The organism is Curtobacterium sp. MCBA15_008 (assembly GCF_001865065.1).
Classification (GTDB): Bacteria; Actinomycetota; Actinomycetes; order Actinomycetales; family Microbacteriaceae; genus Curtobacterium.
On the sequence record NZ_MJGN01000011.1, the window covers coordinates 56,040 to 146,036 of the forward strand.

The following is an 89,997-nucleotide window of genomic DNA, read 5'->3' on the forward strand; positions in this document are numbered from 1 at the left end:
GATCCGATCCGCATCCTGCTGACCGACGACCAGGCGCTCTTCCGCGCCGGCTTGCGCGTCGTGCTCGACGCGCAGGACGACATGGTCGTCGTGGGCGAGGCGTCCGACGGGGCCGAGGCGCTCGGGCTCATCCCCGAGCTCCGGCCGGACGTGATGCTGCTCGACATGCGCATGGCCGGCATGGACGGTGTCGAGACCGTCCGCCAGCTCTTCTCCGGCGCCGTGGACGGTCCGCTCCCCCGCGTGGTCGTCCTCACCACCTTCGGGCTCGACCCGGCCGCGGCCACGGCGATCCGCCTCGGCGCGAGCGGGTTCCTGCTGAAGGACACGACGCCGCCGTTCCTGTTCGCGGCCGTCCGGGCCGTGCACGAGGGCAGCTCGGTGATCGCGCCGAACGACCTGTCACAGCTGTTCGGCGCGGACGTCGAGCGGGCTCCCTCGCCGCAGCCGTCGGAGTTCCAGGCGCTGACCGACCGGGAGCGCATCGTGTTCGGCTGGGCGTCGCGCGGGCTGTCGAACGCCGAGATCGCGGCGAAGGAGTTCGTCACCGAGTCCACGGTGAAGACGCAGATCTCGAGCATCCTCGGCAAGCTCGCCCTGCGGGACCGGGTGCAGCTCGTCGTGTACGCGCACGACCACGGGCTGGCCGGGGCGCGCGGCGAGGCCTGACCCGCCGGACCTCAGCCCGCGGCTGCCGACGAACCTGCGGCCACCCGGTCGAGCCACTCGGCGAGCATCGCCCGCTCGGCGACGGTCAACGCATCGAGGTCCGACACCGCAGCACGGAGGGTGATGGCCGCACTCGTGATCGCGTCCCCCGCTCCGGCCGGGGCGGACCCGGGTACCAGGATCCGTCCGAGCACCGCCTGGAACGCCTCGTCCGCCAGTCCGGGATCGCGGTCCTCCGGCGCAGTCGCCAGGATCGCCAGCACCGCGCCGGTCCCGGCGGCGTGCACGAGGTCGACCGCGCGGCGCTCCGGCACCGCGAGCCGACCGGCCTCGGCGACCCGCCGCACCCGTTCGGCCAGCAGTGCCGTGCCGGCTCGCGCGGCGGCCGAGCGACGTCCGCGTTCGGGATCGGCGAGCAGGACGAACAGGTCCGGGTTCGCCAGACCGAATGCGATCGTCGTCTCCCACCCGGTGCGGAAGTCCTCGACGGGGTCGGTGTGCTCGATGCGTGCCGCCCGGACGGCCTCGGCTTTCTGGGCGGAGAAGGTCGTCATCGCGTGCTCGGCGACGGCCTCGAGCAGCCCGTCCTTGTCGCCGAAGAGCCGGTAGATGGTGGGCGCCTGGACCCCGGCACCGTCAGCGACCGCACGTGTGGTGACGGCAGCGGCGCCCTGCTCGCGGAGCATCGTGCCCGCGACCTCGACGATCCGCGCTCGGGTCTCGTCGCGCTGCGTGCCCTGCTCGATCACGGAACAACGATAACAACTCCGCGCTATCGCTGTGTTACCGTCGTAAACACAACAACGTTACCAACGATACGGAGTCAGCATGATCGTCATCACCGGAGCCACGGGAGCACTCGGCGGCCTCACCACCGACCACCTCCTCGAGCACCTCGCCCCGCACGAGCTCGCCGTCGTCGCCCGCGACCCCGCGAAGGCCGAGCGGTTCGCCGCCCGCGGGGTGGAGGTCCGCCACGGCGACTACGCCGAACCGGCCACGCTCCCTGCGGCGTTCGCCGGCGCCGACCAGCTCCTCCTCGTGTCGTCGAGCGACCCGAGCGCCGACGCGGTCGCCCTGCACCGCGCGGCCGTCGACGCCGCCGTGAGCGCCGGCGTCGGACGCGTCCTGTACACGAGCCACCAGGGCGCGGCCCACGGCTCCCCGTTCGGTCCGGGCGCCGACCACGCCGCGACCGAGGACCTGCTCCACGACTCCGGGCTGCCGTGGACGAGCCTGCGGAACGGCTTCTACGCGCACAGCAGCGCGTGGCTGATGGGTCCGTGGCAGCAGACCGGTCTCGTGTCCGTGCCCTCCGACGGACCCGTGTCGTGGACCGCTCGAGAGGACGTCGCCGAGGCAGCGGCGCGGATCCTGCTCGCCGACCGCACGTTCGACGGACCGATCACGCTCACCGCGTCCGCAGCACCCACCTTCGCCGACCTGGCCGGGTACGCCTCCGCGGCCAGCGGTCGACCGGTCGGGTTCGAGGTCCTCGGCGAGGACGAATGGCTGGACCGCGCCGTCGCCCACGGTCAGGACCCGCACATGGCCGGGTTCCTGCTCGGGATGTACCGGGCAGCGGCGCAGGGCCTGTTCGCGGGGACCGACCCGCTGCTCGGGGAGATCCTCGGTCGCGAACCGCGCCCGGTGCAGGACCAGATCAGCTGAGGTCCACGACCTCGTCGAGGATCGTCTCGACGGCAGCCGGGTCGTGCGCGAACCGGCCGAGGAACAGCCCGCCGATCCGCCCCTGGCCACGCGTCAGCAGTCCCGGACCGGCACTGCCCCCGTAGACGACACGCGAACCGGCCAGCTCGGGTCGCGTCGCGAGGTGCGCCGACAGCCCGGCCAGCACCTCGACGACGTGGTCGTCGGGGGCCGGGGCCGGGGCGCCGATCGCCCACACCGGCTCGTACGCGACGGTGAGCGGTCCGGCCTGCCCGGCGGCGACCGCCACCGAGACGGCACGGTCGAGCTGCGCCGTCACGTCCGCGATCGCCTCCGACCTGGAGGCGCGGGTCGCCTCGCCGACGCAGACCAGCGGACGCAGGTGGTTGCGGTACGCCGCGTGCACCTTGCGCGCGACGTCCTCGTCCGTCTCGTGGAACAGGGAACGCCGCTCGGCGTGGCCGATCTCGACCAGGTCGACCCCGATCTCGCGGAGCTCGGCGCCGGACACCTCGCCCGTGTACGCCCCCTCGTCGGCCCACGCCAGGTCCTGCGCGCCGAGCAGCACCGGGGCGTCGCCGAGGACCTGCCGGACGGGCACGAGCGCGGGGAACGTCGGGATGACGAAGAGCTCGGCCGCACCGGAGCGCACCGCGGGGTGTCGCCGGGCGATGTCCCCGACGGCCGCCGCCCACGACAGGGTGCGGGCGTGCGAGAAGTACATCTTGAGCGACACCCCGACGGTGATCACCGCGCGACCGCCTCCACGATGAGCGCGAACGACACCGCACCCGGGTCGGCCGTGCCGACGGCCTGCTCGGCGTGCGTGCGGGCGCGGCCCTTCTTCGGCATGAGTGCGGCCGTGCCGTCGGCGGCCTCGCGGGCGGCGGTGACCGCCGCTGCCCAGGCCTCGGGGAGCGCGGAGCCGGCGTCGACCCGCTCGCGCAGCACGTCGTCGAACGGGACGAGCGCGTCGACCATCGTCTTGTCGCCGGGGACGGCACCGAAGGCGAGGACCGCGTCGGTGGCGGCGTGCACCGCGTCCGCGACCTGCGCCGACGACGGACGCGACTCGTCGCCGAGGACGCGACCCAGTGCCTCCAGGGCGGCTCCCCAGATCGCGCCGGACGTGCCACCGGCCTTGTCCGACCAAGCGTCACCGGCGATCCGGAGGACGGATCCTGCTCCGGCTCCGTGCTCGAGGGCGTCGGCAGCGGCGGTGTCGGCCGCGTGCGCGCCGCGCTGCATGCCGATCCCGTGGTCGCCGTCACCGGCGATCGCGTCGATCCGGCCGAGTTCGTCGGCGTGCTCGTCGATGACGGCGCGGACGGCTGCCAGGCCGGACGCCACGCGTCCGGCGACCGCTCGCGACTCGTCGCTGGCCGGGCCGATCGCCTCGGCAGCTTCGTCGGCCGAGGCGACGGACGGGTCGACCCGCTCCTGCTCGATCGCACCGCCCTTCCGGAACGCCGGGGTGTCCGCGGGCGCTGCCCACAGCTCCTCGAGTTCGTCGTCGAGCCAGAAGAGCGTCAGCGAGACGCCGGCCATGTCGAAGCTCGTGACGAGTTCCCCGACCTCGGGCTCGACGATGACCACGCCCGCGTCGGCGAGCAGTCGCTGCACCGACCGGTAGACGACGAAGAGCTCCTCGTACTTGACGCTGCCGAGGCCGTTGAGGATGGGGACCACCTTCTGGTCGGCGAGCGAGACGCCGTCGGGGAGCTCGTCGAGGAGCTTCCCGACGAGCAGCTCGGCCAGTCCCTCGGCCGTCGGCACGTCGGTCTCGTCGATCCCGCGTTCGCCGTGGATGCCCATGCCGATGGCCATGCGGCCCTCCGGCACCTCGAACAGCGGTTCGTCGGCCCCCGGCAGCGAGCAGCCCGAGAACGCGACGCCGAACGACCGGGTGCGGTCGTTCGCGCGCTCGGCGATCGCGGTGACCGCCTCGAGGTCGTCGCCACGCTCGGCGGCGGCCCCGGCGACCTTGAAGACGCAGAGGTCACCCGCGATCCCGCGCCGTTCGTCCGCACGGTCGGCCGGCGCGGAGACGACGTCGTCCGTCACGCGCACGGTCCGGACGGGGATGCCGTCCGCCTCGAGCGTCCGGGCTGCCGCGTCGAAGTTGAGCACGTCGCCCGCGTAGTTGCCGTAGCTGAGCAGCACGCCCCCGCCGTGCTCGGCCGCCCGCGCCACCCCGGCCACCTGCTGGGCACTCGGGCTGGCGAACAGGTTGCCCATCGCGGCGCCGGCGGCGAGGCCCGGCCCGACGAGCCCGCCGAACGCGGGGTAGTGGCCGGAGCCACCGCCGATGACCACGGCGACGGTCCCCTCGGGGCTGGTCGTGGCCCGCGCGACGCCACCGTGCACCTTCCGCACCCACCGCTCGTTGGCGGCGACGAAGCCGTCGGTGGCCTCGTCCGCGAAGTCCGCGGGTTCGTTGAACAGTCGGGTCATCGGCTCGTCTCCTTCCGGTCGGCAGTGGCGACGTGCGAGGTGTCGAGCAGCTCGTCCGCCTTCGCCCCGCGGAAGAACTTCGTGCAGAAGATCATCACCGCGGCCACGAACGCCAGCACCCCGAGCGACACGATGCCGAACGCTCCGCTCTCCGTGGGGACGACCTCGTTGATGGCGGTGCGCATGATCGGTGCGACGAACCCGCCGAGGTTGCCCAGCGAGTTGATCAGGCCGATGCCCGCGGCCGCCGCGGCACCCGTGAGGAATGCCGTCGGGTACGCCCAGGTGATCGGGCCGACGGCCAGGAAGCTCGCGACGGCCAGGGTGATGAACACGATGCCGAGGATCGGCTGCCCGTTCGCGCCGGCCCACGCCGACCCGAGGATCGACAGGCCGGTGGTGATGTAGAACATGGAGCCCCAGCGACGACGGCGACCGACGGTGTCCGCCCGCGAGCCGACCAGGTAGCACGCCACCAGACCGACGAGCCACGGGATGGCCGCGACGAGGCCGACCTGCCAGCCGACGTCCTGCCCGAGCAGCGCGGAGACCTGCTGCGGCAGGTAGAACGTCGTGCCGTACACGGCGACCTGCAGGCAGAAGTAGATGATCGTGAAGTACCAGACGCGGCCGCTGGCCATCGCCTTCCAGATGCCCGTCGGGCCGTCCTCGCTGCGCGCCGTGTCCTCACGCTCCATGGCCGCGGTGAGGGACTGCTTCTCCCCCGGCTCCAGCCACTTCGCCTGCTGTGGACTGTTCGTCAGGAACACGAGCGCGGCGATGCCCGCCAGCACGGCGAGGATGCCCTCCCCCGCGAACATGACCTGCCAGCCGTGGAACGGGGTGGCCTGGTCGCCGAAGCTGATGAGGCCGCCGGACAGCGGTGCGCCGATCATCTGCGAGAACGGCTGCGCCAGGTAGAAGATCGCGAACATCCGCACGCGGACCTTGTTCGGGAACCACTCGGACAGGTACATGATCACGCCCGGGAACAGCCCCGCCTCGGTCACACCGAGGATGAACCGCAGGATAATGAACATCGTGTCGTTCGTCGTGAAGGCGAACAGGGCGGCGACGATGCCCCACGTGACGGCGATGCGGGCGAGCCAGAAGCGCGCCCCGAACCGCTTGAGCAGCAGGTTCGACGGGATCTCGAAGATCGCGTAGCCGATGAAGAAGATGCCGGCGCCGAGCGCGAAGGCCGCGTCGGAGATGCCGCGGTCGACGCTGAGCGCCTCCTCCGCGAAGCCGACGTTGGTGCGGTCGAGGAAGGCGACGAAGTACAGGATGACGAGCATCGGCATCAGGTGCTTGGTCGCCTTGCCGATGGCGGACTTCAGGCCGGGGTCGTTCGTCGACCCGAGCGCTGGTGCAGGGGGAAGTGACACGGGGTTCGCTCCTTTGCGAGCACGGTGCGGTTGCAGGGGCGTCCGTCGGCTGGTCGGCCGGCCGGACGGGAGGCACGGATCGCGTCGCGCGTTCGGCGCACGGTCCGCAGGCGGCCGGGCCTAGTGCATGTACAGGCCGCCGTCGACGTTGAGGGTCTGACCGGTGACGAACCCGGCGTCCTCGCTGATCAGGTAGGCGATCGCGGCGGCGATGTCGCGCGGGGTGCCGATGCGGGGCAGGACCCCGTCGGCGGCCATCTCGGCCTTCCGCTCCTCGGAGAGGGTTCCGCCCATGATGTCGGTGTCGATCGGTCCCGGAGCGATCGCGTTCACGGTCACGCCCTTCGGTCCGAGCTCACGGGCGAGGCCGCGGGTGAGGCCGATCACGCCGGCCTTCGCCACCGTGTACGGCGTCTTGCTGAACGTGCCGCCGCCGCGCTGCGCGGAGACGGACGACAGGTTGACGATGCGCCCGTACCCGTTCCGCACCATCGACTCCGCCGCGCGCAGGCTCGCGAAGTGCACGCCGTCGAGGTTGATCGACAGCACGCGGTGCCACTCCCCCTCGGGCAGGTCGAGGTAGGCGTGCGCCGAGGACACCCCGGCCAGGTTCACGAGCGCGGTCACCGGTGGCAGCTGCGACTCGATCGTGTCGAACGCCGCACGGACGGCGGACTCGTCGGCGACGTTCGCGCCCGCGCCGACGGCCTGCACGCCGTACTGGTCGCGGAGCTCGGCGGCGACGGCCTCGCTCGCCGCTTGGTCGAGGTCGATGACGCCCACGTTCCACCCGGCCTCGGCGAGGTGGTGGGCGGTCGCGCGGCCGATCCCCCGCGGTGAGGCGGCGCCGGTGAGGACGACGGTGCGGTCCTGGTTGCTCATGCTCGTCCCCCTCAGTGGATCGGCGCCGGGCCGAGGTCGTCGAGGAGCTTCTGCATCGCGACGTAGGCCTTGTTGCGGTAGGCGACGAGTTCCGGCGTGCGGTCGGCCGGCACCTCGAGGTAGCCCGCGCCGGACTTCGTGCCGAGCTCGCCGGCGTCGACGTGCTGCTGCAGCGAGGCCGGGGTCGCGAAGCGCTCGGGCCACCGGGTCTGCAGCGACTCGAAGCAGAACGCGTAGACGTCGAGGCCGGCCATGTCGGCGATCGCGAACGGGCCGAAGAACGGCAGGCGGAAGCCGAAGGTCGTGCGGACGATCGTGTCGATGTCGTCGGGGCTGGCGATGCCCTCGTCGACGATCTTGGTCGCCTCCTCGAACAGCGCGTACTGCAGGCGGTTCAGGACGAAGCCGGTCGAGTCCTTCACGCGGGCGGACTGCTTGCCGGTCGCCGCGACGACGGCTTCGCCGACCTGGATCGCGTGCTCGCCGGTGGTGGGGTGCGGGATGAGCTCGACGCCGGGGATGAACGGCGCGGGGTTCGAGAAGTGCACCCCGAGGAAGCGTTCCGGGCCGGTGACGGCCTCGGCGAGGGACTCGATGAGGATCGTCGACGTGTTCGAGCCGATCACCGCGTCCGGACGGGCTGCCTCGCTGATCCGCCGGAGGGTGGCGTGCTTGATCTCGAGCTTCTCCGGCACTGCCTCCTCGATGAAGTCGGCCTGCGCGACCGCTTCCTCGATGGACTCGGCGGCGCTGAGGTGCGCACGCACGCGCTCGACGGCGTCCTCGGGGAAGAGCCCGTCGGCGACGAACTGCTCGGTCTCCCCGATCAGCCGCGCGAGGTTCTGCTGCGCGATCTCCGCCGAGACGTCGGCGATGCGGACGGTGTGGCCGGCGAGGGCGAGGACCTGGGCGATCCCGCCGCCCATGTAGCCGGACCCGACGACGGCGATGTCGAGGGTGCTCATCGAGTTGCTCCTTCGTGCTTCGTGCCCACGCTCGTGGTGGCGAGGACCGATCGGATGTAGTGCTGGTTGGTGGCGCAGACGCCGAGGCTGTCCCCGCCGTACTGCTCCGTCATGAGGATCCCGCGGAACCCGTCGGCGACGGCGTCGCGGAGGACCTGGCGGTAGTTGATGAGGCCCGTCTCCATGGTGCTCGGCACGCTCGTCGCCCAGCTCCCGTCGGCGGCCTCGTCGCGCGTGTAGTTCTTCACGTGCAGGTAGTTCGTGACCGGGAGCGTCTTGGCGAACAGCTCCTTCCAGTCCTCCACCGGGCGGTGCAGGCGGATGAGGTTCGCGACGTCGGCGTTGAGGCCGACGTTGTCGAGCCCGATCTCCTCGATCAGCCGGACCGCGCTGTCCGCGGTGCCGAGGTAGGTGTCCTCGTAGAGCTCGAGCGCCATCGGCAGACCGACCGACGCCGCGTGCTCGCCGAGCTCGCGGAGCCGGGAGACCGCCGCCTTCCGGACCTCGGGGTCGTCCGGGTCCTTCGGGCCCTGCGCGGTCCAGAACCACAGCGCCCGCTGCTGGTCCTCGTTGAACGGCTGGTGCAGTCCCGTCGAGAAGACCTGCATGCCCCACTCGGCGGCCGCGTCGATGGTGCGGTGGGCGTACGCGAGGTTGTCCTCCTCGTGCCCGGGCTGCACCACGCTCTTGCGCTGCAGGTGCACCGACGGGATCCCGACGCCGTGGGCCTTCGCGATGGCGAAGAGCTCGTCGCGGCGGGAGCGCTCGAGGTCGGCGGGCCGGATGTGGCTGTCGGCGAGCTCGGCGAGTGAGAAGCCGACGGCCTCGATCTGGGCGAAGACGTCGTCCCAGACCTCGGGGTCGGCGTCGTGGAAGGCGACGCCGTCGCGGGTGACCGGGGGGAACCCGTGCAGGCAGGTGGCGATCGGCCAGGTGGCCGACGTCCAGCTGGTGGGGTTCCAGTCCTGGTCGACCCAGTCCTGTGGTGTGCTCACGGAATGCTCCCTTGCATGTGTCGGTTCGGCGATGAACCTCTTTCCTATAGGAAAGATACTCGTATGACGATCCGGCGCAAGCCAGGTCGCGTGATCTGGTGTCTACCCGGTGTGCGTCGCGTCCGCACGCGAGCGCAACCGAACCGCGTCGATGTGGTGCCGCATCGCCGCGACCGCTTCCGCCGGCCCCGTGCCGAGCGCGTCGAGCACGGCGCGGTGCTCGTGCACGGCCCGGTCGGTGTCGTCCCCGCCACCCTCGATGATCTGGCGCATCCGGTGGACCCGAGTGGTGATGATCTCGGACATCTCCTCGAGGAAGGGGTTCCGCGTCGCGTCGAAGATGAGCTGGTGGAACTGCCAGTCGCTGCGGAAGAACCGGGCCATCAGCTCCTCGGACGCCGACCCGACCCCGACGGCCGCGATCTCCTCGGCCACCGCGGACTGCTCGGCCAGCGCGGCGGTGAGTCGTTCGCGCAACAGGTCGACGTCACCGCGGGCAGCGAGTTCGACGGCGCCGCTCTCGACGATGAGCCGGGCGTCGAACAACGCCTCGAGCTGGTCGCCGGCGAGCGGCGGGGACACCCGGTACCCCTTGTTCGCCTCGCGGGTGACGAGCCCGGTGCGTTCGAGCTGCACGAGGGCTTCGCGCACCGGGGTCGGTGAGACGCCGAGGGTCCGGGCGAGGCCGTCGATCGACAGGCGCATGCCCGGCTCGACGTCGTGGCCCATCAGGACCTCGAGCACCCGATCGTAGACACGGTCCCGCAGCCCGAGCTGCGTGATGCGCTCCGTTCCGAAGCCCGGCATGGTCGTCGACATGTGTCGATCCTAGAGAATCGACGATCCGACATCGTTGCGGGTGGGCCGGCTCGTGCGAGGCCGACTCGGTGCGACACCGTCGACGTCGTACGACGTCAAGGGTGTCGTTCCGGGTCGGGCAGACCGCGCCGGCCCGGGCGGGCTCAGTAGACGGCGTCGATCCCGAGCACGTCGCCGAGCCCCAGGGTCCGCTGCCCGGTCTCGCACGTGGTCGACGCCGGCTTCATGACGAGGCCGCTGTTCTGCGCCGTGTGCCCGAGGCCGAACGCGTGCCCCCACTCGTGCGTCGCGACCCCGCGCAGGTCGAACCGGGCGCCCGAGCACGTCGTCGCGACGGACCACTGCTGCCCCGTCGTGTAGCGCTGGTCGACCTCGACGGCGACGCCCGACCGCGACCACACGCACGTGACGGCGAGGGTGCCGGACGGCAGGGAGCCCCACCCGACGACGCTCGCACCGCTCGACGCGCCGCAGCCGCCGGTCGCCGTGACCCCGCTGGTCCTGGTGGTGTTGCCCGCCAGGCGCTCCGCGGCCGATGTGGTGACCTTCTTGCCGCAGGAGGCGATCCCGCCCGTCCACGCGTCGGCCCCCGCACGGATCGCCGCCGCCCCGGAGACCTTCTGCCCCGCGGGGTTGTAGCTCCAGTTCACCGGCGCGGACCACTTGAACCCGAGCTTCGAGTAGGTCTTGTTCGTGCAGCTCGAGGGCTTCGCGGCCGTGGTGGTCGTGGCGGCCTGCGGGGTCGCGGTCAGGCGTGCGCGCAGGGCGGCCCGCTCCTGCCGGACGGCTGCGGCCGAGCCCTTCCACACCTCGTCGACGTGCACGGCGACCCCGGCGCGCCCGGTGTTCGTGATCGAGACGTCCCCGTCGTCCGACGCCCCGGTCGCCGCCACCGGCAGCGCGGCCACGGTCGTGCCGGGCGCGGGGAGGGCGAAGTGCCGACCGTCGGGCAGGACGACCGTGCCCGAGGACACGGCGCACCCGGTCGCGAGGTCCGCGAGGGTGATGCGCTCCCCGCGGCAGGTCGGTGCCGCGGACGCCGGCGCCGCTCCGGTCGACGTGACGACCGCGCCCAGCGCGATACCGAGTGCGACCGCCCCTGCGGTCACGGACGACGTCCGCACGATGATGCCTCCTGATCCGGGCGCCGAGCCCCCTCGGCACAACGGAAGACAGTGTGCGGAGCGTCCGGCGCGGGGGTCAACCCCCCGAAGTGGCCTGAGCACGCACCGGCCTGAGCACGAACCGGCCTGAGCACGAACCCGGGGAGTGTGCCGTCCGGCAGGATCGACGCATGGGATCACGCTCCGTCGTCGTCATCGGGTCGGGCATCGCCGGCGCCGCCACGTTCTTCGCGCTGACACGACGCGGGGCCCAGGTCACACTCGTCGACGACGGTGCCACGGGCCAGGCGACCGCGGCGAGCGCCGGCATCCTGCAGCCGTGGTCGTCGGCGGTCGAGGGCCCGTTCGCCGACCTGTACGTGCGCGGTGCGGCGTTCTGGCCGGAGGTCCTCGCGCGCCTGGCGGAGGTCGGCGTCACGCACACCGACCACCGCCGGAGCGGAGCACTGGTGGTGAACGCGGACCCGGCCGAGGTCGACGCTGCCGAGGCACGGGTCGAGCGGCGCCGGGCAGCCGAGCCGGAGGCGGTGGGACGGGTCGAGCGCATCGGCGGCGATCGCGCCCGCGCGCTGTTCCCGCCGCTCGCTGCGGGGCTCGACGCGCTCTGGATCGAGGGCGGCGGCCGCGTGGACGGCCGCACGGTGCGGGACGCGCTGCTCGACGCCGGGGAACGGCTCGGCGGTGCGCGTCGACGTGGGCGGGCGGTCCTCGACGGAGCCGGTCGGGTCCGGGTCGGCGGCGAACTGCTCGAGGCGGACGCCGTCGTCGTGGCGGCCGGCGCCTGGACGAACGACCTGCTCGACGCCCTCGGTCTGCGGGTGCCGGTCGCGCCGCAGCGGGGGCAGATCACGCACCTCGCGCTGCCCGGGGTCGACACCACGCACTGGCCGTCCGTGCACCCGTTGTCCCACCACTACCTCGTGGCGTTCGACGGCTCCCGGATCGCGGTCGGGGCGACGCGCGAGACCGGCAGCGGCTTCGACGCCCGGGTCACGGCGGCCGGGCAGCTGCAGGTGCTGCGCGACGCGCTCTCGATCGCCCCGGGCCTCGCCGACGCGACCGTCCTGGAGACCCGGGTGGGACTCCGTCCGCTCGCCGACGACGCGATGCCGATCGTCGGAGCGGTCCCCGGCCATGAGGGGCTCTTCGTCGCCAACGGGTACGGCGCGGCCGGCCTCACGATGGGGCCGCTCCTCGGGGACGCCCTCGCCCGGCTGGTCCTCGGCGAGCCCGCACCCGAACTCGACGCCCTGCAGCCGGAGCGCGGACGCGGCTAGGGCACCTGCACGAAGCGCGGCGCTCCCCGGTCCCGCAGCCGGAACCCGAGGTGCTGGTACAGGCCGATCGCCCCGGTGTTCCCCGCGGCGGCGTGCATGAGCGGGACCTCCCCACGCTGCCGGATGCCGTACGCGACGTCGAGCACGAGTCGACGCCCGAGCCCCTGCCCGCGGAACGCCTCGTCGGTGCACACCGCGCTGATCTCGGTCCACCCCGGCGGGTGCAGCCGCTCCCCCGCCATCGCGATGAGCCGCCCCTCGCGCCGGACGCCGACGTACCGCCCGAGTTCGATCGTGCGCGGCAGGAACGGCCCGGGCTTCGTGCGGGTGACGAGCTCGGTCATCTCGGGGACGTCGTCCGGCGTGAGCTCGACGGCCTCGGCGTCCGGGGTGCCCTCGATCGACTCGCCCGTGAGCTGCACGCCGCCGGAGCCCTCGACCGTGTGCCACCCCTCCGGGACGACGACGGAGGCCCCGACGCCGAACACGGCCCCGGACCCGATGAGGCCGCGGACGTCCTCCCAGTCCTCGGCCGTCGGGTGTTCCGGGATGCCGGTCCAGACCGACACGTCGGGCAGGTAGCGGGCGACCTCCCCGCGGCGTTCGGCGAACCGGGCGTGCTCCCCGTTGAGCGAGGCGAGCGCCGGGTTGTCGAGCAGCCGGGTCGGGGTGCCGTCGTCGGCGATCGTCAGGTCCAGTGTCCGGAGCGCCGCCCCGCGGGGGTCGCCGCCGCGGAACCCGAGGTCCTCGAGCCGTCGTCGGTCCCCGTCGGTCCACCCGGTCGTGTCGGCGAGCACACCGGCGGCGTACCGGTTGCGTGCACGGGCGACGACCTCGCCCACGTCGGCCACCGTCGCCAGGACGACCTCACCGGGTCGCGTCGGGGTGGTCGGACGGGCGCTGGTGGTCATGCGTCCATCTTCCGTCCGCCGGCACGGCTGCGACGAATCGTCGTACCCGGACAGGCCGACGTCAGGCGGTCACAGCGCCCGTGCCGGAGCGTCCTCGCAGGTTGGTGCCGGCCGCGACCGACCCCACGACGACCACGGCGAACAACAGGACGGACGCGACACCGACGAGTGCGGAGAGCGGCCCCCACGCGTACGGCGCCGCATCGATCGCGAGTGCCCCGAACGCCATCGCGAGCACGATCCGTTCGAGCGGACGCAGTGCAGCTCCGACCGGACGTGTGAGCTCGACCGCGAAGAGCATGCCGACGACGACGAACGCGATGCTGAACGGCAGGGCGTGGACGGCCACGAGCGCCGAAGCAGCCGCCGTCGCGACTCCGAGCCGTGCAGCAGTGCCGCCGACCGTGGTCGCCGTGGCGAGCGCCGGGACGTGCGGGACGACGAGGACACCGACCCACCCGACGAGCGCGACCGCCGCGACCGCGGCCGTCGTCCACGAGTCCGACTCCGTCGCGGTCAGGACCACGGCCACCGCGAACGCGACGGTCGCGGCGACCTGGACCGCCGTGCTGACGAACCGCGGTGCGGAAGGCGGGACGAGCGGGAGCCCGGCCCGACGACGGCTCCGGACGCCGCGGACCAGCAGGACCACGAGGACCGCGGTGCCGACGACCGCGATGATCACCCACGTGCTCTGCCCGAGGATCTGCTGGGCGAGCCCGAGGGACGACCGGAGCAGGAACCCGGTGCCGCCCCACACGATGGCCCACGTCAGGCTGCCGATGAGCGACGCGATGGTGAACCGGGGCTGCGGCATCCCGCTGACCCCGGCGGCGATCGGGGTCAGCGACCGGACGATCGGCACCAGTCGTGTGGAGACGACCGCATACGCGCCCCGCCGCTCGACGACGCCGATCGCGACGTCCCACTTCTCGACGCCGATCGCCCGGACCAGCCGGCCCTTCCGGAGTCGGGGTCCGACCTTCCGACCGAGCAGGTAGAGGACGTGGTCACCGGCGGAGGCGCCGATGGTGACACCCAGCAGGAGCAGGAGCAGCCCGGGGACGTTGTCGAACGACGCGCCGAGGAAGAGGACGGCGAGCTCGCCGGGGAAGAAGGGTCCGAGGCCCATGACCTCGAGACATGCGAAGACCGCGGCGATCCCGGCACGGAGTGCCTCCGGGATGTCCCCCGCGGTCTGCGTGATCCAGCCGAGAATGTCCATGACCCCAACCTATCGCATGTGACATACCGAAACGTCAGTCGGAGGGATGACCCTGCCCGAGCCGGTCCGCCACGAACTCCACCATCTGCCGCACGAGCCGAGCCCGCGACGACGCCCGCCGGTACTCGTGCCCCTCGCCCTCGAGCTCCAGGTACGACACGTCGTGCGACCGGGCCCGCAGCGCCGCCACGACCTGGTGCGCCTCACCGACGGGCACGTTCGTGTCGAGTTCGCCGTGCACGACGAGGAGCGGCGCGGTGACGTCCCCGATCGCTCGCATCGGCGACAGGGCCTCGAGCAGTTCGGCGTCGTCCACGGGGTGCCCGTACTTGGTCGCGGCGGCGGCGGCGATCCACGGCTCGGTGTCGCGGTAGAACGTCGCGAAGTCGCTCATCCCGCACACGGCCACGCCGGCCGCGAAGACGTCGGGCGTGAACGCCAGGGACGCGAGGGTCGCGTAGCCGCCGTAGGACCGGCCCTCGACGGCGACGCGGGAGCGGTCTGCGTACCCGTTCGACACCAGGAACCGCGCGCAGTCGACGACGTCCGCGAGCGCGTTCCACCGCAGCCCGAGGTCGTCGGCGTGCACGAAGTCGCGCCCGTAGCCGGAGGACCCGCGGATGTTCGGGGCGAACACGGTCACGCCCGCGGCGGCGAGCGCCTGGTGCTGCGGCGAGAAGGTCGGCCGCTCCTGGGACTCGGGTCCGCCGTGCAGGTGGACGAGCGCTGCGCGCGGGCCGGGAGGCACGGTGCCGGTCGCGTCGTCCGCCCCCGCCGGCGGGACCGTCGGCTCCGCGGCCCGGTACAGCCAGCCGGTGATCTCCAGTCCGTCGCGCGCCGCGAAGCGCTCGAGGGTCGGTTCGACGAGTGGCACGTCGGGCAGCTCCGGCACGCCGGTGACCCGGCTCCAGGTGAGCGCGTTCGTGTCGAGCCGCCAGAGCTCTCGGGGTCGTGCGGGGCCCTCGATGGCGAGGATGACGCTCCGCCCGTCACGGCTGAGGACCGGGTCGGTGACGACGTACCCGGGCAGGTCCGGCACGGGGGTGCGCGAGGCGTCGTGCGTGTTGACGAGTTCGAGCTCGCTGCGACCGTCGACGTTCCAGCCGAGCAGCAGCGTCCGGCCGGCGTCGTCGGCGTCGAGGGACTCGAGCTCGGCGTCGGCGCGCTCGGTGAGCGGACGCGTCCTCCCCCGCCAGCCGTGCGGGCCGACCGGCTGCGCGATGAGGCCGCGGCGGGGCATGCCCGACTCGGTCGCGACGTACGCGACGAGCGGACTGGTCTCGCTCGCGGGCGCCGGGCGGAGGAACGCGATCTCGGCCGACCCGTCGGGCTGGTCGGACAACAGCGCGCGGCTCTCGTCGGTCAGGCGGTCGACGACCACGACGAACTCCTGGCCGCGCTGCCCGTCCCGGAGCACCACGAGCCGCTCCTCGACGGAGAGGTCGAGGATGTGGATGAGCTCCCCCACGGCGAGGTCGTCGCGGTCGCCGGACACCGGGTCGACGAGGTACGAGCGCGCGGGCTGGTCGGCCTCGGTGGACGGCAGGGTGATGACGACGCGGTGCCCGCTGCGGCTCCAGGGACCGAGCTCGGCGTGCTGGGAGCGCGAACCGGCGACCTGCGCGGCGTCGGAGCCGTCGGGGCGGACCACCCAGACCTGCTGCTTCACACCCCCGTCGGTCGCGATCGCCACCGCCAGCCACTCGCCGTCGGACGACCACGTGACGCGGATCACCGGGTCGTCGGACAACCGGATCCTGGTCGGCTCCGGTAGTTCACCGTCGACCACGACGTCCTGCACGAACACCTCGGGGGTGCCGTGCCGGTCGCTGACGAACGCCACCCGCCGGGCGTTCCGGGTCATGGTGGGGCCCCACGATCCCCAGGCCGCCGCGAGGCGCTCGCCCAGGCCGGCCGCCTGCTCGACGCGGGCCGACGGCCGGGCGCGGGTCGTGCCTCCAGGCCCGCTCACCGCACCCCCTGGTGCTGCAGCCACATCTCGATGAGGCCGAGCTGCCAGAGCGCGTTGGCGCCGATCTCGGTCCGCGTGCTGTTCGGGTCCTGGAGCATCCGCTCGACCGTACCCGGGTCGAAGAGGCCGCGCTCCCGGGCCTCCGGTGCGTGCAGCGCCTGGCGGACGCGCTCGAGGTACGGGCCCTCGAGCTGCCGGATCGCCGGCACCGGGAAGTAGCCCTTCGTCCGGTCGATGACGGCGTCCGGGACGATGCCCCGGGCCGCGCGCTTCATGACCCCCTTGCCACCGTCCGCGAGCTTGAGCGACGGCGGGATCGCGCCGGCGAACTCGACGAACTCGTGGTCGAGGAACGGCACCCGCGCCTCGAGGCCCCACGCCATCGTCATGTTGTCGACGCGCTTCACCGGGTCGTCCACGAGCATGATCGTGGTGTCGCTGCGGAGTGCGGCGTCCACGCTCGTCTCCGCGCCGGGCCGGGCGAACTCCGCGTCGACGAAGGCCGACGGGGTGTCGTCGTCGCTGCGCCAGCGCTCCCCGAGCAGCGCCTGCAGGGCGGGCCAGCGGCGGTCCATGAACACGGAGCGGTAGACCTCGGCGGCCTGGTCGCGCGGTGTGGCGGCGAGCGGCGGGTACCAGCTGTACCCACCGAGCACCTCGTCCGCACCCTGTCCGGACTGCACCACCTTGACGTGCTGCGAGACCTCCTGCGAGAGCAGGTAGAACGCGACGCAGTCGTGACTGACCATCGGTTCGCTCATCGCCTGGATCGACCCGTCGATCCCGTCCAGCAGGCGCGACGACGGGATCCGGATGCGGTGGTGGTCGGTGCCGAAGTGCCGGGCGACCTCGTCGGAGTACTCGAACTCGTCGCCGGACTCGCCGCCGGCGGACTCGAAGCCGATGCTGAACGTGGCGAGGTCCTGCTGGCCGGCCTCGGCGAGCAGCGCGACGACGAGGGAGGAGTCGATCCCGCCGGAGAGCAACACCCCGACCGGGACGTCGGCGACCATGCGGCGCTGGACCGCGGTGCGGAGCTTCTCGGTGAACGCCTCCTGCCAGTCCTGGTCGGACCAGTCCGCCTTGTCGGGGTCGCGCTCGAAGCGGGGCTCCCAGTACGTCTCGTCGTGCGAGCTGCCGTCGGGTTCGATCACCCGGACCGTCGCGGGCGGGAGCTTGCCGACGCCGGACAGGATCGTCCGGGGCGCGGGGACGATGGAGTGGAAGGACATGTACGAGGCGAAGGCGACCGGGTCGATGGACGTGTCGACGCTGCCGCCGGTCCCGTTCCCGGCCAGGATCGCCGGCAGGGACGACGCGAAGCGGAGCCCGCCGCGGACCGGCGCGACGTACAACGGCTTGATGCCGAGCCGGTCGCGCGCCAGCACGAGCCGGCCGGTGGTGTGCTCCCAGATCGCGATCGCGAACATCCCGATGAGGTGCTGCACGAAGTCGGTGCCCCACTCGGCGTACGCGGCGACGATGACCTCGGTGTCCGACGTCGAGTCGAACGTGTGCCCCTTGCCGTGCAGCTCGTCGCGGAGCTGACGGTAGTTGTAGACCATGCCGTTGTAGGCGATCGTGAGGCCCGCACGCGGCACCACCATCGGCTGTGCGCCGGCGGTCGACAGGTCGACGATCGACAGCCGGCGGTGTCCGAACGCGACCGGTCCGCGCGCCCAGAGTCCGTCGCCGTCCGGGCCGCGGTGCACCATGCACCCGGTCATCCGGGCGACGGCTCCGACGTCCGGTGCCGTCCCGTCGAAGCGGATCTCGCCCGCGAGTCCACACATCAGCTGTCTCCCTCGGTGGTGCCGGTGCCGGTGCCTGTGCCCGTACCGGCGCCTGCGGCCGTGCCGGGCTCGGGTCCGACGATCCAGGTGTCCTTCGCGCCGCCACCCCGTGAGGAGTTGACGACCATGCTGCCCTCCGGCGCGACGCGGGTGAGCGCGACGTCGGCGAGGTGCGTGTCGCCCGGACCGGTGCCGGTGACGTACACGAACGCCCGGAGGTCGACGTGCCGCGGGTCGAGCCCCGCGGGTCCGATCGTCGGGTGCGACGAGAGCTGCACGACCTCCTGCCCCACCCAGCCGGCGGGGTCCGCGGCGATCTGCCGACGTCGCTCGGCGACCTCGGGGGCGCTGGCACTCGGGCCGATCAGGACGTCCCGCCCGCCCTCGCCGTCCACCGGCTTCGTGACGAGTTCGCCGACGCGGTCGAGCACGGAGAGCCGTTCACCCTCGATGCTCGTGCGGTACGTCGGCACCGACTCGAGCAGGGGCTTCTCGTCGAGGTAGTACCAGATGAGGTCGGGCACGTTGACGTACATGGCCTTGTCGTCGACGAGCGCGTTGCCTGGAGCGTTCGCCAGGTACACGGTGCCGGCCTCGGCCGCGTCGAGGATGCGGGCGCCGAGGTCCGGCGCGTGCTCGTTCGCCAGGGCACTGGCGTCGCGGTCGACGCGCAGGTAGAGGGCGTCGAGCACGTCGCCGGTCGCGGCCTCGACCACGCGTCCGTCGCGGACGTCCAGGTCGGACTCGGACAGGAGGCGCATCCCGGCCCCGTCGGACAGCCGCCGGTGCTCGTACCACGCGCCGGCGGCGGGCCCGTCCGACACCAGCGCCAGGACCGGGTCCGGGTTGCCGGTGACCGCGGTCGCGACGGTGCGGAGGGTCTCACGCAGGCGGTCGAGGACGGTGTGCGGATCGCGGAGCCGAGCGGGACGCGGGGCGTCCGGCACCACCTCGTCCATCAGCTCGCGGAGGGCGAGGCCGTACGCGACGCCGGAGGGCGACCGGACGTTGTCCTCGAGCACGCGCCACCCGCCGAACTCGTTGCGGACCAGGTCGAACCCCATCACCGGCGCGCGGACCGCGGTCTCCGGCAGTCGTGCGGCGTCCGGGTCCCAGCCGTTCGCACCGACGAAGTCGTCCGCGTCCATGGCGCCGTCGGCGACGATCCGCCGCGGCCCGTACGCGTCGCGGAGGAACAGCTCGATCGCCCGGGCGCGCTGGGCGAGCCCGGCCTCGAGCTGCGCCCACTCGTACGCGCTCACGGTGCGCGGGACGAGGTCGCAGCCGAAGACCTGCACGCCGCCGTCGACCACGAAGCCGACCTCGTGCTCGCGGGTCCAGACGTCGCGCACCGCACAACGGTCGATCGTCGTCTCGGCGTCCCAGCCACGGAAGAAGGTCGCGAGCTCGCGGAAGGCCGGACGGGGACGGGCACCGGGTCCGACGGCCTCGTCGCCCGCGCGCACCCGGTAGGCGGGGATCGCGACGACCGGGTGCTGGTCACGGCCGGACGGGGTGCCGGCGGTGTCCTCGACGACCTGGGTCACGACGTCGTCGAGGTCGCCGCGCTCGGCGTAGGCGGTGCGCTGCCGGTCGGTGGAGTTGCCGCGCGCGAGGGTGTCCTCGAGCAGCTCGCTCACCGTGCCCCAGTCGCCGAGCTCCTCGAGTTCCGGGCGCAGCCGTGACACCAGCTGCCGGACGGCGATCTCGGCCGGGAACCGTTCCGGGTGCTGCCCGAGCCCGAGCAGTTCGCCGCTCAGGCCGCTGCGGGCCGCCTGCCACATCGCCGCGCGGTGCAGGGGCTCGCTGCGCGGGTGCCACGCGGTGCCGGCCTCGACCGCGAGCTCGGCCTTGCGGACGGCCGCGCGGAACAGTCCGGCGATGAGGACCGCGTCGTCCACCACGGGGGTGGCGTCGCAGACCCGGAGTTCGAGGGTGGGCGCGTGCGAGGACGGCCGCACGTCGAAGTACGCCATCTTCTTGTCGGCGATCACGCCCGAGGCGATGAGGTCGTCGAGCACCTTGTCGTACTCGGCGGCGCTCTCGACCCGACCGAAGCTGCCGGCGGACGGCCAGCGCTGCCAGATGATGCTCCGGAACGAGGCGTACCCGGTGTCCTGCCCGTTCCAGAATGGACTCGAGGCACTGAGGGCGAGCAGGACCGGAAGCACCGGGGCGACCCGCTGCGCGATCTGCACCGCCAGGTCGCGGTCGCTCACGCCGACGTGCACCTGCAGGCCGCAGATGAGCTGTTCGTCGACGAGCATCCGGTACTGCTCCTGCATCCGCCCGTAGCGGCCGCCGGAGGTCAGCTCGAAGTCGGCGTACTCGGACCGGGGTGCCGTGCCGACCGCCGCGATCGTGACGCCGGCCGGGGCGATCGCCGCGCTCAGCTCGCTGCGGAGGTCCACGATCACCCGGCGCAGGTCGTCGAGCGTCCGCACGACGGGGGTGTTCGTCTCGATGGTCGTGCGCTGGAGCTCGGCACCGAACCGGTGGGCGGGCAACCTGGGGAGGAGGCGCGGGGCCTTCGCGGACAGTCGGCCGGACTCGAGGTCGATGAGGTGCAGCTCTTCCTCGGCGCCCAGCGTCAACTCTGCACTCATGTACGGAACCTACTGCCGCGAGCCGCGGGTCCGCCTGCCCCGCGCGAGATCGTCGCACGCCCGAAACAATCGGCAGCGGGGTACACGGGGCTGTGAACGGGCGCGGCCGGCACCGTAGGAACGAGGGATGCCGACCACCGTGTTCTGCCTCCACGCCCTCGGGTCGAGCTCCGAGGAGTTCGTGGGCCTGCGCACCCGGCTCGCCGGCACCCTCGACCTGGTCGGCATCGACCTGCCCGGGTTCGGTCGGTCGTCGTCCGCGACCGGCACGACCGTCGAGGAGATGACCGAGCTCGTCGAGCGCGCGATCGGCCGGAGCGGCGCGACGGAGTGGGCGCTGATCGGACACTCGATGGGCGGCAAGGTCGCCTCGATCGTCGCCGCCCGGACCGTCGACGGCTCGAACGGGCTGTTCGGGCTCCGCGCCGTCGTCCTGCTCGCCGCCTCACCGCTCTCGCCCGAGCCGATGGACGAGGAACGACGCGCGACGATGCTCGGCTGGGCGGCGGACGGCGAGATCGGACCGGACGAGGCCGAGGCGTTCGTCGACGCCAACACCGCGGCACGCCTGCCCCTCGAGCCGCACACCCAGGCCGTGCACGACGTGCAGCGGGCCGTCCCGCAGGCCTGGACGGACTGGCTCGTCCGGGGCAGCCGCGAGGACTGGTCCTCCGCGTACCCGCCGAACCCGGTGCCGGCGCTCGTGCTCGCCGGTGCCGAGGACGGCGACCTCGGACCGGACGCCCAGCGCGAGCTGAACCTGCCGCACTGGCCCGCCGGCGAGTTCGCCGTGGTCCCCGGAGCAGCGCACCTGCTGCCGTGGGAACAGCCGGACTCGGTCGCCGAGCGCATCCGCGACTTCTGGGACCGTCGCGTCGACCACGGCCCGGTCGTGCCGGAGGACACCGCGCGACTGATCGCGTCGCCCCGGGTGAGTGCCCGCACCCGCGGGATCCTCGCCGTGCGGGCACTGCCGGACGATCCGGACCGTGCACCCCGAGCCCTGAGCCGCGAGCAGCTCGACACCCTGCGCGCCGTCGCCCGGGTCGTCGTGCCGCAGCCCGGCGACCGGACCATCGACCTGGCGCTCCGCGTCGACGACCAGCTCGCCGACGGCCTCGGCGACGGATGGCGGCCGGACGGACTGCCCGCCGACGTCGACGCCTACCGGGCGGCACTCGACGCACTCCGGGCTTCGGCAGCGAAGGGCGACGACCACCTCGCCGATGTCCTCGCGTCGATCGACGCGGGCGAGTACACGCCGGCGTCGGGCGGCCTGGATGCCGCACAGCTGCAGGCGTGGGCCGAGGACGCTGGCGTGGACCTCGCGAAGCAGTGGGTCGCCCACCCGGCGACGATGGCCGAGATCGACTACGACGGCTTCGCCAACGGTGGCGACGGCCTGCGGAAACAGGGCTTCCTGCTCCTCGGAGCCGGACAGCGCGAAGCATGGGAACCGGCAGGAGCCGAACGATGAACCTCTCCGGACAGCGCCAGCACGACGAGGACGACGTCGTCGACGTGGTCGTCGTCGGCACCGGTGCGGGCGGCGCACCGCTGCTCGCGACCCTCGCCCGCCGCGGCCTGCGGGTCGTCGCGCTCGAGGCCGGGCCGAACACCGAGCCGGGCGAGCACACCCCCGACGAGGTCGCGGCACCGGGCGACATCAACTGGATGGACGAGCGCATCAGCGGTGGCAGCGCCCCGACCGCGTTCGGCCCGAACAACAGCGGGACCGGGGTCGGCGGCTCGACGCTGCACTGGGGCGCGTTCACGCCGCGGCCGAACCGGCACGACATCCACCTGCGCACGGACTCGGGCGAGGGCGAGGACTGGCCGATCGACCACGACGAGCTCACCGGCTGGATCGAGCAGGTCGAGCACGACGTCGGCGTCGCCGGACCCGCGCACTACCCGTGGGACCCGGCCCGCCGCTACCGGATGGGTCCACCGCCGCGGAACGCCTCCTCGGACATGATGATCCGCGGAGCCGCCGCGGTCGGGATCACCGCGACCGACGCACCCGTCGGACTCACCACCGAGGACCGGCACCAGGAGCACCACGGCCTCCGGCAGGCGTGCGTGTCCTGCGGGTCCTGCCACCAGGGGTGCCGCAACGGCGCGAAGGTGTCGATGGACACCACCTACCTGCCCGCCGCCGTCGCGTTCGGCGCCGAGATCCGCGCCGAGGCGTTCGTGCACGGCATCGAACTCGACGCCCGGGGCGAGGTCGAGGCCGTCGTCTACCGCCAGGGCGGACGCGACCACCGTCAGCGCACCCGTGCGCTGGTGCTCGCCGCCGGGGGGATCGAGACCCCGCGGCTCCTGCTGCACACCGGTCTGGCGAACAGCAGCGGGCAGGTCGGCCGGAACTTCACGGCGCACGGCGCGACACAGGTGTGGGCGACGTTCGACGAGTCGATGCGCTCCTACCGCGGCTACCCGTCGTCGATCATCACCGAGGACTTCGTCCGACCGTCCGACGCCGACTTCGCCGGCGGGTACCTCATCCAGAGCCTCGGCGTGCAGCCGCTGACCCTCGCCACGTCGCTCGTCCGAGGCGGAGGGCTGCGGGGCGCGGCGCTCGTCCGGGCCATGCGGGACTACCCGAAGATGGCCGGGGTCGGCATCAACGCCGAGTGCCTGCCGTACGACGACAACCGCCTGGTGCTCGCCGACGAGGTCGACGGGAACGGGGTCCCGAAGGCCCGGATCACGTTCTCCCCCGGCTCGAACGAAGCGGCCATCACCCGGCACGCCGTCCGCACGATGACCGCGATCGTCGAGGCCGCGGGCGGGCGCGACGTCCGGGTGCTCGACCGGACGGCGCACACCGTCGGCACCGCCCGGATGGGCACCGATGCGGCGAACTCGGTCGTCGACGCCGCCGGTCGGTCGTGGGACGTGCCGAACCTCTGGGTCGTGGACAACTCGGTGTTCCCGAGCTCCCTCATCGCGAACCCGGCGCTGACGATCATGGCGCTGTCGCTCCGCACCGCCGACCGCCTAATGCGCGACGACGCCCGCGCCGACCGCGAGGCCGCCCTCGCCACCGCCTGACCGCTGATGTATCACCTAGGCTGAGTGCAGGAGGAACACACCGCCGGGTGACGCCTCCCGGGGCAAGCGTGAAGCCCACCACCGCGACAACGGTGATGGGCTTCGGTTGCTCTCCGAGTGGAAAGCCGAGGACGGGCAAATCGTCCCCGAGTCGTAACGCTCGGGCCCAGTGTAATCGAGCTCCATCCCGATCGCACGCCCGTCCCGGCCGTCCGCCCTTCGTGTCCGCCGGCGCTGACACCGGAGGTGGTCTCGATGTCGAACGACATCGATCCCAAGCCCAGGCGTCAGGTGCTGTGGTTGGGGGTCGCGGGCTTGCTCGTGAACCTCACCAGGCTCCTGGTCGATCTGGTCCGGAAGGACTGAGACAAGGACGTGCCGCACCGATCTCGGTCGGTGCGGCACGTTCCGGGGCGGCGGATCAGCCGCGGGTCCGTGCCAGCCGCCGGTTGAGCGCCCCGTTCAGCAGCGCGACGAGCAGCCCCACCGCGAACACCAGCGTGCCGAAGCAGAGCACCTGCGGCGGCATCCCGGCCTTCGCGGCGCCGTAGACGAACAGCGGGAACGTCACCGAGGGTCCGGCGACGAACGACGTGATCACGTAGTCGTCGATAGACATCGCGAGCGCCAACAGCCCGGCGGCGAGCATGCCCGGCGCGAGCAGCGGCAGGGTGACGAGCCGGAACGCCTGGAACGGCGTCGCGCCGAGGTCCCCAGCGGCCTCCTCGAGCGCCCGCGAGGTCCCCGCGATCCGCGCCCGGAGCACCACGACCACGTACGCGACGTCGAACGCCACGTGCGTGATGAGCACGGTGAGGAACCCGGTGCCGAGCCCGATCGACAGGAAGAACGACAGCGACGCGGACCCGACGACGATCGACGGCGCGGCGATGTCGGCGAACACGACGGCGTTGACGGCACCCCGCCCGGGGAACTTGTACCGCTCGAGCGCCAGGGCGAGCGGCAACCCGATCGCGACGGACACGATCGCGGCCAGGAACGCGATGACGACCGAGGTGACGAACGCCGCCCCGAGCCCGGAGACGTTCACGAGGTTGGCGTACCAGTAGGTCGTGAAGCCGTTCCAGGCGAAGGACAGCCGGTTCGTCGGGGCGTCGTTGAACGAGTACACGATCATGTAGACGATCGGCACGAGGGTGATCGCGATGACCACCCAGTACACGATGGCGAGCCACGGCCCGCGGCGGTTCACCCCGTGGCGACGCGGACGGCCGGCGACGGAACCGGTCACGGGCGAGGCCGGACCGGCGGCGGTGCGGGATGGTGCGACGGCGGTCATACGAGGTCCTCGAGGTCGTCGGTGCCGGACACACGGGCGTAGATGAACAGGATGATGCCGAGCACGACCATGAGCACGGTCGACAGGGCGGCGGCGACGTTGTACTGCTGGTTGCCGGAGTAGGCGTCCTGGATCGCCTGGCCGATCGTGTACGTGTTCGTCCCGCCGAGCAGCGCCGAGTTCACCGGGTCCCCCACGGAGTCGATGAACACCAGCAGGACCCCGGCGAAGATGCCCGAGCGGGACAGCGGCAGCGTGGTGTGCCAGAACGCCCGGAACTTTCCCGCGTACAGGTCGTTCGCCGCTTCGCCGAGCCGTGGGTCGATGCGCTCGAGCGCGGCGTAGATCGGCAGCACCATGAAGGCGAGGTCGTTGTACGCGTCGCCGAAGATCACGGCGCCACCCGTGCCGAGGATGTGGAAGTCCTTGCCGGCCAGGCCGATCGCCTGCAGCGTCGAGACGACGGGGCCCTGCGACGCCAGGACGAACGCCCACATGTCGGTCCGGATGATGAACGACACCAGGAAGCTGACGAACACGAGCATGAGCAGCGGGTTCTTCCACCGGGGCGACACCCGGAAGGCGATGAAGTACGCCACCGGGTACCCGACGATGATCGTGACGACGGTGGCGGCCGCGCCGTACCAGAGCGAGCGGAGCAGGAACGTCAGGTAGGGCACCTGCGGGTCGACGAACAGGGCCGAGTAGACCCCCCAGTTCCACGTGAACGTGTAGCCGTCGTCCGGGTTGCCCGACATGAGCGACACGATGAGCCCGGACACCAGCGGGATGACGAAGAAGACGCAGAGGTACGCGGTGCCGACGAGCGCGAGGAAGAACGGCGTGCTCCGACGCCGCCCCCGGCGGACGGGTGCCGGCGCAGCGCCCAGCCCCGGTGCGAGCGCCGTCACGACTGCACCACCGCGTTGAAGACCTGGTTCCACTCGGAGTACTCGTCGTAGTTCTCGAACACCCGGAACTCGTGCGACTTCTCGAGGACCGCGTCCGACGGGAACACCAGGGGGCTGTCGGCGACGGTCGGGTCGTCGAGGACGTCACGGACGTAGTCCTCGGCGTCGGGCACCGGGCAGACGTAGTTGACGTAGTCCTCGACGATGCCGGCGGCCTTCGGCGTGTAGTAGAAGTTCATCCACTCGAGCGCCGACACCGGGTTCGCCGCCTGCCGCGGGATGAGCATGTTGTCGTGCCAGGTCATCTGGCCCTCCTCCGGCGTCACGAACTCCAGGTGCGGGAAGCCGGACTGCTGCGCCTGGAACACGTCACCCGACCAGGCCTGGGTGATCCAGGTGTCGCCGTTCTCGAGCCGGTTGATGTAGCTCTGGTCGTAGAACCCGGTGACGCTCGGCCGGAGCTTCCGCAGCCAGTCCTGCGCCTTCCGCCAGTCCGCGGGGGTCGACGTCTCGGGGGCGATGCCGAGCGCGAGGAGGCCGAGCGAGCCGAGCTCGGTGTTGTCGCTCATCAGTCCGATGCGGCCGGCGAACTCGGGGTCGAGCAGGTCGTGGAAGGACGTGATCTTCCGCCCGGTGTACTTCGGGTTGTACGCGAGTCCGGTGAACCCGGTCTGCCACACCACGGAGTGCTCGTTGCCGGGGTCGTAGATCGGGTCCTTGACCGACTCGGAGGCGTTCGCCGCGAAGTTCGACAGCCGCGAGTGGTCGAGCTTGCAGACGAACCCGTTCTTGATCATCTCGGTGAGCTCGTACCCGTTCGTCATGACGACGAGGTCGTAGCCGGTGGCACCGTGGGCCCGCAGGATCGGGGAGACGGTGGCGTAGAACGTCGCGTTGTCCTGGACGACGGCCTGGTAGTCGACGTCGATGCCCGTCTCCTTCCGGAACAGGGCGAGCGACTCGGACTTGCCGTGGTCGGAGTCGATGTAGAGCGGCCAGTTCGCGAACTTGAGCTCCTTCGTCGCCTTCGCGTCCTTCCAGAAGCGCTTCCAGTCCACCGTGTCGTCGGCCGACGCCGCCGACCCCTTGATGCTGCAGCCGGCCAGCAGCGCCGCCATCGCGGCGGCCCCGCCGCCGGCGAGCAGGCCGCGTCGGCTGACGCGTGCCGACGTCAGCCCGCGGAGGACGTCGGGACCGGTCGCGCGACTCACGCGACCGCTCCCGCGGTGGCCGGTGCGGACTGGAGGCGCGGGTCGGCCCCGGCGGTGACGGTCGCGTCGGACGCGGGGTGCGCCTCCAGGCCGAAACCGTGGTCGACGCCCCACGTGAGCCAGACCTCGGTGCCGGTCGCGATCCGCGGGCCGCCCTTCGAGTTCTGCGCGAACACCGAGACGCGACCGGCGCCGGGCACGTCGACCAGGTACTGGGTGCTCACCCCGGAGAACGAGACGTCGACCACGCGGCCGGGGCCGAGGATGTTGCGGCCGGCCTCGGGGGTGGGCTCCGCCGCCCGGATCTTGAGCTTCTCGGGGCGGACGCCGACGACCACGCGACCGGAGGTGGCGACGGCCCGTGCAGCCGGGACGGCGATGGTGCCGGCCGCGGTCGCGACGACCAGGAGCTCGCCCTCGGTCCCGCGCACCTCGCCCTCGAGCAGGTTCGACTGCCCGAGGAAGTTCGCGACGAACGCGGTGCGGGGCAGTTCGTACAGGTCCTGCGGGCTGCCCATCTGCTCGATCCGGCCGCCGTTCATGACGGCGACCGTGTCGGCCATCGTCATCGCTTCCTCCTGGTCGTGCGTGACGTGCAGGAAGGTGAGCCCGACCTCGGCCTGGATCGTCTTCAGCTCGAGCTGCATCTGGTGGCGGAGCTTGAGGTCGAGCGCACCGAGTGGTTCGTCGAGCAGCAGCAGGGCCGGCCGGTTCACGATGGCCCGGGCCAGGGCGACCCGCTGCTGCATGCCGCCGGAGAGCTGCGCGGGCCGCTTGGACGCCGACGCCTCGAGCTCGACGAGCCGCAGCGCCTCCTTCGCCTTCGTCATCGCGTCCGGGATGCGGCGGCGCTTCAGCCCGAACGCGACGTTGTCGAGCACGCTCATGTGCGGGAACAGCGCGTAGTTCTGGAACACCGTGTTGACCGGCCGCTGGTACGGCTTCGTCTCGGTGACGTCCTGGCCGCCGATCGTGATCGTGCCGCTCGTGGGCTCCTCGAGTCCGGCGACGAGCCGCAGCGTCGTGGTCTTGCCGCAGCCGGACGGACCGAGCAGGGCGAAGAACGATCCAGCCGGCACGGTGAGGTCGAGGGCGTCGACCGCGGTGTGGCCCGGGAAGGACTTGGTGATCCGGTCGAGCCGGAGGTCCGCGCCGGATTCGGCGAACGTGCCGGTCATTGCCATGGTGCCTCCAGGAGGTGTCGGGTTCAGCCGATGTAGGACATGACGTGCTTGATGCGGGTGTAGTCGTCGAACCCGTACTGGGACAGGTCCTTGCCGTAGCCGGAGTGCTTGAAACCGCCGTGCGGCATCTCGGCGACGATCGGGATGTGCGTGTTGATCCACACGCACCCGAAGTCGAGGTCGCGGGCGAAGCGCATCGCCCGCGCGTGGTCGGTCGTCCACACCGAGCTCGCCAGCCCGTACGCGACGCCGTTCGCCGCGCGCAGGGCGTCCGCTTCGGTGGCGAACCGCTGGACGGTCTGCACGGGGCCGAAGACCTCCTGCTGGACGATGCGGTCGTCCTGACGGAGGCCGGACACGACCGTGGCCTCGTGGTGGAAGCCCCGGTCGCCGAGTCGGTGGCCCCCGGCCTCGACGATGGCGTGGTCGGGCAGCGTGTCGAGGAAGGAGCGCACCTGGGCGAGCTGGGCCGCGTTGTTCACGGGGCCGAAGTACGGGTCGGCCGCGTCGGGGCCGGTCTGCGCGTTCGTCCGGGTCGCGGCGGCGAGCTCGGCCACGAACTCGTCGTGGATGCCGTCCTGCACGAGCAGCCGGGTCGCCGCGGTGCAGTCCTGCCCGGCGTTGAAGAACCCGGCGGCCACGATGCCGGCCACCGCGGACGGGACGTCGGCGTCGTCGAACACGATCACGGGGGCCTTGCCGCCGAGTTCGAGGTGCGTGCGCTTGAGGTCGCCGGCGGCGGCGCGGGCGACCTCCATGCCGGCGCGGACGGACCCGGTGATGGACACGAGCTGCGGGGTGGGGTGGTCGACCATCGCGGCGCCGGTGGTGCGGTCCCCCACGACGACGTTGAGGACGCCCGGCGGCAGGAACTCCGCGGCCACCTCGGCGAGCAGCAGGGTCGACAGCGGGGTGGTGTCGCTCGGCTTGAGCACGGTCGTGTTGCCCGCGGCGAGCGCCGGCGCGAACTTCCACACCGCCATGTTGAGCGGGTAGTTCCACGGGGTGACCTGGGCGACGACGCCGATGGGCTCGCGTCGAACGAACGACGTGTGGTCGGCCAGGTACTCGCCGGCGCTCCGGCCCTCGAGGTTGCGGGCGGCGCCCGCGAAGAAGCGGATCTGGTCGACGGAGAGCAGGATCTCGTCCTCGACCAGGGTGGCCCGGGGCTTCCCCGTGTCGAGGGACTCGAGGTCGGCGAACTCCGATGCCCGCTGCTCCATTGCGTCGGCGATCCGGAACAGTGCCAGCTGCCGTTCCCCGGGGGTCGTGCGCCGCCAGGTCTCGAACGCGGTGCTCGCGGCGGTGAACGCGGCGTCGACGTCGGCGGCCGTGGACACCGGCGACGTGCCGTACACACGCTCGTCCGTCGGGTCCACCAGATCGAAGGCGGTGTCGGCGCGGGACGCGACGGAGGCACCTCCGACGAAGTTCTGCACGGTGTGCGGCATGGCGGCGATACTGGCACGGATACCGGCGGTTCGGAAGACTTGTAACAACGGAAATCGTCGCGAAACACGGTGTTCACAACGGAATCCCTTGCTTTTCCGCGGAGGGCGCTGCCATGCTGTCCGGCATGGCGGCAGCACCACGACGTCCCGGTCCCATCGACGACATCTCCAAGCGCATCATCGAACAGCTCCAGGCGGACGGCCGCCGTCCGTACGGGGAGATCGGCAAGGCCGTCGGGCTCAGCGAGGCCGCCGTCCGGCAACGGGTGCAGAAGCTCACCGAGACCGGGGTCATGCAGATCGTCGCCGTGACCGACCCGATGCAGCTCGGGTTCCACCGGCAGGCGATGATCGGCATCCGCGTGAACGGGGACACCCGGAGCGTGGCCGACGCCCTCGAGCAGCTGCCCTCGGTCGACTACCTCGTGATGACCGCCGGCAGCTTCGACCTGATGGTCGAGGTCGTCTGCGAGGACGACGACGACCTCATCGAACTGCTCAACGGCACGATCCGGGCGATCCCGGGCGTGACCGCGACCGAGACCTTCGTCTACCTGCAACTCCGCAAACAGCTCTACGACTGGGGAACGCGATGACCATGTCCGACCAGAAGACCGAACAGCCCACCCGCCTCGGCTCGTACGACCCGTTCGCCCCGGTGGACGACGCCGACCTGCAGCAGAAGTCCCGCGACCACCTGTGGATGCACTTCGCCCGGCACGGCGCGAACCAGGCCGGCGCCGACGTGCCGATCATGGTCCGCGGCGAGGGCCACCACGTCTTCGACAGCCACGGCAAGGGCTACATCGACGGCCTCTCCGGCCTGTTCGTCGTCGCCGCGGGCCACGGCCGGAAGCGCCTGGCCGAGATGGCCGCGAAGCAGGCGGAGACACTGTCGTTCTTCCCGATCTGGTCGTACGCGCACCCCGCGGCGATCGAGCTCGCGGACCGCCTGGCCGACCACGCCCCGGGTGACCTCAACAAGGTGTTCTTCTCGACCGGCGGCGGCGAGGCCGTCGAGACCGCGTTCAAGCTCGCGAAGTACTACTGGAAGCTCCGCGGCAAGCCGATGAAGCACAAGGTGATCTCCCGCGCGGTGGCCTACCACGGCACCCCGCAGGGCGCCCTCGCGATCACCGGCATCCCGGCGATGAAGCAGATGTTCGAACCGCTCACCCCCGGCGGACTCCGTGTCCCGAACACGAACTACTACCGCGCCGACGAGATGGGCTTCGCCGGGCAGAGCGAAGAGGAGTTCGGCTTCTGGGCGGCCGAGCGCATCCGCGAGATGATCGAGTTCGAGGGCCCCGACACCGTCGCCGCCGTCTTCCTCGAGCCGGTGCAGAACTCCGGCGGCTGCTTCACCCCGCCGCCCGGGTACTTCCAGCGGGTCCGCGAGATCTGCGACGAGTACGACGTGCTGCTCGTCTCGGACGAGGTCATCTGCGCCTTCGGCCGCATCGGCACCATGTTCGCCTGCGACACGTACGACTTCGTGCCGGACATGATCACGTGTGCGAAGGCGATGACCTCGGGCTACTCGCCGATCGGCGCGACGATCATCAGCGACAAGCTCTTCGAGCCGTTCTCGAAGGGCGACACGACCTTCTACCACGGGTACACGTTCGGCGGGCACCCGGTCTCCGCCGCCGTCGCGATGGAGAACCTCGACATCTTCGAGGAAGAGGGCCTGCTGCAGAACGTGCAGCAGAACGCCCCGCTCCTCAAGGCGGAGCTCGACACTCTGAAGGACCTGCCGATCGTCGGCGACGTCCGCGGCGCCGGGTACTTCTACGGCATCGAGCTCGTGAAGGACAAGGCCACGAAGACGACCTTCGACGACGACGAGTCCGAGCGGCTGCTCCGCGGGTTCCTGTCGAAGGCGCTGTTCGACGCCGGCCTGTACTGCCGTGCCGACGACCGCGGCGACCCGGTCGTGCAGCTCGCCCCGCCGCTCACCATCGGGCAGCCGGAGTTCCGCGAGATCACCTCGATCCTGCGGAGCGTCCTGTCCGAGGCCGCGTCGAAGATCTGACCGTGACCGGCTACCGGGGCGTCTCGTTCTGGCTCGACCAGCTCGCGGCCACCGGCCGCGACGACCTGACGCCCCGGCCGCCCCTGGACGGCGACACGACCGCCGACGTGTGCATCGTCGGGGGTGGACTGACGGGTCTCTGGACCGCCTGGTACCTGCACCAGGCCGACCCGCGCCTCCAGATCGTCGTCGTCGAACGCGAGATCGCGGGGTTCGGTGCGTCCGGACGGAACGGCGGATGGTGCTCGGCCCTGTTCCCGCGGTCCGCCGCGTCCGTCGCCGAGGAACACGGCCGCCAGGCCGCCCTCGCCCTCCGCGCAGCCATGCGTGACACCGTCGACGAGGTCGGTCGCGCCGCGGAATCGGCCGGCATCGACTGCGACTACGTCAAGGGCGGCACCGTCCTCTACGCGCGATCCGCCGTGCAGGAGCGCGCCGCGCGCGACGAGGTCGCGGCCTCGGCCGAGTGGGGCGACGAGATGACCTGGCGCCCGGCGCGTCCGGGTGACGCCGCCGGATCGGCCGGCGTCGCGTGGACCCCGGACTGCGCGCGCGTCCAGCCCGCAGCACTGGTGCGTGGCCTGGCGGCCGCCCTGGAGGCACGGGGCGTCCGGATCGCGGAGCACACCCCCGCCGTGTCGTGGGCTCCAGAACGCGTGGTCACCTCGCGCGGGACCGTCTCGGCCGGCGCCGTGGTCATCGCGGTCGAGGGCTACGGCGCGCAGCTGCCGCAGACCCGACGCCGGGTCCTGCCGCTGTACTCGCTCATGATCGCCACCGCTCCGCTGCCCGCCGCCGTGTGGGACCGGATCGGACTCGAGCACGGGCAGACGTTCTCCGACTACCGGCACCTGCTCGTCTATGGACAGCGGACCGCCGACGACCGTCTGGCCTTCGGCGGACGCGGCGCGCGGTACCACTGGGGGTCCGCGATCACGCCGGGCTACGACCGGGTGCCGCGGGTGTTCGACCACCTGCGGCGGTCCCTGGTGGAGCTGTTCCCGGCCGTCGCCGACGCACCGATCACGCACACGTGGGGCGGCCCGCTCGGGGTCCCGCGCGACTGGTGCGCGTCGGTGACGTGGGACGGGCACGTCGGCACCGCCGGCGGCTACGTCGGCGACGGGCTGTCGACGACGAACCTCGCCGGGCGGACGCTCGCCGACCTCGTGCGCGGGGTCGCGTCGCCGCTGACCGCGTTGCCGTGGGTGAACCACAGGTCGCCGGACTGGGAACCGGAACCGCTCCGCTTCCTGGGGGCGAACGCCGGGCTCGTGGCGACGGACCTCGCCGACCGCGAGGAAGCACTGACCGGGCGTCCGAGCCTGGCAGCGCGGCTGATGGCGCCGCTGACGGGAGGACACTGATGGACGTCGACGTCGTGGTGGTCGGTGCCGGGGTCGCCGGGCTCGCCGCCGCTCGGGCCCTGGCGCTCGGCGGGCAGCGGGTCGTGGTGCTCGAGGCCCGCGACCGGATCGGTGGGCGCACCTGGACCGACTCCACGCTCGGGGTGCCCGTGGACCTCGGGGCGTCGTGGATCCACGGCATCGAGGGCAACCCGCTGTGGGGCCTGGCGCCCCGGTTCGGCATCGGCACCGTCGAGTTCACCGTCGGCAGCTTCCAGTTCGACGGCCGACCGATCGCGTGGCACGGCCCGTCCGGCGCGCGCCTGTCAGCGGCCGACGCGGCGTCGTTCTTGGCCGACCTGCACACCGTCGACGCGGCCCTCGACGCCCTGGTCGCGTCCGCACCGCCACCCTCGACCTACGCGGCCGCCGTCGACACCGTGCTGCGGTCCCTGCAGTGGAAGGGCGACCGGGCCGCGCGGGTCCGGGAGTACATGGCGCACCGCTCCGAGGACCTCTGCGGCGCACCCGTGACCGTCCTCGACGCGCACGGGTTGGAAGAGGAACACGTCCCCGGCGACGAGGTGGTGTTCCCCGGCGGGTACGGGCAGTACGCGGAGGCCCTGTCGGCGGGGCTGGACGTCCGGCTGTCGTCGGTGGTGCGGTCCGTGTCGCAGTCCGACACCGACGTGGTCGTCGGACTCGCCGACGGGTCGACGATCACCGCGCAACACGCCGTCGTGACCGTCCCGCTCGGGGTGCTGCAGGCCGGCGACGTGACGTTCGACCCGCCGCTGTCCGATCCGGTGGTCGGTGCGATGGGACGCCTCGGCATGGGCGCGTACGACAAGGTCTTCCTGCGCTTCCCCACCCGGTTCTGGGACTCGTGGGTCGTGCGGCAGCAGGGGCCGGCCGGGGTCGACTGGCACTCCTGGTACGACATGTCCCGGGTGACCGGCGAGCCCGTGCTGGCGGCACTCGTCGGCGGTTCCGGGGCGCGGCGGCTCGAGACGCTGCCCGACGCCATGATCGTCGACGAGGGACTCGCGGCGCTCCGGAGGATGTACGGCGACTCGGTCCCGGAGCCGGAGGCGTACCGGATCACACGCTGGGCGGCGGACCCCTTCGCGCGCGGCTCGTACTCGTACCTGCACGTCGGGGCGTCGGCCGACGACCACGACCTGCTCGGCACGCCGTCCGGCCGGGTCCAGCTCGCGGGCGAGGCCACGTGGGGCGACGACCCCGCGACGGTGCACGGGGCGCTGCTGTCCGGTCTGCGGGCGGCGTCGCGGCTGCTCGGCACCGAGGTGGCCGCGTCGACCCTCGCGGAACCGCTCCCCGCCGCCATCGACCACGACGCGCCGCCCGGGTCCACGGGGGACGTGGGCGGTGGACGACACTCGGGGTCGTGACCACTCCGCGGCCTCGGCCCCAGCACGAGCACCGGGCTCCCGTCGCCGTGGCGGTCCTGGTGAACCTGGCGCTCAGCCTGTTCCTGCCGAGCGAGGTGCTGTTCTTCCCGTCATGGGTCGTCCCGGTGCTCGGTGTCCTGCTCCTCAGCCCGCTCATCGTCTTCAACCCGCGGCGGTTGACGCGGGAGACGACCTGGTCGCGGTGGCTGTCCTTCGCCCTCGCGATCCTGCTCACCGTCGCGAACCAGCTCACCGTGGTGCGGACGATCGAGGTGCTCCTCGGCGGCCACGCCGACGGGGGCGCCGTCCTGCTCACCGCGCTGCAGGTGTGGGTGAGCACGATCATCGCTTTCGGGCTCGTCTACTGGGAGCTCGACCGCGGTGGTCCGGTGGCCCGTCGTCGCCCCGAACTCTGGTCGAGCGACGAGGCCGACTTCCAGTTCCCGCAGGAGACCGACGCGAAGACCGCGGCCTGGCGTCCGGTGTACCTCGACTACCTCTACGTCGCGATGACGAACATGGTGGCCTTCAGCCCGACCGACACCATGCCGATGACGGTCCGCGCGAAGATGATCATGGCGTACCAGGCGCTCGGCGGGTTCATCCTGCTCGCCCTCGTGATCTCGCGAGCGGTCAACATCATCAGCTGATCGACACCCCCGTCAGCTCCTCGGAGACGGTCCAGAGCCGGGCAGCCGCCTCGTGATCGCGCATGGGCGCCCACGGCTCCTGCGGCGCTGCCGGCCCGCCGACGTTCCCGCGCCAGGCCGGACCGGTGAACCCGCCGTCCAGCTCGGGCGAGGTCGCGGCGAGCAGCGCCGGTTGCCCCGCGGTCTCGGCCGTGCCGACGAGCAGCCCGCGTGCCGAGAGCCACCGGATGACCCGGACCTGCGTGGTGTCACGACCACGGCCGACCTCGGGACGAGCCGCGAGGAGGCTCGTCGGTGCGACCCCGGGGTGGCTGACCGCGGCCGTGACACCCCAGCCGGCCGAGCGACTCCGGCGGCTCAGCTCGAGCCCGAAGAGGGCGCACGCCAGCTTCGACGCCCCGTACGCGCGCATCCCGTCGTACGCGTGCTCGGACTGCAGGTCGTCCCAGGGGATCGACGCGCGGCGTGCGGCGATGCTCGTCTGCATCACGACCCGGCCGCCGCCGTCCCGGAGGAGCGGCATCACGGCTCCCACGAGCGCGAAGTGCCCGAGGTGGTTGGTGCCGAACTGCAGCTCGAAGCCGTCGGTGGTCGTCTGGCGTTCCGGCGGGGTCATCACCCCGGCGTTGCCGACGAGCAGGTCGACCGGGGCGCCGTCCGCGGCGAGCCGGTCGCCGAGGGCGTGCACCGACGCGAGCGACGACAGGTCCAGGTCCTCGAGCCGGAGTCGTGCCGCCGGGTGGCGATCGCGGATGCGGTCGACCGCGGCCTCGCCCTTCCGCCGGTTCCGCACCGGCAGGACCACTTCGGCACCGGCACCGGCCAGACGCGCGGCGATCCCCAGTCCGATGCCGTCGCTCGCACCCGTCACGAGGGCCAGGCGGCCGGTCAGGTCGGGCAGGGGCAGTTCGTCGACGTGTCGGGGCATCAGGTCCTCCTGGGTCATCGGGCCGCCGGTGCGATCCGTCGACACCAGACTGCGGCCGTGCACGATCGACATCCACGGCCTGACGATCCGTGGCTCCGGCGACGCGGGGGCGCGATGATGGCACGGTGATCGATCGATCGTCCCTGGCCGACTTCCTCCGCGGCCGACGCGAAGCCCTGCAGCCGGAGGACGTCGGCCTCAACCGCGGGCAGCGTCGGCGGACCACCGGCCTCCGTCGCGAGGAGGTGGCACTGCTCGCCAACATGTCGGCCGACTACTACGCGCGCCTCGAGCGGGAGCGCGGCCCGCAGCCGTCCGAGCAGATGCTCGCGGCGATCGCGCAGGGGCTGCGACTGTCGATCGACGAGCGGGACCACCTGTTCCGCCTCGCCGGACACCAGCCCCCGCAGCCCGGCCCCGGTGGCGACCACGTGAGCCCCGGCATGATGCGCATCTTCGACCGCCTGGTGGACACCCCGGCGGAGATCGTCACGGAGCTCGGCGAGACGCTGCAGCAGACGCCGCTCGCTGCCGCCATCACGGGCGACGCCGCAGAACGGTCCGGGGACATGCGGAGCATCGGCTTCCGCTGGTTCACCGACCCGGCCGCGCGGGCGCTGCACCCGGAGGAGGACCACGAGTTCCTGTCCCGCATGTACGCCTCGGGCCTCCGTGGCATCATCGCGCAGCGTGGTCCGACGTCACGGGCCGCCCACCTGGCCGAGGTCCTGCTCGCGGAGAACGCGGAGTTCCGGGAGGTCTGGGCCAGGCACGAGGTCGGGATCCGCCCCCGAGAGGTCAAGCACTTCCGTCACCCCGAGGTCGGGCTGCTCACGCTCACCTGCCAGGTCCTGCTCGATCCCGAGCGCTCGCACGCCCTGCTCGTCTACACGGCGGAACCGGGGAGCGAGAGCGCCGACCGGCTGCGCCTGCTGTCCGTGATCGGGACGAGCGTCCTCCCCGGCTAGTCCGCCCGACGGGCCCTCGGGCCGGATGGCGGGCACCCCGCGCCGTTCAGCGCGGGGTGCCCTGGGTCTCAGCCCTTGCGGAACAGCTCGTGCAGGAGCCGGGCCACGGTCACGAGCAAGCTCGCGATCCCCAACCACGGCACCGGACGGCCGCGACGCGGTTCGTCGTCGTGCGACATCCGACCACCTTCGTGTCAGCGCCGGCGGACACGAGAAGTGCAGGCCGAGGGATGCAACTCGCTCGAGGAGCGGGTTACACTGGATCCGAGTTTCAGGCTCGGGACCCGTTGCGTCCCTCGTTCTCCACTCGGAGGACAAATCGAAGCCCACCACTGTTGTCGCAGTGGTGGGCTTCATCCTTGTCCGGGCCGTCGTCCCGGCGTGACTCCGGCCCACAGCCAGCATACCGATATTCCGGTTGCACACCGGGGGCTTGTGCTCGTTGATCGGCTGATCAACAATGGCGCCATGGACGTCATCACCGGCTCGACGCCGCGGTCTCCCCTCCACCAGGACACCGGTGCCCCTCGCCGCACCCTCCGCGTCGCCCTCGTGCAGACACGATGGCTGGCGGACCCGGAGGAACACCGGCGACAGCTCGCGGACGGCATCGCCACGGCAGCCGCGAACGGCGCGACCGCGGTGTTCCTGCAGGAGCTCACCCTGCTGCGCTACCCGGGCGACACCCCGGCGTCCGGCGTCCCGAAGGACCTCGCCGAGTCGCTCGAGGACGGCCCCACGATCACGTTCGCCCGCGCGCAGGCGATCGAGCACGGGGTGTTCGTGCACGCGTCGCTGTACGAGCGCCCCGCCGACGACGACCGGCCCGACGACCCGCGCGGCTACAACACGGCGATCCTCGTCGGCCCCGACGGCACGGTGGTCGGCCGGACCCGCAAGACGCACATCCCGATCAGCGCCGGCTACCACGAGGACACCTACTTCCGCCCGGGCAGCGACGCCGACGCCTTCCCCGTGTACGAGCCGCCGGGGCTCGGCGCACGGGTCGGGCTGCCGACCTGCTGGGACGAGTGGTTCCCCGAGGTCGCGCGGTCGTACGGGCTCGCCGGGTCCGAGGTCCTGGTGTACCCGACGGCGATCGGCTCCGAACCGACCTTCCCGGACTTCGACACCGCGCCGATCTGGCGGCAGGTCATCGTGGCGAACGGCATCACCGCCGGGCAGTTCATGGTCGTGCCGAACCGGTGGGGCGACGAGGGTGGCATCACCTTCTACGGGTCGTCGTTCATCTCGGACCCGTTCGGCCGGGTCCTCGTCGAGGCGCCGCGCGATGCCGATGCGGTGCTGGTCGCGGACCTCGACCTCGACGCCCGCGTCGAGTGGCTCCGCCTCTTCCCCTTCTACGTGACACGGCGACCCGACCTGTACGGCGGCCTGGTGCAGGAGGTCGACCCCGTCCGCGGCGGGTACGGCGCGCACGAGGCGATCCGCGCCTCCAGGCCGGTCCCGCCGACCGACGGCCGCTCGCCGGAACCGGCCGGCGCCACCCGACCGGCGGTCCTGTCGTGAGCTGGCGGATGCCGGCGGAGACGGCTCCGCAGGACCGCACGTGGATGGCGTTCCCACGGCCCGGCGTCACCCTCGGCGACGACCCGGCGAGCGCCGAGGCCGCGCGGATCGCGTGGGCCACGACCGCGAACACGATCAGCGAGTACCAGCCCGTCACGGTCGTGGTCGACCCGGTGGCACGGGCCGATGCGGACCGGTTGCTCTCCGGCGACGTCGAGGTGCTCGAAGCGCCCCTCGACGACTTCTGGATGCGTGACATCGGGCCGACCTTCGTCCTCGACGACGAGGGCGACCTCGGCGCCGTGGACTGGGTGTTCAACGGCTGGGGCGCGAACGCGTGGGCGACCTGGACGCGTGACGCCGAGGTCGCCGCGACCGTGGCGCACGCCGCGGGTGCAACGCGGATCCCCTCGCTCCTGGTCAACGAGGGCGGTGCGATCCACGTCGACGGCACGGGGCGGGTGCTCGTGACGGAGACGGTGCAGCTCGACCCGCGGCGGAACCCGTACGCCGACCGCGGCCGTGTCGAGGAGGAGCTGGCCCGGACGATCGGGGCGACGGACGTGATCTGGCTCCCCCGCGGACTGACACGGGACTACGACGGCCTGGGCACCCGCGGGCACGTGGACATGGTGGCGACGTTCCCCGAGCCCGGTGTCGTCCTGCTGCACGCCCAGCCCGACCCGGCGCACCCCGACCACCTCGTGATGCCGCAGATCCGTCGCGCGCTCGAGCAGGCGGCCGACGTGACGATCGTCGAGCTCCCGGCCCCGGCGACCCTGGCCGACGACGGTGGTCCGGTGGACTGGAACTACGTCAACCACGTCGTCGTGAACGGTGCGGTGATCGCGTGCGGGTTCGGCGAACCGGCGGCGGACGACCGGGCCAGGGGCATCCTGGCGGACGTGTACCCCGGGCGCGAGGTCCGCACGGTCGACGCTCGCGAGGTCTTCGCGCGCGGCGGCGGCCTGCACTGCATCACCCAGCAGCAACCGGCACGGCCGACAGAGCCCCCGACCGCCTGATCCGCACCCGACGCGGTGTACATCGTCTCCGACTGCCCTGTACACCGCGTCGGGTCCGCCGGGCACGAGCGCGTCGGTATGGTGCTCCGAACCGAACGGCCCGGGCACCGACGCCCGGCCCCGATCCAGCAGGGAAGTCAACGCATGGCATCACCCACCGTGGTCACCGCCCCGACCGCTCCGGCGCGGCGTGGATCGCTGCAGCGGAGCCTCGGCCTGTGGGCGATCGTCGGCCTCGGGCTCGGGTACATGACCCCGACCGTCGTGTTCGACACGTTCGGCATCGTGTCCGACGAGACGAAGGGGGCCGTGCCGAGCGCATACCTCATCGCCCTCGTGATCATGCTCCTGACCGCGGTGAGCTACGGGAAGATGGTCCGCGTCTACCCCGCCGCCGGGTCCGCGTACACGTACGTGCGGGAGTCGATCCACCCGAACGCCGGCTTCATGGTCGGTTGGGCATCGCTCCTCGACTACCTGCTCCTGCCGATGGTCAACGCGCTCATCATCCGGCTCTACCTCGAGCAGGTCTTCCCGGCTCTGCCGCCGTGGGTGACGGTCGTGGTCTACACGGCGTTCGTCACCACGGTGATCTGCCTGTCGATGCGCGGCACCTCGAACCTCAACATGGTCCTGCTCATCGGTGCGATCCTCGCGATGATCGCGTTCGTGGTCTTCGCCGTCATCGAACTCGTCCAGGGCGCCGGAGCGGGGACGCTCGTGAGCACGCGGCCGTTCGTGCACGACGGGGTCACGATGTCCGCGCTCCTCACCGGCGCGACCGTGGTCTGCTTCTCGTTCATCGGGTTCGACGCGGTGACGATGTACACGGAAGAGGCGAAGTCGGTCCGGATCATGCCGAAGGCCATCCTCATGACGGTCCTCATCGGCGGCCTGATCTTCCTGGTGTCGTCGTACTTCGCCCAGCTCCGGTTCCCGACCAACGCCCCCTTCGGCGAGTTCACCGACGACCCGCTCCCCCAGATCGGTCTGCTCGTCGGCGGCCGCGTGTTCCAGGCGATCCTCGTCGCCGCCGGGTTCATCGCCGCACTGGCGTCGGGGCTCGCCTCGCACGCCAGCGTCGCCCGCATGCTGCTCGTGATGGGCCGGAACAACGTGCTGCCGAAGCGGGTGTTCGGGTACGTCAGCCCCCGCACGCGCACCCCGATCCCGAACGTCGTCTTCGTCGGTCTGGTCACCCTGCTCGCGATGTCGTTCTCGCTCGACACGATCTCGTCGTACATCAACTTCGGCGCGCTGATCGCGTTCACGTTCGTCAACCTGACGGTGATCGTGCACTTCGCCTGGCGCGAGGGTCGCCGCCACACGGCCCGCGACCGCTTCACCTTCGTGGTGATGCCGGGCGTCGCGATGCTCCTCACCGGTGTTCTCTGGTCGCAGCTGCACGCCGACGCGCTGATCGCCGGCGGCGTGTGGGCGGCCATCGGGTTCGTGTACCTGCTGGTCATCACGAAGGGGTTCCGGGTGCAGCCGAAGGGCTTCGACGAGAACCAGCCGGTGACCGGCGTCAACAAGCAACTGACCGACGAGCAAGGCTGAGGAGCACCATGACCGACACCACCAGCACCGCGACGGACACCACCAGCACCGCGAGCACCGCCGCCGGCACCCGCTACGCCGTCACGGACCCGGCCTCCGGCGAGGTGCTCCGCACGTTCCCGACGATCACCGACGACGAACTCCGCGCGGCGATCGACACCGCCGACCGAGCGCACACCGCCGACCGCAGCACCGCCGCCGACCGCGCGGCCCTGCTCCGTCGCGTCGCCGAGCTCTACCGGGAGCGCCGCGACGACCTGGCCGCCACGATCGTGCGCGAGATGGCGAAGCCGATCGACCAGGCCGTCGGCGAGGTCGACTTCTGCGCCGACATCTACGACTACTACGCCGACCACGCGTCGGAGTTCCTGGCGGACCAGCCGATCACCCTGGCCGCCGGCAGCGAGGGCTCGGCGTTCATCCGGAAGTCCTCGATCGGCGTCGTGCTCGGCATCATGCCGTGGAACTTCCCCGCGTACCAGATCGCCCGGTTCGCCGGTCCGAACCTGCTCATCGGCAACTCCGTCCTGCTGAAGCACGCTCCGCAGTGCCCGGAGTCGGCGCTCGCGATCGAGCAGGTCTTCCACGACGCCGGCTTCCCCGAGGGTGCGTACACGAACGTGTTCGCGTCCAACGACCAGATCGCCGACGTCATCGCCGACCCCCGGGTGCAGGGCGTCTCGCTGACGGGCTCGGCCCGTGCGGGTGCCGCGGTCGCGGAGATCGCCGGCCGGAACCTGACGAAGGTCGTGCTGGAGCTCGGTGGGTCGGACCCCTTCATCCTGCTGTCGACCGACGACCTCGACGCCGTGGTCGAGTCCGCCGTCGCCACCCGCCTCGAGGGCAACGGGCAGGTCTGCAACGCCGCGAAGCGCTTCCTGGTCGCCGACCACCTGTACGACGACTTCCTCACGAGGTTCACCGCAGCGATGTCCGCCGTCGAACCGACGGACCCGACGACCCCCGGTGCGGAGCTCGGCCCGCTGTCCTCGCCGGCCGCCGCCGACCGCCTCGAGGAGCAGCTCGCGAGCGCCCGCAGTCAGGGTGCGACCGTCGTGACGGGTGGCGAACGGCAGGGCAACGCGTTCACGCCGACCGTCCTCACGGGCGTCACGCCGGACAACGACGCCTACCGCGAGGAGTTCTTCGGCCCGGTCGCCGCCGTCTACCGGGTCGAGGACGAGGACGCCGCGGTCACGATCGCGAACGACACCCCGTACGGCCTCGGCTCGTACCTGTTCACGACCGACGCCGACCAGGCACTCCGCGTCGCGGACCGCATCGAGGCCGGCATGGTCTACGTGAACATCGTCGGCGCGGACAGCCCGGAACTGCCGTTCGGCGGCGTCAAGGCGAGCGGCTTCGGCCGCGAGCTCGGCCCCCTGGGGGCCGACGAGTTCGTCAACAAGAAGCTGATCCGCATCGGCTGACCGCCGCTCTGTGCCCGGCTCCACGGCGGACGGGAGGCGCGGTGCCAGCCGGCACCGCGCCTCCCGTCCGTGAGCCGGTCCGGTTCAGACCGCGATCCGCCCACCGTCCACCGGCAGGACCGCACCGTGCACGAACGACGCCGCGTCGGTCGCGAGGAACACGATCGCCTCGGCGATCTCGGACGCCGTCCCCGGGCGCCCGGCGGGACCAGCCGCGGCCAGTGCGTCGAGGCTCTCACCCATCGCCGCGGTGCCCTCGGTGCGGGTCGGACCGGGGCTGACGGCGTTGACCCGGACGCCTGCCGGACCGAACTCGGCCGCCCACGACTTCGTGAGCAGCACGAGCGCCGCCTTGCTCGAGCCGTAGAGGGCCATGCCCGCCGCACCGAACTCGGCGACCATCGTGGTGACGTTCACGACGGCGCCGTCACCCCGCTCGGCCATCGCGGGTGCGAGTGCTGCGACGAGGAAGTACGGCGCCTTGACGTTGATGTCGAAGACCTCGTCGAAGCCCTGCTCGCTGGTGCCGGCCGTCGGGCCGAACGGGAAGACCCCCGCGCTGTTCACGAGGACGTCGACGTGGCCGCCGCCGAGTTCGGTCGCTCGGGCGGCGAGCTCCTTCGCGCTCGCCTCGTCGCGCAGGTCCGCGGAGACGAAGTCGGCGCTGCCACCGGCGGCACGGATCGCACGGACGACCGCGTCGCCCCGCTCGGCACTGCGGCCGGACACGACGACGTGCAGCCCTCGGGCCGCGAGGAGTTCGGCGGTGGCGCGGCCGATGCCGCTCGTGGCACCGGTGATGAGGGCGGTCTTGGTCATGGTGGACATCCTGTCTGAACAGATCGGTTCGGTTTGGTGCTGGTAACTGTACCGACCTGTTTGGTATTGTCAAACCATGCCCGACCAGACCACTCCCTCGGCAGCACCACGGACCCGCCGCCGCCCCGCGTACGAACGCGCGGTCGCCACCGCGGACCGGCTGTTCTACGAACAGGGCATCCACGCGGTCGGGGTCGACCAGGTCGCGGCCGAGGCGGAGATCTCGAAGGCGAGTCTCTACACGCACTTCCGCACGAAGGACGACCTGGTGGTCGGGTACCTGCAGGGGCGGAGCCGGTCGTGGCAGGAGCACGTCGCGGCGGAGCTCCCCGGCCGCGCGGGAACGCCTCGCGAGCGGATCCTCGCGGTCTTCGACCTGCTCGGCGAGTGGTTCGACGAACCCGGGTACCGCGGCTGCCCGTTCATCAACGTCGAGGCCGAGTACGGCGACGGACACCCGACCCACCAGGTGACGTTGGACCACCGCGCGTGGGTCCGCGAGCTCTTCGAGTCGCTCCTCACCGAGGCGGGCGACCCGGACCCGAGCACGTCGGCGCTCCCGTTGTGCGTGCTCTACGACGGTGCGATGGCGAGCGCGCAGGCCGATCCGTCGCGGCGGTGGGCTGCGGCCGCGCGATCGGCGGCGGCCCGGCTCACGGCCGCCACGGACTGACCGTCGGTCGCCGTCCGGCTACTCCTGCGGGTCGGCGGGCTCGCCGCCCGAGTCGACGTCGCTGTCCTGTTCCGGGTCCTCGGTCGCGTTGCCGGTGGACGAGCCGTCGGGCAGGTCCTCCGTGTGCTCGCGCTGCTCGTCGATGGGCTCGCTCGAGCCGTTCGCTGCGGTGTCGCTCATGGCCCGGACGCTACGCGGACGGATCGAGGCGGCCGCTCAGGCGGGCGTGTGGCGGACGGGTGCGGACGCGGCCACACGACGGACGGGAGGCGCGGTGCCAGCTGGCACCGCGCCTCCAGTCCGGCTCGGTGAGCGTCTACCGCACCGCCGGCTGCGGCAGTGCGGCGAGGATCTCCGCGGCCGCTTCGCGGCCCATCCGGACCGCTCCGTCGACGTGCTGGTACCCGTGCCCGGCGAGGTCGCTCGACGCGAACCGGAGCGGACCGATGGCCGCACGCTGGTCGGCGCCGTACCGGACCAGTCCGCCCAGGTCGAAGCTCGCCGCGTAGGCGCCACGGGTCCACTCCTCGGTGCCCCAGTCGCTCTCGTAGTAGACGACGGGCCGGAGCGCCTCGTCGCCGTAGTAGTGCGCGAGCGAGGCGAGGACGCGAGCCTTGCGCTCCTCGACGGACAGCGCGAAGACGTCGTCGGCGTGCACGTCCGAGACGAAGCCGACGAGCGTGCCCTGCTCCTGCCCGTGCGAGGTGTTGTCGTACGCCTCGTGCACGAGCTCGTACGGGCTGAAGGCCGTGCCGGACAGCCCGGCACCCCGCCAGAACGGCCGGTCGTAGACGGCGTGCACCTTGATCACGAAGCCCATCGACAGGTGCTGGTGGAGCTGGTGCTGCCGACGGGGCAGCGGGGGCTCGTAGGAGATCCGCGAGTACAGGGGCGGCGGCACGGCGACGAGCGCCTGGCGTGCGTGGACCTCGATGCCGCCGTCGGCGATCGCGGTGACGCCCTCGTCGTCCCACCGCAGCGTCCGGACCGGCGCGTGCAGGTGCACGTCGTCACCGAGTCGTGCCGCGAGGCGCTCGGAGACCTGCTGCATCCCGCCGACCACGCGCTTGTCGAGGATGAAGTCGGCGTCGACGAGGTTCGAGAAACTGCCGGCCGACGCCGCCATCAGGAGCGCCTGCAGGGCCGAGAAGGCGTGGGCGGGCTTCGTCAGCATCGCACCGGCGATGAACAGCTCGACGTTGTCCGTCGCGACCCGGTCGTCGCTCAGCTCATGGAGCCACGCACGGAACGACGTCTCGTCGAGACGCGCGGCCTCCGGAGCCTCCCACGGGCGTGCCGGGTCGACGGTCGCGACGTACTCGTCGACCACGCTGACGAGCCGCTCGATCTCGGTCGCGGTGGCCTCGGGAAGCGGGAAGATGTCGCCGGTGTACTCGGTGCGGGTGCCGTGCTCGTCGACGTAGACGCTGGAGCCCTCCCGGTAGCGGTCGTACGTCTCGAGTCCCAGCTCGTCGAGGGTCTCGAGCAGCGCGGTCTGGTCCGGCGAGACCCACTGGCCGCCGATCTCGAGCGTGACGCCCTCGATGTCCTCGGTCCAGGTGCGGCCGCCGACCCGGTCGCGTGCCTCGAGCACGGCGACGGTCTTCCCCTCGGCGACCAGGCGCGCCGCGGCGGTGAGGCCGGTCACGCCGGCGCCGATGATGACGACGTCTCTCTCGGTCATCGTGCTGCTCTCTGTCCTGTGCTGGTGCTGGCCGGGGGCCCGAACGGGTCCGGCGTCAGCGTGTACATGGTCTCGAGGTACTCGGCGATGCCCTCGCCGCCGCCCTCGCGGCCGAGGCCAGACTGCTTGACCCCGCCGAACGGTGCCGAGGCGTTCGAGACGACCCCGGCGTTGAGACCCAGCATGCCCGTCTCGAGCCGCTCGATGAGTCGCTGCCCACGCGCCGGGTCCGACGTGTACGCGTAATCGACGAGACCGTACTCGGTGTCGTTGGCGGCCGTCACCGCGTCGTCCTCGGTGCGGAAGGTGCTGATCGCCAGGACCGGCCCGAACAGCTCGTCGCGGAGCAGGGCGCTCCCCGGCTGCACGTCGGTCAGGACGGTCGGCGCGTAGAACGTGCCCGGTCCCTCGACGGGGTGGCCGCCGGTCCGGACCACCGCACCGCGCTCCACCGCGTCGGCGACCAGGCGGTGCACCTTGTCGACGGCACGGGCGTCGATGAGCGGACCGATGGCGACGCCGTCCTCGGTGCCGCGACCGACGGGCATGGCCGCGACGCGCTCGGTGACCCGGCGGGCGAACTCCTCCGCGACGTCCTCGTGCACCAGGAAGCGGTTCGCCGCCGTGCAGGCCTGCCCGGTGTTCCGGAACTTGGCGAGCAGAGCACCATCGACCGCCGCGTCCAGGTCGGCGTCCGCGAACACCAGGAACGGCGCGTTGCCGCCGAGCTCCATGCTCGTCCGGAGGACCGTGTCCGCCGCCTGCCGGAGCAGCGTCCGGCCGACCGGGGTCGATCCCGTGAAGGAGAGCTTGCGGAGCCGCGGGTCGGCGATCACCGGGCCGGACACGTCGGCGGCCCGCGTCGTCGGGACCACGTTGACGACGCCGGCCGGCACCCCGGCCTCGAGCAGCAGGTCCGCGAACAGCAGCGTCGTGAGCGGGGTCAGTTCGGCGGGCTTCACGACGACGGTGCACCCTGCGGCGAGCGCCGGGGCGACCTTGCGGGTGGCCATCGCGAGGGGGAAGTTCCAGGGGGTGATGAGGAACGCCGGCCCGACGGGCTTGTGGGTCACGATCGCCCGGCCGGTGCCCTCGGGGTTCGTGCCGTAGGACCCGCCGATCCGGACCGCCTCCTCGGAGAACCAGCGGAGGAACTCGCCGCCGTACGTCACCTCGCCCCGGGCCTCGGCGAGGGGCTTGCCCATCTCGAGCGTCATGAGGAGCGCGAACTCCTCACGGCGGTCCTGCAGCAGGTCGAAGGCCCGACGCAGGACCTCGGCGCGCTGCCGCGGAGGCGTGGCAGCCCACCCCTTTGCAGCTGCTTCCGCGGCGTCGAGTGCCTTGACACCGTCTTCGGGGGTTGCATCGGCGATGCGCAGGAGCGTCGCGCCGGTGGCCGGGTCGACGACGGGGAACGTGCCGCCGTCGGCCGCCGGTCGCCAGGCGCCACCGACCAGGAGGCCCGTGGGGACCCGGTCGAGGACGGCCTGTTCAGCGGCTGGTCCGGTGGCGTCGGGGACGCTCGGCCACCCGGTCGCCGTGTGCGTCGCGCTGGTCGCGGGGTGCGTCGCGGTCATGCGGTCGCCAGTCCTTCCAGGACGACGTCGAGGCCCTCGCGCAGCAGGTCGTCGTCGATCGCGAGCGGCGGCAGGAAGCGCACGACGTTGCCGTAGGTGCCGGCGGTCAACGCGATGACCCCGTGCTCGTAGGCGTGCCGGACGACCCGTCCGGTCAGCCCGGGGTCCGGGTCGCCGGTCGCCGGGTCCACCAGTTCCATCGCGACCATCGCGCCGCGACCACGCACGTCGCCGATGCGCGGGTCGCCCGACTGCGCGGTGCGGAGGGCCTGCAGGACGACGTCGCCGATCTCCCGCGCCCGCTCGACCAGGCCGTCGTGCTCGAAGGCGCCGATGGCGGCGAGCGCTGCGGCGCACGCGACGGGGTTGCCGCCGTACGTTCCGCCCAGACCCCCGACGTGCGCGGAGTCCATGATCTCGGCACGCCCGGTCACGGCGGACAGGGGCAGCCCACCGGCCATGCCCTTCGCCGTCGTCACGACGTCGGGGACGATCCCCTCGTGCTCGCTGGCGAACATCGCACCGGTCCGGGCGAACCCGGTCTGCACCTCGTCGGCGATGAAGACGACGCCGTTCGCCGTGGTCCACTCGGACAGGGCGGGGAGGAACCCGGGGGCCGGCACGACGAACCCGCCCTCGCCCTGGATCGGCTCGATGAGGACGGCCGCGGTGTTCGCCGCGCCGACCTGTTTCTCGATCTGGCTGATCGCACGCTTCGCCGCCTCGGGCCCGGAGAGGCCGTCGTGGAACGGGTAGGACATCGGCACGCGGTAGACCTCGGGGGCGAAGGGACCGAAGCCGTCCTTGTACGGCTGGTTCTTCGCGGTCAGCGCCATCGTCAGGTTCGTCCGCCCGTGGTACGCGTGGTCGAACACCACGACGGCCTGCCGACCGGTGTGCTTGCGCGCGATCTTCACGGCGTTCTCGACGGCTTCCGCGCCGGAGTTGAACAGGGCCGTCCGCTTCTCGTGGTCGCCGGGGGTCAGCCGGTTCAGGGCCTCGGCGACGGCGACGTACCCGTCGTAGGCCGCGATGGTGAAGCACGTGTGGGTGAAGGCGGCGACCTGCTCGGTCACGGCGGCCACCACCCCGGGGTGGGCGTTCCCGACGCTCGTCACGGCGATGCCGGAACCGAGGTCGACGAAGGAGTTGCCGTCCGCGTCGACGACCACGCCGCCACCGGCCGCGACGACGGCGATCGGGACGGCCACACCGACGCCTGCGGCCACCGCGGCGGACTTCCGGGCGAAGAGCTCGCGGGATCGGGGGCCCGGCACCTCCGTGACGAGCCGCCGTTCCTGGGGCAGCGAGGGGCCGCCCGCAGCGGCGCTGGTCGTGGGTGCAGCGGTGGAGGACATGCCGCGATGGTAGGAGGACGACCCCGCCACACCCACTGTCCGCCGTGTACAGCGGCGGTGGTCACGATCGCCGCAGCGGATAGGGTTCCCCCATGCCCGCGACGCTGCGCTCCCTGCTGCACCGAGTCGACCTGCACCTCCGGCTGCTCACCAGCGCCGACACGGACGCCCTCGACGCTCCGCTGTCCTGGCTGCACAGCTCCGACCTGGCCGACCCGACGCCGTTCCTGGCGGACGGTCAGGGCCTCCTGACGACGGGCACGCAGTTCGGGGTCGACGCCGACGTCACCGAGGGGTTCGCCGACTCGTACGTCCGGCGGCTGCGGGAACGGGGTGTCGTCGCGCTCGGCTTCGGCACCGAGGTGGTCCGTGCGGGCACCCCGGCCGAGCTCGTCGACGCGTGCGAGGCGCAGGGACTCCCGCTGTTCGAGGTGCCCTACGAGACGTCGTTCATCGCCGTCGCCCAGGCCAACGCGGACGCCGTCGCCCGCGAGGCCAACGCACGGAACGCCTGGGCCCTCGCCGCCCAGCGCGCGATCTCCCTCGCCGCGATGCGACCGGACGGTCTCGGCGCCACCATCGCCGAGCTCTCCCGACAGCTCGACGGGTGGGTCGGGCTCTTCGACGTCTCCGGACGACTGGACCGGGGGCACCCGGCCGACGGGGTCACGGGGTCGGACCTCGACCTCCTCCGGACCGAGTCCCTCCGGTTGCTCCGCGCCGGCCAGCGCGCGAGCCTGCCCGTGACGACCCGGCACCGCACCGGCTTCACGCTCCAGACCCTCGGCAGCGGCGGCCACCTGAGCGGGGTGCTGGCGATCGCGAACGGCGGTGCGCTCGACCGGGCCGGGCGTGAGGTCGTCACCGCCGTCATCGCCCTCGCCGGACTCGCTCTGCAGCAGAACCGCGAGCTCGCCCGCGCCCGGGGGCTCCTGCGGACCGGACTGCTCACGATGCTCTCCGTCGGCGACCCCGACGTCGTCGACACCACCTCCCGCGAGGTCTGGGGACCGCTCCCCGCCGAACCCGTCCGGATCGCCGCCGTCGAGGTCCCCGACCAGGACCTCGACACCGTGGTCGACCTGCTCGAGCTCTGGGTACAGGACCGACCCGGGCACCTGTTCTTCGCCGTCGACGACGCCCTCTTCCTCTGCGTCAGCGCCGACGACACGGCGATCGTCGACGAGCTCGTCTCCCGGTTCGACCTCCGCGCCGGGCTCTCCGACGGCGCCTCGTACCGGTCCTTCGGACGCGCGCGCACCGAGGCCGTGCAGGCCCTCGACCGCCGCCGCGAGGGCCGCCCCGGCACCACTGAGTTCGGCGACCTCGCACGGGAGGGCGTGCTCGCCCACCTGGCACACGTCGACGTCGACGCGGGTGCGGTCGCCCGGGCGTTCCTCGCCCCGCTGCGAGGACACGACCGAGAGGCGGGCACCGACCTCACCCGGACCGTCCGCACCTGGCTCGAGCAGAACTGCGAGTACGACCGCACGGCGCAGGCACTCGGCGTCCACCGGCACACCGCACGTGCCCGGGTCGAGCACGCCGGGCGACTGCTCGACCGGGACCTGTCGGCCTTCGCGACCCGGGCCGACCTGTGGGCCGCGTTCGTGGTCGAGGGCGGCCCGGCGGGCGCCGAATAGGCTGACACCGTGCCGACGACCCCGGCCCGCCGGCGCCTCAGCCCGGCCGAACGCGAGGCCCAGATCACCGCGGCCGCGATCGAGGTCGCCCGCGCCGAGGGGCTCGCCGGCGTGACCCTCCGCGGGGTCGCTGCTGCCATCGGGGTCGCCCCGTCCCTCGTCGCCCACTACCGGCCGGCGATGGAGGAGCTGGTCGGCGAGACCTTCCGGACCGTCGCGAGCGCCGAGGTCGCCGAGGTCCGGTCGATCGTCACCGCCGTCGACGACCCCGTCGGGCAGCTCCGTGCCCTGCTGGCGTGCATCGCCGACCCCGAGCGCGACGACGTCGCGGCCCTCTGGGCGGACGCCTGGAGCATCGGTCGGACGAACCCGTCGCTGGCGACCGCGGCGCGTGACGTCATGGACGACTGGCAGCTCCTGGCGACCGCCGTGGTCGGCGCCGGGGTCCGCGACGGGGTCATGCGCGCCGAAGACCCCGACGAGGTCGGCCGGCTCCTGTTCGCCCTCGTCGACGCGACGAACGGGTACGCCCTCGTCGACCACCTGGACCGCCCGACCCGCGAGGGACTGGTCCGCACGACCATCGCCCGCGCGGTCGACCTCGACCCTGTGACCCTCGCCGGCTGAGCCTCGGGGCGCCCGGTGCTCCGCCTAGTGGTTCCCGCCATTCCGACGACGGTGCCGGATGGTGGTACCGACGTAACACCCGCCGACTCCGGCAGCGATGCCGACCGCGAACGAACCGACGATCTGGTTCGGCGTACCGATCGTCGCCGCGGAGACAGCGGCACCAGCGATGATCAGGCCGACCGTGACGGCGATGGCGAACACGGGGTTGCCGAAGAGTTTCGTCACGATGACCTCCTTGTGCGGATCGGGGAGCTTCTCTGCCTCGCTTCCGCGACGCTAACGAAGCCGCCGTGAGACGTCAATACTTCACATACAGAAGAGAGAGTCAGGACGGTCGGTACGCTCGTGTCGTCGCACAGGGAGCGACGGGGAACGAGGCGTACATGACCACGACGGACGAACTCCGACGATCGCGACGGACCCGCCCGCGGGCGGTGACGGTCTCGATCGTGCTCTGGGCGGTGTGGCTCGTCGTCGGCGTGGTCTCGACCGTGGTCATCGCCACGCTCGGCTGGGGACTTCCCGGCTTCGGCGGGGTCGCGGCACTCGTGGTGTCGTTCGTCCTCTGGGCCCTCGTCGCGGCTGCGCTGCTGCAGCTCCTCCGCGGATCGGGAGCGGCACGCCTCGTCCTCGTCGTGATCGCGGCGTTCCGGGCCGCCCTGAGCATCACGACGGGCGGCATCTCGCTCGCGATGGTGCTGCTGTCGGTCGTGGCGGCGGTCCTGCTGTTCCTGCCCAGCGCCCGACCCTGGTTCCGACGCGGCGAGCGCGTCGTCCCCGACGAGCCGGCGAGCTGACGGCTCTGGGACAGACCACCTGACGGACTGGAGGCGCGGTGCCGGCTGGCACCGCGCCTCCAGTCCGTCGACGGGTCAGGCCCTCGGATCAGACGTGGCGACCACCGCGGCGGCGTCGCGTCAGCAGCAGCACGCCACCCGCCAGGAGCATGGCGAGTCCGCCGAGGCCCGGCCAGAGCAGGTCGGCGCCGGTGAAGGCGAGCCCGCCGCGGGGCGCCGCTTCCGGAGTGGTCGTGGGCGCGGTCGGGGCAGGGGCCCCGGTCGCGGTCGGCGCCGGAGCAACCGGGGTCGACGCGGTCGGGTCGGCCTCCGCGTACGCGATGCTCACCGTCGCCGACGTCGCTTCGCCCGACGCGTCCGACACGGTGTACTCGACGGTCGACGGGTTGCCGGTGAAGTCCGCCTCGGGGACGAAGGTGTCACGACCGGTCGTCGTGTCGACCGTCCAGGTGCCCTCACCCTCGACAGCGAGCGACGTGACCGGGGTCCCGTCGGCGGCGAGCAGGCGCACGGTCGTCGGGTCCACGTTGCGGGAGTCGTTCGCGGTGACGTCCACCGACACCGTCTCACCGGTCGCATGGTCGAGCGACGAGTCGTCGGCCGCGAGGGGCAGGTAGCGGACGGAGACGAGTGCCGTGGTGGTCGCACCGTCGGCGCCGGTCGCGCTGTAGCGGACGGGGGTCGGGTTCCCCGTGAACCCGTCGAGCGGCGTGAAGGTCAGCTCCCCGCTGGCCGTGTCGACGGTCCAGGTACCCTCGCCGTCGACCACGAAGGTCGTCTGCGGGTTCCGGTCGCGGTCGAGCAGCCGGACGGAGGCCGGGTCGACGTTCGCGGAGTCGTTCGCCGCGACGTCGACCGTCACCGGCTCGCCGAGCGCGTTGCCGCCGGAGACGTCGTCGACGGCTGCGGGCTGGTAGGTGACGTCCACGTCGGCCGTGGTGGTCTCACCGCGGCCGTCCTGCACGGTGTACCGAGCGGTGGTCGGGTCGCCGGTGAACCCGGTCTCCGGCGTGAAGGTCACCGTGCCGGCGCTCGTGTCGGCCGTCCACGTCCCCTCGCCGCGCACGGTGCGGGTCGTGACCGGCTGTCCGTCGGCGTCGAGCAGGCGGAGGGTCGAGCGGTCCACGTTCGCACTGTCGTTGCCCACGACGTCGACCGTGACGGCCGAGCCGAGGGCGTTGCGACGGGAGACGTCCTTCGTCGCGACCGGGGCGTACGCCACGGTGACGACCGCGGTGGTCGCGTGACCGGCAGCGTCCTGCACCGAGTACCGGACCGGGGTCGGGTCGCCCGTGTACCCGGCAGCGGGCGTGAAGGTGACGGTGCCCGTGGCCGTGTCGACCGTCCACGTTCCCTGGCCCGCCACGGGCAGCTCGGTGACGAGGGCGGCGCCCTGCACGAGGCGCACGCTGGACGCGACGACGTTCGACGAGTCGTTCGTGGTCACCGTGACGGACGCCGGGGAACCGACGGTGTTGCCGGTCGAGCCGTCGGCAGCGGCCACCGGCAGGTACGAGACGGTGACGGTCTGGCGGACGCCGCGCTCGAACGCGTCGCCCGCGGTGTACGTCACGGGCGCCGGGTTGCCGGTGAACCCGCGCTGGGGCGTGAAGGTCACCACGCCCGTGGCCGCGTCGACCGTCCAGGTGCCCTCGCCGTCGACGACGAGCTCCCGCGTCGCGTCGCCGGCGCCGTCGACCAGGTGGACGGAGGTGCGCTCGAGGCCCGCCGAGTCGTTCGCGAGGACGGGGACCGACACGGGCTCACCCGGGGTCGGCGCGACCACGGCGTCCGCCGCGGCGACCGGACGGTAGGCCACCTGGACCGGGGCCGACGAGGTGTGCCCGCTCCCGTCGCTCACCGTGTAAGTGACCGGTGCGGGGTTCCCGGTGAAGCCGGGCAGGGGTGTGAAGGTGACCGCGCCGGTGGTGGCGTCGACCGTCCACGTGCCCTGGTCGGCGATCGGCAGGGTCGAGACCGGCGTGCCGTCGGCATCGAGCAGCTGCACGGTCGTCCGGTCGACGTTCGCCGAGTCGTTCGCCGTCACGTCCACGGTCACCGTGCTGCCGACGGTGTTGTCGCGTGCGTCGTCGGCCGTGGCCGCGACGGCGTACCGGACGGTGATCGTCGCCGTCGCGGGCGTCGTCGCACCGCTGCCCGTGGCGACGCGGTAGGTGACGGGAGTCGGGTTGCCCGTGAAGTCGCGCGCCGTGGTGAAGGTCACCCGGCCCGTCTTGGGGTCGACGGTCCAGGTTCCCTGACCGCCGACCGTCAGCGACGACCTCGGCGTGCCGTCGGCGTCGAGCAGCTGGACGCTCGTCGGGTCGACGTTGTCGGAGTCGTTCGCCGTCACGTCGACCACGGCCGGGCTGCCCTGCCGGACGGCCGAGACCGTGTCGGCGGCGGCGGTCGGCTGGTACGTCACGACGACCTGCGCGCCGGTTTCCAGCCCGCGGCCGTCCCGCACGGTGTAGTCGACGGGGGCCGGGTCGCCGGTGAACCCCGCGGCCGGCGTGAACGTCACCGTGCCCTTCGTGGTGTCGACGGTCCAGTCGCCCTGACCCTCGACGTGGAGTGCGGTGGTCGGCTTGCCGTCGGCGCCCGTGATGCTGAGGGTGGCGGGGTCGAGGTCACCCGCGTCGTTCTTGACCACGTCCACGGTGACGGCCTTCCCGGGCTCGCTCACCGCGGCTTCGTCCGTCGTGGCGACCGGCTTCGGCTTCACCGCGTTCGTGAACGAGCAGTCGACCGAGGCGACCCCTGCCGGGATCGTGAAGGTGCCCGTCGTCCCGGTCCCATCGATGACCGCCTTGCCGGTGGCCGGGTCCTTGCAGAGCCACGTCGTCGTGTAGTTCACCGGGTTCGTCGTGCCCGCGGGCGTCTGCGCGATCGTGTACGGGTCGGTCTGCCCGGGGAGGAGCAGGACCGGTCCGGCCGTGGCGGTGGGCTCCTTCGCCGTGGTGGTCGCCGAGTTGTTCGTCGTGACGCCGTTGCCGCCGATCGTGACGGTGAAGTCGTCGCCCGGGTCGAAGGTCGTCGCGGGACGGGTCGCCGTGACGGAACCCGTGGTCGGCAGGGCGTTGCTCGCCATGTCGGTGACCTTGGCGCTGAGGTTCTGTGTGCCGATGACGCGACCCGTGATCGGGTTCACCTTGAGGAAGGCGTTCGCACCGCTGCCCGCGATGTAGAGGTAACTGTCGTCGCCGAACGCCATCGAGTTCAACGCGATCCCGGTGGCGATCGCGGGTCCGACCTTGCTCGCCCTCGCCGTCCCGACGCCGACGAGATCCGCCGCGTCGACGCGGTAGATCTGCGCCGACGAGCCGCTGCTCTTGATGAAGTACATGTTGCCCTGGCCGTCGAACGCCAGGTCGCCGTTGGTGCCGTCGGATCCCTCGGCGGTGACCGTCACGATCGTGCCGGAGTTCGTGTGGGTCGCCGGGTCGTAGCTCGTGAACTTGAACTCGGTCGCCGAGCCCGTGACCACGCCGCCGTAGTAGTACTTGCCGGACTTCGGGTCGATGCCGCCCATGTTGTTCGTGACGCCCGACGTCCGCGGGGTGGTCCGGAACTTCTCGGTCCCCGCGTTCCACTCGTAGACGTTGGTCGGGTCGGTGAGGACGAGTGTGCCACCGTCCGCCGAGAGCCCGAGCTGGTTGATCGCACCAGCGCCGCTCGGCACGGGGACGACACTCGACGTCGCACCGGTGGCCCGGTCGATCGAGACGACCCCGGAACCGTCCGAGGTGGTCGCGTAGAGCAGCGTCTTCGAGAACGCGGGAGCAGCGGACGCGGACTGCGGGAGGGCGACGACCGCACCCGCAGTGACGAGGGCGGCGACCAGGGCGGCGCCTCCGAGACGGAGGGCGGGCGGGCACGACGGACGTGCGGCATCGGGCATGCGCAAGGGAGGGGTCCTGACGGAGAGTTCGGGTTCGGGTCAGCCGCGGGCGAGCAGTGCTCATGCCCGGCGTGCTGTCCGCTCATCGTGGCGGACCCCGACCGGGCGCGGGGGCGAAAACCCCCGGACTGGGGCCGCTCCGAGCAGTCCCCCTTTGTGGGGACCCGTCAGGGAACACAACAAGGGGACCCGACACGGGAAGGACCGCGGCGCACCCCCGGTGCAGACGCATCCAGAGGACCGGGCGGGCAGCGTGGCGGGGCCGCGCCGTGCCTCCAGGCCCAGCGAAGGCCGAAGGCTCAGAGAACACACGAGGCACAGAGAACACAGAAGGCGCGGAGAATGCAGAAGGCCCCCGGATCTCTCCGGGGGCCTTCTGTTCTGCCTGGTGCGCGAGGGGGGACTTGAACCCCCACGCCGTTTCCAGCACACGGACCTGAACCGTGCGCGTCTACCAATTCCGCCACTCGCGCCAGCCCGAGAACACTACCATGCACAGACGCTGCCAGATGCCAACCACTACCATGCGTAAGGTCAGCGACCGAGAACACTGGAGACCCATGGGCCTGTTGGACAGCTTCGAGCGAGGGCTGGAGCGCGCCGTGAACGGCGCGTTCGCGAAGACCTTCCGCTCCGGCGTGCAGCCCGTCGAGATCTCGAGCGCACTCCGCCGCGAGCTCGACACGAAGGCTGCCGTGGTGTCGCGCGAGCGCATCCTCGTGCCGAACGAGTTCGCCGTGCGCCTCGCGCCGCCGGACTTCACGCGGATGAACGACATCGGTCGTCCGCTCATCGACGAGCTCTCGCAGATGGTGCAGCAGCACGCCGTCGCGCAGAACTACTCGTTCTCCGGACCCGTGACGATCGCCCTCAAGCAGGACGGCACGCTGTCCACCGGGATCCTCGAGGTCGACTCGACCACCGTGCAGCGGGACGTCGCCTGGGTCGCCGTGCTCGACATCGGTTCGCAGCGCCACAAGCTCCAGCGCGGGCGCACCGTCATCGGCCGCGGAACCGACGCCGACATCACCGTCGCGGACACCGGCACGAGCCGGAAGCACGTCGAGGTGATCTGGGACGGCAAGCACGCCCAGGCCAACGACCTGGGGTCGACGAACGGCTCGAAACTGAACGGCGAGCGCTTCCAGCAGGCCATCGTTGAGCCGGATTCCACGATCGAGATCGGTCGTACCCGTATGGTGTTCCGGGTGATCCCCGAGAACGACGGAGGTACCAGGTGACCACAGGGCTGACCCTGCTCGTCCTGCGCTTCGCGTTCCTCGCGGTGCTGTGGCTGTTCGTGTTCGTGATCGTCTTCGCGCTGCGCAGTGACCTGTTCGGTCAGCGCGTGCGCACCATCCCCACCGATCCGAAGGCCGGTGCGTCCGGTCCGACGACCCCCGCGGTGCCGGCAGCAGCGGCGCCGGCTCCGGCATCCAACGGTGCGTTCACGGATCTCATCGGACAGCCTGGAGGCGCGCAGCAGTCCGCCACGCCGGTCGCCACCCGACTGGTCATCACCGAGGGATCGCGCGAGGGCATGGAGATGCCGCTCGGCGGCGGACCGATCACGATCGGCCGGTCCAGCGAGTCCAACGTGGTCATCCGCGACGACTACACCTCGACCAACCACGCCCGCCTCGACCTGCGCGCCGACGGCTGGCTCCTCACCGACCTCGAGTCCACGAACGGCACCTTCGTCAACGGTCAGAAGGTGACCGCACCCGTGATGATCGCCGAGCGGACGCCGATCACGATCGGGACCACGACGTTCGAGCTGCGGCGGTAACCCCGGATGACGGCTCGCACGCTGAGCGCCGCTGTGTCCCACGTGGGGCGCATCCGTGCCAACAACCAGGACTCCGGCTACGCCGGACAGCACCTGTTCGCGGTCGCGGACGGCATGGGCGGACACGCCGGCGGCGACGTCGCGTCGGCGATCGCGATCCGTCGCATCAGGGAAGTCGACCGCGAGTTCCCCTCCGCGCACGACGCCGAGTTCGCCCTGCAGTCGGCCCTCATCGCGGCCAACCAGCTCATCACCGAGACGGTGTTCGAGCACCAGGAACTGACCGGCATGGGCACCACGGTGTCCGCGATGATCCGGGTCGGCGACCAGATCGCGATCGCCCACATCGGCGACTCGCGCATCTACCGGCACCGCGACGGCGAGCTGCAGCAGATCACGTCGGACCACACCTTCGTGCAGCGCCTCGTCGACAGCGGCCGCATCACCCCCGAGGAAGCCGCGGTCCACCCGCGCCGCTCGGTGCTCATGCGCGTGCTCGGCGACGTCGACGCCGCACCCGAGGTCGACACCGCGATCATGGACATCCAGCCGGGCGACCGCTGGCTGCTCTGCTCGGACGGCCTGTCGTCGTACCTGGCGGAAGAGCGCATCCGGCACGCTCTCGCGTCGAACATGGACGCGAACCAGGTGACGCAGCGCCTCGTGAAGGAGACGCTCGACCACGGCGCGCCCGACAACGTGACCGTCGTGGTGATGGACGTCACCGACACCGAGCCCGACGACGACGACGACGCGGCCACCACCGTCGGGTCCGCCGCAGCACCCCTGACCTTCGAGGCATCGACCGGCCGGAAGCCGATCCGCCTCCCCACGATCCTGCTGCACCCGCTCAAGGTCACGACCGCGCCCGAGGACTCGCACTTCGAGCCGGAGTCCGACCAGTTCTTCGCCGAGCTCATCGCCGAGGACCGCCGTCGCCGGATCCGCCGCCGGGTGTCGTGGACGATCGCCCTCGTGGTCGCCGTCGCCGTGCTCGTCGGTGCCGTCTTCCTCGGCTGGCGCATCATCCAGGACCACTACTACGTCGGCACCGACCGCGGCACGGTCGCGATCTACAAGGGTGTCCAGCAGTCGATCGGCCCGATCGCGCTGTCCGACGTCTACGAGGACACCGACGTCACCGTGTCCTCCCTGCCCGACTACACGCGGGAGAACGTCCGCTCGACGATCAACGCGCAGTCCCTCGACGACGCGCGCGACATCGTCGACCGCCTGCGGAAGGCGGCCGCGACCGGGCAGGACCAGGCCGGCACCGGTGGTGACGGCGGCTCGTCGTCGCCGACCCCCACCCCGTCGGGCTCCCCGTCGTCGTCGCCCTCGGCCTCGCCCGGTGCGAAGCGATGAGCAACGCCACGGCGCAGTCCTTCACGCAGGCGATCACGATCAAGCTGCGTGAACCCGCGCGCGCCCGGAACCTCGAGCTCGTGCTGCTCGTCATCGCGTGCGGCATCTGCGCCGGCGCGATGGTGCTCGTGCAGCTCGGCACGAAGGGGCGGCTGTTCGACACCTCGGCGCTGTGGGTGGGCGCGGGGATCCTCGGGCTCGCACTCGTCATGCACGTGGTGCTCCGCGTCGTCGCGAAGAACGCCGACCCGTTCATCCTGCCCGTCGCCCTCGCCCTGAACGGCATCGGCATCGCGGAGATCTACCGCATCGACGTCCACGCCGACCACTTCGGGTGGGCCGCGTTCGGGGTCAAGCAGATGGTCTGGACGATGCTCGCCATGGTCGCCGCCATCGTCGTGCTGCTGCTCGTCCGGAACCACCGGTTCCTCCAGCGGTACCGGTACATCTTCATGTTCGCGACGATCGCGCTGCTCCTCCTGCCGATCGTGCCCGGGCTCGGGCTGAACGTCGGCGGCGCGAGGGTCTGGATCAAGATCGGCTCGTTCACGTTCCAGCCCGGCGAGCTGGCGAAGATCACGATGGCGCTGTTCTTCGCGGGGTACCTCGTCACGGCACGCGACTCGCTGTCGATCGTCGGCCGGAAGTTCCTCGGCATGACCTTCCCCCGGGCCCGCGACCTCGGCCCGATCCTGGTCATGTGGGGCGCCGCCATGGGTGTCCTCGTGTTCCAGCGCGACCTCGGCACCGCGCTGCTGTACTTCGGCCTCTTCCTGGTGATGATCTACGTCGCCACCGGCCGGATCAGCTGGGTGGTCATCGGCCTCGCGCTCTTCGTCGGCGGCGCCCTCGTCGCGCAGTCCGCCCTCGTGTACGTGCACGGCCGGTTCGAACAGTGGCTCGACCCGTTCAACCCCGTCATCTACAACCGCCTGTCGCAGGGCAGCGGGCAGTTGGTGACCGGGCTGTTCGGCTTCGCGAGCGGCGGCATCACCGGTACCGGGCTCGGCCAGGGACGCCCGTACCTGACCCCCGTCGCGAATGCCGACTACATCGTCGCCTCGCTCGGTGAGGAACTCGGGCTCATCGGCGTCTTCGCGATCCTCGCGCTGTTCATCATCCTGGCCTCGCGCGGCATGCGGGTCGGCTTCATGGCGCAGGACGACTTCGGCAAGCTGCTCGGCGTCGGCTTCGGCTTCACGATCGCCCTGCAGGTCTTCGTCGTCGTCGGCGGCATCACCCGGGTGATCCCGGTCACCGGCCTCACCACTCCGTTCATGGCAGCCGGTGGTTCCTCGCTCATCGCCAACTGGATCATCGCCGCGATGTTGCTGCGCCTGACCGACGCCATCCCCGCCGAGCAGCGCGTGCAGCAAGGCGCGATCCCAGCCGCTCGCGGACGTGGCACGACCAAGAAGGAGCGCACCCGATGAACCGACAGCTCCGCCGTGTCTCGACCGTCATCGTGCTCATGTTCGTGGCACTGTTCGTGTCGACGACGTCGATCCAGTTCTTCGCCGCGGACTCGCTCCGCGCCGACCCCCGGAACTCGCGCACGATCCTCAACAGCTACTCCACGAAGCGCGGGGCGATCCTCGTGCAGGGCAGCCCGATCGCCGAGTCGACCGCCGTGGACGACCAGTACCAGTACCAGCGGAAGTACACGAACGGCGACCTCTACTCGGCCGTCACCGGGTACTTCACCATCGGGCAGGGCAGCGCCGGCGTCGAGGCCGCCGAGAACTCCGTGCTGTCCGGCAACTCGGACGCCTCGTTCTTCCAGAACCTCAACGCGATCCTCACCGGCCAGGACGTCCAGGGCGACAACGTCAACCTGACGATCGACCCGAAGGTGCAGCAGGCGGCGTACGACGCGCTCGGCACGAACTCCGGTGCGGTCGTGGCGATCCAGCCGAAGACGGGCAAGATCCTCGCGATGGTCTCCAAGCCGTCCTACGACCCGAACACGCTCACGTCACACGACACGGCGGACGTCGTCGCGAAGTTCAACGCCCTCGACCAGGCTGACAGCCACCCGCTGAAGAACCGCGCGTACGGCGGCGACCTCTACACGCCGGGATCGGTGTTCAAGCTCATCGTCGCGTCGGCGGCGCTCGAGGGCGGCAAGTACACGCTCGACTCCGAGTTCCCGAACCCGTCGCGGCTGCAGCTCCCCGGCACCAGCACCTACATCAACAACGCCGAGGGTGGCTCGTGCGGCGGCGGCGACAAGGTGAAGCTGCGCACGGCGATCCAGTACTCGTGCAACATCCCCTTCGCGGAGCTCGGGCAGAAGCTCGGCTACGACGCGATCAAGAGCATGGCCGACAAGTACGGCTTCGGCGACGCGATCGAGATCCCCATGCGCGCCACCGCCAGCCAGTACCCCGCGGTCGACTCGACGGCGCAGCTCATGCTCAGTTCGTTCGGACAGGCCAGCGTCCGGGTGTCCCCGCTGCAGATGGCGATGGTCTCGGCTGGCATCGCGAACGGCGGCAAGGTCATGCAGCCGTCCGTCGTCGACTCGATCACGACGAGTGACCTGAAGACGGTCGAGTCCTTCTCGCCGAAGCAGTACAGCGATCCGTTGTCCGCTTCGGAATCCGCCGACCTGACCGAGGCCATGCAGAGCGTCGTCAGCTCCGGGACCGGCACCAATGCCAAGATCAACGGTGTCGACGTCGCAGGGAAGACGGGCACGGCCGAGGGCGGCACGGGCGACCCGTACACGCTCTGGTTCACGGGCTTCGCCCCGGCGAAGGACCCCGAGGTGGCCGTCGCGGTCGTCGTCGGGAACGGCGGCGGGCTCGGGCAGTCCGGCGTCGGCAACACGGTCGCGGCCCCGGTCGCGAAGAAAGTCATGGAGGCGGTGCTGAACAAATGAGACCCACCAGCGGACTCACCTTCGGTGGGCGGTACCAACTCTCGTCCCGGGTCGCCATCGGCGGCATGGGAGAGGTGTGGCAGGCCACCGACCTCGTCATCGGTCGCACCGTGGCACTCAAGATCCTCAAGGACGAGTACCTCGGCGACCCGGGCTTCCTCGAGCGCTTCCGCGCGGAGGCCCGTCACGCAGCGCTCGTCAACCACGAGGGCATCGCCAACGTGTTCGACTACGGCGAGGAGGACGGCAGCGCCTACCTCGTGATGGAGCTCGTCCCCGGCGAGGCGCTCTCGACCATGATCGAGCGGGAGCACACGCTGCCCGTCGACAAGGTCCTCGACATCGTGGCGCAGACGGCGAACGCCCTGCAGGCCGCGCACGCCGTGGGCCTCGTGCACCGCGACATCAAGCCCGGCAACCTGCTCATCACGCCGGACGGCCGCGTCAAGATCACCGACTTCGGCATCGCCCGGATCGCCGACCAGGTCCCGCTCACCGCGACCGGCCAGGTCATGGGCACCGTGCAGTACCTCTCGCCGGAGCAGGCGAGCGGACACCCCGCGTCGCCGTCGACGGACATCTACTCGCTCGGCATCGTCGCGTACGAGTGCCTGGCCGGGCGCCGTCCCTTCACGGGCGAGTCGCAGGTCGCGATCGCCATGGCGCACATCAACGAGCAGCCGCCGGCGCTCCCCGGGGACATCCCGGAGCCGGTCTCGGCCCTGGTGATGTCCTGCATCGCGAAGAAGCCCGCCGACCGTCCGGCCACCGCGGCCAACCTTGCGCGCGCCGCGCAGGCACTCCGTCGTGGCGACGTCGCTGCGGCCACCGTCGCCGTGCCGGCCATCGCGGCCGGCGGCACGGTGGCGTTCAACCCGCCGCAGGGCCAGGGGAACGACGCCGCGACCGCACTCATCGGCACGACCCAGGCCGGTGCGGTCACGGGTGGTCCCGGAACGCCGGGCTCCCCGATCGACGGCGAGGACGAGGAACCGAAGAAGCGCCGCGCGTGGATCTGGTGGCTCGTCGGGGTCATCGCCGTGCTGGTCATCGGCGGGGTCGTCGCCGCGTTCGCGTTGAACGGCAACCAGCAGCCCGAACCGACGCGCTCGTCCACGAGCTCGTCCCAGTCCACGCCGACACGCTCCCAGCCCCCGTCGCCGAGCGCCACACCCACCCAGACGCGCGTGCTCGTCAACTCGGCGGACTACGAGGGGCTCTCCGTCACCGACGCCCAGGCCAAGCTGCAGTCGGTCGGCCTGACCTCGCGCGTCGAGGACGGCGACCCGGCCCCGAGCGCCGACAAGGCGAACACGGTCCAGTCGATCAGCCCGACCGGCAGCCTCGCCCTCGGATCGCTGGTCGTCATCCAGCAGTACACGGCGCAGCCGACGGTCAACCAGCCGAACTCGGCGTCACCGGGCACGGTGTCGGCCGACGGCCAGGTCACCTTCAGCTGGGCAGCCGCCACGTGCCCGACGGGCTACACCGTGGCGTCGTACGCGTACACGATCACGGGCGGCAAGGACACCTCAAGCCAGACCTCGGGCACGCTCGACGCCGACCACCGCTCGGTCACCGTGCAGATCGACGCCGTCGGCAAGTCCGCGTCGCTGAGCTACACCGTGACGTGCGGCAACCTGACCGCGTCGGCCGCGTCGGAGAGCGCCGCGAGCGACACCTGGCAGGCCACGGGCGAGCCGACGGTCGACCCGACGGACGGCAACAACCCCAGCCAGGCACCGCAGGACTGACCCTCGGACGGGGGCTCGCGACACCGTTGCGTAACGGTTCGGTCGGGGCCCCCGTCGCCAGCGTCTCACCAGGAACGGCTGCCGTACACTGGCCCGGACGGACATTCGGAGGAGTACGTGCCAGAAGGTGTGACCGCGGGGATCACCCTCCTCGCCAACCGCTACGAGATCGGTGAAGTCATCGGTCGGGGCGGCATGGCCACTGTGCATCTGGGCAACGACACCCGCCTCGGACGCAAGGTCGCGGTGAAGTTGCTCAAGCCGAGCCTCGCCAACGACCCGGCCTTCCGTACCCGGTTCCGGCAGGAAGCCCAGGCCGCCGCGCGCATGGCGCACCCGACGATCGTCCGGGTCTACGACGCGGGCGAAGAGACCGTCACCGAGACCTCGGGTGCCGAGGTGCAGGTGCCGTTCATCGTCATGGAGCACGTCGAGGGGCGGCCGCTCTCCGACATCATCGGCGACGGCCCGGTCGCGCCGGACGAAGCCGTGCGCATCACCGAGGGCATCCTCACCGCGCTGGAGTACTCCCACCGTGCCGGGGTCGTGCACCGCGACATCAAGCCCGCCAACGTCATGGTCACGCACTCCGGCCAGGTCAAGGTCATGGACTTCGGCATCGCCCGGGCCATCACCGACACCTCGGCCACGGTCGCGCAGACCACCTCGATCCTCGGCACGGCGTCGTACTTCTCACCGGAGCAGGCGCGCGGCGAGACCGTCGACGCCCGCACCGACGTGTACTCGACCGGTGTCGTGCTGTTCGAGCTCCTGACCGGCCGTGCACCCTTCATCGGCGACTCCCCGGTCGCCGTCGCCTACCAGCACGTCAGCGAGCAGCCGGTCGCGCCGTCCACGCTCGTCCCCGCGGTCTCACCCGCGCTCGACGCCGTCACGCTGCACGCGCTCGTGAAGGACCGCACCCGCCGCTACCAGAACGCCGCCGAGTTCCGCACGGAGCTGCAGCAGGCCGCCGCGGGGCACGTCCCCGCCTCGACCCGCAAGCTGCACCAGGCTTCGGCCAACGACGCCTCGACGATGTTGTTCGGGGTCAACCCGCGCACGACGTCGAACCCGGCGGTCGCCTTCCGCGAGCTCGACGACGACACCGCCGAGCACCGCCCGCAGCGCACCCAGAACCGTCCCCCCGTGGCGTGGATCTGGGTCGGCATCCTGCTGACCGCCGCGGTCATCGTGGCCGTGGTGTTCTTCGTCGCCAACCTGCAACCGGGCAAGCCGCCGGTGTCGTCGTCGGTCAGCGTGCCGAACGTCGTCGGTGCCACCTGGGACTCCGCATCGACCGCGCTCGAGAAGCGCGACCTCGGTGCCGTCAAGGTCGAGGAGAACTCCGACGACGTCGAGAAGGGCACGGTCATCCGCACCGAGCCCGGCTCCGGCACCAACGTCGCCCGCAGTCAGGACGTCCGCGTCGTCGTGTCGCTCGGACCGCAGCAGATCGCCATCCCCGACCTCGCGAGTCAGGCGCAGGCCGCGGCCGAGAAGACCCTGAAGGACGCCGGCTTCGCGGTCGGCGCCATCAACTCGGACTACTCGCCGGACGTTCCCGAAGGCACGGTCATGAGCACCGACCCGGCGAACGGCACCCAGCACACGAAGGGCACCGTGGTGAACCTCACGGTGTCGAACGGCAAGGTCGAGCTGCCGGACGTCACGCAGCAGCCGTTCTCGACGGCCAACGCCACGCTCGCTGCCCTCGGGCTCACGGTCACGCCCGCGCCGACGAACTCCTGCACGGGCGGCACAGTCACGCAGCAGAACGCCCCCGCCGGTGACATCGCTCAGGGCAGCACCGTCGTCCTGACGTACTGCGCCGCAGCCGCTCAGCCGAGCCAGCCGGCGGCGCCGGGCGGAGACGACAACGGCGGCGACAACGGCGGGGACGACGGTCGCTGACCGACGCCGGACCGACGTGAGGCCCGTACCGGACGCGTGACGTGCCTCCAGGCCCGTGTCACGGATCCAACGGAACGCGACCTGCCGAGCTGGCTGCCTGGAGGCACGGATCGCCTCCCACGGACAGCCCCGCCGGGGTGGGCGCCGGTCCACGGCCGCCCACCGGTCCGCGTCAGGACGCGCGGTGAGCAGTCGGGCTCTCAGGCGCGGTGCGCGGCGATGAGCGGGTTGAGTCCCGCTGCGCGGTCTGCGGCGCCGTCGAGGCCGGTGGTCTCGAGCCAGTTGCCGACCATGCGGTAGCCGCCCTCGGTCAGCACGGACTCCGGGTGGAACTGCACGCCGTAGACGGGGTGCTCGCGGTGCTGCACGCCCATGATCACGCCGCCACCCGTCCGGGCGGTGACGGTGAGCTCGTCGGGGACGGTGTCGTCGACGATGGCGAGCGAGTGGTACCGCGTCGCGGTGAAGGGGTGCGGGACGCCGGTGAAGAGCGCACTGTCGTCGTGGTCGACCTCCGACGTCTTGCCGTGCATGAGCTCTTCGGCGTGCGTGACGGTCGCCCCGAGGGCCTCGGCGATGGCCTGGTGACCGAGGCAGACCCCGAGCAGCGGTGTGTCCGCGGTGATGGCTGCGTGGACGGTCGCGATGGAGATGCCGGCGTCGGCGGGTGTTCCCGGCCCGGGCGACAGCAGCACGCCGTCGTACTCGGCGATCCGGTCGGCGATCTCGGACTCGGGGAACGCGTCGTTCCGGACCACGTCGGTGTCGGCGCCGAGCTGCTGGACGTACCCGTTCAGCGTGTAGACGAAGCTGTCGTAGTTGTCGACGACGAGGATCCTGGTCATGGCGCTCCACCGTACTCGTGGGGGATGTGTGCAGCGGGCTGAGAGTCTTCCCACACACGTGGTCACGGTAGGATACCGGCCATGGCCAAGGACAAGGACCGCACCAAGCCCGCCCGGAGGACCCGAGCCGACTCGGTCGAGACCGCGGGGGACCAGCCGAACCCCGTCTGGTTCAAGCCGGTCATGTTCGGCTTCATGCTCATCGGGCTCGCCTGGGTGATCGTCTTCTACATCTCGAACACGACCCTCCCGGTGCCGTCACTCGGCTCCTGGAACATCCTCATCGGGTTCGGCATCATGTTCGTGGGCTTCCTCATGACCACCCGCTGGCGCTAGCCCACCGGCCCCATCGCTTCCCGACGCCCGTCGCACCGCAAGGTGCGGCGGGCGTCGTCGTTCCGTGAGCGTGGCCAGAGCCGTCGTTCCTGGTCGCGCCAAAGGTCGTCGTTCCCGAGGGCGCGGTCCGAATCTGTTCTCCACAAGCCCGAGCAGCGCGTGGACCCGCTCTCCCCATGCTCGGACCGGTTCTCCACAGTTCTCCACACTTTCCACACTGCTGTCCACACACCAGCCCCGAAGTTATCCACAACTCAGTCCACAGTGGGGATAATCACACCCGTGTAACTCACCGGTTTGTCCACACCTGTGGACAACTCGCTCGTGCACGTGTGGAAAGCGTCTCCGGACGACTCCGGGGCGGGACGACGAACGCCCCGTCGCGGAGGGCGACGGGGCGTTCGAGGTGAGCCGATCGGAGCGGGTCAGATACCGATCCCGACCTGCAAGGCGGTGTAGGCGGCGAAGATCGCCGCGATGACGACGACGGCCTCGGCCACGAGCAGGCCGATCTGCAGTCCACGCTGCCGGACGTTGCGCGTCTTCGAGAACACGAACCCGGTGATGAACCCGAGGACGATGCCACCGACGTGCGCCTGCCACGAGATGTTCGTGCCGGGCAGGAAGCCGACCACGAGGTTCAGACCCATGATCACGAGGAGCTGGACGGCGTTGTACCCGAGGCTCCGCTGGATCACGAAGAACGCCGCGAAGAGACCGAAGATCGCCCCGGAGGCGCCGACGACCTGGGTACCCGGACTCAGCCAGGCGACCGCGAGGTCACCGCCGAGCCCGGCGAGGAAGTACAGCGCCAGGAACCGCCACGTGCCGAGGATGTTCTCGAGCATGCGCCCGAAGATCCACACCGCCCACATGTTGAACAGGATGTGGAAGAACGACGAGTGCACGAACAGACCGGTGATCAATCGCCACGGCTGCGAGCCCACGAGGGGCGTGTAGAAGCTCAACCAGGCGTTGACGTACCCGCCGCTGACCTGGTTGAGGAGCCACAGCACGACCGAGACGACGACGATCACGACCGTCGCCTTCTGGTCGAGCATGGCGAAGCGCCGCCGGGCGACCGTCATCCCACTGGGACCGTTCGCCCGGCGGTTCGCCGTGAACTGTGCGCGCTGTTCACGCACGCACTCCGGGCAGTGCACCCCGACCGCTGCCGGCGTCTGGCACTCCGGGCAGATCGTCCGCCCGCACCGCTGGCAGAGGACGAAGCTCTGCCGGTCGGGGTGCCGGTAGCAGGTGTTGTTCGAGTTGTACGCCGGATCGCTCACGTGGTGGCTCAGACGTCCTCGACGTCGATGCTCTGGATGACGACGTCCTCGAGCGGCTTGTCACGGCCGTCCGTGGCGACACCCTCGATCGCGTCGACGACGGCGCGGGACTCGTCGTCCGCGACCTCGCCGAAGATGGTGTGCTTGCCCTGCAGCCACGGCGTCGCCACCGTGGTGATGAAGAACTGCGAGCCGTTGGTGCCGCGACCGCCCTGGATGCCGGCGTTCGCCATCGCGAAGATGTACGGGTTCTGGAAGGTGAGCTCCGGGGAGATCTCGTCGTCGAAGCGGTAGCCGGGGCCACCGATGCCCTGGCCGAGCGGGTCGCCGCCCTGGATCATGAAGTCCTTGATGATGCGGTGGAAGACCACACCGTCGTAGAGCTTGTCCGTCGACACCTTGCCGGTCCCCGGGTGGGTCCATTCCTGCTTGCCCGTCGCGAGGTCGACGAAGTTCTTGACGGTCTTCGGAGCGTGGTTGCCGAACAGGTTGACGCGGATGTCGCCCTTGTTCGTGTGGATCGTTGCGACAGCAGTGTGCAGAGACATGTTCCGATTCTCGCATGTGTGACCTGCGTACAGACGAGACGCACAGGGACGGCTCCGTGACCTGTCAGGCGCCCTGGTGGCAGGATGGGCACACGCCGTTCCGATGGAGGTACCAGATGACGACGATCGAACTGCCGCGCAAGCGCCGGAAGCAGATCAAGAAGCTCAAGGGCAAGACCGCCTCGCTCCTCGGCGAGCAGCGCAAGGTGCTCGAACACGCGAACGAGATCCTGGCCGAGGCCCGCGCGCACGCCGCCGATGCAGCACGCAAGGACATCGCCCCCCGGGTGCAGAACGCGATCGACAACGGGATCCGCCCGGCCGTCGCCACCGGTGTGCACGCTGCCACCTCGGCTGCGCAGACCGCTTCGCACCGCTTCCAGACCGAGGTCATCCCCGGGCTGGTCTCGACGGCTGGCTCCGTCCTCAGCGTGGGCGACCTCGCGAAGGACCCGCGGGTCAAGAAGCTCGTGAAGAACGCGCAGAAGAAGAGCAAGAAGGCCCGCAAGGCTGCCGCCAAGTACGTGCCGGCCGCGCAGCAGAAGAAGGGCCTCGGCTTCGGTGGCGTCGCGCTCATCGTGGTCGGCGTGGTCGCCGTCGCCGGTGCCGCGTACGCCGCGTACCAGACGCTCCGCGCTGACGACGACCTCTGGGTCGCCGACGACGCCGACACGGCGGAGAAGCCCTCCGCCTGACCTCCCGGTTCGTACGAAGGGCCCCGGCTTCCGCCGGGGCCCTTCGTCGTCTCTCCGGCGAGCGGGTGGACAACGTCTCGCTTGCAACCGAGCGCCGTTCCGCACCCGCTCGGCGGAGTGCCGACCACAGGTCACGCCCGCTCACGCACCCACGTGACGGACGGGAGGCGCGCACCGGCCCCGCCCCGCGCCTCCAGGCCCGCAGATGCAGCGTCCAGAGCCGCGAGATCGCACTCCCGCGCCCCGACCCAGCCCACACACGCGCGCAATCGCGATCTCACCCGCACCCGCACCCGAGCCGGGCGCATACCGAGCGCAGGCCGAACGCCGGACGGGACCCATCGCGGAGCGGCGCGCCGAAGGCGCCGACAAACACGACGACCGAGCGGGGCGAAGCGAGGAACGAGCGGAGCACTGCTCACGCCGACGGAGTGGAGCCTAGGAGAATCGAACTCCTGACATCCTGCTTGCAAAGCAGGCGCTCTACCAACTGAGCTAAGGCCCCGAGACACCCATGGTACGGATGTCGGAGGGAAGTGGTGGGGCTACAAGGACTTGAACCTTGGACCTCTTCGTTATCAGCGAAGCGCTCTAACCGCCTGAGCTATAGCCCCTCAGACCGGATGAAAGCCTACCGTACCGATCCCGGAGAACGAAATCGAGTGGTCGGCCTCATCCGGCCGGGTGTGTCAGTTGTTCGTGAAGCCCACGAGCAGGCCGCCCGTGATCCGCACACTGAGGTTGTAGAGGACGCTCACGATCGCGCCGAGCACAGTGCCGACGACCACGTTGAGGATGCCCACGACGATGGAGAACCCGAGCACCTGGCCCAGCGAGAACTGGTCCATGATCGAGTAGTTGTTCTGCCCGGTGACGTCCTTCAGGAGCGAGTCGATCTCGCCGAAGACACCGGTCTGGTTGAGGATGACCCACACGAGCGCCGTGGCGACGACGATCACGATGGAGCCGGCCAGGGCGATGAGGAAGCTGAGCTTCACCATCGACCAGAAGTCGACGTACACGAGCCGCAGTCGCACCTGACGGGTGCCGACGGGCCGCTTCGCCTTCTTCTGGAGCTTCTCGGCGACACTACTCATTGCTCGGCTGGTCCTCTCCGGCCTGGTCGTCGCCAGGCGCGGTGTCAATGGGATCAGTGGAATCGGGCGCTGCCTCAGCAGGGCTCACCGTCTCCACCGGGCCCGCGGGCTCGATCTCGGCGTCGTCCTGGTCGTCCAGGTTCCGCTCGGTGTTCCGGGCCACTGCGATGATCCGGTCGTTCTCCGCGAACCTCGCGAAGACCACACCCATCGTGTCGCGACCCTTGGCGGGCACCTCGGCCACGGCAGACCTTACCACCTTGCCCGATTGCAGCACGACGAGCACCTCGTCGTCCTCGCCCACGATGAGAGCACCCACAAGGTCACCTCGGTCGGCGGCCAGCTTGGCCACCTTGATGCCGAGACCACCGCGGCCCTGCACGCGGTACTGGTCCACCGAGGTGCGCTTGGCGTAGCCGCCCTCGGTCATGACCCACACGTAGCCGTCGTCCGAGACGACCCGGGCTGCGAGGAGGGCGTCGTCGTCGCGGAACGACATGCCCTTCACGCCCGAGGTCGAACGACCCATCGGGCGCAGGGTGTCGTTCGTCGCGGTGAAGCGCAGCGACATGCCGTGCTTCGACACGAGCAGCAGGTCGTCGTGCTCGTCGACGAGCAGCGCCTGCACGAGGGTGTCGCCGTCGCGCAGGTTGATCGCGATGATGCCGCCGGTGCGGTTCGTGTCGTACTCGGTCAGCGCGGTCTTCTTGACGAGCCCGTGGGCGGTCGCGAGCACCAGGTACTGCGCCGCCTCGTAGTCACGGATGTCGAGGACCTGCTGGATCTGCTCGTCCGGCTGCATCGCGAGCAGGTTCGCGACGTGCTGGCCCTTCGCGTCGCGGCTGGCCTCTTGCAGTTCGTACGCCTTGGCCCGGTACACGCGACCCTGGTCGGTGAGGAACAACAGCCAGTGGTGCGTCGTCGTCACGAAGAAGTGCTCGACGATGTCGTCCGCGCGGAGCTGCGCACCCTTCACACCACGACCACCGCGGTGCTGCGAGCGGTAGTTGTCGCTGCGGGTCCGCTTGACGTACCCGCCGCGGGTGATCGTGACCACCATCTCCTCTTCGGGGATGAGGTCCTCCATCGACATGTCGCCGTCGAAGCCGAGCAGGATCTCGCTCCGACGGTCGTCGCCGAAGCGGTCCACGATCTCGTCGAGCTCGTCACCGATGATCGAGCGCTGGCGGGTCTCCGAGCCGAGGATGTCCTGGAAGTCGGCGATCTTCCGCTCGAGCTCCTCGGCCTCGTCGTGGATCTTCTGGCGCTCGAGGGCGGCCAGGCGACGGAGCTGCAGCTCGAGGATGGCGCGCGCCTGGATCTCGTCGACGGACAGCAGGTCCATCAGGCCGGTGCGGGCCTCTTCGACGTCGGGCGAGCGACGGATGAGCGCGATGACCTCGTCGAGGGCGTCGAGCGCCGCCAGGTAGCCGCGCAGGATGTGCGCGCGCTTCTCGGCCTCTCGGAGCCGGTACTGGGTCCGGCGGACGATGACGTCGATCTGGTGGTCGACCCACGCCGAGATGAAGCCGTCGAGGGCGAGCGTGCGCGGCACCCCGTCGACGATCGCGAGCATGTTCGCGCCGAAGTTCTCCTGCAGCTGCGTGTGCTTGTACAGGTTGTTGAGGACGACCTTGGCGACGGCGTCGCGCTTCAGCACGATCACGAGGCGCTGGCCGGTGCGACCAGAGGTCTCGTCGCGGATGTCGGCGATGCCCGAGAGCTTGCCGTCCTTGACACCCTCGGCGATGCGGATCGCCAGGTTGTCCGGGTTCACCTGGTACGGCAGCTCGGTGACCACGAGGCACGTGCGGCCCTGGATCTCCTCGACGTTGACGACCGCGCGCATCGTGATCGAGCCACGACCGGTGCGGTAGGCGTCCTGGATGCCCTTGGTGCCGAGGATCTGCGCACCGGTCGGGAAGTCCGGGCCCTTGATCCGCTGCATGAGCGCTCCGAGGAGCTCCTCGCGCGTCGCGTCCGGGTGCTCGAGCGCCCACTTCGCGCCGGCGGCGACCTCGCGCAGGTTGTGCGGCGGGATGTTCGTCGCCATGCCGACCGCGATGCCGACCGAGCCGTTCACGAGCAGGTTCGGGAACCGAGCCGGCAGGATCGCGGGCTCCTGCGTGCGCCCGTCGTAGTTGTCCTGGAAGTCGACGGTGTCCTCGTCGATGTCCCGGACCATCTCCATGGCGAGCGGCGCCATCTTGGTCTCGGTGTACCGCGGGGCCGCGGCGCCGTCGTTGCCCGGCGAGCCGAAGTTGCCCTGGCCGAGCGCGAGCGGGTAGCGGAGCGACCACGGCTGCACGAGGCGGACGAGGGCGTCGTAGATCGCGCTGTCACCGTGCGGGTGGAACTGCCCCATCACGTCGCCGACGACACGGGAGCACTTCGAGAACGCGCGGTCCGGACGGTAGCCGCCGTCGAACATCGCGTAGATCACGCGACGGTGCACCGGCTTCAGTCCGTCGCGGACCTCGGGCAGGGCGCGTCCGACGATGACGGACATCGCGTAGTCGAGGTACGACCGCTGCATCTCGAGCTGCAGGTCCACCTGCGAGATGCGGTCGCCGGAGACGACGATGTCCCCGCTGTCGCCGTGGACGATCTCGGGCTGCTCGTCGGCGCCGTTCTCGTTGTCGTCAGCCATGTGGCTTGGTCACCTTTCTGGTGGCCCTCCGGGCGAGAGCCTGGAGGCACTGGTTCCGTTCGTCGCGCCGGGCGCGACGACAGGCGGTCGGGACTGGTCGACGCGGCTGGCACCGCGCCTCCTGTCCTAGATGTCGAGGAAGCGCACGTCCTTGGCGTTCTGCTGGATGAACTGGCGCCGGGACTCGACGTCCTCGCCCATCAGCGTCGCGAAGACGCTGTCCACCGCTGCCGCGTCCTCGAGCGTGACCTGCAGGAGCGTCCGGGTGTCCGGGTTCATCGTGGTGTCCCACAGCTCCTTGTAGTCCATCTCGCCGAGGCCCTTGTAGCGCTGGATCCCGTTGTCCTTCGGGATGCGCTTGCCCGCCGCGAGGCCGGCCTGCATGAGGGCGTCGCGCTCACGGTCGCTGAACACGTACTCGTGCGCCGAGTTCGACCACTTCAGGCGGTACAGCGGCGGCTGCGCGAGGTACACGTAGCCGCGCTCGATGAGCGGTCGCATGTAGCGGAACAGGAGCGTGAGCAGGAGCGTCGTGATGTGCTGACCGTCGACGTCGGCATCGGCCATCAGCACGATCTTGTGGTACCGGGCCTTGTCCGGGTCGAAGTCCTCGCCGATGCCGGCGCCGAACGCCGTGATCATCGACTGGATCTCCTGGTTGGCCAGGGCGCGGTCGAGGCGTGCCTTCTCGACGTTGAGGATCTTGCCGCGGAGCGGCAGGATCGCCTGCGTCATCGGGTTGCGACCCTGCACGGCGGAGCCGCCGGCGGAGTCACCCTCGACCATGAAGATCTCGGAGACCGTCGGGTCCTTCGACTGGCAGTCCTTGAGCTTGCCGGGCATGCCGCCCGACTCGAGGAGGCCCTTGCGGCGGGTGGTCTCACGCGCCTTGCGGGCGGCGAGGCGAGCCTGCGACGCCTGGATCGCCTTGCGCACGACGTCGCGGGCCTGCGTCGGGTTGCTCTCGAACCAGTGGGTGAGCTCGGTGCCGACGACGCGCTGCACGAAGCCCTTGGCCTCGGTGTTGCCGAGCTTGGTCTTCGTCTGGCCCTCGAACTGCGGCTCGCCGAGCTTCACGGAGATGACGGCCGTCAGCCCTTCGCGGATGTCGTCACCCGTGAGGTTGTCGTCCTTCTCCTTGATGATCTTCGCCTCGCGCGCGTACTTGTTCACCAGGTACGTCAGCGCAGCGCGGAAGCCCTCTTCGTGGGTACCGCCCTCGTGCGTGTTGATCGTGTTCGCGAAGGTGTGGACGCTCTCCTGGTAGGAGGTGTTCCACTGCATCGCGACCTCGAGCGCGATCTTGCGCTCCGGGTCCTCGGCCTCGAACCCGATGACGTCCGGGTGCACGAGGTCGGCCTTCTTCTGGGCGTTGAGGTACTCGACGTAGTCGGCGAGTCCCCGCTCGTAGAGGAAGGAGTCCTGGCGGGCCTCTTCCCCTTCGTCCGGGGTGCGCTCGTCCTGCAGCGTGATGCGGAGCCCCTTGTTGAGGAACGCCATCTGCTGGAAGCGGGTGCGCAGGGTCTCGTAGTCGAAGACGACCGTCTCGAAGATCTCCGCGTTCGGCCAGAACGTGATCGTGGTGCCGTGCTCGTCGGACTCCTCGTCCTTCGAGAGCGGTGCGACCGGGACCCCGTCGGTGTAGCTCTGGCGCCAGACGTGGCCCTGCTGGCGGACCTCGACGTCGAGTTCGGAGCTCAGCGCGTTGACCACCGACGAACCGACACCGTGCAGACCGCCGGACACCGCGTACGCGCCGCCGCCGAACTTGCCGCCGGCGTGCAGGACCGTCAGGACGACCTGGACGGTGGAGACGCCCTCGGCCGCGTGGATCCCGACCGGGATGCCACGGCCGTTGTCGACCACGCGGACGCCGCCGTCTTCGCGGATCGTGACGTTGATGGTGTCGCAGTAGCCCGCGAGCGCTTCGTCGACGGAGTTGTCGACGATCTCCTGCACGAGGTGGTGCAGACCGCGCGGCCCGGTCGACCCGATGTACATGCCCGGACGCTTCCGGACGGCTTCGAGCCCTTCGAGCACCTGGATCTGGTCTGCGCCGTACGCTTGGTCGCTCTGCGGGGTCGGCTCGGCGGTCGAGTTCTGTCGGTCGTCGTCAGATCCGGATGTCATTCGAGGGTGCTCCTGCCTGCGCGCGGAACACCCGCGCACTGCACCTCTCAGTCTACCTCAGGACCCCCTCGTCCGAGGGCTGAAATCGGCCGTTCAGCGGCCGAAATCGGTACCAGAGGATGATTTCGTCGGCTCAACCGTAGGTATCGCGAGGACCACGCCCCTGGACCGTCCTGGGGCCGCGTTTCCAGGTGGGGGCGTCGGGGCCGGAAACCCGGATCGACTCGACCCCGGCTTCCGGGTGCCGCTCGGCGATGGTCGTCGTGACGGTGCTCCGCATCAGTCGGAGCTGCGTCGCCCACGCCGTCGAGTCGCACCGGATGACCAGTGCGCCGTCGTCGATCGTCATCGGACGGGAGTGCTTCGCGAGTTCGTCGCCGACCACCGCGGGCCAGTCGACGAAGAGCTCGGACCGGGCGAGCGGCTCCGTCCATCCGAGTTCCTGGGCGAGGGAACCGACGACGTCGCCGAGGCCCTTCGGCTCACGACCGCGGCCGTACGGCACGGAGTCCGGGTCGAGTGCGCTCATCCGCCGTCGCCGCGCGTCGACACCGCGCTTCGACGGGTCGCCGAAGACGGCACGGAGGTGGCGGTACGCGCGGGAGGGCTCGGTGGGCTTCCATGGCTTCGGCATCAGGCGCCCACCCCCGTCGGATCGGGTGCCGTCGCGTCGTCCGCGGTGGCCGCGTCGGCCGCTGCCGTCGCGTCGGGTGCTGCCGTCGCGTCGTCCGCGGTGGCCATCGGACTGGAGGAGCGGCTCGCCGCCGCCTCGTCGGTCACGATGGTGCCGGCCTCGATCCGGACGGTGTGCGCGGCCAGCTGTCCGGGAACGTCGCCGAACACCGCCGCGGTGATGAGCACCTGTTCGTAGTCGGCGACCGCACCGGCCAGGCGCTCCCGACGGGATTCGTCGAGTTCGGCGAAGACATCGTCGAGGATGATGATCGGGTCGCCGAGGCTGGACTCGGCCCGGAGGATCGAGGCGCTGGCGAGCTGGATCGCGAGCGCGAAGGACCACGATTCGCCGTGACTCGCGTACCCGCGTGCAGGTAACCCGTTCAGCTGGAAGAGAACGTCGTCCCGGTGCGGTCCGACGAGCGTCAACCCGCGGTCGAGCTCGTCCCGTCGGCGCCGTTCCAGCGCCGCGCGGAAGGCGTCGGCGGCCGCGGTCACCGAGACCGGTTCGTCCGGCGTCCCGAGCACCGGGTCCGTCGCGTTCGCGTCCTCGGGGTCGCCGCCCCGGACGCTCAGCACGCCCGCGATCGACGCTTCGTGCCGTTCGCCGGCGACGGTCGCGTACGCCTCGGCGACGAAGGGCGCCAGTCGACGGGTCAGGTGGTCGCGCGCAGCGATGATCTCCGCCCCGAAGGCCACGAGCCGGTCGTCCCAGACATCGAGCGTCGCGAGGGAGCCGGACTTCGCCCCGGTCGCCCGTGCCGACTTCAGCAGGGTGTTCCGTTGGCGGAGCGTCCGGTCGTAGTCGGCGAGGACGCCCTGCATGCGCGGCGCGATCTGACCGAGGAGCTCGTCGAGCATCCGGCGCCGCCCGGCCGGCTCACCGCGGACGAGTGCGAGGTCCTCGGGTGCGAAGAGCACGCTCGTGCAGTACCGCGGGAGCTCCCGGGGCTTGATCGCCGAGCGGTTGACCTGCGCCCGGTTCGCCCCGGTGCGGTTGATCTGCACCTCGGCGAGGATGCTCCGGTCCTCGTGCGCGAGCCGCGCGCGGACGACCGCCGCGTCGCAGCCCTGCCGCACGAGTGCCGCGTCGGTGGGGACGCGGTGCGAGCCGAGGGTGGAGAGGTACCCGATCGCCTCGACCAGGTTGGTCTTGCCCTGGCCGTTCCGTCCGACGAACAGGTTCGGCCCGCGTGCGAGGTCGACGTCCGCCTCCCGGTAGTTCCGGAAGTCGGTGAGCTGGAGATGGTCGACGTGCACGCGGGCCGATACGGGTCGAGGTGGTTACCTCGGCAGGACTACGCCTTCTTGACGGCGTGACCGCCGAACTGGTTGCGGAGCGCCGCGACGGCCTTCATCGTCGGGGACGCACTGCCCTGACGTGAGACGAAGCGGGCGAAGATCGACGCCGAGAGCGCGGGCATCGGCACCGCGAGCTCGATGCCCTCTTCCAGCGTCCAGCGGCCCTCGCCCGAGTCCTCGACGTAGCCCTCGAGCTCGTCGAGCTTCGGGTCCTCGTTGAGGGCGAGCACCATGAGGTCGAGCAGCCAGGAGCGCACGACGGTGCCGCGCTGCCATCCGGCGAAGACGGCGGGGACGTCGTGGATGATGTCCTTCGCCTCGAGGAGCTCGTAGCCCTCGCCGTACGCCTGCATGATCGCGTACTCGATGCCGTTGTGGACCATCTTCGCGTAGTGACCGGCGCCGATCGGGCCGGCGTGCGAGAAGCCCTCTTCGCGCGGGCCCTCGGGGCGGAGCGCGTCGAAGACCGGCATGGCGAACTCGACGTCCTTGACGTCACCGCCGACCATGAGGCCGTAGCCGTTGTCCTTGCCCCAGACGCCACCGGAGACGCCGGCGTCCATGTAGCGGATGCCCTTGGCGCCGAGCTGCGCGGCGTGGACGGTGTCGTCCAGCCACTTCGAGTTGCCGCCGTCGATGACCAGGTCGCCCTCGGCGAGGACGCCGGCGAGCTCGGTGATCACGTCGTCGGTGATCTTGCCGTGCGGGACCATGACCCACACGAGCTTCTGGCCCTCGGGGAGCGCTGCCGCGAGGTCGGCGAGGCTGGCCACATCGGAGACGGCGGGGTTCGCGTCGTACCCGGTGACCTCGATGCCTGCGTTGCGGAGACGGGCACGCATGTTGTTGCCCATGCGACCGAGGCCGACAAGACCGATGTGCATGATTTCCTCTTCTGTTCGTCGTCGCGCTGATGCAGGGATGGCGCGTCAGCGCAGTGTTCGGCTGTTGCGCTTACCGCAGCAGGAGATTGGGCTGCAGCAGGTACCGGTATCCGTCCGCTGCCGGGGCCTCTTGCGAGGTCTGACCGGTGATGAGCACCGGACCCGGCTTGTTGGGGTTCTCCGTCTTGGTGAAGGAGATACGGACGAACTCGGAGTGCACCGCATTCAACCCGTCCAGGAGGAACGCGGGCTTCAGGGAGACCACCGTTTCCTCACCGGTCAGCAACGCACTGATCGACTCTGACGCCTGCGCTTGTTCGGAACCGATCGCCTCGAGCGTGAGCCCGTCGACCGTGAAGGAGAACCGGAGCGCGGCTTCGCGCTCCAGGACGAGGGAAACCCGTCGGACCGCCTCGACCAGTTCCGCGGTGTTGATCACCGCGTGGTCCTGCACGGTCTCGGGGAAGAGTCGGCGCACCGGCGGGTAGTTGCCCTTGATGAGCAGCGACGTCACCGTCTTGTCGTCGGCGTGGAACGCGATGAGCTCGCGTTCGGAGGACCCGCTGATGGACACCGAGACCGTGGACGCCGAACCGAAGGTGCGGCCGACCTCCTGCAGGGTGCGGGCCGGCACGAGTGCGTGCAGCGGTGCGCTCTCGGTCTCGCCGGTGCGGCCGGAGTCCCACTGGATCGTGCGCACGGCGACGCGGTAGCGGTCGGTCGCGATGAGGGAGACGTCGTGGTCCCCGACCTCGAGCTGCACGCCGGTGATCACCGGTGTGACGTCGTCGCGGCTGGCGGCGACGGCCACCTGGGACACCGCTTCGGAGAACGCGTCGCCGGGGATGACACCGGTCTGCGCACCGATCTCCGGGAGGGTGGGGTACTCCTCGACCGGCATCGACAGCAGCGTGAAGTGCGCCGAGCCGCAGCTGACCGAGATCTTGGCGTCCTCGGTGGTGAAGGTCACCGGGGCGTTCGGCAGGCGGCTCGCGATGTCGTTCAGCAGCCGGCCCGAGACGAGCACGGTGCCGGGATCGTCGATCTGCGCGGTGATGGACGTCTGTGCCGAGACCTCGTAGTCGAACGAGGAGAGCGTGAGCCGGTCGCCCTCGGCGTGGATGAGGACGCCCGAGAGGATCGGGAGGGTCGTGCGCTGTGGGAGGAGTTTCACCGCGAAGGAGACGGCTTCGGAGAAGACGTCCCGGTTGACCTCGAACTTCACAGCTGGAACCCCTGTCGATCGGTTGGACTGTCCGGCCGCCCCATTGTGGCACAGCCCGGCGGAGCCAGGATTTCTTGTCATCCCGCCGTCCACAAGGTTGGCCCATTGAGATCAATCGTTAACCAGGAGTAATGGTGTTAACGCCTGTGCACACTGTGGATAACCCTGTTGATGCCGCTCGGCGACAGGGAACTACAACCGTGTGACTTGTGAGCGGCGTGTGGGCGGCCTCTGGATGAGTGAATCTCAGGTATCCACTTCCATCCCCAGTTTCCACAGTTGCCCCTCCACCTGTGAACAACCGGGCGGCGTGTCCTCCACAGTTATCCACAGGCTTTCCACACTGTGAGAAGTCCGGTGCATGGAACCGTCTCAGATGGTGGATGCGCGCCAAGGTGGGCCGATCCGATGGTCGCCGGTCGTGCCTCCAGGCCTGGTCGACCCGATCTCGGACCGACGTGACCAGCGCGTCGGGAGACGGATCCCGGGACCGCGATCAGCGGTAGCGGCGGTCCTGCTTGATGCGGCTCGTGAGTTCGGTGACCTGGTTGTAGATCGACCGACGCTCCTTCATCAGCTCGGTGATCTTCTTGTTCGCGTACATGACCGTGGTGTGGTCGCGGTTGCCGAACAGCTGCCCGATCTTCGGCAGGGACAGGCTCGTGAGCTCGCGGCACAGGTACATCGCGATCTGTCGTGCGGTGGCGATCGCCTGCGAGCGGGACGAGCCGTAGAGGTCGTCCACGGAGAGCTTGAAGTACTCCGCGGTGTGGTTGATGATGTCCGTCGGCGCGACCACGTTGTCGTCGTCGAGGGTGATCAGGTCCTTCAGGACGGTCTGCACGAGCGCCATGTCGACGGCCGTGCGATTGAGGCTCGCGAACGCGGTGACGCGGATGAGCGTCCCCTCGAGCTCGCGGATGTTGCTCGACACCTTCGACGCCATGAACTCGAGGATGTCGTCCGGCACCTGCAGGTGGTCGGACTGCGCCTTCTTGCGGAGGATCGCGATGCGCGTCTCGAGCTCGGGCGCCTGCACGTCGGTGATGAGACCCCACTCGAAGCGCGAGCGCATCCGGTCCTCGAACCCGGTCAGGTGCTTCGGTGCGACGTCGGACGTGATGACCACCTGCTTGTTGTGGTCGTGCAGCGTGTTGAAGGTGTGGAAGAACGCTTCCTGCGTCGAGTCCTTGCCCTGGAGGAACTGGATGTCGTCGATCAGCAGGATGTCGATGTCGCGGTACCGCTGCTGGAACTGGTTCGAGCGGTTGTTCGCGATCGAGTTGATGAAGTCGTTCGTGAACTCCTCGCTGGACACGTACCGGACCCGGATCCCCGGGTAGAGGCTCTCGGCGTAGTGGCCGATCGCGTGCAGGAGGTGGGTCTTGCCGAGACCGGAGTCCCCGTAGATGAAGAGGGGGTTGTAGGCCTTGGCCGGGGCCTCGGCGACCGCGACCGCCGCGGCGTGCGCGAAGCGGTTCGACGAGCCGATGACGAAGTTGTCGAAGTTGTACTTCGGGTTGAGGCGGGACTCGGGTCGGCCGCCGGTGCCCGGGGAGTCGATCTGGCTCGGGACGAAGGGCGCCTCGATGTACTGCCGGGGTGCGGCGCTCTGCTCGACGGGCTGCTGCACGGGCTCCGCGTACTCGGGGACGTGCGACGCGACGGTCGGGTCGACCCGGGGCTCGGACGCCATGTCCGGGTTCACGGTGATGGCGAAGTTCGCGACCGTGTCGTCACCGATGCGGGAGACGGCCTCGGTGATCGGGATCCGGATGCGCTGTTCGAGCATGCCGCGGGTGAGGTCGTTCGGGACTTCGAGGTAGAGGGTGCCGGCGAGGACGCCCTTCGGTTCGACCAGGTGGAGGAAGCCCTGCAGCTGCGGGGTGACGCGGTCGTCCTCGGAGAGGAGTCCGAGGACCGATGACCAGAGGTCCTCGACGGGGTCGGCCGGCATCGTCATGTCGCGCTCGTCTCCTGGTCTTGTGTCGTACGGGGGCCGTTCCGGGCCGCGCTCGACCGGCGTGTCTTCCGGCGGGGCGTCCGTGTCCGGGCGGCTTCTTCGACGGCCCGGACCGCGTGTCGCCCCGCGAGTGGTCCACAGGGTTGTCCACAGTCTTGTCCACGTCCGCCGGGTGGTGCACGTCGGGGAGACTCCCCCGTCCTGCCGGGCAACAGGCGGATCGATCACACCACTGTAAAGGACCGGGGCGCGTCGTACCGAACGCACGTTTTCCCCAGTGTGGATAATGATCGTGCGCAGCCCTTCCGCGCAGGGGTCTGCGTCCTGCGTTTGACCTGTCCGCTGCTGTCACGTACCGTTAACCAGTTGACTGCGGCCGTTTGGTCGCGCCCATCTGCGTCGTTCGGCACCGAGCGGCGACACATACGTGACGGCTGCGCTGCGTTCCTCCCGCTGAGGACGGAACCCGGGGCAGCCATGTGGAGATCATCATGAGCAAGCGCACCTTCCAGCCGAACAACCGTCGTCGTGCCAAGAAGCACGGCTTCCGTGCCCGCATGCGCACCCGCGCCGGCCGCGCCATCCTCGCCGCGCGTCGTTCCAAGGGCCGCACCGAGCTCAGCGCCTGAACGAGCCTCACCTGACCGGACTCCGTCCGGTCCGGTCCCGGCTGGGAATCTGGTAGCGATCGTGCTGGCTCGTGCCAACCGCATCGTCCGTGGTGACGACTACCGGTCCGTCGTGCGTCGTGGTCGCAGGAGCGCCACGGCGCACGCCGTCGTATCGGTGGTCCGTCGCACCACCGACGACGGCACGGTCGACCCAGGGCCGACCCGGTTCGGCTTCATCGTCGCCAAGACGGTCGGGAACGCGGTGACGCGGAACCTGGTCAGGCGTCGCCTCAAGGCGATCGCGCACGGGCTGCTGCCGGACGTCCCCGTCGGGTACGACGTGGTGGTCCGCGCACTGCCAGCCGCTGCGCAGGCCGGATGGCCTACCCTGCTCGAAGACGTCTCGCGCTCCTGCGCGCGTGGTGTGGAGAAGGCAGCATGAACCCGTTGACCCGCCTCGCCTGGGGCATCGCGTTGCTCCCGCGCAACGCGTGCGTAGTCGTGCTGCGTGCGTACCGGGCTGTCATCTCCCCGCTGTACGGGAACGTCTGCCGCTACCACCCCTCGTGTTCGCGGTACGCGCTCGAAGCCATCCAGCAGTACGGCGTGGTCCGCGGATCGGCGATGGGCGCATGGCGCATCGCCCGGTGCAACCCCTGGGCAGCCGGGGGCATCGACGACGTCCGTACGCGGCGTCGCCCCTACGACGTCAACCGGTTCGGGTTCGTGCTCGCACCGAACCCGCAGCAGCCGCAGACCGCGGTCGGGACTCCCCTCCCGGTCCTGCTCCCCCAGCGCACTCGAAAGGCGTGACCGTCCCCATGGACCTCATCGGTACGATCCTCTGGCCGCTCAAATGGGTGGTCTCGGCCATCCTCGTCGGCTTCCACTGGATCTTCGAGAACATCGGCATGGACCCCGGCGCGGGGATCACCTGGGTGCTCTCGATCATCTTCCTGACCTTCGTGGTCCGCGCCGCGCTGATCCCGATCTTCGTGCGCCAGATCAAGTCGCAGCGTCGCATGCTCGAGGTCGCGCCGCAGCTGAAGAAGATCCAGGACAAGTACAAGGGCAAGAAGGACCAGTTCTCGCGTGAGGCCATGAGCCGCGAGACCATGGCGCTCTACAAGGAGACCGGGACGAACCCGCTGAGCTCCTGCCTGCCGCTGCTCATCCAGATGCCGATCTTCTTCTCGCTGTACTCGGTGCTGCACGAGGCGCAGATCAACAAGACCGGCATCGGCCTGCTCACGAACGACCTCGCCGGCTCGTTCGGCAACGCGTCGCTGTTCGGCGCTCCGCTGCACGAGACGTTCACGAACGCCTCGGGCTGGGAAGTCCGCGCGATCGCCGGCTTCATGATCGTCGTGATGACGGCGTCGCAGTTCATCACGCAGCTGCAGCTCGTCGCGAAGAACATGTCCCCGGAGACCAAGGCGTCGCCGATGTACCGCCAGCAGAAGATGATGCTGTACATCCTCCCGCTGGTGTTCGTCATCTCGGGTCTGTCCTTCCCCCTCGGCGTCATGTTCTACTGGCTCGCCTCGAACATCTGGACGATGGCCCAGCAGTACTTCGTCATCCGCAGCATGCCGACCCCCGGGTCCGAAGCAGCCCTCGCCCGAGAGGCCCGCCTGGCGAAGAAGGCGCAGCGTCGCGGATCGGCCACCCCGGTCCTCGCCGAGGCCGGTGCCGGTGCCGGTGCGGCCGAGATCGAGGCCGTGCGTGTCACCACGCAGCGTCAGCAGCCGGTTGGCAAGAACCGCTCCAAGAAGAACGGGAAGAAGTAAGTGACCGAGCAGGACATCGCGGACTCCGTCGAGACCCCCGTCGAGACCGTCGAAGACGACGCTGAGGATGCCCGCGACGAAGCGGACATCGCAGCCGACTACATCGAGGAACTCCTCGACATCTGCGACCTCGACGGCGACATCGAGATCGAGGAGCGCGCGGGTCGCGTCTACCTCTCGGTGACCGACGAGGGCGATGCCCTCCGGGTGCTCTCGAAGCCGGACACGGTGTCGGCGCTCCAGGAACTCACGCGCATCGCCGTGCAGGCGGAGACGGGCGAGTTCAGCCGGCTGATCCTCGACGTCGGTGGTTCCCGCGACGCCCGGGCCACCGAACTCCAGCGACTGGTCGACACGGCGATCGAGCGCATCGAGGGCGGCTCGTCCTCCGCGGCGCTCCCGGCGATGTCCTCGTACGAGCGCAAGCTCGTCCACGATCTGGTCGCCGAGAAGGGCTTCCACTCGGAGTCCGAGGGTGAGGGTCGGGACCGCCACACGGTCGTCACCCGATGACGGAGACCGCTCCGCCGGTGCTCGAAGACGAACCTACGGCTGCAGCGACGCTCTTCGGTGACCGGATCGACGTCGCTCGGTCCTTCACGAACGAGCTCGCTCGCAGGGGCGAAGAGCTCGGTCTGATCGGTCCCCTCGAGCTGCCTCGGCTCTGGACGCGACATATCCTCAATTCAGCGGTTCTCGCGCCCCTCCTGGAGGCGCAGGGTCGCGTTGCCGACGTCGGGTCCGGAGCCGGTCTGCCCGGCCTGGTGCTGGCCATAGCGCGCCCCGACGTGCACCTCACGCTGATCGAGCCGATGGAGCGTCGGGTGGACTGGCTCACGTCGGAGGCGGCGCGACTGGGACTGACCAACGTCGATGTGGTTCGTGCACGTGCCGAAGACGTTGCGGACGAGATCGTCGTCGACCAGGTGACCGCCCGGGCTGTCAGCGCGCTGTCAAAGCTCATCCCGCTCACGGTGCCGCTCGTCCGCTCTGGCGGGCAGCTCATCCTGATGAAGGGCGCCCGGGTCGAGGACGAGATGGAGAAGGCCCGCAAGGTCATCCTCCGCAAGCGCTTGACCGACGTCGAGGTGCTCGAGCTCGGAGTCGGTGTGGTCGAGGAGACCACTCGAGTCTTCCGGGCTACAGTTGACTGACGCTGCGGCTCGGGCCGGTACCACCGGCCGCCAGTGGCTCCGCGTTCCACGTGAAACACCGAACCGGGGAAGAGGCACTCGTTGAGTTCATCGACCGATTACGACGCGTCGACACCGCTCGCTCGCGAGATCGCTGATCTGAACCGCCGTCGGCGCGCGATCGCGACGCAGCAGTTCCCGCTGCCCGCGAAGACTCGGGTCTTCACGGTGTCCAACCAGAAGGGCGGCGTCGGGAAGACGACCACCACCGTGAACCTTGCGGCAGCGCTGGCGCACGGCGGGGCTCGGGTGCTTGTCATCGACCTCGACCCGCAGGGGAACGCCTCCACAGCCCTCGGTGTGGACCACCAGGCGGAAGTCGCGAGCATCTACGACGTGATCGTCGACGAGGCACCGATCGCCGACACCGTGCAGCGGTCCCCCGAGTCCGACACGCTCTGGTGTGTGCCTGCGACGATCCACCTTGCCGGCGCCGAGATCGAGCTGGTGTCGCTGGTCGCTCGTGAACAGCGCCTGCGGACTGCGCTCGACGAGTACCTCGCGTCACTCGAGGAGCCGTACCACTACGTCTTCATCGACTGCCCACCGTCGCTCGGCCTCCTGACGATCAACGCCTTCGTGGCCGCGCAAGAGGTCCTCATCCCGATCCAGTGCGAGTACTACGCGCTCGAGGGTCTGAGCCAGCTCCTGCGGAACATCGAGCTGATCGAGCGGCACCTCAATCCGAACCTCCGGGTCTCGACGATCCTGCTGACGATGTACGACAGCCGTACGAACCTGTCGAACCAGGTCGCGGCAGATGTTCGGGAGCACTTCGGTGGCCAGGTGTTGAACGCGGTGATCCCCCGGTCGGTCCGCGTCAGTGAGGCACCGAGCTACGGCCAGAGCGTGGTCGCGTACGACGTCAACTCCACCGGGTCGCTCTCCTACCTGGAGGCAGCGGCCGAGATCGCAGAACGAGGAGCACAAGCCTGATGGCACCGAAGCGAACCGGACTCGGCCGAGGCATCGGCGCCCTGATCCCCACCGCCACGGAGCAGCAGGAACGCCCCGTCGACGTCTTCTTCCCCACCGGTGGTACGCCCACTGGCGGTACGCCGTCCTCGGCGCCGACCGCAGAAGACCTCGTCGCTGTGCCCGGCGCCCGTCTGGCGAACCTGAACCCGCTCGACGTGGTCCCGAACGCACAGCAGCCCCGTAAGGAGTTCCGCGAGGAGGAGCTGCAGGAGCTCGTGCACTCGATCCGTGAGATCGGGGTCCTCCAGCCCATCGTCGTGCGCCCGATTGCCGGCGCGACCGGCACTGCTCCCCAATACGAGCTCATCATGGGTGAGCGTCGTCTCCGCGCGACGAAGGAACTCGGGCTCAGCACGATCCCTGCGATCGTGAAGGACACCCCCGATGACGCGATGCTCCGGGACGCGCTCCTGGAGAACCTGCACCGTGCGAACCTCAACCCGCTGGAAGAGGCCTCGGCGTACCAGCAGCTCCTCGCCGACTTCGGGATCACCCAGGAGCAGCTGGCTCAGCGCATCGGGCGTTCGCGACCGCAGATCACGAACACCATCCGGTTGCTCCGCCTGCCCTCCCCCGTACAGCGGCGCGTAGCCGCCGGCGTCCTGTCCGCCGGGCACGCTCGCGCGATCCTGGCCGCGCCGGATGCCGAGGCGATGGAGTACCTCGCCGAGAAGATCGTGAACGAAGACCTGTCCGTCCGTACCGCCGAGGCGCTCGCCCAGCAGCTTGCGGCGAAGACCCCGGTAAAGTCGAAGCCGGAGCCCTCGAAGCGACAGGTGCACTTCAACGACCTTGCCGAGCGGCTCGGGGATCGGCTCAACACCCGCGTGAAGATCGCGGTGGGGGCTCGGAAGAGTTCAGTGACGATCGACTTCGCCAATGGTGACGACCTCAACCGGATCTTGAGCGAGCTCGGCGTCGGGGACGTCGCCGAGTAGCCCTCTCGGCCGCTGTGCGCCCCTGTGAGACGTCGGGGCGGTGTGATCGTCAGCCAGCCCGGGGACGACCGGGCCAGGCCCTCAGGCGGCCATCCGGGCGTCGAGAGGGGATGTTCCACGTGGAACCCGTCCGGCAGTCGACCGTGCTGCGCACGTGTCCGTGAGGTAGACGTTCCACGTGGAACACCCGCATGCGCTCAACCTCGACGAAGCGTCCGGAGCTTCCGAAGCCCGACGGCAGCGAACAGTGGCTTGAAGAGCGCCATCTCTCCGAACCGGTAGTCGTCGGCCGCAGCCAAGCGGGCCGCGAGGTCGGGACGCTGCCGAAGGAGGTAGGCCCGGGCCTTCTCTGCGTGCAGCCCGTTCGACGCGAAGATGATCCGGTCGAACCGCTCCACGAGGGGGACGATGTTCGAGACGTTCTCCCAAGTAGAGCGGCTGTCGCGATCAACCAGGACGGGGCCGGGCCAGTTCCGACGATCACGGATGAACCCACGGAGCAGGTCGGCTTCGGGCACGGCTCCGTGCACCGCTCCCCCGCTTGCGACGAGCGTCACCGGCCGTGATCGCAGCGCTGCTGCACGTGCCGTCCGCACCGCAATCCGTGCACGCCAGCGGTTGATCGTATTGGCGTGATGCCCGCTGTTCCGGAATCCGAGGACGATGACCGCTACGGACTCGCCGGGACGCAGCGCTGGGAGACGCCGGGCCCGCACCGACGCCGACGCGTGCACCAACTCGCCCCAGCCGACGACGAGCGCGGCAGCGGCGGTTGCAGCGGCGAGGCTGGAGCGCAGTGTTCCACGTGGAACACGCGGCTTCATTGATCAAACCCGGTGGTCGCGGATGGCCTGTTCGGCGAGCTCGGCGTAGGTCCACCCGAGATCGAAGCCAGAAGCGGACAGGGCCTGCGGTACCAGAGAGGTCTCGGTGAGGCCGGGGAGCACGTTCGCCTCGAGGAACCACGGCGTCCCCGCAGCGTCGATGATGATGTCGACACGCGAGATGTGACGCAGGCCGAGCGCCTCGTGCGCGGCGACCGCGGCTGCGGACGCCGCCTGCGCGTTCTCCTCCGACAGACGAGCAGGCGTGTAGAAGGTCGTCTCGCCGGCGTTGTAGCGGGCCTCGAAGCCGTAGATCCCGTTTCGCGGGACGATCTCGACGGCCGACAGCGCCACGGGGCCGTCGCCCGTGTCGATGATGCCGACCGCGACCTCGGTCCCCGTGATGAGCTGCTCGACCACGACGTCGTCGCAGTACGTGTAGGCCGTCACCATCGCTCGTGGCAGGTCGTTCACGTCGTCGACCAGTGTCACGCCTTGCGCACTGCCGCCACGCGCCGGCTTGACCGCGAGGGGCATCGGGTGCTCGACGGCGATGCTCTCGAGGACCCCGACGGCACCGAGCTCACGGAACACGTCGTGCGACAGGGTCACCGACCGCGGGGTGCGGACACCGGCACGGGCGACGAGTGCGGAGGCTGTGGGCTTGTCCCACGCCAACCGAGCCGACGTCGAACGCGAGCCGACGAACGGGATGTCGAGCGCCTCCAGGATGCCCCGCAGGGCCCCGTCCTCACCGGAGGCGCCGTGCAGAGCCGGCCACACGACGTCTGGGCGGGTCTCCCGCAGGGTCGGAAGGAGGGACGCGTCAGCGTCCCGGAGATCGACCTGCCAGCCGTAGCCCGTCAGCGAGTCGGCAACCCGACGGCCCGATCGCAGGGAGACATCACGCTCGTGCGAGATCCCTCCGGCGACGACGACGACGTGACGACGAGTGAGCTCGGCCATGCGAGAGGACCTCCGGTGCTGCGGTGTGACGAGGGGCTGATCCGTGCACGATCGCGATGAAAGCGCTGATCAGGAGATGTTGGGGGGCGGTGCGCTGACCGACGAGGTCGGGCGCACCACTGCGTTCGGACGCGTGGCCGCACCGAAGGTCTCGACGAGTTCGAGCTCGTCGTTCACCACGTTGGCGAGGCGCTTCACACCGACGCGGATCTGCTCAGGAGTCGGGTAGCAGAACGATAGACGGATGTGTCCGCCGCCGCGACCGTCGGCGTAGAAGGCCGTCCCCGGCGTGTAGGCGACGAGCTCCTTCACGGCGCGCGGCAGCATGCCCTTCGAGTCCAGCGTCTCCGGCAGGGTCAGCCAGACGAAGAAGCCACCGTTCGGCTTCGTCCACGACAGGTCCGGCAGGAACTCCCCCAGCGCCGAGAGCATGGCGTCACGTCGCTCGGCGTAGATGCCACGGAACGTGTCGACCTGCCCCTTCCAGTCGGCCGCGTCGAGGTAGGCGTTGACGACGTACTGCCCGAAGGAGTTCGGGGCGAGGACTGCGGACTCGTTCGCCAGCACGAGCTTCTCGCGGATGGCGTGCGGGGCGAGTGCCCATCCGACGCGGAACCCCGGGGCGAGGGTCTTCGAGAACGAGCCGAGGTAGACCACGCCCTCCTCGTCGATGGAGCGGATCGCCTGCGGCGCGGGCTCGTCGAACCAGAGGAGTCCGTACGGGTTGTCCTCGAGCACGAGGATGTTGTTCGAGCGGCAGATGTCGAGGATCTCTATGCGACGCTCGCGGCTCAGCGTGACGCCGGCCGGGTTGTGGAAGTTCGGGATCGTGTAGAGGAACTTGATGCGCTTGCCCTGCGTCCGCAGGTTGGCGATCGCCTCACGCAGGGCCTCGGGCACGAGACCGTTCTCGTCCGTCGTCACGTGCACCGTCTCGGCCTGGTACGACCGGAAGACACCGATCGCACCGACGTAGGACGGGGATTCTGCCAGGACGACGTCGCCCGGATCGATGAACAGCCGCGTGACGAGGTCGAGCGCGTGCTGCGAGCCGGTGGTCACCACGACGTCCTCGGCGCTGGCACGGATGCCCTCGAGGCTCATCACGTTCACGATGTGCTCGCGCAGGGACCGCAGACCCTGCCCACCGCCGTACTGCAGCGCCATGGCGGCGTCCTGTGCCATCACACGGTCGAGGGAGCCCGTGACGAGCTCACGCGGCAGCGCGGAGACGTACGGCATGCCGCCGGCGAGCGAGACCACCTCGGGACGCGACGCGACGGCGAACAGGGCTCGGACCTCGGAGGCGCTCAGCCCGGCGGTGCGCTGGGCGTAGGAGTCGTACCAGGGGTCGAGGCTGTTGCCGTTCGTCATCAGTGCTCCGTTTCAGTGGGACATTCCCGCCACACTACGACATCGGCCCCGGGAACCAGGGCTGCGGGACGGGGCCGATCCTGAACCAGTGGCCCGGAACGATGGCGGCCCCGCGTTCCAGAGCGAACGGAACGTCGACGGCCC

The 89,997-nt window shown here is 70.7% G+C and carries 77 protein-coding genes and 3 tRNA genes (1 of these 80 cut by a window edge); 36 read left to right on the forward strand and 44 right to left on the reverse strand.

Going from position 1 to position 89,997, the window contains the following annotated elements; genetic code table 11:
• Positions 1 to 669, forward strand: the 3' portion of a protein-coding gene (locus BIU96_RS05500) for a response regulator transcription factor (protein ID WP_071291610.1). It extends 6 nt beyond the left edge of the window; 669 of the gene's 675 nt are visible here — the last part of the coding sequence; its start codon lies off the left edge, out of view; its stop codon occupies positions 667 to 669.
• Between the two features lie 11 nt (positions 670 to 680).
• Here BIU96_RS05500 and BIU96_RS05505 read toward each other — a convergent pair whose 3' ends face one another.
• A complete protein-coding gene (locus BIU96_RS05505) occupies positions 681 to 1,418 on the reverse strand; it encodes a TetR/AcrR family transcriptional regulator (protein WP_071291611.1) in 738 nt (245 codons plus the stop codon).
• A 79-nt stretch (positions 1,419 to 1,497) separates the two neighbouring features.
• Here BIU96_RS05505 and BIU96_RS05510 point away from each other — a divergent pair, with 79 nt between their 5' ends.
• Positions 1,498 to 2,340: an SDR family oxidoreductase gene (locus BIU96_RS05510; protein WP_071291612.1), complete on the forward strand. Its 843-nt coding sequence runs from the start codon at positions 1,498 to 1,500 to the stop codon at positions 2,338 to 2,340.
• Here the strand turns inward: BIU96_RS05510 and BIU96_RS05515 are convergent.
• The 8 genes from BIU96_RS05515 to BIU96_RS05550 all read right to left on the reverse strand — a co-directional run bounded on the left by BIU96_RS05515 (position 2,333) and on the right by BIU96_RS05550 (position 10,967).
• Entirely contained in the window at positions 2,333 to 3,091 is a 759-nt protein-coding gene (locus BIU96_RS05515) for a triose-phosphate isomerase family protein (RefSeq protein WP_071291613.1), read from the reverse strand. The genes BIU96_RS05510 and BIU96_RS05515 overlap by 8 nt on opposite strands.
• Complete coding sequence (locus BIU96_RS05520; RefSeq protein WP_071291614.1) at positions 3,088 to 4,794, reverse strand: dihydroxyacetone kinase family protein; 1,707 nt, start codon at positions 4,792 to 4,794, stop codon at positions 3,088 to 3,090. The genes BIU96_RS05515 and BIU96_RS05520 overlap by 4 nt, the downstream gene beginning before the upstream one ends.
• Complete coding sequence (locus BIU96_RS05525; RefSeq protein WP_071291615.1) at positions 4,791 to 6,182, reverse strand: MFS transporter; 1,392 nt, start codon at positions 6,180 to 6,182, stop codon at positions 4,791 to 4,793. The genes BIU96_RS05520 and BIU96_RS05525 overlap by 4 nt, the downstream gene beginning before the upstream one ends.
• A 120-nt stretch (positions 6,183 to 6,302) precedes the next feature.
• Positions 6,303 to 7,064, reverse strand: coding sequence for an SDR family NAD(P)-dependent oxidoreductase (locus BIU96_RS05530; protein ID WP_071291616.1), 762 nt, complete (start codon positions 7,062 to 7,064; stop codon positions 6,303 to 6,305).
• A gap of 11 nt (positions 7,065 to 7,075) precedes the next feature.
• The gene (locus BIU96_RS05535) at positions 7,076 to 8,029 is read right to left on the reverse strand and encodes a 3-hydroxyacyl-CoA dehydrogenase family protein (protein WP_071291617.1); all 954 of its coding nucleotides are present in this window, start codon (positions 8,027 to 8,029) and stop codon (positions 7,076 to 7,078) included.
• Positions 8,026 to 9,024: a sugar phosphate isomerase/epimerase gene (locus BIU96_RS05540; protein WP_071291618.1), complete on the reverse strand. Its 999-nt coding sequence runs from the start codon at positions 9,022 to 9,024 to the stop codon at positions 8,026 to 8,028. The genes BIU96_RS05535 and BIU96_RS05540 overlap by 4 nt, the downstream gene beginning before the upstream one ends.
• 102 nt (positions 9,025 to 9,126) lie before the next feature.
• A complete protein-coding gene (locus tag BIU96_RS05545) occupies positions 9,127 to 9,843 on the reverse strand; it encodes a GntR family transcriptional regulator (protein WP_071291619.1) in 717 nt (238 codons plus the stop codon).
• A gap of 143 nt (positions 9,844 to 9,986) precedes the next feature.
• A complete protein-coding gene (locus BIU96_RS05550; protein ID WP_071291620.1) occupies positions 9,987 to 10,967 on the reverse strand; it encodes a matrixin family metalloprotease in 981 nt (326 codons plus the stop codon).
• A gap of 170 nt (positions 10,968 to 11,137) precedes the next feature.
• Between BIU96_RS05550 and BIU96_RS05555 the strand changes: the two genes are divergently transcribed.
• Positions 11,138 to 12,244, forward strand: coding sequence for an FAD-binding oxidoreductase (locus BIU96_RS05555; protein ID WP_071291621.1), 1,107 nt, complete (start codon positions 11,138 to 11,140; stop codon positions 12,242 to 12,244).
• Here the strand turns inward: BIU96_RS05555 and BIU96_RS05560 are convergent.
• From BIU96_RS05560 to BIU96_RS05580, 5 genes are all read right to left on the reverse strand, one after another.
• On the reverse strand, positions 12,241 to 13,155 hold the full coding sequence (locus tag BIU96_RS05560; protein ID WP_083402683.1) for a GNAT family N-acetyltransferase: 915 nt from the start codon (positions 13,153 to 13,155) through the stop codon (positions 12,241 to 12,243). The genes BIU96_RS05555 and BIU96_RS05560 overlap by 4 nt on opposite strands.
• Positions 13,156 to 13,216: 61 nt before the next feature.
• The gene (locus BIU96_RS05565) at positions 13,217 to 14,380 is read right to left on the reverse strand and encodes a DedA family protein (RefSeq protein WP_071291622.1); all 1,164 of its coding nucleotides are present in this window, start codon (positions 14,378 to 14,380) and stop codon (positions 13,217 to 13,219) included.
• Between the two features lie 34 nt (positions 14,381 to 14,414).
• A complete protein-coding gene (locus BIU96_RS05570; RefSeq protein WP_254785983.1) occupies positions 14,415 to 16,376 on the reverse strand; it encodes a prolyl oligopeptidase family serine peptidase in 1,962 nt (653 codons plus the stop codon).
• Positions 16,349 to 18,145 (reverse strand): N-acetylglutaminylglutamine amidotransferase, encoded by a 1,797-nt coding sequence (locus BIU96_RS05575; protein WP_071291623.1) that lies wholly within the window; start codon positions 18,143 to 18,145, stop codon positions 16,349 to 16,351. The genes BIU96_RS05570 and BIU96_RS05575 overlap by 28 nt, the downstream gene beginning before the upstream one ends.
• Positions 18,145 to 20,751, reverse strand: a complete 2,607-nt coding sequence (locus BIU96_RS05580; RefSeq protein ID WP_071291624.1) for a carboxylate--amine ligase/circularly permuted type 2 ATP-grasp protein — start codon at positions 20,749 to 20,751, stop codon at positions 18,145 to 18,147. The genes BIU96_RS05575 and BIU96_RS05580 overlap by 1 nt, the downstream gene beginning before the upstream one ends.
• Positions 20,752 to 20,878: 127 nt before the next feature.
• On the opposite strand from BIU96_RS05580, the gene BIU96_RS05585 reads away from it, so the two are divergent.
• Positions 20,879 to 22,228, forward strand: coding sequence for an alpha/beta fold hydrolase (locus BIU96_RS05585; protein WP_083402685.1), 1,350 nt, complete (start codon positions 20,879 to 20,881; stop codon positions 22,226 to 22,228).
• The gene (locus BIU96_RS05590; RefSeq protein ID WP_071291625.1) at positions 22,225 to 23,811 is read left to right on the forward strand and encodes a GMC family oxidoreductase; all 1,587 of its coding nucleotides are present in this window, start codon (positions 22,225 to 22,227) and stop codon (positions 23,809 to 23,811) included. Before BIU96_RS05585 ends, BIU96_RS05590 begins: the two co-directional genes overlap by 4 nt.
• A gap of 421 nt (positions 23,812 to 24,232) precedes the next feature.
• On the opposite strand, the gene BIU96_RS05595 is transcribed toward BIU96_RS05590, so the two are convergent.
• The 5 genes from BIU96_RS05595 to BIU96_RS05615 are packed head-to-tail and all read right to left on the reverse strand — an operon-like array spanning position 24,233 to position 29,868.
• Positions 24,233 to 25,111 carry an ABC transporter permease gene (locus tag BIU96_RS05595; RefSeq protein WP_071291626.1) on the reverse strand — a complete coding sequence of 293 codons (879 nt, stop codon included), beginning with the start codon at positions 25,109 to 25,111 and terminating at the stop codon, positions 24,233 to 24,235.
• The gene (locus BIU96_RS05600; protein WP_139199835.1) at positions 25,108 to 26,022 is read right to left on the reverse strand and encodes an ABC transporter permease; all 915 of its coding nucleotides are present in this window, start codon (positions 26,020 to 26,022) and stop codon (positions 25,108 to 25,110) included. Before BIU96_RS05600 ends, BIU96_RS05595 begins: the two co-directional genes overlap by 4 nt.
• A complete protein-coding gene (locus BIU96_RS05605; RefSeq protein WP_071291627.1) occupies positions 26,019 to 27,233 on the reverse strand; it encodes a PotD/PotF family extracellular solute-binding protein in 1,215 nt (404 codons plus the stop codon). Before BIU96_RS05605 ends, BIU96_RS05600 begins: the two co-directional genes overlap by 4 nt.
• Complete coding sequence (locus BIU96_RS05610) at positions 27,230 to 28,417, reverse strand: ABC transporter ATP-binding protein (protein WP_083402686.1); 1,188 nt, start codon at positions 28,415 to 28,417, stop codon at positions 27,230 to 27,232. Before BIU96_RS05610 ends, BIU96_RS05605 begins: the two co-directional genes overlap by 4 nt.
• A gap of 23 nt (positions 28,418 to 28,440) precedes the next feature.
• Complete coding sequence (locus tag BIU96_RS05615; RefSeq protein ID WP_071291629.1) at positions 28,441 to 29,868, reverse strand: aminobutyraldehyde dehydrogenase; 1,428 nt, start codon at positions 29,866 to 29,868, stop codon at positions 28,441 to 28,443.
• Between the two features lie 125 nt (positions 29,869 to 29,993).
• On the opposite strand from BIU96_RS05615, the gene BIU96_RS05620 reads away from it, so the two are divergent.
• The 5 genes from BIU96_RS05620 to BIU96_RS05640 are packed head-to-tail and all read left to right on the forward strand — an operon-like array spanning position 29,994 to position 35,311.
• Entirely contained in the window at positions 29,994 to 30,464 is a 471-nt protein-coding gene (locus tag BIU96_RS05620) for an Lrp/AsnC family transcriptional regulator (RefSeq protein ID WP_166645667.1), read from the forward strand.
• 2 nt (positions 30,465 to 30,466) lie between these two features.
• Entirely contained in the window at positions 30,467 to 31,903 is a 1,437-nt protein-coding gene (locus BIU96_RS05625; RefSeq protein WP_302847718.1) for an aspartate aminotransferase family protein, read from the forward strand.
• A gap of 2 nt (positions 31,904 to 31,905) precedes the next feature.
• Positions 31,906 to 33,270: an FAD-binding oxidoreductase gene (locus BIU96_RS05630; protein ID WP_071291631.1), complete on the forward strand. Its 1,365-nt coding sequence runs from the start codon at positions 31,906 to 31,908 to the stop codon at positions 33,268 to 33,270.
• Positions 33,270 to 34,661 (forward strand): NAD(P)/FAD-dependent oxidoreductase, encoded by a 1,392-nt coding sequence (locus BIU96_RS05635; protein WP_071291632.1) that lies wholly within the window; start codon positions 33,270 to 33,272, stop codon positions 34,659 to 34,661. The genes BIU96_RS05630 and BIU96_RS05635 overlap by 1 nt, the downstream gene beginning before the upstream one ends.
• Positions 34,658 to 35,311, forward strand: a complete 654-nt coding sequence (locus BIU96_RS05640) for a DUF1345 domain-containing protein (RefSeq protein WP_071291633.1) — start codon at positions 34,658 to 34,660, stop codon at positions 35,309 to 35,311. Before BIU96_RS05635 ends, BIU96_RS05640 begins: the two co-directional genes overlap by 4 nt.
• On the opposite strand, the gene BIU96_RS05645 is transcribed toward BIU96_RS05640, so the two are convergent.
• Entirely contained in the window at positions 35,304 to 36,239 is a 936-nt protein-coding gene (locus BIU96_RS05645) for an SDR family oxidoreductase (RefSeq protein ID WP_071291693.1), read from the reverse strand. The genes BIU96_RS05640 and BIU96_RS05645 overlap by 8 nt on opposite strands.
• A 125-nt stretch (positions 36,240 to 36,364) precedes the next feature.
• Here BIU96_RS05645 and BIU96_RS05650 point away from each other — a divergent pair, with 125 nt between their 5' ends.
• The 5 genes from BIU96_RS05650 to BIU96_RS05670 all read left to right on the forward strand — a co-directional run bounded on the left by BIU96_RS05650 (position 36,365) and on the right by BIU96_RS05670 (position 42,752).
• The gene (locus BIU96_RS05650; protein WP_071291634.1) at positions 36,365 to 37,207 is read left to right on the forward strand and encodes a helix-turn-helix transcriptional regulator; all 843 of its coding nucleotides are present in this window, start codon (positions 36,365 to 36,367) and stop codon (positions 37,205 to 37,207) included.
• Positions 37,208 to 37,675: 468 nt separating this feature from the next.
• Positions 37,676 to 38,737: a nitrilase-related carbon-nitrogen hydrolase gene (locus BIU96_RS05655; RefSeq protein ID WP_071291635.1), complete on the forward strand. Its 1,062-nt coding sequence runs from the start codon at positions 37,676 to 37,678 to the stop codon at positions 38,735 to 38,737.
• The gene (locus tag BIU96_RS05660) at positions 38,734 to 39,762 is read left to right on the forward strand and encodes an agmatine/peptidylarginine deiminase (RefSeq protein WP_071291636.1); all 1,029 of its coding nucleotides are present in this window, start codon (positions 38,734 to 38,736) and stop codon (positions 39,760 to 39,762) included. Before BIU96_RS05655 ends, BIU96_RS05660 begins: the two co-directional genes overlap by 4 nt.
• A 144-nt stretch (positions 39,763 to 39,906) precedes the next feature.
• Complete coding sequence (locus BIU96_RS05665; protein WP_175477466.1) at positions 39,907 to 41,322, forward strand: APC family permease; 1,416 nt, start codon at positions 39,907 to 39,909, stop codon at positions 41,320 to 41,322.
• A gap of 8 nt (positions 41,323 to 41,330) precedes the next feature.
• Positions 41,331 to 42,752, forward strand: a complete 1,422-nt coding sequence (locus tag BIU96_RS05670) for an NAD-dependent succinate-semialdehyde dehydrogenase (protein ID WP_071291637.1) — start codon at positions 41,331 to 41,333, stop codon at positions 42,750 to 42,752.
• Between the two features lie 84 nt (positions 42,753 to 42,836).
• On the opposite strand, the gene BIU96_RS05675 is transcribed toward BIU96_RS05670, so the two are convergent.
• Positions 42,837 to 43,571, reverse strand: coding sequence for an SDR family NAD(P)-dependent oxidoreductase (locus BIU96_RS05675; RefSeq protein WP_254785985.1), 735 nt, complete (start codon positions 43,569 to 43,571; stop codon positions 42,837 to 42,839).
• Between the two features lie 76 nt (positions 43,572 to 43,647).
• Here BIU96_RS05675 and BIU96_RS05680 point away from each other — a divergent pair, with 76 nt between their 5' ends.
• The gene (locus BIU96_RS05680) at positions 43,648 to 44,244 is read left to right on the forward strand and encodes a TetR/AcrR family transcriptional regulator (RefSeq protein ID WP_071291638.1); all 597 of its coding nucleotides are present in this window, start codon (positions 43,648 to 43,650) and stop codon (positions 44,242 to 44,244) included.
• An 18-nt stretch (positions 44,245 to 44,262) separates the two neighbouring features.
• Here BIU96_RS05680 and BIU96_RS19735 read toward each other — a convergent pair whose 3' ends face one another.
• The 4 genes from BIU96_RS19735 to gabT all read right to left on the reverse strand — a co-directional run bounded on the left by BIU96_RS19735 (position 44,263) and on the right by gabT (position 48,863).
• Positions 44,263 to 44,424, reverse strand: a complete 162-nt coding sequence (locus tag BIU96_RS19735) for a hypothetical protein (RefSeq protein WP_175477467.1) — start codon at positions 44,422 to 44,424, stop codon at positions 44,263 to 44,265.
• A gap of 136 nt (positions 44,425 to 44,560) precedes the next feature.
• Positions 44,561 to 45,928, reverse strand: coding sequence for an NAD(P)/FAD-dependent oxidoreductase (locus BIU96_RS05685; RefSeq protein ID WP_071291639.1), 1,368 nt, complete (start codon positions 45,926 to 45,928; stop codon positions 44,561 to 44,563).
• Positions 45,925 to 47,505, reverse strand: a complete 1,581-nt coding sequence (locus BIU96_RS05690) for an NAD-dependent succinate-semialdehyde dehydrogenase (protein ID WP_083402688.1) — start codon at positions 47,503 to 47,505, stop codon at positions 45,925 to 45,927. The genes BIU96_RS05685 and BIU96_RS05690 overlap by 4 nt, the downstream gene beginning before the upstream one ends.
• Positions 47,502 to 48,863, reverse strand: a complete 1,362-nt coding sequence (gene gabT, locus BIU96_RS05695) for a 4-aminobutyrate--2-oxoglutarate transaminase (RefSeq protein WP_071291640.1) — start codon at positions 48,861 to 48,863, stop codon at positions 47,502 to 47,504. Before gabT ends, BIU96_RS05690 begins: the two co-directional genes overlap by 4 nt.
• A gap of 92 nt (positions 48,864 to 48,955) precedes the next feature.
• On the opposite strand from gabT, the gene BIU96_RS05700 reads away from it, so the two are divergent.
• Positions 48,956 to 50,506, forward strand: coding sequence for a PucR family transcriptional regulator (locus BIU96_RS05700; RefSeq protein WP_071291641.1), 1,551 nt, complete (start codon positions 48,956 to 48,958; stop codon positions 50,504 to 50,506).
• 9 nt (positions 50,507 to 50,515) lie between these two features.
• Entirely contained in the window at positions 50,516 to 51,133 is a 618-nt protein-coding gene (locus BIU96_RS05705; protein WP_071291642.1) for a TetR/AcrR family transcriptional regulator, read from the forward strand.
• 24 nt (positions 51,134 to 51,157) lie between these two features.
• Here BIU96_RS05705 and BIU96_RS05710 read toward each other — a convergent pair whose 3' ends face one another.
• Positions 51,158 to 51,361, reverse strand: a complete 204-nt coding sequence (locus BIU96_RS05710) for a hypothetical protein (RefSeq protein WP_071291643.1) — start codon at positions 51,359 to 51,361, stop codon at positions 51,158 to 51,160.
• A 158-nt stretch (positions 51,362 to 51,519) separates the two neighbouring features.
• Here BIU96_RS05710 and BIU96_RS05715 point away from each other — a divergent pair, with 158 nt between their 5' ends.
• On the forward strand, positions 51,520 to 51,933 hold the full coding sequence (locus BIU96_RS05715; protein WP_071291644.1) for a hypothetical protein: 414 nt from the start codon (positions 51,520 to 51,522) through the stop codon (positions 51,931 to 51,933).
• A gap of 88 nt (positions 51,934 to 52,021) precedes the next feature.
• On the opposite strand, the gene BIU96_RS05720 is transcribed toward BIU96_RS05715, so the two are convergent.
• Both BIU96_RS05720 and BIU96_RS05725 read right to left on the reverse strand, forming a co-directional pair.
• Positions 52,022 to 55,834 (reverse strand): tandem-95 repeat protein, encoded by a 3,813-nt coding sequence (locus BIU96_RS05720; RefSeq protein WP_071291645.1) that lies wholly within the window; start codon positions 55,832 to 55,834, stop codon positions 52,022 to 52,024.
• Between the two features lie 386 nt (positions 55,835 to 56,220).
• A tRNA-Leu gene (locus tag BIU96_RS05725) sits at positions 56,221 to 56,307 on the reverse strand.
• Positions 56,308 to 56,394: 87 nt separating this feature from the next.
• Here BIU96_RS05725 and BIU96_RS05730 point away from each other — a divergent pair.
• From BIU96_RS05730 to pknB, 7 genes are all read left to right on the forward strand, one after another.
• Positions 56,395 to 57,075 carry a DUF3662 and FHA domain-containing protein gene (locus tag BIU96_RS05730; RefSeq protein WP_071291646.1) on the forward strand — a complete coding sequence of 227 codons (681 nt, stop codon included), beginning with the start codon at positions 56,395 to 56,397 and terminating at the stop codon, positions 57,073 to 57,075.
• Positions 57,072 to 57,623 (forward strand): FHA domain-containing protein, encoded by a 552-nt coding sequence (locus tag BIU96_RS05735; RefSeq protein WP_071291647.1) that lies wholly within the window; start codon positions 57,072 to 57,074, stop codon positions 57,621 to 57,623. The genes BIU96_RS05730 and BIU96_RS05735 overlap by 4 nt, the downstream gene beginning before the upstream one ends.
• A gap of 6 nt (positions 57,624 to 57,629) precedes the next feature.
• A complete protein-coding gene (locus BIU96_RS05740; protein ID WP_071291648.1) occupies positions 57,630 to 58,988 on the forward strand; it encodes a Stp1/IreP family PP2C-type Ser/Thr phosphatase in 1,359 nt (452 codons plus the stop codon).
• Positions 58,985 to 60,421, forward strand: a complete 1,437-nt coding sequence (locus BIU96_RS05745; RefSeq protein WP_071291649.1) for an FtsW/RodA/SpoVE family cell cycle protein — start codon at positions 58,985 to 58,987, stop codon at positions 60,419 to 60,421. The genes BIU96_RS05740 and BIU96_RS05745 overlap by 4 nt, the downstream gene beginning before the upstream one ends.
• Complete coding sequence (locus tag BIU96_RS05750; RefSeq protein WP_071291650.1) at positions 60,418 to 61,872, forward strand: penicillin-binding protein 2; 1,455 nt, start codon at positions 60,418 to 60,420, stop codon at positions 61,870 to 61,872. The genes BIU96_RS05745 and BIU96_RS05750 overlap by 4 nt, the downstream gene beginning before the upstream one ends.
• Entirely contained in the window at positions 61,869 to 63,626 is a 1,758-nt protein-coding gene (locus BIU96_RS05755) for a protein kinase (RefSeq protein ID WP_071291651.1), read from the forward strand. Before BIU96_RS05750 ends, BIU96_RS05755 begins: the two co-directional genes overlap by 4 nt.
• A gap of 117 nt (positions 63,627 to 63,743) precedes the next feature.
• Positions 63,744 to 65,540: a Stk1 family PASTA domain-containing Ser/Thr kinase gene (gene pknB / locus BIU96_RS05760; RefSeq protein ID WP_302847719.1), complete on the forward strand. Its 1,797-nt coding sequence runs from the start codon at positions 63,744 to 63,746 to the stop codon at positions 65,538 to 65,540.
• A gap of 200 nt (positions 65,541 to 65,740) precedes the next feature.
• On the opposite strand, the gene BIU96_RS05765 is transcribed toward pknB, so the two are convergent.
• Positions 65,741 to 66,385, reverse strand: a complete 645-nt coding sequence (locus BIU96_RS05765; protein ID WP_071291653.1) for an aminodeoxychorismate/anthranilate synthase component II — start codon at positions 66,383 to 66,385, stop codon at positions 65,741 to 65,743.
• A gap of 81 nt (positions 66,386 to 66,466) precedes the next feature.
• Here BIU96_RS05765 and BIU96_RS05770 point away from each other — a divergent pair, with 81 nt between their 5' ends.
• Positions 66,467 to 66,721, forward strand: coding sequence for a cell division protein CrgA (locus tag BIU96_RS05770; RefSeq protein ID WP_071291654.1), 255 nt, complete (start codon positions 66,467 to 66,469; stop codon positions 66,719 to 66,721).
• Positions 66,722 to 67,146: 425 nt separating this feature from the next.
• Here the strand turns inward: BIU96_RS05770 and BIU96_RS05775 are convergent, their stop codons facing one another.
• Together BIU96_RS05775 and BIU96_RS05780 are read right to left on the reverse strand one after the other, a co-directional pair.
• Entirely contained in the window at positions 67,147 to 68,010 is an 864-nt protein-coding gene (locus BIU96_RS05775) for a rhomboid family intramembrane serine protease (protein WP_071291655.1), read from the reverse strand.
• 8 nt (positions 68,011 to 68,018) lie between these two features.
• The gene (locus tag BIU96_RS05780) at positions 68,019 to 68,558 is read right to left on the reverse strand and encodes a peptidylprolyl isomerase (RefSeq protein ID WP_071291656.1); all 540 of its coding nucleotides are present in this window, start codon (positions 68,556 to 68,558) and stop codon (positions 68,019 to 68,021) included.
• 116 nt (positions 68,559 to 68,674) lie between these two features.
• On the opposite strand from BIU96_RS05780, the gene BIU96_RS05785 reads away from it, so the two are divergent.
• Positions 68,675 to 69,253 (forward strand): hypothetical protein, encoded by a 579-nt coding sequence (locus BIU96_RS05785; RefSeq protein ID WP_083402689.1) that lies wholly within the window; start codon positions 68,675 to 68,677, stop codon positions 69,251 to 69,253.
• 432 nt (positions 69,254 to 69,685) lie between these two features.
• On the opposite strand, the gene BIU96_RS05790 is transcribed toward BIU96_RS05785, so the two are convergent.
• The 10 genes from BIU96_RS05790 to dnaA form a co-directional block, all read right to left on the reverse strand.
• Positions 69,686 to 69,758 (reverse strand) — tRNA-Ala (locus tag BIU96_RS05790).
• Positions 69,759 to 69,790: 32 nt separating this feature from the next.
• Positions 69,791 to 69,867 (reverse strand) — tRNA-Ile (locus BIU96_RS05795).
• Positions 69,868 to 69,942: 75 nt separating this feature from the next.
• Entirely contained in the window at positions 69,943 to 70,350 is a 408-nt protein-coding gene (locus BIU96_RS05800) for a DUF3566 domain-containing protein (protein ID WP_071291657.1), read from the reverse strand.
• On the reverse strand, positions 70,343 to 73,000 hold the full coding sequence (gene gyrA / locus BIU96_RS05805; protein WP_083402690.1) for a DNA gyrase subunit A: 2,658 nt from the start codon (positions 72,998 to 73,000) through the stop codon (positions 70,343 to 70,345). Before gyrA ends, BIU96_RS05800 begins: the two co-directional genes overlap by 8 nt.
• Before the next feature lie 126 nt (positions 73,001 to 73,126).
• Positions 73,127 to 75,130, reverse strand: a complete 2,004-nt coding sequence (gene gyrB, locus BIU96_RS05810) for a DNA topoisomerase (ATP-hydrolyzing) subunit B (RefSeq protein WP_071291658.1) — start codon at positions 75,128 to 75,130, stop codon at positions 73,127 to 73,129.
• A gap of 133 nt (positions 75,131 to 75,263) precedes the next feature.
• Positions 75,264 to 75,764 (reverse strand): DUF721 domain-containing protein, encoded by a 501-nt coding sequence (locus BIU96_RS05815; protein WP_071291659.1) that lies wholly within the window; start codon positions 75,762 to 75,764, stop codon positions 75,264 to 75,266.
• On the reverse strand, positions 75,764 to 77,065 hold the full coding sequence (gene recF, locus BIU96_RS05820; protein WP_071291660.1) for a DNA replication/repair protein RecF: 1,302 nt from the start codon (positions 77,063 to 77,065) through the stop codon (positions 75,764 to 75,766). The genes BIU96_RS05815 and recF overlap by 1 nt, the downstream gene beginning before the upstream one ends.
• A gap of 38 nt (positions 77,066 to 77,103) precedes the next feature.
• Positions 77,104 to 77,991: a phosphogluconate dehydrogenase (NAD(+)-dependent, decarboxylating) gene (gnd, locus tag BIU96_RS05825; protein ID WP_071291661.1), complete on the reverse strand. Its 888-nt coding sequence runs from the start codon at positions 77,989 to 77,991 to the stop codon at positions 77,104 to 77,106.
• A gap of 70 nt (positions 77,992 to 78,061) precedes the next feature.
• Positions 78,062 to 79,216: a DNA polymerase III subunit beta gene (gene dnaN / locus BIU96_RS05830; RefSeq protein WP_071291662.1), complete on the reverse strand. Its 1,155-nt coding sequence runs from the start codon at positions 79,214 to 79,216 to the stop codon at positions 78,062 to 78,064.
• A gap of 496 nt (positions 79,217 to 79,712) precedes the next feature.
• The gene (dnaA, locus tag BIU96_RS05835) at positions 79,713 to 81,179 is read right to left on the reverse strand and encodes a chromosomal replication initiator protein DnaA (RefSeq protein ID WP_071291663.1); all 1,467 of its coding nucleotides are present in this window, start codon (positions 81,177 to 81,179) and stop codon (positions 79,713 to 79,715) included.
• A 491-nt stretch (positions 81,180 to 81,670) separates the two neighbouring features.
• On the opposite strand from dnaA, the gene rpmH reads away from it, so the two are divergent.
• From rpmH to BIU96_RS05875, 8 genes are all read left to right on the forward strand, one after another.
• Entirely contained in the window at positions 81,671 to 81,808 is a 138-nt protein-coding gene (gene rpmH, locus BIU96_RS05840; protein WP_019181680.1) for a 50S ribosomal protein L34, read from the forward strand.
• Between the two features lie 61 nt (positions 81,809 to 81,869).
• A complete protein-coding gene (gene rnpA / locus BIU96_RS05845; protein ID WP_071291664.1) occupies positions 81,870 to 82,232 on the forward strand; it encodes a ribonuclease P protein component in 363 nt (120 codons plus the stop codon).
• Positions 82,229 to 82,603 (forward strand): membrane protein insertion efficiency factor YidD, encoded by a 375-nt coding sequence (gene yidD, locus BIU96_RS05850; protein ID WP_071291665.1) that lies wholly within the window; start codon positions 82,229 to 82,231, stop codon positions 82,601 to 82,603. Before rnpA ends, yidD begins: the two co-directional genes overlap by 4 nt.
• A gap of 8 nt (positions 82,604 to 82,611) precedes the next feature.
• Positions 82,612 to 83,580 (forward strand): membrane protein insertase YidC, encoded by a 969-nt coding sequence (gene yidC, locus BIU96_RS05855; protein ID WP_071291666.1) that lies wholly within the window; start codon positions 82,612 to 82,614, stop codon positions 83,578 to 83,580.
• A gap of 15 nt (positions 83,581 to 83,595) precedes the next feature.
• On the forward strand, positions 83,596 to 84,093 hold the full coding sequence (locus BIU96_RS05860; protein ID WP_071291699.1) for a R3H domain-containing nucleic acid-binding protein: 498 nt from the start codon (positions 83,596 to 83,598) through the stop codon (positions 84,091 to 84,093).
• Complete coding sequence (gene rsmG, locus BIU96_RS05865; protein ID WP_071291667.1) at positions 84,090 to 84,734, forward strand: 16S rRNA (guanine(527)-N(7))-methyltransferase RsmG; 645 nt, start codon at positions 84,090 to 84,092, stop codon at positions 84,732 to 84,734. The genes BIU96_RS05860 and rsmG overlap by 4 nt, the downstream gene beginning before the upstream one ends.
• A gap of 81 nt (positions 84,735 to 84,815) precedes the next feature.
• A complete protein-coding gene (locus BIU96_RS05870; protein ID WP_071291668.1) occupies positions 84,816 to 85,709 on the forward strand; it encodes a ParA family protein in 894 nt (297 codons plus the stop codon).
• Positions 85,709 to 86,689 carry a ParB/RepB/Spo0J family partition protein gene (locus BIU96_RS05875; RefSeq protein ID WP_071291669.1) on the forward strand — a complete coding sequence of 327 codons (981 nt, stop codon included), beginning with the start codon at positions 85,709 to 85,711 and terminating at the stop codon, positions 86,687 to 86,689. The genes BIU96_RS05870 and BIU96_RS05875 overlap by 1 nt, the downstream gene beginning before the upstream one ends.
• Positions 86,690 to 86,886: 197 nt before the next feature.
• Here BIU96_RS05875 and BIU96_RS05880 read toward each other — a convergent pair whose 3' ends face one another.
• The 3 genes from BIU96_RS05880 to BIU96_RS05890 all read right to left on the reverse strand — a co-directional run bounded on the left by BIU96_RS05880 (position 86,887) and on the right by BIU96_RS05890 (position 89,853).
• Positions 86,887 to 87,513 carry an ElyC/SanA/YdcF family protein gene (locus tag BIU96_RS05880; protein ID WP_083402692.1) on the reverse strand — a complete coding sequence of 209 codons (627 nt, stop codon included), beginning with the start codon at positions 87,511 to 87,513 and terminating at the stop codon, positions 86,887 to 86,889.
• Positions 87,514 to 87,516: 3 nt separating this feature from the next.
• Complete coding sequence (locus tag BIU96_RS05885; protein ID WP_071291670.1) at positions 87,517 to 88,479, reverse strand: D-alanine--D-alanine ligase; 963 nt, start codon at positions 88,477 to 88,479, stop codon at positions 87,517 to 87,519.
• Positions 88,480 to 88,548: 69 nt separating this feature from the next.
• Positions 88,549 to 89,853, reverse strand: a complete 1,305-nt coding sequence (locus BIU96_RS05890) for a PLP-dependent aminotransferase family protein (protein ID WP_071291671.1) — start codon at positions 89,851 to 89,853, stop codon at positions 88,549 to 88,551.
• Positions 89,854 to 89,997: the final 144 nt, after the last annotated feature.

Bases quoted from the DNA above. Each gene is read 5' to 3' on its own strand.
- BIU96_RS05585 (WP_083402685.1), top strand. From the start codon at position 20,879: ATGCCGACCACCGTGTTCTGCCTCCACGCCCTCGGGTCGAGCTCCGAG.
- BIU96_RS05715 (WP_071291644.1), top strand. From the start codon at position 51,520: ATGACCACGACGGACGAACTCCGACGATCGCGACGGACCCGCCCGCGG.
- BIU96_RS05755 (WP_071291651.1), top strand. From the start codon at position 61,869: ATGAGACCCACCAGCGGACTCACCTTCGGTGGGCGGTACCAACTCTCG.
- BIU96_RS05750 (WP_071291650.1), top strand. From the start codon at position 60,418: ATGAACCGACAGCTCCGCCGTGTCTCGACCGTCATCGTGCTCATGTTC.
- BIU96_RS05890 (WP_071291671.1), bottom strand. From the start codon at position 89,853: ATGACGAACGGCAACAGCCTCGACCCCTGGTACGACTCCTACGCCCAG.
- BIU96_RS05685 (WP_071291639.1), bottom strand. From the start codon at position 45,928: ATGACCGAGAGAGACGTCGTCATCATCGGCGCCGGCGTGACCGGCCTC.
- BIU96_RS05680 (WP_071291638.1), top strand. From the start codon at position 43,648: ATGCCCGACCAGACCACTCCCTCGGCAGCACCACGGACCCGCCGCCGC.
- BIU96_RS05770 (WP_071291654.1), top strand. From the start codon at position 66,467: ATGGCCAAGGACAAGGACCGCACCAAGCCCGCCCGGAGGACCCGAGCC.
- BIU96_RS05815 (WP_071291659.1), bottom strand. From the start codon at position 75,764: ATGCCGAAGCCATGGAAGCCCACCGAGCCCTCCCGCGCGTACCGCCAC.
- BIU96_RS05545 (WP_071291619.1), bottom strand. From the start codon at position 9,843: ATGTCGACGACCATGCCGGGCTTCGGAACGGAGCGCATCACGCAGCTC.
- BIU96_RS05580 (WP_071291624.1), bottom strand. From the start codon at position 20,751: ATGAGTGCAGAGTTGACGCTGGGCGCCGAGGAAGAGCTGCACCTCATC.
- BIU96_RS05565 (WP_071291622.1), bottom strand. From the start codon at position 14,380: ATGGACATTCTCGGCTGGATCACGCAGACCGCGGGGGACATCCCGGAG.
- BIU96_RS05665 (WP_175477466.1), top strand. From the start codon at position 39,907: ATGGCATCACCCACCGTGGTCACCGCCCCGACCGCTCCGGCGCGGCGT.
- BIU96_RS05560 (WP_083402683.1), bottom strand. From the start codon at position 13,155: ATGACCACCAGCGCCCGTCCGACCACCCCGACGCGACCCGGTGAGGTC.
- BIU96_RS05530 (WP_071291616.1), bottom strand. From the start codon at position 7,064: ATGAGCAACCAGGACCGCACCGTCGTCCTCACCGGCGCCGCCTCACCG.
- BIU96_RS05510 (WP_071291612.1), top strand. From the start codon at position 1,498: ATGATCGTCATCACCGGAGCCACGGGAGCACTCGGCGGCCTCACCACC.
- BIU96_RS05575 (WP_071291623.1), bottom strand. From the start codon at position 18,145: ATGTGTGGACTCGCGGGCGAGATCCGCTTCGACGGGACGGCACCGGAC.
- yidC (WP_071291666.1), top strand. From the start codon at position 82,612: ATGGACCTCATCGGTACGATCCTCTGGCCGCTCAAATGGGTGGTCTCG.
- BIU96_RS05595 (WP_071291626.1), bottom strand. From the start codon at position 25,111: ATGACCGCCGTCGCACCATCCCGCACCGCCGCCGGTCCGGCCTCGCCC.
- gabT (WP_071291640.1), bottom strand. From the start codon at position 48,863: ATGTCCTCCACCGCTGCACCCACGACCAGCGCCGCTGCGGGCGGCCCC.
- BIU96_RS05625 (WP_302847718.1), top strand. From the start codon at position 30,467: ATGTCCGACCAGAAGACCGAACAGCCCACCCGCCTCGGCTCGTACGAC.
- BIU96_RS05655 (WP_071291635.1), top strand. From the start codon at position 37,676: ATGGACGTCATCACCGGCTCGACGCCGCGGTCTCCCCTCCACCAGGAC.
- BIU96_RS05800 (WP_071291657.1), bottom strand. From the start codon at position 70,350: ATGAGTAGTGTCGCCGAGAAGCTCCAGAAGAAGGCGAAGCGGCCCGTC.
- BIU96_RS05765 (WP_071291653.1), bottom strand. From the start codon at position 66,385: ATGACCAGGATCCTCGTCGTCGACAACTACGACAGCTTCGTCTACACG.
- BIU96_RS05535 (WP_071291617.1), bottom strand. From the start codon at position 8,029: ATGAGCACCCTCGACATCGCCGTCGTCGGGTCCGGCTACATGGGCGGC.
- BIU96_RS05620 (WP_166645667.1), top strand. From the start codon at position 29,994: ATGGCGGCAGCACCACGACGTCCCGGTCCCATCGACGACATCTCCAAG.
- BIU96_RS05785 (WP_083402689.1), top strand. From the start codon at position 68,675: ATGACGACGATCGAACTGCCGCGCAAGCGCCGGAAGCAGATCAAGAAG.
- rpmH (WP_019181680.1), top strand. From the start codon at position 81,671: ATGAGCAAGCGCACCTTCCAGCCGAACAACCGTCGTCGTGCCAAGAAG.
- BIU96_RS05615 (WP_071291629.1), bottom strand. From the start codon at position 29,868: ATGCCGCACACCGTGCAGAACTTCGTCGGAGGTGCCTCCGTCGCGTCC.
- BIU96_RS05885 (WP_071291670.1), bottom strand. From the start codon at position 88,479: ATGGCCGAGCTCACTCGTCGTCACGTCGTCGTCGTCGCCGGAGGGATC.
- BIU96_RS05700 (WP_071291641.1), top strand. From the start codon at position 48,956: ATGCCCGCGACGCTGCGCTCCCTGCTGCACCGAGTCGACCTGCACCTC.
- BIU96_RS05635 (WP_071291632.1), top strand. From the start codon at position 33,270: ATGGACGTCGACGTCGTGGTGGTCGGTGCCGGGGTCGCCGGGCTCGCC.
- BIU96_RS19735 (WP_175477467.1), bottom strand. From the start codon at position 44,424: ATGAGCGACACCGCAGCGAACGGCTCGAGCGAGCCCATCGACGAGCAG.
- BIU96_RS05610 (WP_083402686.1), bottom strand. From the start codon at position 28,417: ATGGCAATGACCGGCACGTTCGCCGAATCCGGCGCGGACCTCCGGCTC.
- BIU96_RS05590 (WP_071291625.1), top strand. From the start codon at position 22,225: ATGAACCTCTCCGGACAGCGCCAGCACGACGAGGACGACGTCGTCGAC.
- BIU96_RS05555 (WP_071291621.1), top strand. From the start codon at position 11,138: ATGGGATCACGCTCCGTCGTCGTCATCGGGTCGGGCATCGCCGGCGCC.
- BIU96_RS05670 (WP_071291637.1), top strand. From the start codon at position 41,331: ATGACCGACACCACCAGCACCGCGACGGACACCACCAGCACCGCGAGC.
- BIU96_RS05745 (WP_071291649.1), top strand. From the start codon at position 58,985: ATGAGCAACGCCACGGCGCAGTCCTTCACGCAGGCGATCACGATCAAG.
- gyrB (WP_071291658.1), bottom strand. From the start codon at position 75,130: ATGACATCCGGATCTGACGACGACCGACAGAACTCGACCGCCGAGCCG.
- yidD (WP_071291665.1), top strand. From the start codon at position 82,229: ATGAACCCGTTGACCCGCCTCGCCTGGGGCATCGCGTTGCTCCCGCGC.
- gnd (WP_071291661.1), bottom strand. From the start codon at position 77,991: ATGCACATCGGTCTTGTCGGCCTCGGTCGCATGGGCAACAACATGCGT.
- gyrA (WP_083402690.1), bottom strand. From the start codon at position 73,000: ATGGCTGACGACAACGAGAACGGCGCCGACGAGCAGCCCGAGATCGTC.
- dnaA (WP_071291663.1), bottom strand. From the start codon at position 81,179: ATGACGATGCCGGCCGACCCCGTCGAGGACCTCTGGTCATCGGTCCTC.
- BIU96_RS05690 (WP_083402688.1), bottom strand. From the start codon at position 47,505: ATGACCGCGACGCACCCCGCGACCAGCGCGACGCACACGGCGACCGGG.
- BIU96_RS05720 (WP_071291645.1), bottom strand. From the start codon at position 55,834: ATGCCCGATGCCGCACGTCCGTCGTGCCCGCCCGCCCTCCGTCTCGGA.
- BIU96_RS05875 (WP_071291669.1), top strand. From the start codon at position 85,709: ATGGCACCGAAGCGAACCGGACTCGGCCGAGGCATCGGCGCCCTGATC.
- BIU96_RS05645 (WP_071291693.1), bottom strand. From the start codon at position 36,239: ATGCCCCGACACGTCGACGAACTGCCCCTGCCCGACCTGACCGGCCGC.
- BIU96_RS05520 (WP_071291614.1), bottom strand. From the start codon at position 4,794: ATGACCCGACTGTTCAACGAACCCGCGGACTTCGCGGACGAGGCCACC.
- rsmG (WP_071291667.1), top strand. From the start codon at position 84,090: ATGACGGAGACCGCTCCGCCGGTGCTCGAAGACGAACCTACGGCTGCA.
- BIU96_RS05780 (WP_071291656.1), bottom strand. From the start codon at position 68,558: ATGTCTCTGCACACTGCTGTCGCAACGATCCACACGAACAAGGGCGAC.
- BIU96_RS05675 (WP_254785985.1), bottom strand. From the start codon at position 43,571: ATGACCAAGACCGCCCTCATCACCGGTGCCACGAGCGGCATCGGCCGC.
- BIU96_RS05880 (WP_083402692.1), bottom strand. From the start codon at position 87,513: ATGAAGCCGCGTGTTCCACGTGGAACACTGCGCTCCAGCCTCGCCGCT.
- BIU96_RS05730 (WP_071291646.1), top strand. From the start codon at position 56,395: ATGGGCCTGTTGGACAGCTTCGAGCGAGGGCTGGAGCGCGCCGTGAAC.
- BIU96_RS05740 (WP_071291648.1), top strand. From the start codon at position 57,630: ATGACGGCTCGCACGCTGAGCGCCGCTGTGTCCCACGTGGGGCGCATC.